This is a genomic window from Streptomyces sp. NPDC030183, assembly GCF_055573455.1.
Genome location: NZ_JBVIBK010000034.1, coordinates 1 through 84,305, shown reverse-complemented (window position 1 = coordinate 84,305; position 84,305 = coordinate 1). Strand labels below are relative to the sequence as shown.

Below are 84,305 nucleotides of genomic sequence, written 5' to 3'. Positions count from 1 at the left end.
CGGAGGGCACGGGCCCCGGTCCGTGCGGATCGCGCCCGAGATGGTCACCGGCCGTGAACTCGGCCCCCGCTGACCGCGCGCCCGCCGAGGACCCGGCCCCTCGCCAGGACTCTTCAGCTGCCGTGCCGGGTCGCACGGACCGGATGGGCCGGGGCCGCCACGAGACCGAGACCGCACGGGACCGGGGCCGCACGCCCGCGCGGGACCGGGGCCGCACGAGCCCGGGTGGGCCGGGACCGCACGAGCCCGGGTGGGCCGGGACCGCACGAGCCCGGGTGAGCCGGAGGGCACGGGCCCCGGTCCGTGCGGATCGCGCCCGAGATGGTCACCGGCCGTGAACTCGGCCCCCGCTGACCGCGCGCCCGCCGAGGACCCGACCCCTCGCCAGGACTCTTCGGCAGCCGTGCCGGGTCGCACGGACCGGATGGGCGGGGACCGCCACGAGACCGAGACCGCACGGGACCGGGGCCGCACGCCCGCGCGGGACCGGGGCCGCACGGGCCCGGGTGGGTCGGGGCCGTGGGGCCGATGCTCCCGACTCCATGGGGCCATTGGTCCCTACTTCGCCGGTGACGGGCGAACGGCCCCGAAACGCGGGCCGTTGCCTGATACACAGAAGACCGGCGCCCGATGGGACGCGGCGCCGATCCCACCTCCTCCGCCCTTTCCGGGAGCCCTCATGCTGTCCGAAGAGTCCGCCGCCGTCATCCGAGCCACCCTCCCCGCGGTCGCCGGAGCGCTCGACGAGATCACGGCACGTTTCTACGGCGCCATGTTCAGAGACCGCCCCGAGCTGCTCGATGGCATGTTCAACCGCGGCAACCAGGCGAGCGGCGCGCAGCGCCGGGCCCTGGCCGGGTCGATCGCCGGGTTCGCGACCGCGCTGCTGGACGACCCGGACACCCGTCCGGACACGCTCCTGGACCGGATCGCGCACAAGCACGCGGCGGTCGGGGTCACCGACGACCAGTACACGATCGTCCACAAGTACCTCTTCGGCGCCATAGCAGAGGTGCTCGGCGACGCCGTCACCCCGGAGGTCGCGGCGGCCTGGGACGAGGTGTACTGGCTGATGGCGGGCGCGCTGATCGGCCGGGAGGCCCGGCTGTACCAGGACGCGGGGGTGGCGCCCGGCGAGGTGTGGCGGCCGTGGACGGTCGTCGAGCGCCGTACGGAGACCCCGGACACGGTCTCCTTCCTGCTGCGCCCCGCCGACGGCGGACCCGCGCCGCGGGCCAGGGCCGGCCAGTACGTGAGCGTCCGGGCGCGCATGGCGGACGGTGTGCACCAGGTACGGCAGTACAGCCTCTCCTCCGATCCGGGCGACGGTCTGCGGCGGATCACCGTGAAGCGGGTCGGCGCGACGGAGGGCGCGCCGGACGGCGAGGTGTCCACGCTGCTGCACGAGCAGGTGTCCGCGGGCGACGAGCTGACCCTCTCCGCACCGTTCGGCGATGTCTTCCTCGACGACCCGGCCGACGCCACCACCCCGGTCCTGCTCGTCTCAGCGGGCATCGGCTGCACGCCGATGACCGGCATCATGGCCCATCTCGCCGCCGTCGGCTCGGCCCGCCCGGTCCTGGTCCTGCACGCCGACCGCTCCCCCGCCGACCACGCCCTGCGCGCGGAGACCCGCGCACTCGTCGACCGCCTGCCGGGTGCCCGCGCGGTCTTCTGGTACGAGCGCCCCGACGAGACCGGTCAGGCCGACCAGGACGTCCGGACCGGGCTGATGGACCTCGACGGGCTCGAACCACCCGTGGACGGCACGGTGTTCCTGTGCGGGCCGCTGCCCTTCATGCGGGGGGTGCGCGCCCAGCTGCTGCACGCGGGGGTCCCGGCCCGCGCCATCCGCTACGAGGTCTTCGGCCCCGACCTGTGGCTGCCCGGCTCCTGAGGGACATGCGCGGGGAGACCGGTCAGACCTGCACGGTGAGCCTGGCCTGCTCGAACCGGTGGGCGGCGAGGTCGTCCGAGCGGATGAGCCAGTAGAGGGTGCCGTCGCCGCCCCAGGTCGTCCTCGCGTCGCTGTCGCCGCCGAACTGGGCGAGCAGGACCCATCGTTCCGCTTCCTGGTCCAGCGGTGGGTCGCCCCACGCGTGCACGCCGCCGACCACCCCGTTCGCGATCTCGTACTCCACGGGGCCCTGGACCGGCACGGCGTGACCTCCGATCTGGTGGTCGATCCGGGTGCGCAGGCGCCGGAAGGCGCGTACGAACGGTGTCAGCTCGGCCGGTGTGTCGCAGGGGTGGGGCCAGGGCCGGGTGTCGCCGAGGAGAGCCCGCCGGGCCTGGGGCAGCCACAGGTCCGGCGCGCTCTGCCCGGTGTCCGCGCCGAGTGCCACGCGCGGGAAGGCCGCCAGGACGGAGGGCGACTCCGCCGGGTGGACGGGGGTGTTCTCCGGGACGTACAGCACCTGGGCCGCGGCCCGGGCCGCGGGGTCGTCGACGGACACGAAGGCGTCTTCGTCCGCCTGGCCGTCGAAGGAGAAGAAGAGCAGGGTCCCGTCCCGGGGAAACTCCTCGGCGAGCCCGTCCCGGGGCAGCGCGGCACACCGCACGGAAGCGACGAACCACAGGGGCCCGTGTCCGGGTCACTCGGGCCAGACGGCCCCGGCCGGAAGCTCCGGGGCCCCGCCGAGGACCGCCGCGGTCGGCTCGTCGGCCTCGGCCCGGCGCAGGCGTACGCAGGGGCGCAGGAGCGCTGTCCAGCGCTGAACAAGTTCGCCGGGAAGGTGCTCGACGGCAAGCCGGGAGTATCGCTCATCGGTCATACGGCTCATGATCCACGGCCCCACCGACAGCGTGAGCGGCACCTGGGGAAGGCGCCTGCACGGGCAACCGCCTTCCCGCCGATCGGGGCCGCTGACCGGATCGGTCCGCTTCCGGACCCGATGCGGCCTGTCGGGGGGCGGGCCGTACGGACGAGGGTGGGGGCATGACCCGAGCACTGATCGTCATCGATGTCCAGGAGTCCTTCCGCGCCCGTCCCCTGTGGGAGGCGATCTCCGACCCGAAGATCGCCGACAAGGTGAACCGGCTGGTCCGGCTGGCCCGCCGGGCCGGGGACCTGGTGGTGTGGGTGCTGCACTCCGAGCCCGGCACCGGCGGCGCCTTCGACCCGGCCCTCGGCCATGTCCGGCTGCTGGAGGAGGTCGAGTCCCCGCAGGACGGCGAGCCGCTGATCCACAAGACCTCGCACAACGCCTTCACCACCACCAACCTGCAGCAACTCCTCACGGCGCGCGGGATCCGCGAACTCGTCCTCTGCGGCATCCGCACCGAACAGTGCGTGGAGACCACCGCCCGCGTCGCCTGCGACCTCGGCCACCTGGTCACCTTCGTCGTCGACGCGACCGCCACCGACCCGATCCCGCACCGCGACGCCCCCGCCGACCAGAGCGTCGCCGAACTGCTCGCCGACCCGCGCACCCTGCCGGCCGACGAGGTGATCCGGCGCACCGAGTACGCCCTCGCGGGACGCTTCGCCACCATCGCGACGGTGGACGGGCTGGAGGCCGCCGCGGGCCTTCCGGCATGATGACCGGATCGTGAGCCACGTCGTGTTCTTCCTGGTGCCCGGAGTCCATCTGCTGGACCTGGCCGGCCCCGCGCAGGTCTTCTCCACCGCGGCGGACTTCGGGCACCCCTACACCCTTCGGTATGTCGCCGAGCGGTCCGAGGTCCCCACCGCTCAGGGGCTGCCCCTGATGGCCGGGCTCGACTGGCCCGACCTCGGGCCCGAGGACCTGATCGTGGTGCCCGGCTGGCGGGCCGTCACCCTCGCCGACTCGCCGGCCATCGCCGACACGTCCCTGAAGGTCCTGCGGGACCACCACGCCAGGGGCGGGACGGTGGCCAGCGTCTGCGCCGGCGCGGAGGCGCTGGGACGGGCCGGCCTCCTCAGGGGCCGCCGCTGCACCACCCACCACGATGTGCAGGACGAGCTGGCCCTGCGCCATCCCGGTGCGGTCGTCGTCCGCGACGTGCTGTTCACCGCGGACGACCGGGTGATCACCTCGGCCGGTATCGCCAGCGGCATCGATCTGGCCCTGCACCTCGTCGCCGGCCGGCACGGCCCGGCCGTCGCCGGGCGGGTCGCCCGCGACATGGTCGTCTACGCCCGCCGCAACGGCCATGAGCCGCAGACCAGCGCGATGTTCCGGCACCGGTCCCACCTGGACGACACCGTGCACCGTGTCCAGGACCTCATCGACACCCGCTTCGACCAGCCGCTCCCGCTGCCCGGCCTGGCCTCGGCCGCCGGCGTCAGCGAGCGCACCCTCACCCGGCTCTTCACCCGCGCCACCGGCCTCACCCCGCTGCGCTACCAGCAGACCCTGCGCCTGGAGCGCGCCGAGCACCTCATCAGCCACGGCGCCACGGTCGACGCCGCCGCCCGCTCGGTCGGCTTCGAGGACGCCCGCATGCTCCGCCGCCTGCGCGCCCGCGCGAGCTGAGCCGACCGCTCCCCGAGCGCCGCGCGGCCTAGGCCGAGGCCGGGTCCGGCACCTCGGCGGGACGCTCGTCGACGAGGTCCGGGAGCAGACCCCGCAGCGCCTCGCGCTGGGCGGGCCCCATGAACGTGCCGAGCGCGTCGGTGACCGTCCCGGCGAGCGTGTCGGATGCCTCCTTCAGCAGACGCCGGGCCTTGTCGGTGAGCGCGACCCGGATGCCGCGCCGGTCGCCGCACACCGAGTCGCGGGTGATCAGGTCGGAGTGCTGGAGGCAGGCGATCTGGTAGGTGAGCCGGGTCTTGGGGCGCCCCAGGAGCTCCGCGACACGGGTCATGCGCAGCCCTTCCTCGGGCTGGGTGGCCAGCAGACAGAGGATCAGGAACTCGTCGTGGGAGACCCCGAGCCGCTCCTTCACGACCGCGCGCAGCCGCTGTTCCACCGCACCCGTCGCGCCCAGCAGCAGCATCCAGGCGTGCAGCTCGCGTGGAAGCAGGCCGCCACCATCCCGCACGGATGGACATTCGGGCAGGTGGGCGGGGTGCTCGTCGTGGTCGGCCATGGCCCCAGTGTACCTGTTGTCCATTTTTGGAACACCTGGTTGTCCAAATTCGAATCACACGCTAGCTTCGGTCATGCAAATTTGGACGACCAGCTCGCCCTTGTGGGACGACCAGTTCGCCCTTGATCCACTCGCTCATGCCGCCCGACAGGAGAACTCCCATGACCGTCGCCGTGGAAACCGGACTGTGGCAGCTCGACACCGCCGCATCCACCGTCGCCGTCCAGCACAGGACGATGTGGGGCCTGGTCACCGTGAAGGGGACCTTCGGCTCCGTCGGCGGCCGGGGCGAGGTGCGGCCGGACGGGTCCGCCGTGGGCGTCCTGACCGTCGACGCGATCTCCCTGGACACCGGGAACGCCAAGCGTGACCAACACCTGAGGTCCGCCCACTTCTTCGACGTGGAGCACCACCCGGAGATCACCTTCGCCGTCAGCAGTGCCGAACTCCGGGACGGCGACACGGTCAACGTCGTCGGCCGGCTGACCGTGCGCGGCATCAGCAGGCCGCAGGCCCTCACGGCGCGGCTGAGGGACGCGAACGCCGAGGGGCTCACCCTGGACGCCGAGTTCACCGTCGACCGGGAGCGGTTCGGCATGGGCTGGAACCAGCTGGGGATGCTGCGCGGCCCGGCCACGATCACGGCGACGCTGCGCTTCGTCCGGACCGGCGTCTGACCCGGGACGGCTGGACGGCCGGGAATGCCGGACTCCGTCAGGTGTCGAGGGGCCCAGCCGGGGGACTTGGTGGGCAGGCCGGGTTCAGCGGCACCCCGGGGGCTGGCCCTGGTTCAGGCTCCTCCTGTTCGGCAGGGAGCCGGAGGAGCCGACGCCCGCGAGTCGATCGGGGCTGCCCAGTCCCCGGCCGTCCCCGAGTCACTCCCAGGCCGTCCCTGCGTCAGTCGACAGGCCGTCCCTGAGTCAGTCGAGGCTGCCCCGCTCGCACACGCGGCGGGCGATCTCGCGGAGCTTGGTGTTGCTCTGCTGCGAGTAGCGGCGCAGCACGTCGAACGCCTCCTCCTCGGTGAGCCGGCGGCTGCCCATGAGGATGCCCATGGCCTCCCCGATGACGTGGCGGGTGGCGAGGGCCTGCGCCATCTGGGCGTGCGTGCGGGCGCTGGAGAAGGCGATCGCCGCGTGGGACGCCAGCAGCCAGCCGGCCAGCTCACTGGACTCGGTGAACGCGCCGGGCCGGCTGGAGTAGAGGTTGAGCGCGCCGAAGTCCTCGTCGTCGGTGAACAGCAGGAAGCCCATCATGCTGCCCACGCCGAGGGCGCGGGCCTGGGGCGCGAACGCGGGCCAGCGCTGCTGCTCGGCGGTGAGGTCCCCGATGCGGAAGACCCGCTCGCCCCGCGAGCTGCGGGCGGCGTCGAAGCAGGGCCCCTCCCCCAGCTGCTGCTGCAGTTCGTCGCTCTCGGTGACCAGCTGGTGGGTGGGCGCGAGGGTCTCCACCTTCGTGTCGTGCAGGACGAGGATGCCGGCCGCGTCGCAGCCGCCGACCAGCTCGGTGGCCGACGCGGTGATCCGCTCCAGTGTGTCGCTCACCGACTCCTGTGACAGGAGATCCCGCGCCATCGTCGCCATCTGCTCGGCGAACCGTCCCCAGTCCACATCCACCTCCGATCACGAGGCCCGCCCCCCACACCATCATGCTGCGCCTCCGCCCGTGGGCAAGCCACGAATCCCGGGGCGCTCCCCCCCTGTCCCGATCGGGCGCCGTACGGGGCACTGTCAGTGGTGGGTGGCAGCATCGGACGCATGACCGACATGGGCAGCGCGGCGTTCGACTGGCAGTCCTTCCTGCGGACGTGGAGCGGGGAATGGGCGGATTCCCTGCCGGACGGCGAGGAGGTGAACGGCGAGGACGAGACCGCCCGCCGGACCCGGTGGCTGGGGTTCCCGCCCGCGTCCGAGGAGCGGATCGCCGCCATGGAGGAGCGCCTCGGGCGCCGGATGCCACCGTCGTACCGCGCGTTCCTGGAGGTCAGCGACGGCTGGCGGCACGCGGGCGGGTTCGTGTGGCTGCTGGCGGGGACCGAGCAGGCCCGCTGGCACGACAACGCGTCGGGGCTCGCGGACGACTTCGAGGAGTACCTGGACGAGGACTCCGGGCCGGAGGAGCGGCATGAGGCGGACCTCTGGCGGCGCGGGCTGCAACTCGACGTCGAGTCCGACGTCACCCACGTCCTCCTGGACCCCGAGGACGTCGACGAGAACGGGGAATGGGCGGTGTACACGTGGTCCAGCTGGCTGGCCTCGCCTCCCGAGCGGCATGCGGACTTCGGCGCGTTCATGCGGGAGATGCACCGCGAGTTCCACCGCCTGCGGGCCCGCAAGGACGACGGCGGGCCCGAGTTCGTCAACGACACGACCCGCGGCCTGGACGCCCGGATGGACGAGGCCCGCTCGGCGGCGCTGCGCGGCGACTGGGGGCGTGCGGTGACGGCTCTGGACGAGGCGAAGGCGTACGGCAGACCGCGGGCCGCCGGGCTGGGTGACCAGATACGCCGCCTGCTCGGTGAGACCTACATGGTGTACTTCGAGGACGTGGTGACGGACCTGCGGTACGCGCCCGACCTGCTGCCGCCCCTGGTCGCCGAGCACGCGGCGCACTCCTACGGGGACGACTCCACGCTGATGTTCCCTCTGCGGGGCGCCGACGACGACGTGGTGGCCCTGGCGTACGCGACGCTGGACCAGGTCAGGAAGGGCACGTACCGGTACGCGCCCACGGGGCCGTTCGGCGAGGCGGTCGAGCGGGCTCGGGAGCTTGCGCGGTGGGGGCAGACGGACAGCGCCTGGCGGACGTTGGCCGACGCTCTGCCGCTGTGGGAGCCGCTGGGGCCGGACCATCTGGCTCCGATGGGGTGGGTGGCCGACCCGGTGCTCGGACCGCTGCTGACCCCGGAGCGGGGCCGGGAGCTGCTGTCCACTCCGCGGGGCGGGCACTCCGGTGCGATACCGGCGCCCGGGGCCGGGCGCGACCCGGGCGGCCTGACGTGGCTCGCGGAGCCGGACCCGGGCAACAACCGCCGGGCGTACCGGTTCGTGCTGGTGGAGGGGGTGGAGCCGTGGGAGGTCCCGGCACGGCTCGCGGACGGGGACGGCGCCGCGTTGGGCGAACCGCTGAACCTGTGGGAGGCGCGCCGCAGGTCGCTGGAGAACCGCGGGGAGTTCTCCTCCTTCGACGACCGGGCGCTCATGGCGGTGGGCCGGGCCGGCACCGGCTGGAGCTTCGCCTTCGACGGCGAGCCCGCCCCGTTCGACCGGCGGCGCTTCGTCTCCCCGGCGGGGGCCGCCTCCGAGGGCACCCGCGCGGTGGTGGTGTGGAGCGGTCTGAGGGCACATCACCAGCCGTCCTTCCATCTCTCCGTGGCGCGGGACGGAACCGAGGAGTACGCGTTCACCTACGCGGAGGGAGAGGTACGGCGGAGCGGGGAGATACCCGCGGCCCTGGACCCGGTCCGCTTCTTCGGCGACGAGGCGGACGGTACGCGGGCGGAACGGGCCCTGCTGGAGGCGCTGGCCGGGGAGTTCGGTGTGTCGCTGCCCCGGCAGGCGATCGTCGGTGGGCGACTGCACACCTTCACCACCCGCTCCTGGACGCGTCCGCCCGCGGAGGGAGAGACGTACATGGTCATCCGCGTGGGCTGACGGCGGCGGACGCCGCATCGCGCGGAGGGACGACAGCACCTAGTCTCGTTCACGCCGTCCCTGCTTCCGGAGGTGGCGTCATGTCCGAATGGCGTGTACGCGCGGCCCGCGCCGGGAAGTGGCCCCTGCGCGCGTCCGGCCCGGCGGGCCGCGGCGCCACGGAGCCGGCCCCCGAGCACTCGCTGGACGCCTGGACGGAGCCGGACGAGGTGTCGCGGGTGCCGCTTGAGCGCAGTCTGGTGGACGCGGCGGTCTACCGCGAGGGACGACGCGTCGACGCCCCCGCCTCGCTGGCGGAGATCTACGAGCAGCTGCCCGGCGCGCCCGGGACGATGGCCTGGATCGGGCTGTACCGCCCGACCCCGGAGCAGCTGTGGCAGGCCGCCGACCAGTTCGGGCTGCACGAGCTGGCCGTGGAGGACGCCATCGTCGCCCACCAGCGGCCCAAGCTGGAGCGCTACGGCGACACCCTGTTCGTCGTCCTGCGCTCGGCGCGCTATCTGGACGAGACGGAGGAGGTCGACTTCGGCGAGATCCACATCTTCGTCGGCCCGGAGTTCGTCCTCACCGTCCGCCACAGCCAGGTCCCCGACCTGGGTGTGGTCCGCAAGCGACTGGAGGACGACCCGGGTCTGCTGGCGATGGGCCCGGAGGCCGTGCTGTACGCGATCCTGGACGCCGTCGTCGACGGATACGCGCCGGTGGTGGCCGGTCTGCAGAACGACATCGACGAGATCGAGACCGAGGTGTTCGGCGGCGACCCCAAGGTGTCCCGCCGTATCTACGAACTCTCCCGCGAGGTCGTCGACTTCCAGCGGGCCACCCGTCCGCTGCTGACCATCATGCGCAGCCTGGAGGCCGGCTTCGTGAAGTACGGCACGAACGAGGAACTGCAGCGCTATCTGCGCGACGTCGCCGACCACGCCACCACCGTCGCCGAACGCGTCGACGGCTTCCGGCAGGCGCTCGGTGACATCCTCACCGTCAACGCCACCCTCGTCACCCAGGCCCAGAACGAGGAGATGAAGGCCCTGGCGGAGGCGGGCCACGCGCAGAACAACGAGGTCAAGAAGATCTCCAGCTGGGCGGCCATCCTCTTCGCGCCCACCCTCATCGGCACCGTCTACGGGATGAACTTCGACCACATGCCGGAGCTGCACTGGGTGCTCGGCTACCCGTTCGCGATCGTGCTGATGGCCATGGTCTGCGCCGGCCTGTACCTCGTGTTCAAGCGCCGGGACTGGCTGTGAGCCGTCGCCGGGGAGGCGTCAGTGGCCGCGCGGGGCGTACATGATGACGGCCATGCCCGCCAGGCAGATCAGCGCGCCCGTGACGTCCCAGCGGTCCGGGCGGTAGCCGTCGGCGACCATGGCCCAGGCGAGGGACCCCGCCACGAAGACACCGCCGTAGGCGGCGAGGACACGGCCGAAGTTCTCGTCGCTCTGGAGGGTCGCGACGACGCCGTACAGCCCGAGGGCGATGACGCCGGCACCGATCCAGGCCCACCCCTTGTGCTCGCGGACGCCCTGCCAGACCAGCCAGGCCCCGCCGATCTCGAAGACGGCGGCGACGAGGAACAGGGCGGCGGAGCGTGCGACGGTCATGGACACGAACCTACCGGCGGGGCGTGCCGTCCTTCTCGAAGCGGTATCCCATCCCCGGCTCGGTGATGAAGTGCTCCGGGTGCGACGGGTCCGCCTCCAGCTTCCGGCGCAGTTGTGCCATGTACACCCGGAGGTAGTTCGTCTCCTTGCCGTACGACGGCCCCCAGACCTCCTGCAGCAACTGCTTCTGGCTGACCAGGCGGCCGCTGTTGCGCACCAGCACCTCCAGGAGCTGCCACTCGGTGGGGGTGAGCCGTACGTCCGCTCCGCCGCGGTTGACCTTCTTGGCGGCCAGGTCCACGGTGAAGGCGGCGGTCTCGACCACGATGTCGTCGCCGCCGGTGGGCTCGGCGCGGCGGACGGCCACGCGCAGCCGGGCGAGGAGTTCGTCCATGCCGAACGGCTTGGTGACGTAGTCGTCCGCGCCCGCGTCGAGCGCCTCGACCTTCTCGTCGGAGGTGTGCCGGGCGGAGAGCACGATGATCGGCACGCGGGTCCAGCCGCGCAGGCCCCTGATCACGTCGACGCCGTCCATGTCGGGCAGCCCCAGGTCGAGGACGACCACATCGGGGTGGCGGGAGGCGACGAGCTGGAGGGCGGTGGCACCGTCGGACGCCGCGTCGACCTCGTACGCGCGCGCCTTGAGGTTGATCACCAGCGCGCGCACGATCTGTGGCTCGTCGTCGATCACGAGCACCCGGGTCATCGGGCCTGCCTCTCGGTGGGTACCAGGGGTTCCGGTCGTGCGGTCGCCGCCGGTACGGGCTGTCGGAGCCCGGTGCCGGTCCGTGCCGCACGGAGGGTCAGGACCATTGTGAGGCCGCCGCCGGGGGTGTCCTCCGCGGTGAGGGTGCCGCCCATGGCCTCGGCGAAGCCCCGGGCGACCGCGAGGCCGAGGCCGACACCGGCGCCGCGCGGGGCGTCGCCGTGCCGCTGGAAGGGCTCGAAGATGCGGTCCTTGGCCTCGTCGGGGACGCCGGGGCCGCGGTCCACCACCCGGACCTCCACCCGGTCGGCGAGGGCGCTGGCGGAGACCACGACCGGCTCGCCCGGGGGGCTGTACTTGACGGCGTTCTCGACCACGTTGGCGACGACCCGCTCCAGGAGCCCCTTGTCGGTGGTGACCATGGGCAGGCTCTCCGGCACGTCGAGGACGACGGCCGACTCGGGGTCCGGTATGCCGCCCATCGCCATGGGGACGACCTCGTCCAGGTCGATCTCGCCCATGAGCGGTGTGAGGGTGCCGGTCTGCAGGCGCGACATGTCGAGGAGGTTGCCCACCAGGTGGTCGAGCCGGTCGGCGCCGTCCTCGATCGCGGCCAGCAGCTCGGCCCGGTCCTCCTCGGACCACTCGACGTCGTCCGAGCGCAGGGACGACACCGACACCTTGATCCCGGCGAGCGGGGTGCGCAGGTCGTGACTGACGGCGGCCAACAGCGCCGTGCGGATGCGGTTGCCCTCGGCGAGTTGCTTGGCCCGGTCCGCCTCCTGGCGCAGGCGCTGCCGGTCGAGGACCACGGCGGCCTGGGCGGCGAAGGCGGCCAGCACCCGGCGGTCGGAGGCGGGCAGCACCCGCCCGGACAGCGCTAGGGCCATGTGGTCGCCCACGGGCATGCCGACGTCCGCCTCCTCGGGGCTCGCCGCGGGACGCGGACCGGCACTGCCGGCGCGGACCCAGGGCTCGACGTCGCTCGTCCGTTCCAGCAGCGCCGCCGACTCCATGGCGAAGGTCTCCCGTACGCGTTCCAGCAGCGCCTCCAGGCTGGTCTCACCGCGCAGCACGCTGCCGGCCAGGAAGGAGAGGATCTCCGACTCCGCGCGCAGCCGGGCCGCCTGATGGGTGCGCCGGGCCGCCAGATCCACGACCGACGCAACCGACACCGCGACCCCGACGAAGATCACGATGGCGAGGATGTTCTCCGGGTCGGCGATCGTGAGCGTGTGGAAGGGCGGCGTGAAGAACCAGTTCAGCAGCACGCAGCCCAGCACGGCCGAGGCCAGTGCCGGGTACAGGCCGCCGAGGAGGGCCGCCGTCACCGTCAGGCTCAGGAAGAGCAGCATGTCGTTGGCCAGACCTGCGTCGGGCCCGAGCCGCAGCATCAGCGTGAGCAGGACGGGTCCCACGACACCGGCCAGCCAGCCGGCGACGATCCGTGCCCGGCCCAGCCGCGCGCCGCGCGCCACCGGCAAGCCGCGCCCCTTGCCCGCCTCGTCGTGCGTGATCAGATGGACGTCCAGGTCGGGGCCCGAGTCCCGGGCCACCGTGGCGCCCACGCCCGGCCCGAACACGTACTGCCAGCTCCTGCGGCGTGAGACGCCCAGCACGATCTGGGTGGCGTTCACCCCCCGCGCGAAGTCCAGCAGCGCGACCGGGACGTCCTCGCCCACCACGTGGTGGAAGGTGCCGCCCAGGTCCTCCACCAGGGTGCGCTGGACGACCAGTTCCTTGGGCGAGGCCGAGGTGGGCCCGTCGCTGCGGGCGATGTAGACGGCCAGGACCTCGCCGCCCGCGCCCTTCTCCGCCAGCCGGGCGGCCCGCCGAATCAGGGTGCGGCCCTCGGGGCCACCGGTCAGGCCGACGACGATGCGCTCCCGCGAGCCCCATATCGTCGACACCCGGTGTTCGCTGCGGTACGCCGTCAAGTGCTCGTCGACCCGGTCGGCCACCCAGAGCAGGGCCAGCTCCCGCAGGGCGGTGAGGTTGCCGGGGCGGAAGGAGTTGGACAGCGCCGCGTCGACCTTGTCCGGCTGGTGGATGTTGCCGTGCGCCATCCGGCGCCGCAGGGCCTGCGGGGACATGTCGACCAGCTCGATCTGGTCCGCCCGGCGTACCATCTCGTCCGGCACGGTCTCGCGCTGCCGCACTCCGGTGATCGACTCCACCACGTCGCCCAGCGATTCCAGGTGCTGGATGTTCACCGTGGATATGACGTCGATCCCCGCCGCGAGCAGGTCCTCCACGTCCTGCCAGCGCTTGGTGTTGCGCGAACCGGGCACATTGGTGTGGGCGAGCTCGTCCACCAGGGCCACCCGCGGGCGCCGTGCGAGGACCGCGTCGACGTCCATCTCGGTGCAGACGGTGTCGCCATGGTGCAGCTGCCGGCGCGGGACCTGCTCCAGGCCGTGCAGCATGACCTCGGTGCGCGGCCGGCCGTGGTGCTCCACGAAGGCCACCACGCAGTCGGTGCCGCGTTCGGTCCGGCGGTGTGCCTCGGACAGCATCGCGTACGTCTTGCCGACGCCCGGTGCCGCGCCGAGGTAGATCCTGAGCTTCCCGCGTGCCATGTTCTCGTCGTTCTCGTCTCTGTCTCGTCGCCTCTCGCGAGGTGACGGGGGGGGACGGGTCGGCCTCCAGTGTGCGGCGGAGCCGGGCCATGGTCACCCGGGGCCCACGAGCCAGTGCCGCGCCGAGCAGCCGGGCGGTGTCGGTCGGCGGGCAACCCCTGGTTCCCTATCGCGATATAACGCTAGCCTTGTCCTCGCGTCGCCGCCCGCGCGTCGCACCGGGACATTCGACAGATCAGGACGGAAGCATGCCGGGAGAGATCTCACCCGCCGGGAAGCGCTCCGGCGCCGTTTCGCCGCCCGAGCTGCGGGCCTCTCACGCGGACCGTGACCGGGTGGTGGACGTGCTGCGTGTCGCGGCGGGGGACGGCCTGCTGACCGCGGACGAGCTGGACGAGCGTCTGGAGGCGGCCCTGTCGGCGCGGACGCTGGGCGAACTGGCCCCGCTCACCGCGGACCTGCCCGAGTCGGCCACGGCGGGCACGGGCGGAGCGGAGGCCAAGGACCTGGTGCGGATCGAGCAGGTCCACAGCGGCCCCGTCGAGCGCCGGGGGCGCTGGGTGGTACCGCGACGACTGGAACTGGCGGTGACGTTCTGCGCGGTGACGCTCGACTTCACCGACGCGGTGATCATGCACGACACCCTGCGGATCGATGTGAACATGATGGGCAAGACCCTGAAGCTGATCACGAGGCCCGGCGTCGTGGTCGACACCGACGGTCTGCAGCTGGTGCACAGCAGGGTCAAGCACCGCCCCGCTCCGACGAGTCCGGACACACCGGTCACCCTGCGCGTGGAGCTGGTCGGCCAGAAGACGCATGGCCGGGTGGTGGTCCGGGCACCCCGCCGCCGATGGCGTTGAGGCGGTCCCTTCGCACCGTCAGGCGTCGTCGGGTTCGGCGGTGGTGAGTTCGGCGGCGCCGAACGAGACGTCGAAGCGGTCGCACCAGATGGTGACGCTGGAGTACCGGGAGGGGTCGACGTCGTCGGGCAGCGGGTAGTTCTGACTCCCCTTGTTGCCCTTGAGCTTTCCGAGGCTGACGTACGCGCCGTCGTCGAAGACGTGCCAGCCGGCCCGCCCCTCCTTCACCGGCGCGTCGGTCAGCCACACGCGCAGGTCGGGGCCGTTGCTGGTGTCGAGCCGCTCCAACCGGACCACATGCGTGCCGTCGGCGAGCCGTACGAGCCTCACCGTGCCCGTGGTCGTGTGCTCGTGGCTGATCAGTTCGCCCCTCGACACGGTCACCGGGCCGGTCGCGGCGGAGGGGGAGACCGACGACTCCGGCTCCGCCACGGGGTCGCGGGGCGCTTCCCCGACCGTGCCGGGCAGGGCTTCCGTCACCGTCTCGTCCTGCCACAGCTTCCACGGCTGGAACCAGTACAGTCCGGCGGCCAGGGCCACGACCACCACCGCCGCCAGCCCGGTGATCAGCGGCGTCCTCCGCATGCGCCCCATGCCGTTCCCTCTTCCTGTTCCGCGGACCGTGTGTCCGTGTCCGTGCGTCCGTGTCGCCTTCCCATTCAACGCAGTCCGGGGCGCCTCGGCGCGGCCCAACCGATGACGAAATCCTTACGTCGGGCCCGGCCGCCGTCGTCCCACCGTCGTCGTCGTGCCGCCGCCGTCTTACGGAAGCGTGACGTGCCGGGCGTGGCCCTGGGGTGCGGGCGGTGGCCGGTCCTAGCGTGGGCCGCATGCGTGTACTGGTCACCGGCGGTGCCGGATTCATCGGGTCCCATGTCGTGGATGTCCTGGCCGAACGCGGTCACGAGCCGGTCGTGTTCGACATGGCGGTGGACGCGGGTGCCGACGTACGGGACCGCGATGCCGTCGCCCGTGCGCTGGACGGTGTGGACGCCGTGTGCCATCAGGCGGCGATGGTCGGTCTGGGCAAGGGGTTCGCCGATGCGCCGGAGTACGTCTCCCGCAACGACCTGGGGACCGCCGTACTGCTCACCGCCATGGCGGACGCGGGGGTGCGGCGGCTCGTGCTGGCGGGCTCGATGGTGGTGTACGGGGAGGGGCGGTACGAGTGCGGGCGGCACGGTGTCGTGCGGCCCGGGCCTCGGGACGCCGCCGATCTAGCGGCCGGACGCTTCGAGCCGCTGTGCCCGGCGTGCGGGACCGACCTTACGCCGGGGCTGGTGGAGGAGGACGCGCCGGTCGACCCGCGCAACGTGTACGCGACGACGAAGCTCGCCCAGGAGCATCTCGCGGCGGCCTGGGCCCGGTCGACCGGCGGCACCGCCCTCTCACTGCGGTACCACAACGTGTACGGGCCCCGGATGCCGCGGGACACACCGTACGCGGGGGTGGCGTCGTTCTTCCGTTCCGCGCTCGCCCGCGGAGAGGCGCCCCGGGTGTTCGAGGACGGCCGTCAGCGGCGGGACTTCGTCCATGTGCGGGACGTGGCGGCGGCCAACGCGGTGGCGCTGGAGGCGGACGTGGCCGAGGGCGCGCTGACCGCGTACAACACCGGCAGCGGCGAGCCGCACACCGTCGGGGAGATGGCGCGGGCGCTGGCCGCCGCCCACGGCGGTCCCGAACCGGTGGTCACCGGGGAGTACCGGCTGGGCGACGTCCGGCACATCACCGCCGACTCGCGCAGGCTGCGGGCCGAGCTGGGATGGAAGCCGGAGGTCGCGTTCGCGGAGGGGATGACGGAGTTCGCGCGGGCCGGGATGCGGGGCGCCTAGGCCGTGTCCGCGAAGTCCCGCCTGCCCTCCGGGCGGACGACGGGACTTCACGGACTCGACCTATGCCCCCTTGGGACCGGTGGTGCTGTCCGCGATCAGGAAGCGGCGGCGGGCAGCACCACCTCGAAGCGGCAGCCGCCGGGGATGTTGCGTACGGTGGCGTGCCCCCGGTGGGCTTCCACGATCCCCCGGACGATGGCGAGGCCGAGGCCCGCGCCGGCCGGGGGCGTGCGGGCGTGGGTGCCGCGCCAGCCGGTGTCGAAGACGCGCGGCAGGTCCTCCTCGGCGATGCCGCCGCAGCCGTCGGTCACCGAGAGCACCACCCCGTCCGGGGACCGCTCGGCCGCCACGGCGACCGTGCCGTCCGCCGGGGTCCGGCGGATCGCGTTGACCAGCAGGTTGGCGAGGACGCGGCTCATCTCCTTGCCGTCGACCTCGACCGGCACGGGCTCGACGCGCGTGCCGACGAGCCGCACGCCCTGTTCCCGGGCGAGCGGATCGGCGCCTGCCAGGGCGTCACCGACCAGGTCGTACAGGGACATCCGGGAGAACGAGAGGGTCAGGCTGCCCGCGTGGATGCGGGACAGTTCGAAGAGGTCGCCGACCATGCCGTCGAGGCTCTCGACCTCCGTGCGGATCTGCCGCAGATAGCGCTGGGGGTCGGCGGCGACGCCGTCCTCCAGCGCCTCGGCCATCGCGCGCAGACCCGCCAGCGGGGTGCGCAGGTCGTGGGAGATCCACGCGACGAGTTCACGCCGGGAGGACTCCAGGGCGCGTTCGCGTTCCCTGGACGCGGCGAGCTTGGCGCTCGTGGTGGCCAACTCGGCGCTGAGGGCGGCGAGTTCGGCCGTGGCCGGGCCGTCGGGGGCGGTGAAGTCGCCGCCGTCGCCGAAGGACCGCGCGGCGATCTGGAGGGCGCGGCTGCGGGCGACGACCCAGCGGCCGAGGAGGAGCGCGGTGGCCAGGGAGACGACGGCGGCCATGGCGACGACCGTGGTGACGACGCTCAGGTCGTGCGGGGAGAGGAACATCGCCCAGGCGACAGCGAGGGTGCCGGCGAGCATGGCGGTCACCGCGACGGCGGCCACGACGGTGAGCGACGCGGTGAGCGAGCGGCGGCGCAGCGGCCGCAGCACGAGCGCGCCCAGCAGTCCGGCCCCGGCGGCGCCGAGGAACGCGTACAGGGCGATGAGCAGGGTGTCGTTCATCGTCGGTCCTTCCCGCCGTCGGACGGCGCGCGCTGCCCGTCGTCGCCCTTCCCGCCGTCGGACGGCGCGCGCTGCCCGTCGTCGACCGGTGTGCGCGAGGGGTCGAAGCGGTAGCCGACGCCCCAGACCGTCTGGATCAGCCGCGGCCGCGCCGGATCGTCCTCGATCTTGCCGCGCAGCCGGCGGACGTGAACGGTGACCGTGGACAGGTCACCGAAGTCCCAGCCCCACACCTCGCGCATCAGGTCCTCGCGGCTGTGGGCGCTGCCCTGGTTGCGGAGAAAGAAGGCGAGGAGGTCGAACTCGCGCAGCGTCAGGGAGAGTTCGGCGCCGTCACGTGTGGCGCGCCGGGCGGCCGGGTCGAGGCGGAGGCCGGCCGAGCTGAGGAGGCGGGCGTCGGGTGCCGGGCGTGCGCGGCGCAGTACGGACTCGACGCGCAGCACCAGTTCGCGGGGGCTGAACGGCTTGGTCACGTAGTCGTCGGCGCCGACCTCCAGCCCCAGGATGCGGTCGTCCTCGTCGCCGCGCGCGGTGAGCATGATGACCGGGACCGGGCCCCGCGCCCTCAGCCGGCGGCACACCTCCAGGCCGTCCATGCCGGGCAGCATCAGATCCAGCACGACCAGGTCGGGTCGGTGCGCGGCGGCCCGGGCCAGCGCGGCCGGACCGTCGTCGGCGCGGTCCACCGTGTATCCGGCGCGGTCGAGGTAGCCGGTGACGACCTCGGCGACCGTGGGGTCGTCGTCCACCACGAGGACGCGCGCGGCCGCCGGTCCGCTCGATTGCTGTTCTTGCTCGGCGCGATGCTCCATGCGGTCAGCCTCGCACCTCGCCGGGCGCGGCACGTCGGGGGCCGCGGGAAGGGCCGTCGACGTCCGCGTTTCGTAAGGAGGCGCCGCCCGTAATGCGAACTTCGTCCTCGTAGGGTGAAAGCCGTGACTACCTCTCCCCCGCCTTCGGGCGTCGACGTCGTGCTGCCCTGCCTGGACGAGGCGGAGGCCCTGCCCTGGGTGCTGGCCAGGATCCCGGCCGGATGGCGCGCCCTGGTCGTCGACAACGGCTCGACCGACGGATCGGCGGACGTCGCCCGTGAGTTGGGCGCACATGTGGTCCGGGAGCCGCGCCGCGGCTTCGGTGCGGCCTGCCATGCCGGGCTGACCGCCGCCACGGCCGACATCGTGTGCTTCTGCGACTGCGACGCCTCCCTGGATCCGTCCCTCCTCGTCCCCTTCGTCGCCGAGGTCGCGGACGGGCGGGCCGACCTGGTGCTCGGCAGGCGGCGTCCGCAGGGCCGGGGCGCCTGGCCCGTGCACGCCCGGGCCGGCAATCTGGCGCTCGCCAGGATGCTGCGCCGCCGTACGGGGCTGCGCCTGCACGATCTGGGGCCGCTGCGCGCCGCCCGCCGCGAACCGCTCCTCGCCCTCGGGCTGACCGACCGGCGTAGCGGCTATCCGCTGCAGATGGTGGTGCGCGCCGCCGACGCGGGCTGGCGCGTCACCGAGCACGACGTGCCGTACCGGCCGCGCACCGGGGCCTCGAAGGTGACGGGTACCTGGCGGGGCACCTGGCAGGCGGTGCGGGACATGAGCCGCGTCCTGAACGAGGCGTCCGTGCCCGCCGAGGCGGAGGGAGTCCGCCGGTGACCACGCTCCTCGTCATCGCCAAGGAGCCGAGGCCGGGCCGGGTGAAGACCCGGCTGTGCCCGCCTTTCACCCCCGATGAGGCGGCGGTGCTCGCCGAGGCCGCCCTCGTGGACACCCTGCGCGCGGTGGCGGCGACGCCCGCGAGCCGTCGCGTCCTGGTCCTGGCCGGGGAGCCGGGGCCGTGGCTGCCGCCCGGCTTCGAGGTCGTGCCGCAGCGGGGCGGTGGGCTGGACGAACGGCTCGCCGCGGCCTTCGCCGGCTGCGACGGCCCCGCCCTGCTCGTCGGCATGGACACCCCGCAGGTCACACCGGACCTGTTGACCGTGGACCTCGCCGGGTGCGACGCGTACTTCGGTCCGGCCTCGGACGGCGGCTTCTGGGCCCTGGGGCTCGCCCAACCGGACCCGGCGCTGCTGCGCGGAGTGCCCATGTCGACGCCGTTCACCGGTGCCGTGCAGCGTGCCCGGTTGACGGCGGCCGGCCTTCGCGTCCGTGACCTGCCGGTCCTCAGGGACGTCGACACGGCCGCCGACGCCGAGGCCGTCGCCGCGGTCGCACCGCACAGCCGGTTCGCGGCGGAACTGGCCCGACTGCGCGCGGTCAGCGGCCGATGACGGGGCAGCAACAGGACACCGCGCGGCGCCCGCCCCGGCCCCCACGGGCTTCGAACCCCTCCCGGCCGGCGGACCCATCGCGGTCGCCGGACCCCTCCCGGCCGGCGGGCCCATCGCGGTCGCCGGACCCCTCCCGGCCGGCGGGCCCATCGCGGTCGCCGGACCCATCGCGGTCGCCGGACCCCTCCCGGCCGGCGGGCCCTTCGCGGTCGCCGGACCCATCGCGGTCGCCGGACCCGTCGTGGTCGTCGGACCCCTACTCCGACGCTCTGCGCGCCGGTCGGGGTCCGCTCTTCCTGCGTCGCGGCGACGGCTGGATGCTGCCCCTGGAGGTGGAGCGGTGGTGCGCCCGTGCCGACGCCGTCGACCTCCAGGTCCTGGAGCGGTGCGAGGGAGCCGTCCTGGACGTCGGGTGCGGGCCGGGGCGGCTGGTTGCGGAACTCGCCTCCCGCGGGCGACCCGTGCTCGGAGTCGACGTGAGCCGGACCGCTGTCGCCCGCACCCGGCGGCTGGGTGGCCAGGCCCTCACCCGCTCCGTTTTCGAACCGCTGCCCGGCGAGGGCCGCTGGGACACCGTGCTGCTCCTGGACGGCAACCTCGGCATCGGCGGCGACCCGTCCGCCCTCCTGCGCCGACTGGCCCAACTGCTGCGCCCCGGTGGCCTGTTGGTCGCCGAGACGGTGCCGATGGACGTGGACGAGCGCGCCGAGGTCCACCTCGTGAGCGGCGCCGGGCCCGACACCGGTACGGAGACCGCGTTCCCTTGGGCGCGGCTCGGCACCCCGGCGCTGCTGGGGTACGCCCGCCCGCTCGGCTGGCTGACGGCCGATCAGTGGACGGCGGGCGGGCGCGCCTTCGTGGCCCTGCGGGCCCGTGACGCCCGCCGTAGCGCCGACGCACCGAACAGCAGGGCCGAACCGCCGAACAGCAGGGCGGTGATCAGCAGCCAGCGGCCGAGGAAGCCGCTCGCCGACATCCCGGTGGCGGACTCGTAGCGGTCCGCCACCCGTCCGCTGATCAGCGGGAACCACACCAGCAGGAGCAGCCCGGACAGCGCGGCGGGCACCCGTACGTACATGACCCGGCCCCGCCGCCCCGGAGGTGGCGCGGTCGCCGTCCTCGCCCGGGGGCCGGCGGCGGCCACTCCTCGGACGAGGGCACGGTCGGCGGCCGCGTACAGTGGCAGCAGGACGAGATCGTGCACCACCGCGGCCCCCACGAACCACAGCGCGACACCGGTCCAGTCGTCCGCGAACAGGCGCACCCCCGCGTACCCGGCGAGCGCGAACGAGCAGGCCAGGAGCAGCAGTGGGAAGGGACTGCCCAACGGCAGGCGGTACGTCCTCATCACAGGTCTCCGAAGGTCATCCGGGCCACCCACTTGGTGTTGAGCACTCCGGGTGCGGCGGGCACGATGATCCGGGCCGGGTAGCCGTGGTCGGGGGACAGCCGCTCGCCGTTCACGTCCAGGGCGAGGAGGGATAGGGGGTCGCGGACCTGGTTGGCGCGCAGTGCGGCCCGTCGGAAGGCGCCGCGCCGCTGGAGGGACTCCACCAGTACGTCGGGAGCGGTCGCGGGCTCGTATCCGACGAGGGCGGCGAGGTCCCGCAGCCGTACGCCCCGCCACCACTGGTCGGAGGTGGACCAGCCCTCGACGCAGGCGATGGGCAGGGCCGCGCTGTGCTGGGGCAGTTCCGACAGTGCGGCGCGGCTCAGCCGGACGGTGCCCGAAGGCCCGGTGACGACCAGTCGCCATGCCTCCTCGGTGGTCTCCGCCGCGCTGATGCCCCTCGACGCGGCGGTCTTGTTGATCTGGAAGCCGTTGGGTCCGCTGCCGGGCTCGGCGCCACCGTGCGGGGCGAGGAGCGCCGTCCGGCGCGTCGGGCCGTCGAAGCTCTGCCCGACGGTCGTCCCCAGCAGCAGCAGTGATCCGCCGCCGACCAGCCACACGGCACCGCGCCGCGACACGGTGGCCTCGGCCGGGTCCGGGGAGACCAGCGAGGGCTCCTGCGACGACACCGGGGGCGGGACAGCCCCGGCGGTGTCGCCAACTGCCCTGTCGAGCACACCCGTGCCGCCCACAACCGCGTCACCCACAGCCGTGTCGCCCGCCCGCGGCCCCCGGGGCGGAGCCCCTTCCGCTTCATCCGCCCGCAGCCGGCGCAGATTGCGTACGGCAGTCGGCGCCCTGAGCACGACATGGACCACGAACGCGGCGAAGAACACCCACGCCCCGTAGAAGTGCAGGGGGTAGAACGAGCCGGGGAAGACGTAGTCGAGCTGGATGTTGAGCACACCGGTCACGAACACGAACAGCACGCCGCCGACCAGCAGGAGCAGCGAGATCCGCTCCAGCGCGTGGGCGACGGACCGCGCCGGAGGCAGCTGGAACAGCCTCGGCACCACCGACCACAGCTTGGCCAGCAGGACGGGGACCAGCGTGATCCCCAGCGTCACGTGAACGCCCTGGGTGAACCGGTACAGCCAGGGCGGATCCGTCGGCCAGGGGAACAGATAGAAGCCGAGGACACCCTTGTCCGGGGTCTTGTCGTTGACCGGCGACAGACCCGGGTTGTACGCGGCGTACGACAGCAGCCCGGTGACGAACAGCACCGTGATCCCGGCGAGGAGGACCACACCGAGGACGGAGGTGAACCAGGGGCCGCGCAGGGGGCTGCGCCAGAAGGCGGGCGAGGAAGGGGACCGTTCCATGCCCCGACGCTAGATCCGGAGCACCCCGTAAGTGGGTGTGCGACTCATGACGAAACGCTGACGTCCGCGCCTGTCAGGCGAGCACAGGTCGCCTTCCGGCCTAACGTCTCGGAGCGTGAACCGCGATCTCCGCCGCGACCTGTACGCCGTCGCCGCCGCCGCACTGCTCGTCGTGGCAGCCGCGCTGGTCGGCATCGCCATCAAGCGCGCCGAGGACGTCCTGCACGTCGGCTGGCCGCCCCTGTACGCCAACTGGCTGCCCCACGCCGGCCCCGGCACCCCCGCCGCGCTCGTCGTCGCCGTGGCCGTCGTGGCTTTCGGCCCCTCACTGGCCGCGAGGCTGCCCTGGCGGCCCCTGCTGTGGACGGTGTGGGCCACCGCCACGGCGTGGACGTTCTCCCTCGCCCTGGTCGACGGCTGGCATCGCGGGATCGCCCGCCGGCTGACGACCCGGTACGAGTACCTCCAGGTCATCGACCGCTTCGACGACATCCCCAGCGCCCTGCGGGACTTCACCCGCCACATCCTGCTCGGCTCCCCCGACCACTGGCCCCCGCACGTCGCGGGCCACCCGCCGGGCGCCACCCTCACCTTCGTGCTCCTCGACCGGATCGGCTTGGGCGGCGGGGCCTGGGCGGGCGTTTTCGTGATCACGGTGGGGGCCGCCACGTCGGCCGCAGTGCTGGTCACCGTACGGACGCTCGCGAGTGAGGCCCTGGCCCGCCGCGCGGCGCCGTTCCTCGTCCTGGCCCCGGCCGCGGTGTGGGCCGGCACGTCGGCGGACGGGTACTTCGCGGCGGTCGCCGCCTGGGCCGTGGCCTTCCTCGCCCTCGCGGTGACGGGGCACCGCCCGCGGGCGTCCGCCGTCGCCGCCGGGCTCCTCTTCGGTCTCACGGCCCATCTGTCGTACGGCCTCACGCTCTTCGCCGTGATGGCCGCCGCCGTCCTGCTCCTCGGCTCACGACGGCGGGCGGTCGTCCCGTACGCGGTCGCCGGGCTCGCCGTGGTACCGCTGGCGTTCGCCGTGGCGGGCTTCGACTGGTGGGAGGCGTACCGCCTGCTGGTGGTGCGGTACCACCAGGGCGCCGGAGGGTTTCGCCCGTACGGCTACTGGGTGTGGGCCAATCTCGCCTGCACGGTCCTGGTCGTGGGCCCGGCGACGGTGGCGGGCCTGCGCCGCACGGGCACCCTCCTGCTGGGACGGGGTGACCCGCCCGTCGCCGGGCGCCGTTTGGGACTGCTGCTGGGCGCGGCCCTGCTCATGCTGCTCACCGCGGACCTCTCGGGGATGAGCAAGGCGGAGACGGAACGGATCTGGCTGCCGTTCGCGATGTGGCTGCTCGCGGCCGGCGCCTTCCTCGACCACCCTCGCGCGTGGCTGGCGGCCCAGGCGACACCGGCCCTGCTCCTCAACCACCTGCTGCTGACGGGCTGGTGACACTGGCCTGCGCTCCCTCAGGTCCCGTCGTCCGCGCAGATGCCGCGGAGGCGGACTCGACGCCGGTCGCCTCAGCGCCCGGACCGCGTCGGCGGGTGGCGGCCCTCGCCGAGAGCCGGGCCGGGGTGGTCGACGCCGCCGACGCCGAGCGGCGGCGGATCGAGCGGGAACTGCACGACGGCACCCAGCAGCGTCTGGTGGCGCTCGCCGTCAACCTCGGCCCGGCCAGGGCGACCCTCGGTGACCTGCCCGAGGATGCCCGCAAGGTGATCGACGCCGGTTCGCCCAAGCGGCGGTCCAGGAGCAGAGCCGGGGGTGGCCGCCCTCGAGCGCGTCGATGCCCACGAGGACGTCTCGCACCGCTCCTCGCCCGTGCCGGTGGCCGGTGGGTGCCCAGCCGGTCAGCGTGGGGCGAGAAGCCGGTCCGTGTTCCGCAGGACGTACCGGGCCACGTTCTTGCCGAGCGTGATCCCCGCCTCGTCGGCCGAGCGGGTGTGGATGCCGGAGAAGATCCGGGCGTCCACGTTCTCGTCCGAGAGCTGCTTCCAGGTGGTGTAGGTCCGGGTCACCCCGGGCGCGGTGGGGCTGGTCAGGTCGAACGGGGCGGTACGCGGGCCGACCGACGCCGACAGCACGCTCTGCGCGGCGCCCGCGTAGGTGTTGTGGCCGCTCGGGTAGTCCGGATGCGCGGGCGTGGTGTGCAGCGGCGTCCAGTCGGGGTCGGGGTCGATGGCGCCCGTGCGGATCGCCGTGACGGGACGCCACCGTTCATGGGCGTACTTGCTGTCGGAGGTGGCGATCTGCGTGTCCACCAGCGCCACATGGAACAGCGCGACCAGACCCGCCTGTCCGGCGAGCCCCCGGTCCGTGCGGGAGAGCGCCACGCGCAGCGGCTTCGTGTAGAGGGTGAGAGAGGAGCCGAGCCAGAAGGTGGCCGTCTCGGTCTGGTGAGCGCTGCGCCGTGTGCTGTCCGCTGCGCCGTACGCGCGGACCTCAGCGAGGTCGGCGGCGTAGCGCTCGGAGTCCAGGGCGGGCGGCGGGCCGAGCCGGAACTGGCTCTGTGTCCTGAGCACGAACGGCTTGGCCAGCCGGTTACCGAACTGCGCCGCCGGGGCGTACGCGGGCGGGGTCGGCTGCCACACGCCCGGCGCCGCGGGTGCGACGGGATGAGGAGCGTTGACGGACGCCGGGTCGAGGCCGTCGCCCTCCCTCGCCTTCAGGAGGAGACCGGCCTGCTTCTCCCCGGCCGCGACGCCCCGCTCCTCGGCCGGGCCGTCGGGGATCGCGTCGAGGGTCTCCCGGTACGCCGCGTCGAGCTGCTCCGCGCGGCTCGGGACCAGCGTCACCAGCGCACGGTGTACGGCCGCGGCGAGCGCCGCCTCCTGATACGCGCCGCGCTCGACACCCGGGGGCACGCGACGGGTGGCACGGGCTGCGGCGAGCCAACTGATGGCCCAGGTACGGCTGTTGGTGATCTGGGTAGACGCTCCGGCCGCCGCGATGGTCTCGGCGGTGGCGTCGTACCAGGCGAGCGCCGTGGCGGACCGGTCGGCCGCCGACGCCTGCGGAACGGCGACGGACAGGGTCAACAGTGCCGACGCGCCCAGGACGACGAGGGCGGGCCGGATTCTGGTCGAACTCACGTGTGCTCCTTCGGGTTTCGGTGCGGTGAGGGGCGGGTGAGGCGGACCCGCCGCAGCCACGCGAGCGGACCCGCTCGCGACCCGCAACTGCGCGCGGAAGGCGGCTGGTTGAGGCAGAAAGGACTACAGAGGGCCGCAGAGACGGGCTGCAGCGGGGCGGCAGGCAGGAAGAGGAGAGCGACATCGCGAGGTTGCGAGATAGCGAGATAGCGAGGTTTGCGAGATCGCGAGCCGTCGAACGGGCGATCAGCAACAGACCTGGTCGAACTGGTCGGCACGGCGGCTCACCCAGAACGGGTCGAGCAGCACCGTGTGCGCCTGGCCAGTGGTCTCCATGGCCGGGATCAAAGCACAACCGGAAAGACGCGTCCACCACGCGCCCCAGCGAGCAAGACGGTCCTGTCGGATGGAGCCCCAGGCGAAGCCGGGCTGTCCGAGCCGCCGAGCCGGGCCGTGTACACATGACTGACAAGAAGCTGTCACACGCGGACCGGAATGCGGGTTCGAGCCGCGCCCGTTCTGACTGACATGACTGTCGGAGTAGCTCTCAACGCGTCCGACGCGCCGAACCAGGTCGACGCCTCCGTGCAACTCGCCCGGGAAGCAGCCGAGTTCGGCCTCGCCTCGGCCTGGTTCGGGCAGACCTTCGGCGCGGACTCGCCCCAGCTCGCAGCGATCGTCGGTCGCGAAGTGCCCGGACTGCAGGTGGGCACCTCCGCGATCCCCGTCTTCGGCCGCCACCCGCTGCTGGTCTCCAGCCAGGCACAGACCGCCCAGGCCGCGACCCACGGCCGCTACCACCTCGGCCTGGCCCTGGGCACGAAACTCCTGACCGAGACCGGCTTCGGCCTGCCCTTCACACGCCCCATCGCCCGGTTACGTGAATTCCTCACGGCCCTGCGGCAGTTGACCGAGACCGGTACGGCCGACTTCCATGGCGAGCTGCTCACCGCGACATCCCCGATCCCCGCGCGGGTGCCGGGTGCCGAGAGCGGTGTCCCCCTGCTCGTCGCGGCGATGGGACCGCAGGCGCTGCGGGTCAGCGGCGAGCTGGCGGACGGGATCCTGCCCTACCTGGCGGGACCGCGCGCCCTGGCGGAACACATCGTGCCCGCCCTGACCGCCGCGGCCGAGGCGGCCGGCCGCCCCGCGCCCAGGATCGTGGCCCTGGTGCCTGGCGCGGTCACGGACGACGTCGACGCGGTACGGGCCAGGGCCACGGAGAACCTCGCGTTCTACGAACAGATCCCGTCCTACGCCCGGGTCATCGACCTCTCCGGCGGCCGGCGGGCCGCCGACCTGGCCCTGATCGGCGACGAGAAGACCGTCGAAGCCGGGGTACGGCGCTACCGCGACGCCGGCGCCACCGAGGTCGTGTTCTCGAACACCGAGATCGCGGGAGAGACCGACCGCCGCCGCACCTGGCGACTCCTGGGGGAACTGGCCCGCTGAGCGGGTCCGCCCGCCGATCGCCCCCAACCGCCCGACCGCCCGACCGCCCGTGCGCCCGACTGCCCGTGCGCCCGACAAGCCGACAGCACCCTGGGCCCCTGCGCCGCCGCGCCCCTGCAAGAAGGAGACTCTCCATGACCACCGAGACCACCGAGGCCACCGCAACGGACCTCCATGCCTTCACCGAGACCTGGCTGGAGTGGTACCGCACCCAGGAAGCCCGGCTCGCCGCTCCGCACGGGTTCCTGGCCATCACCGGCCTGCACTGGCTGGACGACCGGCCCCAGCGCTTCCCCGACGCGCCCGGCGCGTGGCGCACCGGCCCCGAGGGGGTCGTCGTGGACCTCGAGGACGGCGAGGAACTGATCGTCGACGGGACACCGGTGCGGGGTGAACACCGCTTCGGCGTGCTTCCCGAGCGCGGCGGCGTCGACGCCGTCTGGGGAGACGCCGTCATCGAGGTCGCCAAGCGCGGCGGCAACGACATCGTGCGCCCCCGGCACCCGGACGCACCGCTGCGCACCGCCTTCACCGGAACGCCTGCCTACGCCCCCGACCCGCGCTGGGCCGTGAGGGGCCGCTACATCCCGTTCGACACACCCCGGCCGACCACGGTGGGCGCCGCCGTCGAAGGCCTTGAGCATGTGTACGACGCACCCGGAAAAGTCGAGTTCGAGCTGGACGGGCGGCAGCTGTCCCTGACCGCGTTCCCCGGCCCCGGTGCCGGCCGGCTGCTGGTGCTGTTCACCGACGCGACCTCAGGCGTCACCACGTACGCGGCCAACCGCGCCCTGTCCGTGGACCCACCCGCCGCCGACGGCACGGTCGTCCTGGACTTCAACCGCGCCGCGAACCTGCCGTGCGCGTACACGGACCTGGCCACCTGCCCGCTGCCGCCGACCGAGAACCGGCTGCCGGTGGCGATCGAGGCAGGCCAGAAGATCCCCCGCGAGCGCGGCGGCTCCTGAACGCGGGCGGCTCCTGAACGCGGGCGGCTCCTGAACGCGGGCGGTTCCTGAACGCGGCCGATGTCGATCCGGTCGCGCCCGATCATGCGGGCCGTCGCGCCGCAGCCACCTGCGGTGAACGACGCTGAGCCCGCGTCCGGCTTCCCTCAGCGGGGCTCAGTCGCTCTCGGGGTCCGTCTTCGGTTCTTCGCGGGTGCGGGGCCGTTCCGATGCCTCCTCCTCGTCGGCCAGGTCGGCTGGGTCCGGAGCGTCGCCGGTCCACGCGACGGGCGGGGTCGGCGCCGTGATCGTCTGCGGTTCGTCGGAGCCGGGGCGGACGCTCGGCTGGGATTCCGGTGTGTGGGACGTCTTCGCTTCGTCATGTGAGTTCGTCATGGGGTGCGGGTTCCCGTCGTTGTCCGGCGAATGCCCTGATGTTCAGTCGAGAGGCGTCTCGCGGGACCGACGCAACCCTGCGAGCCCCATCCTCGTACACATATGTGAACGTCATCTGCGGAACGGGTCGCAATCCCGCCCGGGGTGGACGCGCCCCGTGTCCACCCCGTACGCGGCGATCTTGCATGCCGCTGGACGAGGAACGACGTCCCGTCTCCTTCGCCAGTGGTGCCGTTCCAGGCCCCAGGGCGAGTCCTCGGCCAAGTCGAGGAGGGGTCGGTCAGGGCCGGGTCCGGGTCGGTCGGGACGACCGACCCGGGCTGTTTGTCGCCCTACGCGTCGCCGAGGACCACTTCCATGACTTCCATACCGCGCGAGGACAGGACACCGCGCCGGGAACAGCCGGTCCGGTCGGCACGGTTGCATCGACCGAGGAACCGGCGCCGCATGGGGGGCGGAGACCACGAGGTCGTCCGCCTACCAGGCTCCGGGCCCCGGGATCGCGGTACGCCCGCCGCGTACTCGCAACGAAACGTAGGTCCGCAGGAGGACTACTTCATGACTGACCGTCCCTTGACGCTCATGGCCGTACACGCCCATCCCGACGACGAGGCCACCGGAACCGGAGGAGTCCTCGCACGGTATGCGGCGGAAGGCATCCGCACGGTTCTGGTGACGTGTACCGACGGTGGTTGCGGTGACGGACCGGGAGGCGTCAAGCCCGGCGATCCGGGGCACGATCCGGCGGCGGTGGCCTTGATGCGCCGTCGAGAACTCGAGGCGAGCTGCGACGTCCTCAAGGTCAGCGATCTGGAGATGCTCGGTTACGGCGACTCCGGGATGATGGGCTGGCCGAGCAACGACGCCCCCGGCTCCTTCTGGCAGACCCCCGTGCAGGAAGGCGCGGCCCGGCTCGCGGAACTCATGCGGCACTACCGACCGGATGTGGTCGTCACCTATGACGAGAACGGTTTCTACGGCCACCCCGACCACATCCAGGCCCACCGGATCACGATGGCGGCGCTGGAGATGACCACGCTCGCACCGAAGGTGTACTGGACGACCATGCCCCGCTCGGCGATGCGGCGGTTCGGCGAGATCATGCGCGAGTTTCATCCGGACATGCCGGAGCCGGATCCCGCCGAGGCCGCCGCGTTGGCCGAGATCGGCCTCCCCGACGATGAGATCACCACGTGGGTGGACACGACCGGGTTCAGCGATCAGAAGTTCGACGCGCTGGCCGCGCACGCCAGTCAGGGCGAGAACATCTTCTTCCTGAGGATGGGCAAGGAGAGGTTCGGCGAGTTCATGGGCGTGGAGACGTTCGTACGTGTCCAGGACGCCACCGGCGCGGCCATCCCCGAGAACGATCTCTTCGCCGGACTGCGCTGATCCGTCCGCCGGACCGGACCGGGAGGGCGCATCGACCGCACGGCGCGATCGAGCGAGTCACGAAGCCGATCGGTTTCCGCCAAAGGAAACCGATCGGCTTCCTCCCGACAGGAAGGCAATCTCGTCGCTTCGCCACCCGGCTCAGTCGTCGGACGTGCGCGCCCGGCGTGGCATCTGGGGCGACTTCGCGGCCTCAGCCTCGGCCTTGGCGTCGCTGAGCGCTGCGGCGGCCTGTTTCCCCGCCTCGTCCGCGGCCGCGGCCGCGTCGAGGGACACCATCGAGCCTGGCTCCAGCTGGGGAATCCCGTTCTCCCCCGACGTGGGGCGACCGTCCGCGGTGGCTGCTTCCTCGGGCTGCTCGGAGCGGGCCGAGCCTCCGGCCGCCGACTCGTCGCCGAAGGCCCGGGTGACGGTGCGTACCGCCTCGGTCAGCTCCCCGGGGATCACCCAGAAGGTGTTGTTGTCACTGCTTGCCAGGTGCGGGAGTGTCTCGAGGTACTTGTACGCCAGGACCTTGGGGTCGGCGTTGTTGCGGTGGACGGCCTGGAAGACGAGCTCCACGGCCTTGGCCTCACCGTCCGCACGCAGGATCATGGCCTGTTGCGCGCCCTGCGCCTCCAGGATGTCCTTCTGCTTCGTCCCTTCCGCGGTCAGGATCTTGGCCTGCCGCTCCCCCTCGGCGTGCAGGATGGCCGCGCGCTTGTCACGTTCGGCCCGCATCTGCTTCTCCATCGCCTCCTTGATCGTGGCCGGCGGATCGATGGCCTTGATCTCGACGCGGTTGACACGGATGCCCCACTTGCCGGTGGCATCGTCGAGGACGGCGCGGAGCCGGGAGTTGATCTCCTCGCGGGATGTGAGGGTCTCCTCCAGGTCCATGCTGCCGATGACGTTACGCAATGTCGTCACGGTGAGCTGGTCGATCGCCTGGAGATAGTCGGCGACCTCGTAGGCCGCGGCCCGCGGGTCGGTGATCTGGTAGTAGAGGACGGTGTCGATGTTCACCACGAGGTTGTCCTCGGTGATCACCGGCCTGGGGTCGGACGAATAGACCTGCTCCCGCACGTCGAGCTTGGTGTTGATGCGGTCCGCGACCGGTACGACCACGTTCAGACCGGGTTGCAGTGTCCGGCGGTAGCGGCCGAACCGCTCGACGTTGTAGCGGCGCGCCTGGGGGACGATCCGCACGCTGGAGGCCACGAGGAAGACGACGACGAGGATCGCCACGAGGAGGGGGATGACGACGGGATCCACAATGCCTCCGTTGAGGTGTGCTCAGCCGTTCACGGAAGGAGTTCGCGGGGGTAGACGACGGCCGTGGCGCCCTCGATCTCCATGACGTCCACCCAGGCGCCCACCGGGATGACCAGGGTTTCGTCGAGGGCGCGGGCAGACCATTCCTCACCGGAGAGCTTGATCAGGCCACGGGTCGCGGTGACCTCCTGCATGACCTCCGCACGCCTGCCGATCAGCGCGTCGCTTCCCTCGCGGGTGAGGGGCTGCTGGTTCATGTGCCGCAGCGCGAGAGGACGGAGCAGGACAAGGCCGGCTGCCGCTGACACCCCAAGGGCCACGAGCTGGCCGACAAGGCCGACACCGACACCGGCGACCACGGCGGCCACCACCGCGGCGCCCGCCAGCAGTCCGAAGACCAGTGTCAGGGTGAAGAACTCCGCGGCACCCAGCGCCGCGGCAGCAAGCAGCCATACGAACCACGGCATCGAATCGCCCTCCTTCGGGGGCCCTCTCCACCAAGCTACCTTCCGCGACGCAGGGCAGACAGACACGGCAACCGTGTTCTTGTTCGTCGCGGAGCGCGCCTCGCCTTGCACTGGTACCGGCCGACAACTGGGCGACCACCATGCCGGAGTGCGTGGACGACGATGCCAGGGCGTCTGGACGCCTCCCGGCGGGTCAGCGCACATCTTCCCCTTGGTTGGCTTCGAGGCACCGGCGGCAACTCCGGTGCGGGTGGTGGAGCCCCCGTCGTACCCCTTCACCACCCCGAAGGCGAAGAAGGCGCCCCCGGGGGCAGGCGAGGACGGAGCTGATCGCCCGGTACGGCGCGATGCCGGTTCGAGGAGTACGCCACCGAGTGGAAGGCCGGCCAGCCGGATCTGGGGCCGGCCTCCGTGGTGCGCCTGGAACTCGCCGCCGGCATCGATACGCCACGGTCATCACGGACGCCGAGACCGGCAGACGTGTCGCGGTCCTGCCCGACCGTGAGGCGGCCACCCCGGAGTCCTGGCTACGGCAACGGCCTCGGCCCTGGCCGGCCTCAGCCCTGTACGACCCGGTGATGGGGGCGTACAGGGCCGGCCGGGCGATCGGCGGGGGCCGCGGCGAGGACGGACGACGTCCACCGGCGGGCGGGGACGGCCGCTGGGTTCATCCGGCCGGTGCGGGAGCGGGGTTGCCGTAGTAGGCGTCGGGGCCGTGTTTGCGGGTGTAGTGGCGGTCGAGGAGGTGCGGGGGCGGCGGGGCGGTCGGAGACAGGGCCAGGGTGTGGAGGGCGATGTCGGCGACGGCCTCGCAGATGATGGCGTGTTCGAGGGACTTGCGGGCGGTGGCGCCCCAGGTGAACGGGCCGTGGCCCGCGACCATGGCCGCGGGTACTTCCACGGCCTTCTGGTCGTCCTCCTGAAGCATGTCCACGATCACGCGGCCGGTGTTGTACTCGTAGTCCTTCGCGCACTGCTCGGCGGTGAGGTCGGGGGTGCAGGGGATGGGGCCGTTGAAGGTGTCGGCGTGGGTGGTCCCCAGCACCGGTATCTCCCGGCGGGCCTGGGCGAAGGCGACGGCGTGGGTGGAGTGGGTGTGGGTGACGCCGCCGATGGAGGGGAAAGCCAGGTAGAGGCAGCGGTGGGTCTCCGTGTCGGTGGAGGGGCGCAGGTCTCCGTCGACCACCTCACCGTCGGAGAGGCGGACGGTCACCAGGTGGTCGAGGGCGAGATCCTCGTAGGGCACGCCGGAGGGCTTGATGACGAAGACGCCCGCCTCACGGTCGACGCCGCTCACATTGCCCCAGGTCAGCGTCGCCAGGCCGACCTGGGGGATGGCGAGGTTCGCTTCCAGGACCTCTTGGCGCAGGCCGTCGCGGACTCGTACGGTCATCGGTCGTCGTCTCCTTGGATACGGATCCGGTTCTTGGGCTGCACCGCTGTCACAGGGCCTGGGCGAGGCGGTGGTAGGCGGCGTTCCAGCGGACTTCCTTGGCGAACTGCTCGATGCTGGTGTTCTCGTCGATGGTGAGCAGCTCGACGCCGGACATGGCGGCGTAGTCGGTGAGTGTCTCGATGTCGACGGCCGAGCTGAGCACCGTGTGGTGCGGGGCCCCGGCGAGCAGCCAGCTCTCGGCGGACTCCGCGAGAGAGGGACGGGGCTTCCACACGGCGCGGGCCACCGGCAGGCGGTGCAGCGGCTCGCTGGGGCTGATGACGTCCACGGCGTTGGCGGTCAGCCGGAACCGGTCGCCGAGGTCGGAGAGGCCGACGACGACCGCTTCTCCGGGCGCCGCGTCGAAGACCAGGCGGACGGGGTCCTCGCGGCCGCCGATGGAGAGGGGATGGATCTCGCAGCTGGGGCGGGCGGATGCGATGGACGGGCAGACCTCCAGCATGTGGGCGCCGAGGACGCGTGGAGTGCCCGGGCCGAGGTGGTAGGTGTAGTCCTCCATGAAGGAGGTGCCGCCGGGCAGCCCGGCGCCCATGACCTTCATCGTGCGCAGCAGGGCGGAGGTCTTCCAGTCGCCCTCGCCGCCGAAGCCGTAGCCGTCGGCCATCAGCCGCTGGACGGCGAGGCCGGGCAGTTGGCGCAGGCCGCCGAGGTCCTCGAAGTTGGTGGTGAAGGCGTTGAAGCCGCCCTCGGTGAGGAAGGTCCGCAAGCCGGCCTCGATACGGGCCGCGTAGAGCAGGGAGTCGTGGTGGATGCCGCCGGGGCGCAGCGCCGCGACCACGTCGTACGACTCGACGTACTCCTCCGCGAGTTCGGCCGCCACCTTGTCCTCGACCGCGTCCACGACTGCGACGAGGTCGTTGACGCCGTAGGTGTTCACGGAGAAGCCGAACCGCAGCTGGGCCTCCACCTTGTCGCCTTCGGTGACGGCGACGTCGCGCATGTTGTCGCCGAAGCGGGCGAGGCGCAGGGTGCGCGAGGTGTGGCGGCCGACGGCGGCGCGGGCCCAGGCGGAGACGCGTCGGATGACTCGCGGGTCGGTGGCGTGCCCTGCGACGATCTTGCGGTCGATACCCACACGGGACTCGATGTGGCCGAACTCGCGGTCGCCGTGGGCGGCTTGGTTGAGGTTCATGAAGTCCATGTCGATGCTCGGCCAGGGCAGCGACAGGTTGTACTGGGTGTGCAGGTGCAGCAGCGGCCGGTCGAGGGCGCTGAGTCCACCGATCCACATCTTGGCAGGTGAGAAGGTGTGCATCCAGGCGATCACGCCCACGCAGGTGTCGGAGGCGCTCGCCTCCTGGCAGATCCGCCGGATGGACTCGGCGTTGGTGAGGACCGGCTTCCACACGATCTTGACCGGCACCTTGTCGGGGCGGCCGAGGGTCTCGCAGATGCTCCGGGACTGGTCGGCCACCTGACGCAGGACGTCGTCGCCGTACAGGCCCTGGCTGCCGGTGAGGAACCAGATCTCGTGCTCGAGGTAGGGGGTGCTGCTGGTGTTCATGAGGGTTTTCCTTTCAGGGTGACGACCACCGAGGAGACGGGGACCGTCGGGCACAGGGAGTCGCTCAGGCGGACGCCTCGGCGCGGATCCGGCGCAGTCGGTGCATGACCTCGTTGGCGCCGCGCCCGAAGTAGTCGTGCAGGAGCCGGTATTCGGCGTACAGACGGTCGTAGGCCGCGGCCCGCTCCGGGTCGGGCTGGTAGACGCCCGCACGTGCCTTGCCCATGGCCTGGGCGGCGGCCCGGATGTCCGGGTAGGCCCCCGCCGCGACAGCGGCGTGCATCGCCGAGCCGAGAGCGGGTCCCTGGGCGGAGTCGATCACGCCGAGGGGACGGCGGGTGACGTCGGCGTAGATCTGCATGAGCAGCGCGTTCTTCGTCAGGCCGCCCGCGATGATCAGTTCCTGGACCGGCACGCCCGCGGTCTCGAACGTCTCGATGATGGTGCGGGTGCCGAAGGCGGTGGCTTCCAGCAGGGCCCGGTAGACGTCCTCAGGGCGGGTGGACAGGGTCAGGCCCACCAGGACTCCGCTGAGGTCGTGGTCGACCAGGACGCTGCGGTTGCCGCTCTGCCAGTCCAGAGCGATCAGTCCGTGCTGGCCGATCTCCTGTTCGGCCGCGAGGGCCGTCAGGTGTTCGTGAGCGTTCCGTCCGAGCGCGGCGGCCTCTTTGGCGTACGACTCGGGGAAGCCGGTGCGGATGAACCAGCCGAAGATGTCGCCGACGCCGCTCTGCCCGGCCTCGTAGCCCCACAGGCCCGGCAGGATGCCGCCGTCGACGACGCCGCACATGCCCGGGACCTCGGCCCACTGGTCGGAGCTCATGACGTGGCAGGTCGAGGTGCCCATGATGGCCACCATCCGGCCCGGTTCGACGGCCGTGGCGGCGGGCGCCGTCACATGGGCGTCGACGTTGCCGACGCAGACCGCGATGCCTTCGGGCAGCCCCGTCCACGCGGCGGCCTCGGCCGTCAACGTGCCTGCCAGGTCGCCCAGTTGACCGATGGGGTGGTCCAGCTTGGTGGTCACGAAGTCGGCGAAGCCGGGATTGAGCGCGGCGAGGTACTCGCGGGAAGGGTAGGTGCCGTCCTGGTACTGGCCCTTGTAACCGGCGGTGCAGGCGTTGCGGACGTAGGTGCCGGACAGCCGCCACACGATCCAGTCGGCGGCCTCGATCCAGCGGTCGGTCAGCTCGTAGAGCTCGGGGTCCTCCTCCAGCAGTTGCAGTGCCTTGGCGAACTCCCACTCCGAGGAGATCTTCCCGCCGTACCGCTTCAGCCACGGCTCCCCGCGCTCCGCGGCCAGGTCGGTGATCCGGTCGGCCTGGGCCTGCGCCGCGTGATGGCGCCACAGCTTGACGTAGGCGTGCGGGCGGCCGGTGAGGTGCGGCAGTTCGCACAGCGGAGTGCCGTCGGTGAGCACCGGCAGCATCGTGCAGGCGGTGAAGTCCGTACCGATCCCGATGACCTGCTCCGGCCGCACACCGGCCCGAGCCAGCGCCTGCGGCACGGCGATACGCAGGACGTCGATGTAGTCCGAGGGCACCTGCAGGGCCCAGTCGGGCGGCAGCGGGGTCCCGTCGGGCAGCTCCCGGTCGAGGACGGCGTGGGTGTACGGGTGCTCGGCTGAGGCGAGTTCGGTGCCGTCGGACACGCGAACCACGACGGCCCGACCGGACAGCGTCCCGTAGTCGACTCCGATGACGTAGGTGTCGGACTGCGACTGTTGCGTGTGTTCGGCGTTCACCATCTATCCTTCTGTTCGGTATCTCGTACATCGTTCGAATGGGCGGACAGGCGAAGAAGCGGCATGCGGGAAGACTGGAAGCCGGCCCGAAGTCGGGGCCAGAGGAGTCGAGAGAGGCGAGGGTGTCACCGCCGGCGTCAAGCGCGACCAGGACCATCAGGTCCCGGAGGTTCGACCAGCCACAAGAGCGCCGGCGTCAGCCAAGAGGAGACCACCCACCCACCTCCCGCCGGAGGCGTCACCAGAGCGTGGCACTGGTGGACCGGCGGCGGGTACTGAACACGTACCACCCCTTCGTCAGCCGTCCGACATTTCGAACGCCGTGCGTAACTTCGAACCGTGAGGGCAAAGATAAGTTTCAGCCACAAGCCCGTCAATGGCACCGACCAGAAACTTCCGACAGTTCCTCAGCGCGCGTCGGCCTGGGTGACGCGGATCTGTTCAGCCGGGGCGCGGGCTTGCGGATGACTGCGGGGGTGCCGGCCTGCCGTGTGGGAGTGGCGTCGCCGCGGGCGGGGGTCGTGGGGACGACTGCGCCTGCCATGGACCTGAGCAGGAGTGCCCAGAAAGGCATTTGTGTGACGAGAGTGTTGACTGGGGCAGGCGCAGAACCTAGCTTCTCGTCGAGTTTGCGAACGATGTTCGAAATCTCGGCAATATGGGTGGGGCAGGTGCTGCCTCCGTCCCGCCAGCACCAAGGGAGTCCCCGTGAGACCTGAGTTCACCCGCCGGACGGTCCTCGGCATGATCGCTGGCTCGGCCGCGGCCACCGTCACCGGTGTCTCGGCCGGTACCGCCCGCGCCGCCGTGCCCGCCTCACCCGGCGTGACGTACACGAACACCATCGCCGAACAGCGGGCCGACCCGCACATCTTCAAGCACACCGACGGCTTCTACTACTTCACCGCGACCGTGCCGGCGTACGACCGCATCGTGCTGCGCCGGGCCACCACCATCCAGGGGCTCACGTCGGCCCCCGAGACCACCATCTGGACCAAGCACACCACCGGTGAGATGGGCGGCTACATCTGGGCTCCGGAGATCCACTTCATCGGCGGCAAGTGGTACATCTACTTCTCCGCCGGCGCCGCGAACGACAAATGGAGGATCCGGCCCTACGTCCTGGAATGCGCGGACGCGAACCCGATCACGGGCACCTGGACGGAGAAGGGGCGCATCGCGCTGCCGCTGGACACCTTCTCCCTGGACCCGACCACCTTCGCCGTCAACGGCACCCGCTACCTCGCCTGGGCGCAGGACAACCCGCCCGTCTTCGGCCTCGGCACCAACATCTACATCGCCCAGATGACCAACCCCTGGACCATCACCGGCACACCGGTCCTGCTCAGCCGGCCGACCGCCGCATGGGAGAAGGCCGGAGGCGCGACGGTCAACGAGGGCCCGGCCGTGATCCAGAAGAACGGCAAGGTCTTCATGACCTTCTCCGCCAGCGCCACCGACTCCAACTACTGCATGGGCATGCTGACCGCCTCCGCCTCGGACGACCTGCTCAGCGCCTCGTCCTGGACCAAGAACGCCGGCCCGGTCTTCGTCAGCAACGCCGCCACCAGCCAGTACGGCCCCGGGCACAACCAGTTCACGGTCTCCGAGGACGGCAAGTCGGACATCCTCGTCTACCACGACCGCAGCTACAAGGACATCAGCGGCGCCCCGCTCAACGACCCCAACCGCCGCACCCGCGTCCAGAAGATCTACTGGAAGGCCGACGGCACCCCCGACTTCGGCATCCCGGTCGCGGACGGCCTCACCCCGATCCGGCTCTCCTCCTACAACTTCCCCGACCGGTTCATCCGGCACTGGGAGTACCGCGCCAGGATCGAGGCGAACGTCGCCCCGCTCGCCGACTCGCAGTTCCGCGTCGTCACCGGACTCACCGGCACCGGCACCGTCTCCCTGGAGTCGGCGAACTTCCCCGGCTACTACCTCCGCCACAAGAACAACGAGGTATGGGTGGAGAAGAACGACGGGACGTCGTTGTTCGCCGGTGACGCCTCCTACACCGCCCGGCCCGGCCTCGCCGACTCCGCCGGGGTCTCCTACGAGTCGTTCAACCTGCCGGGCCGCTACATCCGCCACTACAACTACCTGCTCTACGTCCAGGCTGTCAGCACCACGACCGCCCAGGCAGACGCCACCTTCTACACCCAGTGAGCCGAAGCCCCTCCCCCTCAGCGGCCGAGCCCCCGGGACTGATCGACTCCCCCTCCCGCCCGGCCCGTTAGACCCCGCCTCATCCTGTGAGGCCCGCCCTCCGGCGCAACAACGCGGCAGGTGTCTGCGGCTCCGGCCCAACCGCTTTCTCTCACGCCGCCCTACGGCACGGAGAAGTGGACCGTCCACCGCGCAACACCGCCAACGCGGGTGGCTGCGGCTGCGGCTGCGGTCGCACCACCCGCGTCCACGCCAGAGCCGTCTTCCACGACGACGCGCCCCTCCACCGGCGCGCCGGCATCGCCGGATCCGTCAACGGCGTCTCCTTCGAGTCGCTCGACTTTCCCGACCGCTGCTCACGCCACTCGAACAACCTGCTCCACGTCCAGCCGGCCGGCACGGCCCTCGACCGGCAGCACGCCGCCTCCTGCGCGAGTCAGCGGCGGAGCAACGACCGAGCAGTCTGCTCTCTCCCCCCGCCCTCAACTACCGCACCACGTCAAGGAGCCATCATGACGTTGCCGGTCCCCAGTCGAAGAAGCGCGATGAAAGCGCTCCTCGCCCTCGGCGCGACTCCCGCGGTCCTCGCCACCCCGCTCGCGCCCCTGCTCAGCGGCACGGCACACGCGGCCGCCCCGCCCGCCGGCCGGACCTCGCGGTACACGATGACCGCGTTCACGTACTCCAGCGAGCGGAACATGTACGTGTACGACTCCGTGGACGCCACGGGCTTCGACCTCGTGAAGGGACCCGCCTACACACCGCCGTCCGGGCTGGTGCGCGACCCCAGCGTCTTCCGGCACACGGACGGCTTCTACTACGTCACCTACACCGCCAACTGGACGGGAAACACCATCGGCCTGGCCCGTAGCCCGGACCGGCAGAACTGGACCTTCCTCGGCAACATCACCATCGACTTCCCCGAGGTCGGGAACGCCTGGGCCCCGGAGTGGTTCATCGACCCGGACAACGGCAGCGTCAACATCCTGGTCTCCCTGCACCTGAACCCCGAGGCCAGGGGCGTCTTCAACCCGTACGTCATCACGGCGACCAACAGCGCCCTGACGTCGTGGAGCACCGCGACCCCGATGACCGGCGACGTCCGTGGGGGTTACATCGACACCACTGTCGTGAAGATCGGCTCGACGTACCACGCGTTCCTGAAGAGCACCTCCACCAGGTCCATCGACTTCGCCACCTCCGGCAGCCTGACCGGCCCCTGGACGATCACCAAGACCGGCAACTGGGTCGACCTCGACGGTGAGGGTCCGGTCCTGGTGCAGCTGGACAACGGCGGTTGGCGCATCTTCTTCGAGGACTACACGCGGCGCAAGTTCTACTACGTCGACAGCTACGACACCTTCAAGACCTGGACGGCCCCGGCCGAACTGCCCGGCCTGTCCGGCACCGTCAAACACCTCACGGTGGTCAAGGAGACCGTCACCGGAGGCGTGACCCTGCCGCTCAACACCACCCGCTCCTTCCAGTCGGTGAACCTCCCCGACCGGTACGTGCGCCACCGCAACTTCCTCGGCTACACCGACCCCGTGAACGCCTCCAGCACGATCCAGACCAAGCAGGACGCCACCTTCACCGTCGTCCCCGGCCTGGCCGACGCCAACTGCTACTCCTTCCGCACCGCGAGCGGCCTCTACCTGCGTCATTCGGCGTTCCGTGTCCGCGTCGGCGCCAACGACGGCACGACCACCTTCGCCAAGGACGCCACGTTCAACGCCCACCCGGGTACGGCGGCAGGGTCGGTCGCCCTGGAGTCGTACAACTTCCCGGGCCACTACGTCCGCCACCGGAACGGCGAGTTGTGGGTCGACCCCTACACGGCCACCGACCTGTTCCGCGCCGACAGGAGCTTCCAACCCGTCACGGCCTGGTCCTGAGCACCGGGCGGTGCGACACACCCCGCCATGAGTGGGAGTTCACCGGGCCGTTCCCGCCGGTCGGCAGGAACGGCCCGTCACCCGGAGCGGCCGCGTAAGCTCGTCGTTCAACGTCCTGAGTCGAGTGAGCCTCGAACAAGGGAGCGCAGCGTTGAGTCCGAGGGCAGCACCTGTCGGTCCGCTGTGAAGACGTAGGTCCACCCCCCTCGACGACATCCGCACCCGTCACCGCGACGAGCTGACCGCCCTGGTCGCGGAGACCGCTGCGATCAGCCGCGCCTGCGGCAGCCCGCCCGACCCGGCCGAGGCCCTCGCCCGGTACGACGCCTAACCGCCGCAGACCAGGTCGTCCATGCAGCGCGACGCCGAGGCGGGCCGCCCCCTCGAACTCGACGCCGTCGGCGGCACGTTGCTCCGCGCGGCCGAACTCCACGGCGTACCGGCCCCGGTGACGACCCGAGTGGTGGCGGAACTGACGCACACCGCGCACCGACGTACCGGCAGGTGCCGGGGGACGCGGCCGTGCCGGTCAGGTGGTGAGGTCCGCGTCGCGGGCCAGGAGGGCGGCCTGGACGCGGTTGGTGACCTCCAGCGTGGCCAGGACGCGGCTGACGTGGGCCTTGACCGTGCTCTCGCGCATGGACAGGCGGGTGGCGATGTCGGCGTTGGTCTCGCCCTGGGCGAGGAGGGCGAGCACGTCGCGTTCGCGGGGAGTGAGCCGGTCCAGCCGGGCCCGGGCCGCCGCGGCCCGGGGCTGGTTGTTCGCGTGGTAGCGGTCTATCAGGCGACGGGCGGCGGCGGGGTGCAGCATGGCCGAGCCCGCCGCCACCAGGTGAACGGCGCGCAGGATCTCGGCCGGGTCGGTGTCCTTGAGCAGGAACCCGTCGGCGCCGGCGGCGAGGGCGCTGTAGACGTACTCGTCGAGGTCGAAGGTGGTCAGGGTGATCACCTTCGGGGGGTTGGGCAGGGCCCGCAGCCGGGTGGTGGCGGTGATGCCGTCCATGCGGGGCATGCGTACGTCCACCAGGGCGACGTCGACGCGGTGGGCCGTGGCCTGCTCGACCGCCTGGAGACCGTCGGCGGCCTGGGCGACCACGTCGATGCCCCGGTCGCCTTCCAGAAGGTCGGTCAGGCCCAGGCGGACCAGGGCGTCGTCGTCGACGATCATGGTGCGGATCATGGTGGGAAGCCGTTCTGTTCGATGCCGCCGAGGTCGTTCTGATCGCCGTCGGCGGGGCGGGGGATTGCCTGTTCGCCGTCGACACGGCGCGAGGTTGCCTGTTCGCCGCCAGCGGGATGCGAGGTTGCGTGTTCGCCGCCGGCGGGGTGGGGGATGCGAGCGGTCAGTCGCCAGGCGCCCGCTCCGGCGGGTCCGGCGGTGAGGTCACCGCCGAGCGCTCTCACGCGCTCCCGCAGGCCGACGAGCCCGTATCCGGAGTCCACGGCGTCCGTGCGGGGCGTACCGGGAGCGTTGGTGACCTCGACCCGGGTGGCCGACGACCGGTAGTCGACGCGTACGGTCACCTCGGCGCCGTCGGCGTGCTTGCGGGCGTTGGTCAACGCCTCCTGGACGATGCGGTACACGGCGAGCCGGTGCGTGGTGGGTACCTGCTCGGGACTGCCGTCGCAGACCGCCTCGACGCGCTGCCCGGCCGCCCTGGCCTCCTCGACCAGTTCCTGCACGTCTCTCATGACCGGGGTGAGTGCGGTGCCGGTCTGCGGGGAGTCGGTGTCATGCAGGGCACCGAGTACGTCGCGCAGGTCGGCGAGGGCTGCGGCGGACGTGGCGCGCAGCAGGCCGAGGCGTTCGGCGACCGGCGCGGGCAGCGCTTCGCTCCGGGTGGTCAGAACGCCGGTGTGCAGGGCGATCAGGCTCAGCCGGTGGGCCAGTACATCGTGCATCTCCGCGGCGATACGGGACCGTTCCGCAGCCCGGGCGGCCTCCTCACGGAGCCTCGACTCGATGCGCAGCCGCTCGACGTCGGAGCCCAGCGCCTGGACGAGGCGCCGCCGGCTGCCCAGCCACAGCCCGAGGAGCACGGCCAGCAGCATGAGCAGGGGGGAGTCGTACTGCTGCCCCGTCCACAGCGAAGTGGCAGGCTCGATGAGCGCATTGCCACCCATGGCAGCGACACCGCATCCCACCGCCACCCGCGCCCGGCGGTCCACGGACAGGTCGAACAGCGCGACCACCAGCAGCGGCAGCAACGGCCACCCTCCCCACGCCGTGGCCGCGGTTACCAGCAGCGGCGCGACCGGCCACCGCAGGCGGGGTACGAGCAGGACCGCTGAGCACACCAGGGCCGCGGCGAGGTGGGAGACCACATACCCTTGGTGGACCGACGCGTCGTTCCGCACGGCGAGCACCGCGAGCAGCGTCACCAGTCCCACACGCCCGCAGGCGGCCCACCTCCGGCCTTCTCTCCAGCTCACCCGGGCGATCCTATAGCGACCGCTGTGCCGTTCGATCTGACGATCGGCCACGCCCACCCCCTACCTTCGTAGGGGGACGCCGGCGCAGGACGGCGGATTCGATGCGGGAGGCCGACTTCTAGCGTCGGTTCCATGAGCGACTGGATCACCTCCCATGACCGTGTCCTGGCACAGCGCCGTGCCGAAGGCTGGATGTTCCTGATCGAAGCGGCCCGCGACCTGCGCACCACCGGTGCGATAGCGCCCAGCGGCAAGGCACTGGCCCACGCCCTGACCGAGCCCGTGCGGGCGCAGGCACCCCGCCCGCTCGCGGTCCTGGAGGCCGGAGCCGGCACCGGCGCGGTCACCCGGGCCCTGATCCCCCAGCTGCCTCGGGGCAGCCGCCTGGACCTCGTCGAGGCCAACCCGCGCTTCGCCGCGCAACTGCGCGACCTCGTCGCCACGCGCCCGGACCTTCTGGCCGCCGGGTCCGCGCAGGTGAACGTGCACGAGACCGCCGTCGAGCAGTTCGCCGCCACCCAGCGGTACGACGTGATCGTCTCCGGCCTGCCGCTGACCAACTTCACCCCCGTGCAGGTCGAGCGCATCATGGCGCACTACCTGCAGCTGCTGCGCCCCGGCGGCACCCTCGCCTACTTCGCCTACCTCGGCACCCGCGGCGCCCGCGCCCTGACGGCGTCCCGGGCCGAAGCCCGCCGCCACGCCGCGGTGAACGACGTCATGGCTTCCTACCAGCGTGACTACGGCGTCGGCCGCTGGACGGTATGGGCCAACCTTCCCCCCGCCCGCGTCTGGCACCTGCGACGCCCGCTCGCCCCAGCGCCGCTGCCACAGCAGCCGCGAGCCGGAGCGCGTCGGTGAACGCACTGTCCGACCTCCTCGGCAGCCTCTCCCCCGCCGCGGCCTGCACGGTGCTGGCCGCGGCCGTCCTGGCCGAGTCGGTCCTCCTGGTCGGCGCCTTCGTCCCCACGCTGACCCTGCTGCTGACCGCCGGCGCGCTGGCCCGCACCGGCCGCATCGGCCTTCCCCTCGTCATCGCCGCCGCGGCCGGCGCCGTAGTGGCAGGCGACTTCCTCGCCCACCGCACCGGCAGGCTCCTCGGCGACCGGCTGCGCGCGGGCCGCGCAGGTCGCCGTATCCCGGGTGCCGCCTGGAAGCGGGCCGAGACGCTCATGACCCGCCACGGTGGCCGGGCGGTCTTCATGGCCCGCTTCCTGCCGGTGATCCGCACCCTGGCCCCGCACTTCGCCGGCGCCGCCGGCCTGCCCTACCGGCGCATCGCTCCGTACAGCGTCGTCGCCGCCGGCCTGTGGGCCACCGCCGAAGTCGGCGCCGGATACGCCGCCGCGACCTCCCTGCACCGGATCCTCGCCCTCGGCGGCCCCGCCCTCGCCCTGACCGCCCTCACAGCAGCCGGCGTCACGCTCCTGTGGACGAGTAGGAGGCGCGCTCGGCCACCCGTGAGTGACTGAGTGCGGCCCGCGAAGCGGTGGAGCGCGGAGAGAACCGGCAGAGCAACACTCATCCTCACCGCCGTCCTCTCCCAGATGCAGACCTGGATCAGCGGCTGCCAACTCCCCTTGCGACCACCTCTCCACCCCCACCCCCACCCCCACCCCATCCGCACCCTCACCCACCGCCATGGGTTCTCCGCGCTATAGCGCCCTCGTTCGCGTCCGGCTCGTGTGGGTTCCGGGCATGTCGGTCGCCAGCAGCCGCGGTCGGTCCTGTGAACGGCGACGGGGCCCGTCGGTCGTGATCGGACGTGCCGCGTCGCGTCTCCCGGCGCGCGCCACGCCCAGTGGGCCAGGTGAATGCCGGATCGCCCACTTGCACGTTCGGTTAATCGAATGCGTCGGATGTATTGACGCGCTCCCTTTTCCGGATTTAGCCTCTGCCCGATTTCGCGAACAGCGTTCGATATGTCGCTCAATCTGCCTGATGGGACAGTGAGTTGGCCATGGAGGCTTCCGGTCGAAGCGCCGCCCACCTGAAACGCCTTCAGGGGCGCTGAGAAGCACAGACGCCCGGCCCGTGCCGCAACTGCCCCACCTGGTACGGACGCACGTGCTCGCTGTCCTGACCCGCCGTCACCACAACACCCTGGGGCGCATGGTCCCCGTCCGGCCGGCGCGGTGTCCGGGTCCTGTCCCGCGTACTCCGAGGCCCCGTTCCCCCCGCCACCCCGCTCCCCCTTCGCCCGGCGGTGGCGTGGCACCCGCACACGACAGGAGATCCGATGTCTGCGCTTCGCGCCCGGCTGACGGTGATATTGCTCGCCGTCTGCCTGCTCTTCACAGGGCAGGCCCTGACCACACCCCAGCGGGCGGCCGCCGCCGACCCCGGCTACCTGATGGTGCACTTCACCGGTGACTCCGCGACCGGCCAGATGCTGTACCTCGCGCACAGCGCGGACGGCCTGCACTGGAACGACCTCAACGGCGGAGCGCCGATCCTCAACTCCAAGATCGGCACGAAGGGGGTGCGCGACCCCGCACTGGTCCGCTCCCCCGATGGCAGCAAGTACTGGATCATCGCGACCGACCTGTGCGTCCGTTGCGGCTCGACCTACCAGAACGGCAGCCCCAACTTCGTGGTGTGGGAGTCGACCGACCTGGTGACCTGGTCGAAGCCGTGGCTGCTCGCCGCCGCCTCACTGATCCCCGGCGGAAAGAACGCGTGGGCGCCGGAGGCGATCTTCAACCCCGAGACCAACGACTACGTCCTGTACTGGGCGACGAACGCCTCGGTGAACGGCATCTTCAAGTACCGCATCTACGCCGCCCGCACCAAGGACTTCCGCACCATCACCACCCCGCAGATCTGGATCGACCCGCCCGGCAGCACCCCGGTCGTCGACACCCAGATGACCGAGGTGCCCGCCGGCAGCGGCCCTTACCGCTATCTGAGGGCCTCCGGTGACGGCCAGAACAACATCGAGGGCAGCAACTCGATCCTGGGCACGTGGACCAACCTCGGCAACCTCTCCAGCATCGGCCTCACCGGCAACGTGGTCGAAGGCCCCGTCTGGATGAAGTTCAGGGACCGCGACGAGTGGGCCCTGTACATCGACCACAACAACGCGCAGGGCGTACGCGAGTACCGGCCGATCCTGACGACCAACCCGTTCGACGTCAGCACCTACCGGCTCCAGCCGACCACCAGCTACGACATGGGCGGCACCCCCAAGCGCCACGGCGCGATCATGGCCCTCACGGCCGCCGAGGAGAGCCGGGTGCTCGCCCGCTGGCCCAACAGCCCCGCGCAGCGGCTCCAGTCGTACAACTTCCAGGACCGGTACGTGCGCCAGCTCGACTTCGACGTGCGCATCGACCCCAACGTCAGCCCCGTCGAGGACTCCCAGTTCCGGCTCCGGCCCGGACTGGCGGGCACCGGCACCGTCTCCTTCGAGTCGGTGAACTACCCCGGCTACTTCCTGCGGCACGCCAACTACGACTTCCAGCTCGCTCTCGACGACGGCAGCAGCCAGTTCGCCGCAGACGCCACCTTCCGCAAGGTCGACGGTCTCGCCGACCCCACCTGGTCGTCGTTCCAGTCCTACAACTTCCCCGACCGCTACATCCGCCACTACGCCTACCAGCTCCGCCTCGACCCGATCACCACCACGACAGCCCGCGGTGACGCCACCTTCCGCGTGACGAACTGACCCACATCGCCAGGGGTGCCGGCGCCTCCAGGACGGTGCCGGCACCGAGGCGTCACCAACCCCCCACCTCCGCCACGGCCCTCACGGCGGCACCCATGCCTGGGACGACACGAGAGGGTGGGCCCAGGCACCAGATGGCTCACCGTGGGATCCAGGGCCTGGGGGCGACTCCGGGGCCGCGGCCGCCCACAGGTTCTGGATCCGCCCGCACCTTCCCCACGCCCCGGAGGCACCAGATGAGTGCAACGCCCCTCCCGTCGCGCCGGCTCTTCCTCGGCATGGCCGCGGCCGTGCCGCTGTCCACCACCGGCGCGCTGACCCTCGGCAGCCAGGCGGCGAGCGCCGCGACGACCTCCCCGTTCGTCATGGCCTACTTCACCCAGTCACCGAGGAACCTCGGCACGGACTACGGCCTGCACCTCGCCGTCAGCACCGACGCGCTGCAATGGATGCCGCTGAACCAGAACAACCCCGTCGTCACCCCGACCGCGGGCGACGGCGGTCTGCGCGACCCCTTCATCCTGCCCAAGCAGGACGGCACCTTCGTCGTCATGGCGACCAACCTGAAGGGCACCGACTGGACCAAGAAGACCCCGTACATCCACGTCTGGGACTCCGCCGACCTGCGCTCCTTCGACAACTACCGCCTGCTGAAGCTGCACGACATGGACACCCACACCTGGGCACCCGAAGCCTTCTGGGACCCCTCCCGCGGCCAGTACGCCCTCACCTACTCGGCCGTCAACAGCAGCGGACACAACGTGATCATGGTGAACTACACCACCGACTTCCAGACGGTGACCGCGCCGCAGGTCTTCTTCGACCCGGGCTACGACATCATCGACGGCACCCTGGCCAAGGACGTGAACGGCGTCAACTACCTGTACTACAAGGGCCGCAACAGCCTGGTGGGGGCGAGGTCCACCTCCCTCGCCCCCCGCAGCTTCACCCAGTTCACCTCCGGCCTGGCGCCGCAGGGAGGCATCGAGGGCCCGATCCTCGCCGAGGCCTCCGGCACCTGGTACCTGTGGGGCGACGCCAACGCGCTCTTCTACACCTGGCAGACCAACGACCTCTCCACCGGCACCTGGACCCCCACCGACCGGCGCGTCTACACCCAGCCGCTGAACTCCAAACACGCCGACATCAAGCCCATCCCCCAGACCGTGTACGACAACATGATCGCCAAGTGGGGAAGGCCCGCCTGGAACAGGCTGAAGTCCTACAACTTCCCCGACAGATACTGGCGGCACCTCGACTCCCTCGGCCGCATCGACCCGTACCCCTTCGACCCCTACACCGACTCGCAATGGAAGCTGGTGCCCGGGCTGGCCGACTCCTCCGGCGTCTCCTTCCAGTCCGTCACCCAGCCGACCCGCTACCTGCGGCACGCCTACTACCAGCTGCGACTGGACACCAACGACGGCACCGCGAGATTCGCCCAGGACGCCACCTTCCACCGGACCGCCGGGCTCGCCGACCCGTCCTGGTCGTCGTTCCGCTCCCACAACTACCCGGACCGCTACATCCGGCACTTCGACTACGCGCTGCGCATCGACCCGATCTCCACCGCCACCGGCAGAGCCGACGCCACGTTCTCCGTCTGGTACTGACGCCACGCGTCCGCTCCGAGTGCGCCCGGATCGTCCTGATTTCGAGGCCCGGCATCGGCGTAGGCCCGGCGTCCGCATCCTCATCGACGTCGGCGACGGCACCGTGTGCCCCTCCTCCGCCGCCTACACCGGTCGCACCCCGGCCATCAGAAGCTCCCGGTCCCTCCGTCCGAGGCGAACAGCCCTCACGAAGGGGAAACAAGCAGCTCGTCCGCGCTGTGCTCACCACACGTGCGGACCCAGCCTCCCGCACCCACAACGACAAGACCGTCTGATCCCGAAGGGCAGCAACAGAACATGAGACATCTCGCCAGACGGGTACTTGTGGCCGCGGCGGCCGCGCTCGCCGTCCTCACCGGCGTGACCACACCCGCCCAGGCCGCCGAACCCGCCTCCCCCGCCGTGACGTTCACCAACCCGATCGCGCTCCAGCGGGCCGACCCGCACATCTTCAAGCACACGGACGGCTACTACTACTTCACCGCCACGGTCCCCGCCTACGACAAGATCGTGATGCGCCGGGCCACCACCCTCCAGGGCCTCGCCACGGCCCCGGAGACCACGATCTGGACCAAGCACGCCACCGGTGAGATGGGCGCCCACATCTGGGCCCCGGAGATCCACTTCCTCGACGGCAAGTGGTACATCTACTTCACGGCCGGCTGGTCCAACGACATCTGGCGGATCCGCCCGTACGTCCTGGAGTCCAGCTCCGCCAACCCGCTCACCGGTACCTGGACCGAGAAGGGCCGGATCAGCCTGCCCATGGACACCTTCTCGCTGGACGCCACCACCTTCACCCACAACGGCACCCGCTACCTGAGCTGGGCCCAGGAGGACCCGGCGCTCGGCAAGGGCACGCAGATCTACCTGGCGAAGATGGCCAACCCCTGGACCATCGAGGGCACCCCGGCCATGATCTCCAAGCCCCAGTACGCCTGGGAGACCGCCGGCGCCCGCGTCAACGAGGGGCCGGCCTTCATCCAGAAGAACGGCAAGGTCTTCATGACCTTCTCGGCCAGCGCCACCAACGCCAACTACTGCCTCGGCCTGCTGACCGCCGACGCCACCGCCGACCTGATGAACCCGGCCTCCTGGAGCAAGACCCCCACGCCGGTCCTCAAGAGCAACGACAGGACGAGCCAGTACGGCCCCGGCCACAACTCGTTCACGGTCTCCGAGGACGGCAAGTCGGACATCCTCGTCTACCACTCCCGCAACTACAGGGACATCGTCGGCGACCCGCTCAAGGACCCCAACCGCCGCACCCGCTACCAGAAGATCTACTGGAACGCCGACGGCACCCCCAACTTCGGCATCCCCGTCGCCGACGGTGTCACCCCTGTCCGCTTCTCCTCGTACAACTACCCGGACAGGTTCATCCGGCACTGGGAGTTCCGGGCCAGGACCGAGGCCAACGTCACCGAACTCGCCGACTCGCAGTTCCGCGTCGTCCCCGGCCTGGCCGGCAACGGCACCGTCTCCCTCGAATCGGCCAACTTCCCCGGCTACTACCTGCGCCACAAGAACAACGAGGTGTGGGTGGAGAAGGACGACGGCACCACCCTGTTCGACAATGACGCCTCGTTCCACGAGCGGGCCGGTCTCGCCGACCCCGCGGCGGTGTCGTACGAGTCGTACAACTTCCCCGGCCGCTACATCCGGCACTACAACAACCTGCTCTACACCCAGCCGGTGACCACCACCCTCGGCCGGCAGGACGCCACCTTCTACAAGGAGTAGAACCGGCCGGACGCGACCCTGAAGGCCGCGGCAGCGGACAAGAGCGGGACTGGACGGCCCCCGGCCCTCCGGTCCCGCTCTCCCGTTCTCCCCCGTCGTGCCCCCTGTCCCCGTGGCCGCGCCGGTTCCCCCGTTTGTCGCGGCGGCGAACGACAGCGCCGTGCGCCTGGTGGGGCCACCACGCTCTCACCAGCTGAGTCTCCGCTGCGTGAGGCGCTTGTCGGGTCCACCCGGCGCACCGGCCGCGTCAGGCCGCTCAGGCGGTCGTGGGTACGAGCCGCCACTGCTGGCGGTTGTTGTGCAGCCAGGACCACTGCCGGATGTCGGTGCCGTCGGTTGTGGAGCAGTGGCGATGTCGGCGACCTTGCCGGTGGCCACGTTCACCAGCCGGCTGGAGTCGTCGGCCATGTCCTCGATGCGCCACTTCTGGCTGGCGCCGCCGGTGCAGCTCCCCCCCCGCGAGCGGTCGCCGAGCGGGAGACAGCACCGACAGCACGTCACCCGCCCAGCACCGAATGATCAGCTGTTTCCGCAGGTCAACGGAGCCTTCCCCGAGGCTTCAAAGGCGTCGGCGGCAGCTCGGGCGCGGGCAGCGGAGCCCCGTCATACCCCTTCACCACCCCGAACCGGGAGCCTTCCATCCAGTCCCGGCGGGCCTGTTCGATCTCCTGCTGGGAGCGGCCGATCCAGTTCCAGAACATGATCAGCTCCTCCTCGAAGGGCTCGCCTCCGAGGAGCATCACGGACGCGTCCGAGTCGGCGCGGAGGGGGAGTTCGGTGCGGCCGCAGCCGAGGTAGAGCATGGAGCCGGGGAGGACGGGCACCCCGTCGACGTGGGCCTCGCCGGACATGGAGAGGACCGCGTACTCGAAGTCGGGTTCGAGGGGGAGTCGGACGTCCGCCCCCTGCGCGAGGCTGAGGTCGGCGCCGACGATCGGCGTGAACGTCGTACCGGGCGAGGTCGCTCCGTCGAGCGAGCCCAGGATGAGGGTGGCCTTCAGGCCGGGCGCAGTGACGACCGGCAGCTCCGCGTGGTGCTCGAAGCGCGGGTCCGTGTGCCGGTGCTCGTCCGGCAGGGCGACCCACAACTGGGCGCCGTGCAGGAAGCGGGCGTGCGACCTGGGGCTCTCCTCGGAGTGGCTGATGGCCCGTCCCGAGGTCATCAGACCCAGCTCACGCGGGCGGATCGTCTCCAGGCTGCCCGTGGAGTCGCGGTGCAGCACCTCGCCCTCATGGAGCCAGCTGACGGTCTGAAGGCCCATGTGCGGGTGCGGCGGCACCTGCATACCGGGCTCGTCCGCGATGTCGTCCGGCCCGTAGTGGTCCACGAACGCCCACGCGCCCACCATGCGGCGCCCCAGGTTCGGCAGCAGGCGCCGCACTTCCGTGGACTCGCCCAGTTGCACCCGGCGGGGGCTCAGCAGCTCCCGCACGGGTTCGGCGACGACGAATCCCCGGCCGCCGCACACGCTCGGCACGGCCTGACGGTCAAGATTGCTCATGCCGCTCAACCTAGCCCCCGGTCGGCCCCTCCGTCAGACCGACAAGATAGTAGCCATGGCTATAGTAGCCATGTACGGTATCGACTATGAGTTCGGCTTTCGAGGGCGCGACGCCCGGATTCCTGGTGTGGCGGTTGTCCATGAAGTGGCGGGTCGCCGTCGACCGCGCGGTGGCCCCGCTGGGGCTGACCCACGCGCAGTACGCGCTGGTGGCCTCCCTGCACGGCATGCAGCGGGCCGGACTGCGGCCGAGTCAGCGCCAACTCGCCGACCACACAGGGCTGGAGGCGCTGTACGTGTCCAAGCTGGCCCGCGCCCTGGAGACCGCCGGGCTGCTCGAACGCACCCGGGATCCCCGCGACCCGCGCGCCGTGCGGTTGGCCCTCACCGAGGAGGGGCGCGACGTCACCCGCCGCGCCATCGACGTCGTCCAGGGGCTGCTGCACCAGCTGATGGAGCCGCTCGGCGGCCTCGACGGCGCCCGCGCGCAGGAGTTCACCCGTGACCTGACCATCCTGCTCGACGTCCCCCTCGCCCCTCCGCCATCCCCTCCCACTCCCACCGAGCACACCGAGCACTCCGAGGAGCAGTCATGACCGACACAACGACCACCCCGCCCACCGCGGCCCCCGCTCCCGCCCCCACCCCCGTCGACAGCCGCGCCATCGGTCTCGCCCACTACGCCGCCCGTGCCGTCCTGGAGAGCGTGCTCGCCGGGTACGACCTGACGTTCCGGCAGTCGGTGGCCCTGCGGCTCGTCGCGGTCGCCGACGGGCCCGTCGCCCGCGACCGACTCGTGGACCAGGTCGTCGACTCCTTGAAGATCGACGCGGCGGAAGCACGGGGCGTCGTGGACGAGTTGGTCGCGGCGGAGCTGATGGCGCCGGTGGCCGGCCCCGCCGAGCCGGGCCTCGTCGGGATCACGGACGCCGGACGGGAGGTGCACGAGAAGACCACGGCCGAGACCGGGGTGGTTGGGGCGAGGATCTACGCCGGTATCCCCGCGGAGGAGCTCGCGGTCACGGGTCGGGTGCTGAGCCTCGTCACCGAGCGCGCCAACGCGGAACTCGCGGCTTTGCGCTGACTCGCCACTCGACGAGCCGCGATTCCCTCCCCCGTTTCCCCTCCTCTCTCCCTTCCCCACCCCCGCAGAGTTAGTGGAATATTCAACCGACGTGGGGGGTTCTGGGCGTCGAAGGAGGTCACAGTGGACACGACGTACTACGACCACGGGACACCGGCCGAGCGCTGGGAGCGCGCGCGGATGTTCTTCGACGCCGAGGAGTACGCGGCCGCCGCGCGCGTCCTCGGCGCACTGGTCGAGGAGGTGCCGGAGCAGACCGGCCCCCGGCTGCTGCTGGCCCGCGCGTACTACCACTCCGCCCAACTGCGCCGCGCCGAGGACGAGTTGCGCGTCATCGTCGAGCGCGATCCGGTGGAGCACTACGCCCGGCTGCTGCTGGGCCGCACCCTGCAACGGCAGGCCCGGCACGCCGAGGCGGAGCCCCACCTGCGGCTCGCCTTGGCCCTCGCGGGCGACTTCGAGCGGCTGTGAGAAAGCCGGAGCAGGGCGTGGGAACAGGGCGCTGCCCTGCTCCGTGCCCTACTCGGCGCCTTGCTCCACGCCCTGCTTCGCCTCGCTCCGGCCCCCGTACGTCCGCTTGCCGCGGCGGTGGGCGATCTCGCCCAGGATCACGTCCACGACGATGAACGCGGCGAGCGGGATGCCGAGGAGCGGGACGAAGTAGCCGAGGACGGCGACGGCCGCCAGCGCGGGGACGAGGAGCTGCGGCGGCACCTGCTGCCAGGCGCCGCGCGGGATCGGGCGGCCGAACGCGGAGGCGCGGCCGCGCTGCCACCACATGCGGTAGCCCCAGAGGATCAGCAGGACCAGCGAGGCCGCCAGCGCGATCAGCAGGAGCTGGTTGACCAGGCCGAACAGGACGCCGGTGTGGGCGTCGATGCCCCAGCGGGTCAGCTTGGCCAGCACCGGGAAGTCCGCGAACCGGAGGGTGTCGGTGACCTCGGCGGTCGCCGGGTCTACGGCCACCGCGTCCTGTTTGGTGGGCCAGCTGCGCTGGACCTGCTTCACGACGTACGCGGAGGACGCGTCGGCGGGCGGCACGATCTCGACCGGGTCGCCCAGGCCCTCCGCGCGGGCGGCGGCGAGGATCCTGTCGAGGTCGCCCTCCGCGGCGGCCCCTCCCTCCGCCGCGCCGGCGTCATGACCGCCGTGGTCACCCGCCGCGGCCGAGATGGCCGGGGTGGCCTGGCGCAGTTCGGTGCGCAGGACGTCGATGTTGGCGCCGGCGTACGCCGACCAGGTCAGGCCCGTCGCCGACAGGAAGAAGAACCCGGCCGCGGCCCACACGCCGACCGTGCCGTGCAGACCGAGGATGCGGCGGCGGCCGCTGGTGCCGCGCACCTTGCGCTGCGCCCGACGGCGGCCGAACCAGAGGACCAGACCGCCGGCCGAGATGACCCACAGCCAGCTGGCGGCGAGTTCGCTGTACAGACGGCCGGTCTCACCGAGGTGCAGATTGGCGTGGAACTTGTCGATCCACGTCCGCAGCGGCAGCGCGCCGGTCGCCCCGTACTGCTCCAGCGCCCCGCGTACCTCCGCCGTGTACGGGTCGACGAAGACAGCGAGCGTGTCGGTGTCGTCGACGCCCTCGACCCCGGACAGCAGCACCCTGGTCGTCGCGTCGTCCTCGGGTGAGGGGCGCACGGCGGCGATGGCGCCCTCGGGGTGCGCCTTGCGGGCGGCGGCCACCTGCTCGGAGATCGGCAGCTTCTCGTCGCCCACCTTCGCGACGGTCATCTCGTCGGCGTAGACGACCTTTTCGATCTGGAACGAGGCGGCGTACAGCCCGCCCGTCAGGGCGGCGACCAACAGGAACGGGGCGACCAGGACGCCCGCGTAGAAGTGCAGTCGCAGCACGAGCGGCCGGAGGGAGGCCCAGGCGCTCCTGGTCGCGCCGTCGGGCGTGACGGGTTTCCGGGTCTCGTCCGTCTCGGTCGAGGGGGCGATGGTCATCGGCGGCTGCTCCGGGATACGGGGACAAGGACAGGGACGGGGACGTCGTGGCGGTTCAGTAGTCGGAGCGTGAAGGCGTCGAGTTCCCGGGGATACGTGTGGCGTGGGTCACATAACCGGTCCGCGGTGCGTGCCCCTCGATACCGGGAGAGCCGCCTCGCGTCGCGTCATCCCGGTTGGCATGCTGGCTCGATGGCTTCCGAACGAGAGCGCACCGAGTCCCGCCCCTTGAGCGACCTGGTCGAGGAACTCCTCGCCCACGAGGGCCCGCTGCCGATCGTGGCGGCGGGCGATCCGGTACTGCGCCGCACGGCCGAGCCCTTCGACGGTCAGCTCGACCCCGGTCTGCTGGCCCGTTTCGTCGCCGCGCTGCGGGCCACCATGCACGCGGCGCCCGGCGTCGGCCTCGCCGCACCCCAGGTAGGGGTGTCCCTGCGGATCGCGGTGATCGAGGACCCGGCGCCGGTGCCCGAGGAGGTGCGGCTGGCCCGGGGCCGGGTCCCCCAGCCGTTCCGCGTCCTGGTCAACCCGTCGTACGAGGCGGTCGGGCCGTACCGTGACGCGTTCTTCGAGGGCTGCCTGAGCGTTCCGGGGTGGCAGGCCGTGGTGGCGCGGCACGCCAAGGTCCGGCTGCGGGCCCTCGACGAGCGGGGGCGGGCGGTGGACGAGGAGTTCTCCGGGTGGCCCGCCCGTATCGTCCAGCACGAGACGGACCACCTGAACGGCACGCTCTACCTCGACCACGCCGAGCTGCGCTCCCTGTCCTCGAACCAGGCGATGGCCGACCGCTGGAACGACCCCACCCCGGCCCGCGCCGCCCGCGCCCTCGGCTTCCTGCTGCCCGACTGACCGCCCGACTGACCGCCCGACTGAGGGGCGCGGCGGGCCGGTTCAGCCCCGGTACGCCTCCAGCAGTCGCAGCCAGATCTCGCTGATCGTCGGGTACGACGGGACCGCGTGCCACAGCCGGTCGACGGGGACCTCCCCGGCGACGGCGATCGTGGCCGAGTGGATGAGTTCACCGACGGCGGGGCCGACGAAGGTGACGCCGCGGAGGATCTCCCGGTCCAGGTCGACGACCATCCGGGCGCGGCCCCGGTAGCCCTCGGCGTACAGCCCGGCGCCGGCCACCGAGGAGAACTCGACGTCGACGGCGCGGACTCGGTGGCCGGCCCGCTCCGCCTCGGCGAGGGAGAGGCCGACGGAGGCGGCCTCGGGGTCGGTGAAGACGACCTGCGGGACGGCGCGGTGGTCGGCGGTGGCGGCGTGGGCGCCCCAGGGGTCGCTCTCCAGGATCGGGACACCGGCCGCGCGGGCGGCGATGGCGGCTCCCGCGATGCGCGCCTGGTACTTGCCCTGGTGGGTGAGGAGCGCCCGGTGGTTGGCGTCGCCGACCGCGTAGAGCCAGTCGCTGCCGGTCACCCGGAGGCTGTCGTCGACGGGCAGCCAGGCGCCGGGTTCCAGGCCGACCGTGTCGAGGCCGATGTCGTCGGTGCGCGGGGCGCGGCCGGTGGCGAAGAGGATCTCCTCGGCCTCCAGTCGGTCCCCGGCGTCGGTGAGTGCCACGACGATGCCGCTCTCGCGGGTCACCGACGTCACGGACGTACCGGTGCGGACGTCCGCGCCCGCCTCGGTGAGCGCCTCGGCGACCAGTTCACCGGCGAAGGGTTCCATGCGGGGCAGCAGGCCCTTGCCGCGGACGAGGACGGTGACCTCGGAGCCGAGGGCGCGCCAGGCCGTGGCCATCTCGACGGCGACGACACCGCCGCCGACGACGATCAGCCGGCCGGGCACCCGCTGCGCGCTGGTGGCCTCGCGGCTCGTCCAGGGCTTCACCTCCGCCAGCCCGGGCAGCTCGGGCAGGACGGTGCGGCTGCCGGTGGAGATCACCACCGCGTGCCGGGCGGTGAGGACGTGCCGTGCGCCGTCGGGAGCGTCGACGACGACCCGGCGGGCCCCGGCCAGCCGGCCGTGGCCGCGGTGGAAGACCGCCCCGATGCTCTCCAGCCAGGCGACCTGGCCGTCGTCCTTCCAGTCGGCGGCCTCGTAGTCGCGGTGGGCGAGCACTTCCGCGGCGTCCAGCGGGCCCTCGACGAGGTGGCGCAGGCCGGGTACGCGGCGGGCGTCGGCCCGGGCGATCGCGGGGCGCAGCAGGGCCTTGCTGGGCATGCACGCCCAGTACGAGCACTCGCCGCCGGCGAGTTCGCTCTCCACGACCGCGGTGGACAGGCCGGCCGCGCGGGTGCGGTCGGCGACGTTCTCCCCCACGGGTCCGGCACCGAGCACCACCACGTCGTACATGGTCCCCGCGGTGTCCTCGTCGTTTTCGGTGTGTTCCGTATCCGTCATGGGGCCAGTCTGGTTGGTGGTGTGCGCCGTGGCCACATGGGTACGCGCGCGGAATACGCCACCGGCGGGTGGCGTTGTCGACAGCGGCTCGCCCCGAGCACCGACACCCAGGAAGAGGGATGCACGCCATGAGCAGCACCGTGGAGCTCACCAAGGAGAACTTCGACCAGACGGTCACGGACAACGACTTCGTCCTGATCGACTTCTGGGCGTCCTGGTGCGGGCCGTGCCGTCAGTTCGCGCCGGTCTACGAGAAGGCGGCCGAGGACAACCCGGACCTGGTGTTCGGGAAGGTGGACACCGAGGCGCAGCCCGAGCTGGCCGCGGCCTTCGGCATCCAGTCCATCCCGACGCTGATGATCGTCCGTGACCAGGTCGCCGTGTTCGCGCAGCCGGGGGCGCTGCCCGAGGCCGCGCTGACCGATGTGATCGGGCAGGCCCGCAATCTGGACATGGACGAGGTCCGCAAGGCCGTCGCCGCCCAGCAGGCGCAGGTCGAGCAGAACGGTCAGTAGCCGGCGGGCCCGCGACACCGGCGGCCGGCCGCCCCTGGCGGGACCGGCCTGGCGGGTCAGCTCGATTCGCGGTGGACGATCCGTGCGCCGAGCACATCGTGGGTCGTGGGCACCATGGCCGGGTCGCGGACCGCGCGGTCGACCAGTTCCGCGAGGTCGCGGCCGGACGGCAGTTCGATGTGGACCGTGCTGAGGCGGGGCCGCAGCAGGCGGCCCAGCATGAGGTCGTCGGCGCCGACGACGGCCGTGTCGTCGGGGACGCCGATGCCCTCGTCCCGCAGGGCCCGCATCACCAGCATCGCGTACTCGTCGTTGTACGCGAACACCGAGTCGAGACCGAGGGCGCGCCAGCGCGCGGCGAGCCGGCCCGCGGCCTCCTCGTCGTAGGCGAGGGGCAGTTCGGTGACCGTCGCCTCGGTGCCCCGCACCGCGCGCCGTACGCCCGCGAGCCGGGGCCGGGAGAACACCCCGAGGCCGGGCTCCTCGGGCACGACGACGCCGATACGGCGGTGCCCGCGCTCGACCAGGTGCCGTCCGGCGCTCTCGCCGACGACGCCGTGGTCCAGGAGGAGCACGTGGGCGCCCTCGACGGGTTCGGGGCTGAGGGTGACGACGGCGCGTGCGCCCGAGCGCTTCAGGATGGCCACGCCCTGCGGGCCGAGCCCCTCACCGGGGACGATCACCGCGACCGGGCGCAGTTCGGCCCAGGCGCGGGCCGCCTCGTCGCCGCGCAGACCGACGCCGCCGTACTGCACGACGGTGTAGTCGAGGCGGCTGAGGGCCCACTGGAGATCGTTGATGAACTGGCTGTAGAGCGGCCCTATGGGCACGTTCGGGGTCGGCATGAGGACCATGCGGCTGTGGCCCGCGCGCAGACTGCGGGCGGCCGCGTGCGGTACGTACCCCAGCTCCTTCGCGGCCTCGTGGACGCGGCGGCGGGTGGGTTCGCTGATGCGGACGGCGCTGGTGTTGTTGAGGACGTAACTGACGGTCGCTCGTGAGACACCCGCCAGGCGGGCCACATCGGCGCTCGTGGGCACGGACCGTTGCAGCGGCGCGGGCGGGGCGGGCTCTTTCGGTATCTGCACCATGACGACGGCATCCTTGCAGAAGCTGTGAAGGGCGTTCCGGCCGGGGGAGTTCCGGCCACACGGGAGCTCGGGGCCGGGCCGTACGCGGGCTCGGTTCGGGCGACCGATCTTTGTGGCTGGGCAGTTTGGCGAATATGTTCGAAAGCTGTTCGGTCCTGCGACCATTTCGCGCCATCTCCGTGAAGGTGGGGTGATGGCGGCGTTTGGTGTACCACCGCCGCGTGCCGTGCGCCGCCCCCGCCGTACGCGCCCGCCCTCGGTCCCGGGGGCGTGGTGGCGTCCCGGGCGGGCCGTGGGGCGCGGTTGCGCTGGCAACGGGGCCGGTCGGCTGCTCGGGAGGCCCGGGGAGCGGAACCCCGGGCGGGTGGGAGAGAGTCGGCCGCGATGCCCGGCGGGGATCTCCCGGAGAGGTGTGCGGGGCCGCGCGGTCGGCGGGAGCGGGTGCCGGTGCGGCCGCTACCTCCGCGTAACACGCCAGAGCTATGGCGTGAACTGTGTGTTGCGTATGCCTCGGCGCGGACCGTTCGCGGTCTCGCCCCCGACGCCGCACGCCTCTCGGTCTCGCCCCCGACGCCGCACGCCGTCTCGGTCTCGCCCCCAGCGCCCGCGCCCGCGTCGTGGCTCCCCTCGGCGGACGGCCCCGCGTCCTGGTCGTCGGCGTGGGAGCGCCCCGGCAGCGGGCCGCACCGTGGCGCCCCGGCCGGAGCGGCCGAGGGGATCGAGGGCGGGCCGGGGTCGGGCCGGTGGTGGCCGGGCCCGGCCTGCCGCGGTCGTGGGCCGCCGCCAGGGTGGCCTGCGGTTCACCGCCGAAGGCACGGCCCGCGACCCCGGGGGGGCGGGTGGTGCACGCGGAGGATCCGGACGGGCCGGCGCTGCTCGCCGGGCCGGTCGTCCCGGGAGGTGAGCCGCCGCCGGACGTGCGAGAACTGGAGAAGGCCGCGGCGGACGCCCCGTGGATGCCGGCCACGCTGCACGCCGTCGCGTCCACGGCGAGCCTGGGGGCGGCGAAGGCCGAGGTGAACGTCCACCATTCCACTTACCAGGACCGTTTGACCCACGCCGGGTCCCTCCTGGGCCGGCCGGTCCGCGACCCCCACGGCCGGCTGCGGCTGCGACTGGCCCTCACCCTGCGGCGCTTGGCGCGGGGCCAGGAAGAAGGCGGGGCGGGGCGGGGCGGGGAGACGGGGTCGCGGGGCGCGCGTGGAGGCGTCCGGGGGCCGGCCGGGCGGGGGCCGGCGTCGCCGTACGCCGACCGGGTCAGCCGCGAACCGCCGTGGTCACCAGGGAAGTCGCGCTTCCCGTACCGCCGCCCGGACCCGGACGTTACCGTTCGGTAGACAACCTGCTTCCGGAGGTGTTCCGTATGGCTGCCGACCGTGCCCCGGGTCTGGCGGAGAGTGCCCGTGCGCTGGCCGCCGGGGAGGTGACGTCGCGTGAGCTGGTCGAGCGGACCCTCGCCCGGATCGAGGCCAGTCAGCCGACGGTCAACGCGTTCCGGCGGGTTCGCGCCGAGGCCGCGCTGGTGGAGGCCGAGGCGGCGGACCGGGAGCTGGCGGCGGGCGGACGGCGGCCGCTGCTGGGGGTGCCGGTGGCCGTGAAGGACGACATGGACGTGGCGGGCGAGCCGACCGCGTTCGGCTGCCGGGGCGAGTTCCCGTCGCTGCCGGAGGACGGCGAGGCGGTACGGCGGCTGCGTGCGGCGGGGGCGATCGTGGTCGGCAAGACCAACACGTGTGAGCTCGGCCAGTGGCCCTTCACCGAAGGACCGGCCTTCGGCGCCACCCGCAACCCGTGGCACCCCGAGCACACTCCCGGCGGCTCCTCGGGAGGCTCCGCGGCCGCCGTCGCGGCGGGGCTGGTGCCGGGCGCGCTGGGGTCGGACGGGGCGGGCTCCATCCGTATCCCCGCCTCCTGGACGCACCTCATCGGCATCAAGCCGCAGCGCGGCCGTATCTCGACCTGGCCGCGCCCGGAGTCCTTCCAGGGCATCACGGTCAACGGCACCCTCGCCCGCACGGTCGCCGACGCCGCCCTCCTGCTCGACGCGGCCGCCGGCAACCACGAGGGCGACCTGCACCGGCCTGACGCCATCGACGCCTCCGGGGCCGTGGGGCGTGATCCGGGGCGGCTGCGGATCGCGCTCTCCCTGAAGCCGCCGTTCACCGCGCTGCCCGCACGGCTGGATCCCCGGGTGCGGGAGAAGGTCCGCGCGGTCGCCGAACGGCTCGCCGCGCTCGGGCACGAGGTGGAGGAGGCCGAGCCCCGCTACGGCCGGATCGGGCTCACCTTCGTCCCGCGCGCCACCGCCGGCATCGCCGAACACGTCGGCGGGATCGCCCGGCAGGACCTCCTCGACCGGCGCACCCGCGACGCCGCCCGTCTCGGCCGGCTGCTCGCCGGGGCGCCCCTGCGGATGGCCCGCCGCGCGGAGGCCGCGCTCCACCAGCGCATCGGCGCGCTCTTCACGACGTACGACGTGCTGCTCGCGCCGACCACCGCCGCTCCCCCGCCGCGCATCGGCGCCATGATCGGCCTCGGCGGGCTCGGCACCGACCGGGCGATGATCGCCGCCTGCCCGTACGCCTGGCCGTGGAACGTGCTGGGCTGGCCCGGGGTGAACGTACCGGCCGGGTTCGTGGACGGGCTGCCGGTGGGCGCGCAACTGCTCGGCCCGGCCAACAGCGAGCCGCTGCTGCTGTCGCTGGCCGCGCAGCTGGAGGCGGACCAGCGCTGGCACGAACTGTGGCCGCCGGACGCGACGACTCCCGCCGAGTCTCCGGTGGTGTGAGCGCTACGGCCATCCCGCGAGGGGGCCGGCCGGCGGGGTGCGACCCGTACGCTGTGACCATGGACGAAGCGTCGATGGTCGGGCTGATGGGACGGGTGACCGGTGCGGTCGGTCCCGGGCTCGTCGGCGAGGTGATCGTCCGGGTGCGCGGTGGGGCCGAGCACTTCCTGGCGTACCCCGCCTCCGCGAAGGACCGGATCGAGCCCGGGACCCTGGTGACGGTGATCGAGTATCTGCCGCCGCGCACGGTCTACGTCTCGGCGGCGTACGGCAGTTGACGGTCCGTCGGGGGTGTCGGCCGCTCCCGCGATGACGGTTCGCATCAAGACTGCAACAACGGTCCGTGCGGCTCTGTACCCCGGCCCGGCCCCTTGGGACACTCCCGACGTTCGGTGCCGAAAGGGCACCTGGCCAAGGGGGGTGTGCCGATGTTCATCGGCATCATCGCGGGGGCGACCGTAGCGGTGGCTCTGGTACTGATCGCTCTGTTCAAGCTCATGTGGCGTGTCGCCGAACCGAACGAGGCCCTGATCATCTCCGGCTCCAAGCACAAGATGGAGGGCCTGACGGAAGGCATGAACTTCCGTATCGTCACCGGGCGCGGCACGCTCGTGCTGCCGGGCATGCAGGCGGTGCGCAAGCTGTCGCTCGACCTGAACCAGACCGAACTGGCCGTGGAGTGCGTGACCTTCCAGGGCATTCCACTGAAGATCCGGGGCGTGGTCATCTTCAAGGTGGGCGACGACTTCGTGTCCATCGCCAACGCCGCCCGCCGCTTCCTCGGCCAGCAGAAACGGGTCTCGGAACGGGTGCACAACGTGTTCGCCGGTCATCTCCGGTCCATCGTGGGCGGATTGACGGTCGAGGACATGATCCGCGACCGGGAGAAGCTGACCGGCCAGACCCGGGCCGCGTGCGGGACCGAGATGGAGAAGCTGGGGCTGATCGTCGACTCGTTGCAGATCCACGAGATCGAGGACCCGACCGGCTACATCAAGAACCTCGCCATGCCGCACGCGGCGGCCGTCCAGCGGGACGCGCGGATCGCGCAGGCCGAGGCGAACCGGCTCGCCACCGAGGCCGAGCAGCAGGCCGCGGCGCGGATGGCGGAGGCCACCCGGGACAGCGAGATCCTCCAGGCCGGCTACCAGGCGGAGCGGGACAAGGCCGCGGCCCAGGCCAAGCAGGCCGGGCCCCTCGCGGAGGCGGGAGCCCGGCAGGAGGTCGTCGTCCAGGAGACCCGGGTCGCCGAGCTGGAGGCGTCGCGGCGTGAGCAGCAGCTCCAGGCGGACGTGCGCAAGCCCGCGGACGCCAAGGCGTACGAGAAGCGGACCCTCGCCGAGGCCGACCGCGACGCCCGTATCTCCGCCGCGCAGGCCAAGGCCAAGGAGACCGAACTCGCGGCCGCCGCCGAGGCGAACGCGACCCGCGCCACCGGTGAGGCCGAGGCCGCCGCCCGGCAGGCCAAGGGGCTCGCGGCCGCCGAGGCCACGCGCGCGAAAGGGCTCGCCGAGGCCGAGGGCATCAAGGCGCGGGCCGCCGCGCTGGCCGAGAACCAGGAGGCGGTGATCGCGCAGCAACTGGCCGAGCAGTGGCCGGAGATCGTGCAGGCGGGGGCGTCCGCGTTCGGCAACGTCGACAACATGGTGCTGCTCAACGGCGCCGACGGCATGGCCGACATGTTCGCCAAGGCGCTGACGATGGGCGGCACGGGTCTGGGGCTGGCCCGGCAGTTGCTGGCGTCCATGAACCAGAACGGGGCACCCGCCGCCGCCAAGGCCGGCGTCAACGGGCTGCCGGTGGAGAAGGTGCCGGTGGACCGGGAGTCCTAGGGCGTGTCCGACAATTCGGGTCGTCGCCCGGAGGGCGGACGACGGGGCTTCGCGGGGGCGCCGTCGTCGCTCGTGCCCATGCGGCCGGGCCGCGCATCGCTACGGGGCCCGCGCTCCCCTGTCGGGGGCGCGGGTTAGCGTTGCCCCGTGACTGCGTTTGCCGATGAGGACGTTCCCGGGCGTTACGGCCCCTCCGCCACCACCGAGGCCGACCCGCGCGAGGTGGGGCGCGTGCGCACCGAGTACTCGCCCGCGCACGACGGGGACCCCGACCCCGGGGAGATCGTGTGGACCTGGGTGCCGTTCGAGGAGAACGACGGGCGGGGCAAGGACCGGCCCGTGCTGGTGGTGGCGCGGGAGCCGGGCGGGACGTTGCTCGCCGTGCGGCTGTCCAGCAAGCGGCATGACGGCGACCGGGAGTGGGTGCCGATCGGCAGCGGCCCGTGGGACCGTTCGGGGCGGGCGTCCTGGGTGGACGTGGACCGGGTGCTGCGGCTGCACGAGGCGGGGATGCGGCGGGAGGCGTGCGCCCTGGACCGGATGCGGTTCAACTCCGTCGTGCACCGGTTGCGGGAGCGGTACGGCTGGCGTTAGCCGACTCGGCTCGCGCGCGGGGGCTCGGCCGGCGCTCCAAAGGAGCCGGTGCGGAACTCCCGTTCGAACGCGGCCCGGACCGTCGCACCCTTCGCGCGGTCCAGGACGCCGAACACCACGTGCTCGAAGTGGTCCTCGAACCGGCCGCCGTCCGTGAGGAGCGCGCGGAAGGCGGTCGCCACGTGCGCCGGGTCGTTGCCGAAGACGCCGCAGCCCCAGGCGCCCAGGACCAGCCGCCGGTAGCCGTTCGCGGCGGCGGTCTCCAGGACCCGTTCCGCGCGGACGGCCAAGGCGCGCGGCAGCTCGCCGGCGCGCTCCGGCGCCGTACGCCGGATGACCGACGCGTTCGGGGCGGCGGAGGTCAGGAAGCCGACCGTGTACGGGGCGGGCAGCAGGTCACCGCGGTCGTCGCGGAAGACGGGCACGGCCGGTGAGTGGATGACACGGTCGGTGTAGAACGGGTCGCGGTGGGCGCGGTGGTGGTCGTAGAAACCGCGGGCCTCGCGTACGCAGGCGTACAGGGCGGAGGCCCGGCAGAGGGCCTCCTCCTGGGCCTGGGCGCCGTTCAGATAGCCGCCGCCCGGGTTGCGGGCCGAGGCGAAGTTGAGGACCGCGACGGGGGCCGTGCCCGTGAGGCGGCGGGCGGCCTCCAGACTGCTCTCGCCGGTGACCTCGATCCGGGGCCGCACACGGCCGGCCGCCGACGTGCCCAGCGCCTCCGGGGCGACCGGTTCCGCGGCGATCGACTCCAGGGCGATCTGTTCCGGGGCGATCGGTTCCGGGCCGTACAGGCGCGTGCCCGCGCGGGCGGCGTCGACCAGCGCCGCGATCGACACCTCGCGGCCGTCCGGCGCGCGGTAGCGCCCCGCCGCGACGATGTCCTCGGTCTCCCGTGCGATGCCTCGCAGGCGCGCGCTCATGGCGCCACCCCCGTGCGCGCCACGAGCGCCGCCCGCGTGCGCTCCCCCGTCGTGCTCATGGACGCATCGTGGGCGATGCTGAGTGATGACCGCAACGGAGTTTTCCTGGCGTGAATGGCCCTCGACGGGTGCGGGAAGAGGTGCCTGAAGTTCCCGGAAACAGAGATCGACGATCCGCATTGCCACGATCTGCACCCTTGTGCGAACCGTAGCCCAGGGGTTTGGGTGGGACGAGCACCGCCGGTCCGGCCCTCTCGGTAGCGGACCGGCGACATGGTGGAATCTCAGGAGGATCCCGACATGTCAGATTCGGCTAGTGGCTGTACGGAGCAGCGCTCCATGGTCACCGAGGCGGAGGTGGAGGCCCTCGTACGGGGCATCTGCTTCAAGACCGGACCACCCCGCACCCTCGGTGTCGAACTCGAATGGCACGTCCATGAGCTGCGCGATCCGCGGCTCCCCGCGACACCCGCACGACTCGAAGCGGCCTACGCCGCACTGCGGACCCTGCCCCTGGCGTCGTCGCTGACGATCGAGCCGGGCGGCCAGCTGGAGCTCAGCTCCGCTCCCACCGCCTCCCTGATGGAGTGCGTCGGGTCCGTCTCCGCCGATCTGGACGCCGTGCGCGCGACGCTGCGCGAGGCGGATCTCGGCATCAGCGGCTTCGGCCATGATCCGTGGAACCCCCCGGCGCGGTATCTGCACGAGCCCCGGTACGACGCGATGGAGGTGTACCTCGACCGCTTCGGGCCCGAGGGCAGGGCCATGATGTGCTCGTCGGCGTCCGTGCAGGTGTGCCTCGACGCCGGGTACGAGGAACCGGGCCCCCTCGGCTACGAGCGGCGCTGGTGGCTGACGCACCAGCTCGGCGCGGTGCTCCTCGCCGCCTTCGCGCACTCCCCGCTGGCGCGGGGCCGGGTCACCGGCTGGCGTTCGACGCGGCAGTCGCTGTGGGCGGCGATGGACCCCGGCCGTACGACGGCCCCGCAGCTGGACGGCGATCCGCGCGGCGCCTGGGCGCGGCTGGTGCTGGACGCGCCGGTGATGTGCGTCCGGGCCGACGAGGGCCCGTGGGGTGTTCCGGGCGCGATGACGTTCCGGGAGTGGATCCGGTCCGACACCCCGCCGAGCCGTGCCGATCTCGACTACCACCTGACGACGTTGTTCCCGCCGGTACGGCCGCGGGGCCATCTGGAGCTCCGCATGATCGACGCGCAGCCGGGTGAGGACGGCTGGCTCGTGCCGCTCGCCGTGACGACGGCGCTGTTCGAGGACCCGGACGCCACCGAGGTGGCCTATCGGGCGGTCAAGCCCCTTGCCGAGCGGGCCGGTTCGCTGCGGGCGCCACGCAATCCGCTGTGGATCGCGGCCGCCCGTTCGGGCCTGGCCGACCCCGAGCTGCGGGAGGCGGCGGCCGTCTGCTTCGCCGCGGCGGCCGAGGCGCTGCCGCGGCTCGGCGCGGACAGCCGCGTGCGGGACGCCGTCGCGGAGTTCACCGACCGCCATGTGGCCCGGGGCCGCTGTCCCGCCGACGATCTGCTCGACCAGTTGCACGGGAAGGACATCCCCGCATGACCGCGCCCGAGACGCAGGCCCCGACGCACGACGCCGACCCCGACATACTGCGGGAGCGCGCGCTCGAGGCGCTGACCACGGCCCGCGCCCGCACCGCGCTCCTCACCTCCGCCGTCGACGAACGCGACCTCACCGCGCAGCACTCCCCGCTGATGTCCCCGCTGGTGTGGGACCTGGCCCACATCGGCAACCAGGAGGAGCTGTGGCTGTTGCGGAACGTCGCGGGGCGGGAGGCGATGCGCCCCGAGATCGACGGGCTGTACGACGCCTTCGAGCACCCGCGCGCCGAGCGGCCCTCGCTGCCGCTGCTGCCCCCGGAGGAGGCCCGCCGCTATGTCGCCGAGGTGCGCGGCCGGGCCCTGGACGTGCTGGAGGGCACCGATTTCCACGGCACCCGGCTCACCGAGGCGGGCTTCGCCTTCGGCATGATCGCCCAGCACGAACAGCAGCACGACGAGACGATGCTGATCACCCATCAGCTCCGCCGGGGCCCGGCCGCCCTGTCGGCGCCCGACCCCGGGCCGGCGCCGCTGTTCACGGGGCCGACCGAAGTCCTCGTCCCGGGAGGGGAGTTCATGATGGGCACCTCGACCGAGCCCTGGGCGCTGGACAACGAGCGGCCGGCGCACCGGCGGGTCGTGCCGCCGTTCCACATCGACACCACGCCGGTGACGAACGGCGCGTACCAGGCGTTCATCGAGGACGGCGGTTACCAGGACGAACGCTGGTGGACGGCCCGGGGCTGGGACCACATCCGCGCGCACGGCATCGACGCGCCGCTGTTCTGGCGGCGTGACGGCCGGCAGTGGCTGCGGCGGCGCTTCGGCGTCACCGAGGTCGTGCCGCCCGACGAGCCGGTGCTGCACGTGTGCTGGTACGAGGCCGACGCGTACGCCCGCTGGGCGGGGCGGCGGCTGCCCACGGAGGCCGAGTGGGAGAAGGCCGCCCGCCACGACCCGGTCACCGGGCGCTCCACGCGCTACCCGTGGGGCGACGCCGACCCGACGCCCGACCACGCCAACCTGGGCCAGCGCCACCTCCGCCCGGCCCCGGCCGGGAGCTACCCGCAGGGCGCGTCCCCGCTGGGCGTACGGCAGTTGATCGGTGACGTGTGGGAGTGGACGTCGAGCGACTTCCTGCCGTACCCGGGGTTCACGGCGTTCCCGTACAAGGAGTACTCGGAGGTGTTCTTCGGCCCCGAGTACAAGGTGCTGCGCGGTGGTTCGTTCGCCGTGGACCAGGTGGCGTGCCGGGGGACGTTCCGCAACTGGGACTATCCGATCCGGCGGCAGATCTTCAGCGGGTTCCGCACGGCCCGTGACGCGTCCCCGGAGGCCGTCTGATGTGCCGTCACGTGGCCTATCTGGGCCCGGAGGTGCCGCTGGGCGCGGTGCTCAGCGAGCCGGAGCACGGTCTGTTCCGACAGTCGTGGGCGCCGCGCCGGCAGCGGTACGGGACCGTCAACGCCGATGGTTTCGGGGTCGGTTGGTATGCCGAGGGCGACCCGGTGCCGGGCCGCTACCGGCGGGCCGGGCCCATCTGGGGCGACCTGTCCTTCACGGATCTCGCCCGGGTGGTGCGTACGGGGGCGCTGCTCGCCGCCGTACGGGACGCCACGGTGCCGGGGGCGGACCAGGAGGCCGCGGCGGCGCCGTACGCGGGCGGGCCCTGGCTGTTCAGCCACAACGGGGCGGTCGCCGGGTGGCCCGGGTCCCTGGCGCCGCTGGCCGGTGGGCTGCCCGCCGTGGAGCTCCTGTCGATGGAGGCCCGCAACGACTCCGCGTTCGTGTGGGCCCTGGTCCTGAACCGGCTGCGGGCCGGTGACGAGGAGGGGCAGGCGCTGGCCGACACGGTCCTGGAGGTCGCGCGGGCGGCCCCCGGGTCGCGGCTCAACCTGCTGCTCACCAGCGGCGGCACCATCACCGCGACGGCGTGGGGCGACACCCTGTGGTACCTCGCCCGGCCCGGTCGCGGCACCGTCGTGGCGTCGGAGCCGTACGACGACGACCCCCACTGGGTCGAGGTCCCCGACCGCACGCTGCTCACGGCCGACCGCACGGACGTCCTGCTCACCCCGCTCAAGGAACCGGAGGAAGCCGGGCGCCCCGGCACCGACCCAGTCCCCGCACCGCCGAAGGAGTCCCCTGCGTGAGCCCGTTCCACCTCACCCGCACGCTGCCCGAGGACGCCACGGACGCGGCTCTGCGCGCCGACGTCCTGAACGGCCTCACCCGTACACCGAAGACGCTGCCGCCCAAGTGGTTCTACGACGCGCACGGCAGTGAACTGTTCGAGCGCATCACCGAGTTGCCCGAGTACTACCCGACCCGTGCCGAGCGGGAGATCCTCCTCGACCGGGCCGGGGAGATCGCCGCGGCGAGCGGTGCGCGCACGCTCGTCGAGCTGGGTTCCGGCTCGTCCGACAAGACTCGGCATCTGCTGGACGCGATGCCCGGGCTGCACGCGTACGTGCCGGTCGACGTGAGCGAGAGCGCGCTGCGGCAGGCCGGTGAGGCGCTGGTGGCCGAGCGTCCGGGGCTGGAGGTGCACGCCCTCATTGCGGATTTCACCGCCGGGATCCGGCTGCCCGAGATGCCGGGGCCGCGGCTGGTGGCGTTCCTCGGCGGCACGATCGGCAACCTGGTGCCCGAGGAGCGGGCCGCGTTCCTGGACTCCGTCCGGGCCCTGCTGTCGCCCGGCGACGCGCTGCTGCTGGGCACGGACCTCGTCAAGGACGAGGCGGCGCTGGTCGCCGCGTACGACGACGCGGCGGGGGTGACCGCCGCGTTCAACAAGAACGTGCTGTCGGTCATGAACCGTGAGCTGGGAGCGGACTTCGATCCCGGCTCGTTCGCGCATGTCGCCCTGTGGGACGCCGAGCGGGAGTGGATCGAGATGCGGTTGCGGTCGCGGACCGCGCAGACCGTGAAGATCCCCGCCCTGGATCTCGCCGTCGACTTCACGCCCGGCGAGGAGCTGCGGACGGAGGTGTCGGCGAAGTTCCGAAGGGAGGGAGTGACAGCCGAACTGGCCACCGCGGGCCTGCACCTGACCCATTGGTGGACAGACACGAAGACCCGCTTCGCACTGTCCTTGAGCGTGGCGGGGTAGTTCCCGTCCCAGACGTCTCCGTGAGGCTCGTGAAACCCCGTCCTCCGTCGTGAGGGCGGGGTTTCGGGCGCGAGCGGTGGTCAGCTGGGGGTCTCGCCGGTGAACGCGGCCGCCCCAGCTTCACCTCTGCCCAACGGGCGTCCGCTTGGGGATGTATCCCTGCTGGGAAGGCGAATCAACCGAGGTGCCCGTCGGCGAGAAGGACCCCGCCTTGGACCTCGTAGACCTCGGTCGTCGTTTCGTGGTGCAGGAGAGCACTGATGCGCTCGACGGTTGCGCCGTAGGCGGGTGACTTCACGAGCGCTTCGGCACTCTCGTGGTCGGCCCAGAGGGTCACTACCAGGCAGTGTGCGCCGCTGCGCGAGAACACCACACCCTGGAAGCCGTCCTGCTGCTCGAACATGGGTTGTGACACGTCACGTGCGAAGGCGTCGTACCGCAGCTCCTGCCCCGGCAGCACGGTCGCGCGCCACAACCGCACGATCATCTTCACCATCCGGACTCGTGAGCCTCGCCGCCAAGGCAGACGCCGTGCGGCTGTGCCGACACCGACTTGGCCCCCGTCATCACCGCACTCTACGTGAAGGTCGACGACTGGCTGAGCGACGCGCACCGGTGCGACTGCTTCCCAGCCCCGTGCCGTGCCTGCTTCCCGGCGGTGACGCCTCGCGCGTCGGCGCGCCATGCGGCACGGTGGAGGGACGTGTGGCCTCGCCGGCCACGGCCAGAGGTCCCGATTGGAGGAGCCGTATGTCCGACCACGTGTACCGGGTCACCGAGATCGTCGGCAGTTCGGGCGAGAGCGTCGACCACGCCATTCGCAACGGCATCGCCCGCGCCGCCCAGACGCTGCGCAACCTGGACTGGTTCGAGGTGACGCAGGTCAGGGGGCACATCGAGAACGGCGAGATCGCGCACTACCAGGTCGGCCTGAAGGTCGGCTTCCGGCTGGAGGGCACCGAGTAAGGGGGTGTCCGGGCCCCGGGGCCCCCGGGCGTCCCCAGGCACCTCACGCCTTCCGGGCACCCTCAGGTACGGCCCTCTCGCTCCTGCGCCACCTTGAGTTCGGCGGACGCGGCGGCCCAGCGTGCCCGTACGACGGGGAAACCCGCCCGTTCCGCGTCCTCGCAGACCAGTTCGTCGTCGTCCACTAGGACGCGGATCTCTCGGGTCCTGGCCAGCTCCCGGAGGATCTCCAGTTTGGTGCGGCGGGCCGGCCTGCGGTCGTGGTTCCGCCTCATCCAGATCCGCCCCTCGGGCACCCCCTGCGCGGCGAGCCAGTCGACGGTGTCACGGCGGCAGCGCTCGGGGCGCCCGGTCAGATACACGACCTCGCACTCCTCCGCGTACCGGAGCGCCAGTGCGATCCCCTCGGCCAGCGGTGGATCCTGCGGGGCGGCGGCGAAGAACGCGTCCCAGTCGCGCGGTGTGCGCTCCAGGTACCGCTGCCGGTGCGCGGTGTCGGCGAGCGTGTTGTCGAGATCGAATACGGCCAGGGGCCTGCTGTCGTCGGTCACGGGTCCAGCGTAGGCAGAGCGTTACTCGTGTCGTCCGTCGTCGCTTCGCACAAGCAACACGAACCCCTCCCCTAGCTTTAGGTTTCAAACGTTAGCTTGACGGCGAAGTGATCGTGATCGGCGGCGGGTACGGGGGCATCCGCCTGGCCGGGGCAACGGCCGGGTCGTGGCGGGCAAGGCGGTCGCCGTCCACACCGGCGAACGGTACGTGGAGCCGGCCACCGGTGATCGGCTGCCGTACGACGTGGTGGTCATCGCGACCGGCGCCGACTTTCCGGAGCCGGCCCGATTCCTCGTTACGACCACGGAGGCGGCGGCCAAGACATTCAGGGCGCACCAAGAGAACACCGCCGCCGCCGAGATCCGCCCGGCCCGCCGTCCGGGTGACGCTGGCGCACCGGGTCGGCGCTGCTCAGTTCCACCGGCAGCAAAGGCGCCGGGCGGAGAACACTGGCGTGGCTGGAGTCGCACGACGTGGAGTCCGGCGCACTCCGCTGATCGTGCCGTTCGGGCCGGCCGACGGGCTCACGCTGGTCCCCGTGCCGGGTGGCGACACAGCCGTCCTCGGCGGCCGCACCAGCACCCTCGCGAAGGCGAGGATCCTGATGACGCCGTACCTGCGCGAGCAGTTGGGGTACCCCGTGTGACGCGGTAAAGCACCGCGCGGCCCGTCAGGCGGCGGAGTCCAGGACGCTGTCCAGTGCCCGAGCCGCCAGGGCGGGCGCCAGGCGGACCCCGGAGCCGGAACCGCCCACGACGGCGGACAGTCCCGGCATGTCCGGCACCGTGTGCACCAGCGGCAGCCGTCCAGGGGTGTACAGGTCCTGGAAGGCCCGTCCACCGATGACGGCAGCCGCCGCTCGGCTGCTGCGCGCGGCGAGCGCCTGGACTCCCTCCTCGAGGTCGGCGGCATCTGCCTGTCCGTCCAGTGCGTCCGGATCTCCGTCCCAGACGTTCCGGCGGAAACTCACCAGCGCCTGCCCTTCGCAGAGCGGCAGCACGAACAGGTCGTCGTCGACGAAGTACACCAGGGGGTCGTCAGCCCGAACCGGCAGCTGGGCGTGCAGCGCTGACACTCGCTTGCGGCGAGCGCCGGGCACCGCGGCGTCGAAGCCGGGGGCGAGGGGCCGGGGCAGCTCCCACGGGCCGACCGCGACCACCACACGGCGGGCCTGCCACTGGTTCCCGCCCGAGGTCAGCCGGTAGCCGTCCGCGACCCGCTCCACCGACTCGACACGCTGCCCGATCTGCAGGGCGGTGCACCCTTGGCGGACGCCGTTCGTCAACAGGGCCTCGGTCAGTCCGCGGGCAGCCACCACCGCGCCTCTGCCCCGATGAGTCACCGCGCATTCGTCGGCCTTCAACCGCAGGCCGGGCAGCATGCGGCGCATCCGGTCCGTCTCCTGTGCTCCGGTGGGAGTCAGCTCGGCGACGGTCCGCGCACGCAGGTCGTCGAGTCGGGAATGCGCGACGACGTACACCATCTGGAGCGGACGTACGAACAGCCCGGGGGGCGTGTCCCGCAACTCGTCGTACAGGCGGCGGCTCTCCTCCACGAGGGGTCTGTGCTCCGGTGTGGCGGCCAGGGGAAAGTCGGCGCCGGCCGACCACGCGGTGGCTCCCCGTGCCGGGACGTCGCGCTCCAGGACGAGGGTGCGCCAGTGAGGGCGCAGCGCCGCTGCACGGTGCGCGACGAAGGAACCGATGATGCCGCCCCCGACGACGGCCAGGTCCGCGATCACCGCTCCTCCTGCCGCCACCAGAGACTGAACACCTCGAGCGGCCCCTGCGGGCCCGCTGTCGCCTGATGCGGTGTCCAGGGCGGGAAGAACACCGAGTCCCCGGCCCGGAGTTCGACGATGTCGTCGCCCGACCGCACGACTCCTTCACCGGCTCGCACCATCCACAGTTCGGCCACCTCGTGCTGGTCCGGCTCCCCGGTGACTCCGGGCGGGACGGTGAATCGGGCGGTCCGGAACGGCCAGTCGGCCGTCCTGGTGCCGGGAGCCGCGGGCACCTCCTCCACCGCCAGTCCGGAGGGCGCCGGCAAGGGCTCGCCGTACGGAACCCTGAGCGGTCTGTTCATCGCTGCTCCACGAGAGTCGCCATGGGGGTAGGTTCAGGAGTCGGGGAGGTGGGCTCCCAGGCCCAGTCGGTAGTGGCCTGGGCCTGGTCGACGCGGTAGATCTCCCGCGCCGCGATGGAGTTGAGCACCCGTGCACTGCGCCAGGCCGCGAGGCTGAGGTTCGGATCGGCGATGCCGTGGGAGTCTTCGGCGAAGTTCTGCACGTAGAGGCGTAGTCCCGCCGGGCCGTCCCAGTTCAGCGAGTAGTCCTCACCCACCCGCAGCTTGCCGTCCGTGTCCGTGAGACGGTCGCGCAGCGGCTCCAGGAAGTCGGGGAGCGCGCTGCGGTAACCGGTGCAGAAGATCACTGTGTCCACCACACAGCGTTGAGTGGCGCCCCGGTCCTCGTCGTGCAGGGTGACCGCCAGAGCACCGGCCAGTCGGCGCACGTCGATCACACGGCGACAGGGCACCAGATGGTGGGCCAGCCGGCCCTCGCCGGCCATGTCCAGCAGGTACAACTTCCGGTAGATGTTCCGCAGCAGGGACTCGGAGACGCCGTCGCTGGCGAGGCGCTGCCGGGACAGGAGGGTCCGGCGCCGTTCCTCGGGCAGGCCGTGGAAGTGGTCCACGTACGTGGGCATGAACCACTCGTTGCTGAACGGCGAGTCGTCGATCGGCTGGAAGCCCTCCCGGCTCGACACCCAGATCAGTTCGGACGGCAGCTGCCGGTCCTCCGACAGCAGGTGGTTGACGACCTCCGCGCCGCTCTGTCCGGCGCCCACCACCATCACCCGCTGTCCAGCGACCTTCGGACGGACCGTCAGAAGTTCGTCACTGTGCAGGAGTTGAGGGCCCCGCAGAGATGCCACGAAGTCCGGCACGGCCGGTGCCTTGCCCGTCCCGAGTACCAGGGCCCGGGCCTTCAGGCACTCGCCGTCGTCGGACCGCACCTCGAAAGCACCGTCCCCGAGCGTCACCGACCTGACGCGTCGCCTCCAGCGGACGGAGGGCAACTGCTCAGCGACCCAGTGGTAGTACTGCTCGAACTCCCTGCGCGACACGGATGTGCCGTTGGCGATCAGCGAGCGGTACACCCGTCCCTTCTCGACGAGGAAGTTGAGGAACGAGTACCGGCTTGTCGGATCGACCAGCGTCACGAGGTCCTTCATGAAGGACACTTGGAGCTCCGCACCGGGCAGCATGAGCCCCGGATGCCACTGGAAGCGCGGTTTGGCATCCAGGAAGGCCGCGCTGAGGTCCGTGACCGGCTGGGCGAGAGCCGCGAGACTCAGGTTGGAGGGGCCGACTCCGACCCCGATGAAATCGAACCGTTCCATGACCTTCTTCTTTCGCTGAGTTCGGTTTCACCGTGACCGGTCGTCGGGCAGGAAGAGCGGGCACGCCCCGGCGAGGTCGCCGACCGAGGTTCCGGGTTCGTTGTCGCGCGTCCACCTCAGGCCGTTCTCCTCGACCGACCCCGGGCATCCGAGGGCGGTCCACAACTGCTGCGCCATGGCGGGAGCAACCGGGTACAGGCCGGCCGCGAAGGCTGCCGCGGCGGCCAGCTCGGCACGCACGCCGTCCACGAACGCCGCGTGCGGGCCCCCCGTCAGGCCGGCCAGCCGCTCCAGATCCGCCCCTGTGGCGGCGGCGTCACGCGCCAACCGGTCGAGCCGGTCGAGCGCCTCGTCCGGCGCGAACGACTCCGGCCGGTACGCCCGCGCGACGGCTCGCAGCGTTTCGTCGGTACGGTTCCGCAGCCGTTCGGCAGTGGTGGCCGGGCCGGGGGGTGCCGAAGGACCGGGGGTCGACCGGTAGGCGTTGGCGGCCTCGCAGCGCCGGGTCAGGGCGACCAGCCAGCCGTGCCACCGCGTGAGTGCTCCGTCGTGGACGCGCGCCCGAAAGCCCTCCCAGGTGAAGTCGGTCTCCTCGACGGCGGGACGGTCCCAGCTCAGCTGGATCCGCAGGTGGTCCGCGGGCACGCCGGACAACACGTCGAGCAGCCAGACGGCATGCTTGCGGCTGGTGGAGAACTTCAGACCGTCGAGCCGGTAGAACTCGTTGGAGACGAAGTCCGTGGGCAGCGGCACGGCGGGGTCGAAGGCTCGCATGACGGCCGGGAAGAGCAGAGCGTGGAAGTACCCGTTGTCGTACCCGAAGCACTGCACCACCTGTCGGTGGCCGCCCCAGACGCCCGTCGGCTCACCGTCCGCTCCGGCCGCGAGGTAGCCTGCCGCCATCTCGAACCACACGTACACCCGGTGGTCGCCGAACCCGTCGACCGGTACCGGCAGACCCCAGGTCGCGGGATGGGACACCGCTATCTCGGGGAGCCCCTCATGGGCCATGGTGTGGCACAGGGCCGTGAGGTGGCCGTTCATCCGCGTCGTGGCCCAGAACTCGCGCAGCGCTTCCGCGTGCCGCTCCAGGGGAAGGTAGAGCCGTTCGCAGTCCCTCAGTTCGCAGTCGGCGCCACAGATCGTGCAGACGGGGTCGATCAGGTCCGCGCAGTCGTTGGGCCGGCCACACATCTCGCAGGCGTTGCCGCAGGACCGTGCCTTGCAGTGCGGACAGGCACCGGCGACGTACGCCTCGAACGCCCAGCGCTCACATGGCTTGCAGTACGGCAGCGGCCGGACCCGGGCGACGATATCGCCCTGGTCGTACAACTTCCGGAACATCCGCGTGGTGAGCTCGTGGTGCAGCGGGTCGCGGTCCGGCCGGCCGATGACGTCGTACCGCAGGCCCGCGCGTTCCCAGGCGCGGACGATGCGGTCGCCGAACCATCTCGCGGTGGTCGTGGCGGTGCCGCCCTCGCGGACCGCGAGGGCCTCGGTGTAGCTCTGGTTGTCGTCGATCCCGGTCATCGTCAGTACATCGGCGCCTTCGGCGCGCAACTGCCTGGCCATCACATCGGCCGCGAGGTACGGCCCGGACAGGTGGCCGAGGTGCAGGTCGCCGTTGGGCGTGGGCGGGGTCGCGGTGATCAGCCAACTCATGGGGGGCCTTTCCGGAGGTCTTCCTCGGTTCGGTCTGCGGGTGCTTGAGGAACGGTCACCAGCCGTCGGCTGCGGTGTGCCCGCGCGGTTCGGTGTCCGTCAGCGGGCCACCGCAGACCCCGCTCGGCATGGGGGGCAGCGTCAGCCGATTCCCAGGATGAGTTCGGCTTGCCTCTCCGCCTCGGCCACGGATTGCGCGTCGCGGCCGACCACCAGGTAGCGCCACTTGCCGTCCACAGCCCGTGTGTCGGCGGTCAGCAGCACGCGTGCGGCCGAGGACGCGTCGGAGAGCCCGGCGGAGGCGAGCTGAGCCACCGCGGTCGCGAAGTCCTGACTCCCCGTGCCCGGCCGGACGTCCGCGCGCCAGTGCACCGGGGAGTCCCCCGGCCGCATCCGCCGGGCGAGCTCCTCCAGATAGGTGCCGCCCGTGCGTCGGACATTGGCCTCGGTGACGACGTATCCACCCTCGTGGACACCGCAGTCCACGTCGAAGATCCCACGGTAACCGTGGCTGTGCAGCCAGCCGCCGATGGCCTCCGCGGCCCGCATCAGGTCCTTGTGGAAGGGGCCTTCCTCTGCCGGAGTCACCATCCCCGTCCAGGCGTTGTTCACCGTCCGCTGGTCGCAGCTGTAGAAGTACGCCGGCCCGGCGTCGTCGATGTTCATCTCGATACTGGGTGTCGCGGTGAAAGGCAGGAACTCCTCGTACACCCAGCCGCCGTCGCGTTCCCCCTGTCCCGCGAGGGCATCGGTGAGCTGCTCCTCCGGCGCCTTGGACCCGTCGGCCCGGATCACCACGTTGCCGAACCCGTTGGACGACCGGTTGTTCTTGATGATCGCGGCGGGCCGGGTGGTCAGGAATTCCTTGACGCGGGCGACCAGTTCGGCCGGTGACTGGGCATGGCCCCCGTCGGCCACGGGCAGTCCGAGGCCGGCGGCGGTCTCACGGAATCCGCGCTTGGTGTTGATCAGCCGCAGTGCGTCGAGCATGGCGTCGTCGGGGAGCTTTGTGTACGGCAGCACCCGGACACCTGTCCGTCGGCCGAACTCCAGGACCGGACCGTCGGCGACGAAGGGCTGCAGCTCCGGGCGGGAGGCCAGGAGGTCCTCGGCCCCGAGGTCGCGTACGACGTCCAGGGCGTGGACGCCGCGCACCTCCTCGGGGGCCACGATGTCGACCTGTGAGGTGTCCAGCCCGATGACGCTCTCCACGTACTCCCGGAACTGCGGGGTGCACGGGGCGAGCATGACCACGCAGTCGCCCGGCTCGGCCTGCCACAGCTTTCGGGGGGTCACCGCCGCCATGGCCCGCCGATAGGCGGCCGTGGGGTGCTCGGCCATGATGTCGCTGACGATGTTGGCCAGGATCGTCCGACTGGGCCGCTCGACCATGTCAGTTCGCCTTCCGTCGGGCCGTGAACACCGTGTGTCCCGCGTACATCCACACCACGTCCACCTCCACGAACCCCGCCTCGCGCAGCCAGTCCAGGTGCTCGGCGACCGAGGAGGGTTTGTCGACCGGGTCCGGTCCCGGGAGCCGGTAGTAGTTCCACTCGGACTTGTCGAACGCGACCGCCGCCTCGTCCCCGCCGAACTGCTCCAGGGAGCCTTGGCGCACGGCCTGTTCCCAGTGGTCGCCCGCCAGTGTGCGGGCGGCCGCGCCGGTGGGTTCGACGAGGTCCGCCATCACGAACGCACCGCCCGGGGCGAGCATCGCGTGGATGTCCCTGTACAGGGTGCGCTTGCCCGCCCCGTCGAGGTGGTGGACCGCCAGAGAGGTCACCACCGCGCCGTACGTGGAGCCCTCCCGCCAGGCGTGGTCCTCGATGGCCGCCTGTCGCCCGGTGTACCGGCCGGCGAAGGGCGCCAGGCGCTCCGCGGCCCGGTCCAGCATCTCCCGCGAGCCGTCGAGCAGGGTGACCCGGCCCTCGGGGTTGCGCCGGAGGTACTCCTCGGAGATCCGTCCCTCTCCGCAGCAGATGTCCAGCACGTGGGGGACGGGGATACCGGAGAGGAGGTCGCACACGGCCGTCGTCTGCTCGCGGCGGCGCGGGACGAAGACATCGCCGTATCTGGTGAACACCTCCGTGTCCGAGAGGTCCCAGGTCTCTGTCAGTTCGGTCATGCTGTCCGCCTGTTCTTTGAGGGATCTGCCATCAGGTGGTGTGATGGGGCAGACCGAGGTCGCATTTCGATTACAGTCTGAAATGACTGCGTCTCGTTAAAGCGCGAATGGAGCGGGTTCGGCGTCGGATACCGGCCGGGGCGGATAGTCGTGGCGGCAGCCCCACGGATCGCGCACCCGGTACGTGTGATTTCCGTTGTCTTCCAGGTACGACGGCCCGATGGGGACCTTTCCGTGCCCACCCGGTATGTCGAGCACATAAGTGGGCTGGCAAGTGCCCGACAGCCGCCCTCGCAGCCGCCCCATCAGTTCCTGGCCCTGCTGAATGCTCGTCCTGAAGTGGTGGGTGCCCGGGGCCAGGTCACCATGGTGCAGGTAGTACGGCTTGACTCGATTGGCGACGAGCGTCCGGAACAGGTCTTCCAGTGCCGCCGGCGTGTCGTTGACCCCCTTGAGCAGCACGGTCTGGCTCAGCAGCGGGATACCGGCCGAGCTGAGCCGTCGGAGTGCGGTGCGGGCGGCGTCCCCCAGCTCCTGGACGTGGTTGGTGTGGACCACCACCCATACGGGCGTCTCGGTGCCGAGCACCTCGATCAGAGCGTCGGTCACCCGGTCGGGGTCGACCACCGGTACTCGGGTGTGGAACCGTATGACCTTGACGTGCTCGATCGCGTCCAGCGCCGTCATGATCGGCTCCAGCCTTGCGGGCGAGATCATCAGAGGGTCGCCTCCGGTGAGAATGACCTCCCACACGTCCGGCTGCGAGCGGATGTAGTCCAGCGCCTGTGCCATCTCGTCGGCGGACAACATGCCCTCGCCCGGGCCCACCACCTCCCGGCGGAAGCAGAACCGGCAGTAGACGGGGCACAGGTGCATCGGCTTGAGCAGCAGGCGGTCCGGGTATCGATGCGTGATGCCCTTCACGGGGGTGAACGGGTCGTCGCCGATCGGATCGGCGCGCTCCTCGGGGAAATTGACGAGTTCGTCCGCGGTGGGGACGAATTGCCGTGCGACCGGGTCGTCGGGCGTTTCCATCCGTTCCCGTATGGCCGGGGTGATGCTCACCGCATAACGCTTGGCGACGCTACGGATCTCGGGCAGTTCTTCCTCGGTGATGAGCTTCTGTTCGTAAAGCGATTCCGGCGTGCGAATCGCACGGGAGCGGCGTGGCATCGAATACCGCCTGTCGGGGTTGGTCGGTAGGGTGTTCCGTTTGTTCGCTGTCCGCCCGGTGATGCGAGCGAGTAATTCAGTCCCGCGGCGACGTAGGGACTCGGGAGATCTGTTCGGCCGACGGGGCCCGCTCACAGACCGCGCTCACCAGTCGACGCCCGAGTTCGTACTGCTCCTCGGGGTGTTCTTCCGGACGCCGGGTGACGGTGGTGGCCACCGCCAGGTCGTACTCGGGGTTGTACGCCATCACCACGCCCCAGAATCCGGCGTGGCCCCACCAGGCGCCCGGCCCGAGCGGCAGCCTGAAGATCCCCATGCCGCCGGTCTCCGCGCCTTGGGCCCGCACCGTCCGGAGCATGGCGGCCAGAGTCCCGGGGTGCTGGAAGACCTTTCCGCCGAACAGGGCGCGGACGAAGCACGCCAGGTCGCGCATGGTGGAGACCAGTCCGCCGGCGCCCCACAGATCGCAGGACGGATCGACCGAGAGCAGGTCGGTGTCATACACGTACTGGTGCGCTCTTTCGGCCGCCGCGGGCGGCGTGGGTTCCAGGGATTCCAGGTGCACCGACTCCAGGCCGAGCCGTTCGAAGTCGAGCAGCGTGCGGTAGGCGGTGGCGAGCGAATCGCCGGTCACACGCTCCAGGATGTCGCCGAGGATGCTGTATCCCGTGTCGCTGTAGTGGTATCGCGCACCCGGAGCGGCCACCGGCCTGCCGTGGCGCATCGCCCAGCGGATCTGTTCCAAGCGGGTCCAGCGATGGGCCGGCCGGGCGAATGCCTCGCGGTCGTAGTCGGCGTCGGCGCCGAAGTCGTAGAGCCCGGCGGTGTGTTGAAGAAGGCGACGGACCGTCATGTCGTCGGTCCGATAGCCACCCTCGCGGAGAGCGTCGAGAATCGCCCCGGACGTCAGCGGAGCGATCGGGTCGTCCAGGCCCAGCCGGTTCGACTCGACCAGCCGCAGGACCGCCGCAGCGGTGAAGGTCTTCGTGATCGAGGCCACTCGTACGGCCGCCGTGGGCCGGAGCGGCCGACCATGCGCGAGATCGGCCACGCCCGAAGCTCCGGACCAGTCGAGTCCCGGACCGCTCAGCGCCGCGAGGGCCCCGGGCTGATCGTGGGCTTCGGCCAGGAACTCATCGGTGACCGAGGCAAGAAGCGCAGGCGACGATGAGCGCGGGAACCGCCGACCGGAGAACGTGGTCACCGCTGATCCGCCGACGGCACGCACCGACCGCCCAGATCAGCGCGGACACCGGCACCCTTGGCGTCGCCTCCGCCAGGGAGGAGCGGAAGGACGGGAAGGAGACCTGGGATCACGTTGCCCTCCGTGTGAGACCCGCGTGGATCGGAGTTCGCCGCCGGTGAAGCGACACGGAGGAGTCTGCGGATGCGGCTTGTGCCGTGCTTAAGTGCGCCGACTCAAGCGCGATCAACGGTCCGCGTGGGCGAGGAAGTCGTCGACCATCCGGTGGAAGAGGCCGGCGAGCCGGCAAAGTTCGCCGGACGACCAGTCCGCGAGGGCCATCTGCATACCGCGTACACCGGCCTCGGGCACGCTCGATGGCCTGCTGACCGGCAGGGGTGAGTTCGATGCGCTGGGCGCGGCGGTCGTCCGGGTCGGGCACGCGGCTGACGTAACCGGACTTCTCGAGCTGCTGGAGCAGGCGGGTGACGTGCGATGCCTCGACGCCCAGCCTGTTGGCCTGCTCCCCCGGGCGCGACGGTTGGGAGTCGGCGATCTGCCGCAGGAGCGCCACGGCGGCACGGTCCAGCGGGACCCCGGCGAGGCTCATCAGACGCTCATGCGCCCGGGCCCGGGTGCTCAGGTAGGTGATGCGAGTGAGGGATCGCTCGATCTCGACCACTTCCGGGGAAGCGGGGTCGAGGGACGGCGGCGACGGGGACATGCACCCATTTCGACATATCGTTGCCCAACTCAAGTAAATCCGTGCACGACCACATGGGTCGGGCCGTACTGCGGGGCTGGGCCGGTTCACATGGCACAGCCGCGCTTGGGTACGCGGAGCGCATGACTGAAGGCAGGACACCAGACCCCCAGGACAGGGCCGAGCAGGCGGAGGCGGCCGAGGAGGCACGCGCCGCCGCTCGTCCCTTCAGCTATCCGTACGCGGAGCGGCGCGCGGGCGTGCGCGCCACCCGGCACATCAGCCGGGAGCAGGCCGACGCCGACAGCGTCCCCGGCGTACCGGGCGGCTACGGCAGCACCGGCGGCGGTCAGGCCGGCGGTCGCGGCACACCCCGTCCGGGTGATGACACGGCCGACGAGTCCGGCGTGACCGACGTCGTCGCGGGACGTGAGCCGCAGGCCGATCGGGGAGGTGAGGAGCGGTAGGTACCACGAAGACGGTCGCGGGGCGGACGCGGGGGCCGGCGGGGCCCCCGGTGATCTCCGCCGGGCCGCGACGACGATACTGGCAGGCGCACATGCCCCTGCTCCCCGATGGACTCATGCCTGCCTCCCCCACAGCTCGTCCCATGACGCCTCCCACGGTGTGGCCGGCGCGCGGCCGCCACGTAGGACCCGACGCGGAGGACGTCGTCCGCCACACCCTGCGCCGACTCAAGGACAGCCGGGTCATCGACGACTTCCTGGAACTGCCCGAACCGCCCGCCACCGAGGGCGCTTCCCCCGAGACGGTCTTCCAGGCCCGCTGGCGGGTCTGCGGCGACGTGACGGTGCGCGCCCGCCTGAGCCTCGCGCCGGAGCTGGGCGCCGGGCGGGAGTGGACGATCGTCGCGGAGGCGGAGGAGCCGTGGGACCCGGCGTGGCCCTCTCCCGTCACCCGGTTCTGGCCTGAGTACGGCGACTGGGACCACGACGCCGCCACCGGTCTGTCGCCGACCAGGATCAACGCCCTGCCCGAGGACGACAAGGAGGCCCGCCGCCTGCTCAGGGACGCCGGGCACGCCGGGTGGTGCGTGCACGTCGTCGTCCATGAGGCGATGACCACCGACGAGCGGGGCCGGCTGCCCCTGGCCCGGTGGCTGCCGCCGGGCCTGCGTCACCGGGTGGTGGAGCACCGTGCCGCCCCGCACCAGCTGCGCGTCGTGAACTGGGCGCTGCGGGAGTTCGACGTGGAGGTCCCGCGCGGCGGCGCCGTGGTGCTGCCCGGCGACGCTGAGCCCGAGGGGTACGGCGCCGGGGAGTTCGCGGTGCGCGCGGTGTTCCTGGACGGTTCGGAGCCGGCCGACCTCGTCGCGGCGGTGACGCGGTTCGCGGCACTGCCCCGGCCCCTGCCGGACGGCGCCGACGACGCCCTCACCGCGCTGCGGGAGAACTGGCAGCTGCTCACCCTGGAGGAGGAACTCGTCCGGGAGCGGAAGCTGGTGGCGATGTACGCCGAGGCGCTGGAGGCCATGACCCAGTCCCGTGACCTGTACCGGGAGGCAGCCGAACGGGCGCACGAGGCGCTCGCCGTGTACCGCGAGTCGGCCGGGGCCGTCGCCCCCGCCGAGCAGCAGCCGTCCGCGACGCAGTCGACGTCCCCCTTCCAGCAGTTGACCCGCACACTGGAACGCCTGAAGGGCGGCCCCAGAACCTGGCGCCCCTCCCCCGGCCCCGCGTCCCAGGCCGGCGCCGACGAGACGGAGACCTCCGCCGGGACGAGGACGACGGAGACTTAGGCACGCCGATCGGACAGCACGCCCGCAGGCGGTCGGGCGGGCATGTGCCCGCCGACCAGGCGGCAGTCCGGCGGGGAAGACCGTGCGTCCCCGCCGGACTGCCGTGACTGCGGGGATCGCCGGTCTCGCGGAGCGGCTGGACGCGGTCGACGGCGCCCCGAACTCGGCTTGCTCAGGTGTGGAATCCAGGCATCGACAGGTACTTGAGCTGCTGGTACTCGTGGAGGCCCTCGGGTCCGCCCTCACGGCCCAGACCGGACTGCTTGATCCCACCGAAGGGTGCCGCGACCTCCGAGACCAGGCCCCGGTTGATGCCGACCATTCCGGCCTGCAGCCGGGCGGCGACCCGCCGGGCGCGGTCGACGTGGGACGTCATCACATAGGACGCGAGGCCGTGCTCGGTGTCGTTGGCCACGGCGATGGCCTCGGCCTCGGTCGAGAAGCGGTGGAGGGCGGCGACGGGGCCGAAGACCTCCTCGTGCATGATCGCGGCGTCGGCGGGGACGTGGTCCAGCACGGTCGGCGCCGCGTAATGGCCCGACCCGTCAGGGATGTCCGCCTCCGCGACGACGACCGCGCCACGGGCCACGGCGTCCTCGACGAGATGGCGGACCTTGTCCACCGCGCGGTGGTCGGCCAGCGGGCCGAGGTCGACGCCCTCCTGCTCCGGGGCACCCACCCGGAGGGCGGCGATCCGTTCGCCCAACGCCGCGGCGAACGCGTCGGCGATTCCCTCCTGGACGAGGAACCGGTTGGCGCCGACACAGGACTGGCCGCCCAGCCGCATCTTCGCGATCATCGCTTCCCGGACCGCGAGGTCGAGATCGGCGTCGTCGAAGACCAGGAACGGCGCGTTGCCGCCCAGCTCCATCGAAGTGCGCAGCACCCGCGCACCACTCTGCTGCAACAGCAGCCTGCCGACCGCCGTGGACCCGGTGAACGACAGCTTGCGCAGCCGTGTATCGGACAGCAGCGCCGTGGTGACCGCTGCCGCGTCACTGCTCGTGATCACGGTCAGCACACCGGGTGGCGCGCCGGCCTCACGCGCCAACTCACCCAGCACCAGGGAGGACAGCGGGGAGAGCGCGGCCGGCTTCAGCACCGCGGTGCAGCCGGCGGCCAGGGCCGCGGCGGCCTTGCGGGCGGCCATGGCCAGGGGCACGTTCCAAGGAGTGATGAGCAGGCAGGGCCCGACCGGTTCGGCGACGGTGACGATGTGACTCCTCCCGTCCGGGGAAGGGGTGCTGCGCCCGTGCGGACGGACCGCCTCCTCCGCGTACCAGCGGAAATAGGCTGCGGCGTAGTCGACCTCGCCCCGGGCTTCGGTGATCGTCTTGCCCATCTCCAGAGTGATGGTCCGGGCCAGACGCTCACGGTGTTCGATCAGGCTGTCGGTGAGCCGGTGCAGGACGGTCGCACGGTCCCGTGGGCTGGTGCGGGCCCACTGGTCGGCAGCCGCGGCCGCCGCGTCCAGCGCGTTCACCGCGTCCTGCGGGCCGCAGTCGGCGACGGTGGCTATGACTTCCTCGGTGGCGGGGTTGCGCACCTCGAAGGTGCGGCCACCGGTGGCGGGTCGCCAGTCGTGCGCGAGGAAACCACGAGGGACGGATTCCAGGACGGCCGACTCCTGTGAGGGAGCGGTGAGCATGTCAGTCATCGCAAGGCCCTTTCGATGTTCGTACCGGCCGGATGGAGCGCCGAGGCAGCGTGAGCGGTGGCGGTGTTCATACGGCTTCACCTCCGGGGTTGGCGACGCCGACGGTGTTCTCCACGGAGAGGAGGGAGTCTTGTCGTCCGGAGCCGAGCCAGCGGACCAGG

75 protein-coding genes and 6 pseudogenes are annotated in these 84,305 nt (G+C 71.9%); 43 read left to right on the top strand and 38 right to left on the bottom strand.

Going from position 1 to position 84,305, the window contains the following annotated elements:
- Positions 1–679 precede the first annotated feature (679 nt).
- Positions 680–1,897: a globin domain-containing protein gene (locus ACZ4Z2_RS32550; RefSeq protein WP_468080941.1), complete on the top strand. Its 1,218-nt coding sequence runs from the start codon at positions 680–682 to the stop codon at positions 1,895–1,897.
- 22 nt (positions 1,898–1,919) lie between these two features.
- Here the strand turns inward: ACZ4Z2_RS32550 and ACZ4Z2_RS32545 are convergent, their stop codons facing one another.
- Both ACZ4Z2_RS32545 and ACZ4Z2_RS32540 read right to left on the bottom strand, forming a co-directional pair.
- Complete coding sequence (locus tag ACZ4Z2_RS32545; RefSeq protein WP_468080945.1) at positions 1,920–2,579, bottom strand: DUF1963 domain-containing protein; 660 nt, start codon at positions 2,577–2,579, stop codon at positions 1,920–1,922.
- Positions 2,580–2,594: 15 nt separating this feature from the next.
- Positions 2,595–2,774 (bottom strand): hypothetical protein, encoded by a 180-nt coding sequence (locus ACZ4Z2_RS32540; RefSeq protein ID WP_468080940.1) that lies wholly within the window; start codon positions 2,772–2,774, stop codon positions 2,595–2,597.
- 164 nt (positions 2,775–2,938) lie between these two features.
- Between ACZ4Z2_RS32540 and ACZ4Z2_RS32535 the strand changes: the two genes are divergently transcribed.
- Positions 2,939–3,541, top strand: a complete 603-nt coding sequence (locus ACZ4Z2_RS32535; protein ID WP_468080939.1) for a cysteine hydrolase family protein — start codon at positions 2,939–2,941, stop codon at positions 3,539–3,541.
- A 10-nt stretch (positions 3,542–3,551) separates the two neighbouring features.
- On the top strand, positions 3,552–4,460 hold the full coding sequence (locus ACZ4Z2_RS32530) for a GlxA family transcriptional regulator (RefSeq protein ID WP_468080937.1): 909 nt from the start codon (positions 3,552–3,554) through the stop codon (positions 4,458–4,460).
- Positions 4,461–4,488: 28 nt separating this feature from the next.
- Here ACZ4Z2_RS32530 and ACZ4Z2_RS32525 read toward each other — a convergent pair whose 3' ends face one another.
- A complete protein-coding gene (locus ACZ4Z2_RS32525; RefSeq protein ID WP_468080936.1) occupies positions 4,489–5,016 on the bottom strand; it encodes a MarR family winged helix-turn-helix transcriptional regulator in 528 nt (175 codons plus the stop codon).
- 161 nt (positions 5,017–5,177) lie between these two features.
- On the opposite strand from ACZ4Z2_RS32525, the gene ACZ4Z2_RS32520 reads away from it, so the two are divergent.
- Entirely contained in the window at positions 5,178–5,693 is a 516-nt protein-coding gene (locus tag ACZ4Z2_RS32520) for a YceI family protein (RefSeq protein WP_468080934.1), read from the top strand.
- 243 nt (positions 5,694–5,936) lie between these two features.
- Here ACZ4Z2_RS32520 and ACZ4Z2_RS32515 read toward each other — a convergent pair whose 3' ends face one another.
- Positions 5,937–6,626 carry a GAF and ANTAR domain-containing protein gene (locus ACZ4Z2_RS32515; protein ID WP_468080933.1) on the bottom strand — a complete coding sequence of 230 codons (690 nt, stop codon included), beginning with the start codon at positions 6,624–6,626 and terminating at the stop codon, positions 5,937–5,939.
- A gap of 147 nt (positions 6,627–6,773) precedes the next feature.
- On the opposite strand from ACZ4Z2_RS32515, the gene ACZ4Z2_RS32510 reads away from it, so the two are divergent.
- Complete coding sequence (locus ACZ4Z2_RS32510; protein ID WP_468080931.1) at positions 6,774–8,669, top strand: SMI1/KNR4 family protein; 1,896 nt, start codon at positions 6,774–6,776, stop codon at positions 8,667–8,669.
- A gap of 80 nt (positions 8,670–8,749) precedes the next feature.
- Entirely contained in the window at positions 8,750–9,919 is a 1,170-nt protein-coding gene (locus tag ACZ4Z2_RS32505) for a magnesium and cobalt transport protein CorA (RefSeq protein WP_468080930.1), read from the top strand.
- A gap of 18 nt (positions 9,920–9,937) precedes the next feature.
- Here the strand turns inward: ACZ4Z2_RS32505 and ACZ4Z2_RS32500 are convergent, their stop codons facing one another.
- Genes ACZ4Z2_RS32500 through ACZ4Z2_RS32490 form a run of 3 tightly spaced genes read right to left on the bottom strand, consistent with a single transcriptional unit; the run spans position 9,938 to position 13,558 of the window.
- Positions 9,938–10,273, bottom strand: coding sequence for a YnfA family protein (locus tag ACZ4Z2_RS32500; RefSeq protein WP_468080929.1), 336 nt, complete (start codon positions 10,271–10,273; stop codon positions 9,938–9,940).
- Positions 10,274–10,283: 10 nt separating this feature from the next.
- Positions 10,284–10,979 (bottom strand): response regulator, encoded by a 696-nt coding sequence (locus ACZ4Z2_RS32495; RefSeq protein WP_468080928.1) that lies wholly within the window; start codon positions 10,977–10,979, stop codon positions 10,284–10,286.
- Positions 10,976–13,558 (bottom strand): ATP-binding protein, encoded by a 2,583-nt coding sequence (locus ACZ4Z2_RS32490; RefSeq protein WP_468080927.1) that lies wholly within the window; start codon positions 13,556–13,558, stop codon positions 10,976–10,978. Before ACZ4Z2_RS32490 ends, ACZ4Z2_RS32495 begins: the two co-directional genes overlap by 4 nt.
- A gap of 248 nt (positions 13,559–13,806) precedes the next feature.
- Between ACZ4Z2_RS32490 and ACZ4Z2_RS32485 the strand changes: the two genes are divergently transcribed.
- Entirely contained in the window at positions 13,807–14,421 is a 615-nt protein-coding gene (locus ACZ4Z2_RS32485; protein WP_468080925.1) for a DUF1707 SHOCT-like domain-containing protein, read from the top strand.
- 18 nt (positions 14,422–14,439) lie between these two features.
- Here the strand turns inward: ACZ4Z2_RS32485 and ACZ4Z2_RS32480 are convergent, their stop codons facing one another.
- Positions 14,440–15,015, bottom strand: a complete 576-nt coding sequence (locus tag ACZ4Z2_RS32480) for a DM13 domain-containing protein (RefSeq protein ID WP_468080923.1) — start codon at positions 15,013–15,015, stop codon at positions 14,440–14,442.
- Between the two features lie 236 nt (positions 15,016–15,251).
- Here ACZ4Z2_RS32480 and ACZ4Z2_RS32475 point away from each other — a divergent pair, with 236 nt between their 5' ends.
- Complete coding sequence (locus tag ACZ4Z2_RS32475; protein ID WP_468080922.1) at positions 15,252–16,253, top strand: NAD-dependent epimerase/dehydratase family protein; 1,002 nt, start codon at positions 15,252–15,254, stop codon at positions 16,251–16,253.
- 95 nt (positions 16,254–16,348) lie between these two features.
- On the opposite strand, the gene ACZ4Z2_RS32470 is transcribed toward ACZ4Z2_RS32475, so the two are convergent.
- A complete protein-coding gene (locus ACZ4Z2_RS32470) occupies positions 16,349–17,461 on the bottom strand; it encodes a sensor histidine kinase (RefSeq protein ID WP_468080921.1) in 1,113 nt (370 codons plus the stop codon).
- On the bottom strand, positions 17,458–18,273 hold the full coding sequence (locus ACZ4Z2_RS32465; RefSeq protein WP_468080920.1) for a response regulator transcription factor: 816 nt from the start codon (positions 18,271–18,273) through the stop codon (positions 17,458–17,460). The genes ACZ4Z2_RS32470 and ACZ4Z2_RS32465 overlap by 4 nt, the downstream gene beginning before the upstream one ends.
- A gap of 114 nt (positions 18,274–18,387) precedes the next feature.
- Here ACZ4Z2_RS32465 and ACZ4Z2_RS32460 point away from each other — a divergent pair, with 114 nt between their 5' ends.
- Genes ACZ4Z2_RS32460 through ACZ4Z2_RS32450 form a run of 3 tightly spaced genes read left to right on the top strand, consistent with a single transcriptional unit; the run spans position 18,388 to position 20,713 of the window.
- The gene (locus ACZ4Z2_RS32460; protein WP_468080919.1) at positions 18,388–19,104 is read left to right on the top strand and encodes a glycosyltransferase family 2 protein; all 717 of its coding nucleotides are present in this window, start codon (positions 18,388–18,390) and stop codon (positions 19,102–19,104) included.
- Complete coding sequence (locus ACZ4Z2_RS32455; protein WP_468080917.1) at positions 19,101–19,718, top strand: TIGR04282 family arsenosugar biosynthesis glycosyltransferase; 618 nt, start codon at positions 19,101–19,103, stop codon at positions 19,716–19,718. The genes ACZ4Z2_RS32460 and ACZ4Z2_RS32455 overlap by 4 nt, the downstream gene beginning before the upstream one ends.
- Positions 19,715–20,713, top strand: coding sequence for a class I SAM-dependent methyltransferase (locus ACZ4Z2_RS32450; RefSeq protein WP_468080915.1), 999 nt, complete (start codon positions 19,715–19,717; stop codon positions 20,711–20,713). The genes ACZ4Z2_RS32455 and ACZ4Z2_RS32450 overlap by 4 nt, the downstream gene beginning before the upstream one ends.
- A 352-nt stretch (positions 20,714–21,065) precedes the next feature.
- Here ACZ4Z2_RS32450 and ACZ4Z2_RS32445 read toward each other — a convergent pair whose 3' ends face one another.
- Complete coding sequence (locus ACZ4Z2_RS32445; RefSeq protein WP_468080914.1) at positions 21,066–22,430, bottom strand: molybdopterin-dependent oxidoreductase; 1,365 nt, start codon at positions 22,428–22,430, stop codon at positions 21,066–21,068.
- 115 nt (positions 22,431–22,545) lie between these two features.
- Here ACZ4Z2_RS32445 and ACZ4Z2_RS32440 point away from each other — a divergent pair, with 115 nt between their 5' ends.
- Positions 22,546–23,868 carry a hypothetical protein gene (locus ACZ4Z2_RS32440; RefSeq protein WP_468080912.1) on the top strand — a complete coding sequence of 441 codons (1,323 nt, stop codon included), beginning with the start codon at positions 22,546–22,548 and terminating at the stop codon, positions 23,866–23,868.
- 86 nt (positions 23,869–23,954) lie between these two features.
- Positions 23,955–24,143 (top strand): annotated as a pseudogene (locus ACZ4Z2_RS32435) (histidine kinase); the annotation flags it as partial.
- Between the two features lie 126 nt (positions 24,144–24,269).
- Here the strand turns inward: ACZ4Z2_RS32435 and ACZ4Z2_RS32430 are convergent.
- On the bottom strand, positions 24,270–25,511 hold the full coding sequence (locus tag ACZ4Z2_RS32430) for a vanadium-dependent haloperoxidase (RefSeq protein ID WP_468080910.1): 1,242 nt from the start codon (positions 25,509–25,511) through the stop codon (positions 24,270–24,272).
- 528 nt (positions 25,512–26,039) lie between these two features.
- Here ACZ4Z2_RS32430 and ACZ4Z2_RS32425 point away from each other — a divergent pair.
- Together ACZ4Z2_RS32425 and ACZ4Z2_RS32420 are read left to right on the top strand one after the other, a co-directional pair.
- The gene (locus tag ACZ4Z2_RS32425) at positions 26,040–26,963 is read left to right on the top strand and encodes an LLM class F420-dependent oxidoreductase (protein ID WP_468080908.1); all 924 of its coding nucleotides are present in this window, start codon (positions 26,040–26,042) and stop codon (positions 26,961–26,963) included.
- A gap of 134 nt (positions 26,964–27,097) precedes the next feature.
- On the top strand, positions 27,098–27,931 hold the full coding sequence (locus ACZ4Z2_RS32420; protein ID WP_468080906.1) for a DUF1684 domain-containing protein: 834 nt from the start codon (positions 27,098–27,100) through the stop codon (positions 27,929–27,931).
- Between the two features lie 156 nt (positions 27,932–28,087).
- Here the strand turns inward: ACZ4Z2_RS32420 and ACZ4Z2_RS32415 are convergent, their stop codons facing one another.
- Positions 28,088–28,306, bottom strand: coding sequence for a hypothetical protein (locus ACZ4Z2_RS32415; protein WP_468080905.1), 219 nt, complete (start codon positions 28,304–28,306; stop codon positions 28,088–28,090).
- Positions 28,307–28,864: 558 nt separating this feature from the next.
- Between ACZ4Z2_RS32415 and ACZ4Z2_RS32410 the strand changes: the two genes are divergently transcribed.
- A complete protein-coding gene (locus tag ACZ4Z2_RS32410) occupies positions 28,865–29,698 on the top strand; it encodes a PIG-L family deacetylase (protein ID WP_468080904.1) in 834 nt (277 codons plus the stop codon).
- Positions 29,699–29,839: 141 nt separating this feature from the next.
- Here the strand turns inward: ACZ4Z2_RS32410 and ACZ4Z2_RS32405 are convergent, their stop codons facing one another.
- The 5 genes from ACZ4Z2_RS32405 to araB form a co-directional block, all read right to left on the bottom strand.
- Positions 29,840–30,952 (bottom strand): SPFH domain-containing protein, encoded by a 1,113-nt coding sequence (locus tag ACZ4Z2_RS32405; protein WP_468080903.1) that lies wholly within the window; start codon positions 30,950–30,952, stop codon positions 29,840–29,842.
- A gap of 29 nt (positions 30,953–30,981) precedes the next feature.
- Complete coding sequence (locus ACZ4Z2_RS32400; protein WP_468080901.1) at positions 30,982–31,419, bottom strand: NfeD family protein; 438 nt, start codon at positions 31,417–31,419, stop codon at positions 30,982–30,984.
- Between the two features lie 667 nt (positions 31,420–32,086).
- Positions 32,087–32,812 carry an L-ribulose-5-phosphate 4-epimerase AraD gene (gene araD, locus ACZ4Z2_RS32395; RefSeq protein WP_468080900.1) on the bottom strand — a complete coding sequence of 242 codons (726 nt, stop codon included), beginning with the start codon at positions 32,810–32,812 and terminating at the stop codon, positions 32,087–32,089.
- A 49-nt stretch (positions 32,813–32,861) separates the two neighbouring features.
- Positions 32,862–34,379: an L-arabinose isomerase gene (araA, locus tag ACZ4Z2_RS32390; protein ID WP_468080898.1), complete on the bottom strand. Its 1,518-nt coding sequence runs from the start codon at positions 34,377–34,379 to the stop codon at positions 32,862–32,864.
- Between the two features lie 64 nt (positions 34,380–34,443).
- Positions 34,444–36,126: a ribulokinase gene (gene araB, locus ACZ4Z2_RS32385; protein ID WP_468080897.1), complete on the bottom strand. Its 1,683-nt coding sequence runs from the start codon at positions 36,124–36,126 to the stop codon at positions 34,444–34,446.
- A gap of 741 nt (positions 36,127–36,867) precedes the next feature.
- On the opposite strand from araB, the gene ACZ4Z2_RS32380 reads away from it, so the two are divergent.
- The 4 genes and pseudogenes from ACZ4Z2_RS32380 to ACZ4Z2_RS32365 all read left to right on the top strand — a co-directional run.
- Positions 36,868–38,295: a family 43 glycosylhydrolase gene (locus tag ACZ4Z2_RS32380; RefSeq protein WP_468080943.1), complete on the top strand. Its 1,428-nt coding sequence runs from the start codon at positions 36,868–36,870 to the stop codon at positions 38,293–38,295.
- 86 nt (positions 38,296–38,381) lie between these two features.
- A pseudogene (locus ACZ4Z2_RS32375) lies at positions 38,382–38,705 on the top strand (AbfB domain-containing protein); the annotation flags it as partial.
- A gap of 102 nt (positions 38,706–38,807) precedes the next feature.
- A complete protein-coding gene (locus ACZ4Z2_RS32370; protein WP_468080942.1) occupies positions 38,808–40,190 on the top strand; it encodes a glycoside hydrolase family 43 protein in 1,383 nt (460 codons plus the stop codon).
- A gap of 190 nt (positions 40,191–40,380) precedes the next feature.
- A pseudogene (locus tag ACZ4Z2_RS32365) lies at positions 40,381–40,677 on the top strand (ketopantoate reductase family protein); the annotation flags it as partial.
- Between the two features lie 42 nt (positions 40,678–40,719).
- On the opposite strand, the gene ACZ4Z2_RS32360 reads toward ACZ4Z2_RS32365, so the two are convergent.
- Positions 40,720–41,370, bottom strand: a complete 651-nt coding sequence (locus ACZ4Z2_RS32360) for a response regulator (protein WP_468080896.1) — start codon at positions 41,368–41,370, stop codon at positions 40,720–40,722.
- Positions 41,367–42,623 carry a sensor histidine kinase gene (locus ACZ4Z2_RS32355; protein WP_468080895.1) on the bottom strand — a complete coding sequence of 419 codons (1,257 nt, stop codon included), beginning with the start codon at positions 42,621–42,623 and terminating at the stop codon, positions 41,367–41,369. The genes ACZ4Z2_RS32360 and ACZ4Z2_RS32355 overlap by 4 nt, the downstream gene beginning before the upstream one ends.
- A gap of 132 nt (positions 42,624–42,755) precedes the next feature.
- On the opposite strand from ACZ4Z2_RS32355, the gene ACZ4Z2_RS32350 reads away from it, so the two are divergent.
- The 5 genes from ACZ4Z2_RS32350 (at position 42,756) to ACZ4Z2_RS32330 (ending at position 49,646) form a co-directional block, all read left to right on the top strand.
- Positions 42,756–43,484 carry a class I SAM-dependent methyltransferase gene (locus tag ACZ4Z2_RS32350; protein ID WP_468080893.1) on the top strand — a complete coding sequence of 243 codons (729 nt, stop codon included), beginning with the start codon at positions 42,756–42,758 and terminating at the stop codon, positions 43,482–43,484.
- Positions 43,481–44,095, top strand: coding sequence for a DedA family protein (locus ACZ4Z2_RS32345; protein WP_468080892.1), 615 nt, complete (start codon positions 43,481–43,483; stop codon positions 44,093–44,095). Before ACZ4Z2_RS32350 ends, ACZ4Z2_RS32345 begins: the two co-directional genes overlap by 4 nt.
- Before the next feature lie 767 nt (positions 44,096–44,862).
- Positions 44,863–46,290, top strand: coding sequence for a glycoside hydrolase family 43 protein (locus ACZ4Z2_RS32340; RefSeq protein WP_468080891.1), 1,428 nt, complete (start codon positions 44,863–44,865; stop codon positions 46,288–46,290).
- Positions 46,291–46,526: 236 nt separating this feature from the next.
- Positions 46,527–47,903 (top strand): glycoside hydrolase family 43 protein, encoded by a 1,377-nt coding sequence (locus ACZ4Z2_RS32335; protein WP_468080890.1) that lies wholly within the window; start codon positions 46,527–46,529, stop codon positions 47,901–47,903.
- A 297-nt stretch (positions 47,904–48,200) separates the two neighbouring features.
- The gene (locus tag ACZ4Z2_RS32330) at positions 48,201–49,646 is read left to right on the top strand and encodes a family 43 glycosylhydrolase (RefSeq protein WP_468080888.1); all 1,446 of its coding nucleotides are present in this window, start codon (positions 48,201–48,203) and stop codon (positions 49,644–49,646) included.
- A 256-nt stretch (positions 49,647–49,902) separates the two neighbouring features.
- Here ACZ4Z2_RS32330 and ACZ4Z2_RS32325 read toward each other — a convergent pair.
- A pseudogene (locus ACZ4Z2_RS32325) lies at positions 49,903–50,096 on the bottom strand (RICIN domain-containing protein); the annotation flags it as partial.
- Positions 50,097–50,182: 86 nt separating this feature from the next.
- Entirely contained in the window at positions 50,183–51,148 is a 966-nt protein-coding gene (locus ACZ4Z2_RS32320; protein WP_468080887.1) for a pirin family protein, read from the bottom strand.
- A gap of 86 nt (positions 51,149–51,234) precedes the next feature.
- On the opposite strand from ACZ4Z2_RS32320, the gene ACZ4Z2_RS32315 reads away from it, so the two are divergent.
- The 3 genes from ACZ4Z2_RS32315 (at position 51,235) to ACZ4Z2_RS32305 (ending at position 52,703) form a co-directional block, all read left to right on the top strand.
- Entirely contained in the window at positions 51,235–51,744 is a 510-nt protein-coding gene (locus tag ACZ4Z2_RS32315) for a MarR family winged helix-turn-helix transcriptional regulator (protein WP_468080885.1), read from the top strand.
- Complete coding sequence (locus ACZ4Z2_RS32310; RefSeq protein WP_468080883.1) at positions 51,741–52,232, top strand: MarR family transcriptional regulator; 492 nt, start codon at positions 51,741–51,743, stop codon at positions 52,230–52,232. The genes ACZ4Z2_RS32315 and ACZ4Z2_RS32310 overlap by 4 nt, the downstream gene beginning before the upstream one ends.
- Positions 52,233–52,355: 123 nt before the next feature.
- Complete coding sequence (locus ACZ4Z2_RS32305; RefSeq protein WP_468080882.1) at positions 52,356–52,703, top strand: tetratricopeptide repeat protein; 348 nt, start codon at positions 52,356–52,358, stop codon at positions 52,701–52,703.
- Between the two features lie 48 nt (positions 52,704–52,751).
- Here ACZ4Z2_RS32305 and ACZ4Z2_RS32300 read toward each other — a convergent pair whose 3' ends face one another.
- Complete coding sequence (locus ACZ4Z2_RS32300) at positions 52,752–54,185, bottom strand: PepSY-associated TM helix domain-containing protein (RefSeq protein WP_468080880.1); 1,434 nt, start codon at positions 54,183–54,185, stop codon at positions 52,752–52,754.
- A 192-nt stretch (positions 54,186–54,377) separates the two neighbouring features.
- On the opposite strand from ACZ4Z2_RS32300, the gene ACZ4Z2_RS32295 reads away from it, so the two are divergent.
- Positions 54,378–55,034: a peptide deformylase gene (locus tag ACZ4Z2_RS32295; protein ID WP_468080879.1), complete on the top strand. Its 657-nt coding sequence runs from the start codon at positions 54,378–54,380 to the stop codon at positions 55,032–55,034.
- Between the two features lie 42 nt (positions 55,035–55,076).
- On the opposite strand, the gene ACZ4Z2_RS32290 is transcribed toward ACZ4Z2_RS32295, so the two are convergent.
- Entirely contained in the window at positions 55,077–56,534 is a 1,458-nt protein-coding gene (locus tag ACZ4Z2_RS32290) for a dihydrolipoyl dehydrogenase family protein (protein WP_468080878.1), read from the bottom strand.
- Between the two features lie 128 nt (positions 56,535–56,662).
- On the opposite strand from ACZ4Z2_RS32290, the gene trxA reads away from it, so the two are divergent.
- Complete coding sequence (gene trxA, locus ACZ4Z2_RS32285) at positions 56,663–57,049, top strand: thioredoxin (RefSeq protein ID WP_468080876.1); 387 nt, start codon at positions 56,663–56,665, stop codon at positions 57,047–57,049.
- Positions 57,050–57,105: 56 nt separating this feature from the next.
- On the opposite strand, the gene ACZ4Z2_RS32280 is transcribed toward trxA, so the two are convergent.
- The gene (locus tag ACZ4Z2_RS32280) at positions 57,106–58,140 is read right to left on the bottom strand and encodes a LacI family DNA-binding transcriptional regulator (RefSeq protein WP_468080875.1); all 1,035 of its coding nucleotides are present in this window, start codon (positions 58,138–58,140) and stop codon (positions 57,106–57,108) included.
- 842 nt (positions 58,141–58,982) lie between these two features.
- Between ACZ4Z2_RS32280 and ACZ4Z2_RS32275 the strand changes: the two genes are divergently transcribed.
- From ACZ4Z2_RS32275 to ACZ4Z2_RS32255, 5 genes are all read left to right on the top strand, one after another.
- Positions 58,983–59,477: a helix-turn-helix domain-containing protein gene (locus tag ACZ4Z2_RS32275; RefSeq protein WP_468080873.1), complete on the top strand. Its 495-nt coding sequence runs from the start codon at positions 58,983–58,985 to the stop codon at positions 59,475–59,477.
- 26 nt (positions 59,478–59,503) lie between these two features.
- Positions 59,504–60,928 (top strand): amidase, encoded by a 1,425-nt coding sequence (locus ACZ4Z2_RS32270; protein ID WP_468080871.1) that lies wholly within the window; start codon positions 59,504–59,506, stop codon positions 60,926–60,928.
- Between the two features lie 53 nt (positions 60,929–60,981).
- The gene (locus ACZ4Z2_RS32265) at positions 60,982–61,206 is read left to right on the top strand and encodes a hypothetical protein (protein ID WP_468080870.1); all 225 of its coding nucleotides are present in this window, start codon (positions 60,982–60,984) and stop codon (positions 61,204–61,206) included.
- A 150-nt stretch (positions 61,207–61,356) separates the two neighbouring features.
- Complete coding sequence (locus ACZ4Z2_RS32260) at positions 61,357–62,760, top strand: flotillin family protein (RefSeq protein WP_468080869.1); 1,404 nt, start codon at positions 61,357–61,359, stop codon at positions 62,758–62,760.
- 147 nt (positions 62,761–62,907) lie between these two features.
- A complete protein-coding gene (locus tag ACZ4Z2_RS32255) occupies positions 62,908–63,354 on the top strand; it encodes a type II toxin-antitoxin system PemK/MazF family toxin (protein WP_468080867.1) in 447 nt (148 codons plus the stop codon).
- Here the strand turns inward: ACZ4Z2_RS32255 and ACZ4Z2_RS32250 are convergent.
- Complete coding sequence (locus tag ACZ4Z2_RS32250; RefSeq protein ID WP_468080866.1) at positions 63,351–64,274, bottom strand: TIGR02452 family protein; 924 nt, start codon at positions 64,272–64,274, stop codon at positions 63,351–63,353. The two genes, ACZ4Z2_RS32255 and ACZ4Z2_RS32250, sit on opposite strands and share 4 nt — an antisense overlap.
- A 300-nt stretch (positions 64,275–64,574) precedes the next feature.
- Here ACZ4Z2_RS32250 and egtA point away from each other — a divergent pair, with 300 nt between their 5' ends.
- Genes egtA through egtD form a run of 4 tightly spaced genes read left to right on the top strand, consistent with a single transcriptional unit; the run spans position 64,575 to position 68,960 of the window.
- Positions 64,575–65,849 carry an ergothioneine biosynthesis glutamate--cysteine ligase EgtA gene (gene egtA / locus ACZ4Z2_RS32245; RefSeq protein WP_468080864.1) on the top strand — a complete coding sequence of 425 codons (1,275 nt, stop codon included), beginning with the start codon at positions 64,575–64,577 and terminating at the stop codon, positions 65,847–65,849.
- Entirely contained in the window at positions 65,846–67,192 is a 1,347-nt protein-coding gene (gene egtB / locus ACZ4Z2_RS32240; RefSeq protein WP_468080863.1) for an ergothioneine biosynthesis protein EgtB, read from the top strand. The genes egtA and egtB overlap by 4 nt, the downstream gene beginning before the upstream one ends.
- Positions 67,192–68,001: an ergothioneine biosynthesis protein EgtC gene (egtC, locus tag ACZ4Z2_RS32235; protein WP_468080861.1), complete on the top strand. Its 810-nt coding sequence runs from the start codon at positions 67,192–67,194 to the stop codon at positions 67,999–68,001. Before egtB ends, egtC begins: the two co-directional genes overlap by 1 nt.
- On the top strand, positions 67,998–68,960 hold the full coding sequence (egtD, locus tag ACZ4Z2_RS32230; RefSeq protein WP_468080859.1) for an L-histidine N(alpha)-methyltransferase: 963 nt from the start codon (positions 67,998–68,000) through the stop codon (positions 68,958–68,960). The genes egtC and egtD overlap by 4 nt, the downstream gene beginning before the upstream one ends.
- Positions 68,961–69,135: 175 nt before the next feature.
- On the opposite strand, the gene ACZ4Z2_RS32225 is transcribed toward egtD, so the two are convergent.
- The gene (locus ACZ4Z2_RS32225) at positions 69,136–69,456 is read right to left on the bottom strand and encodes an antibiotic biosynthesis monooxygenase family protein (RefSeq protein WP_468080858.1); all 321 of its coding nucleotides are present in this window, start codon (positions 69,454–69,456) and stop codon (positions 69,136–69,138) included.
- Positions 69,457–69,710: 254 nt separating this feature from the next.
- Between ACZ4Z2_RS32225 and ACZ4Z2_RS32220 the strand changes: the two genes are divergently transcribed.
- Entirely contained in the window at positions 69,711–69,926 is a 216-nt protein-coding gene (locus ACZ4Z2_RS32220; RefSeq protein WP_468080856.1) for a dodecin, read from the top strand.
- Between the two features lie 62 nt (positions 69,927–69,988).
- Here ACZ4Z2_RS32220 and ACZ4Z2_RS32215 read toward each other — a convergent pair whose 3' ends face one another.
- The gene (locus tag ACZ4Z2_RS32215; RefSeq protein ID WP_468080855.1) at positions 69,989–70,477 is read right to left on the bottom strand and encodes a phosphatase domain-containing protein; all 489 of its coding nucleotides are present in this window, start codon (positions 70,475–70,477) and stop codon (positions 69,989–69,991) included.
- Positions 70,478–70,584: 107 nt separating this feature from the next.
- Between ACZ4Z2_RS32215 and ACZ4Z2_RS32210 the strand changes: the two are divergent.
- Positions 70,585–71,124 (top strand): annotated as a pseudogene (locus ACZ4Z2_RS32210) (hypothetical protein).
- 24 nt (positions 71,125–71,148) lie between these two features.
- Here ACZ4Z2_RS32210 and ACZ4Z2_RS32205 read toward each other — a convergent pair.
- From ACZ4Z2_RS32205 to ACZ4Z2_RS32165, 9 genes and pseudogenes are all read right to left on the bottom strand, one after another.
- The gene (locus ACZ4Z2_RS32205; RefSeq protein ID WP_468080854.1) at positions 71,149–72,237 is read right to left on the bottom strand and encodes an NAD(P)/FAD-dependent oxidoreductase; all 1,089 of its coding nucleotides are present in this window, start codon (positions 72,235–72,237) and stop codon (positions 71,149–71,151) included.
- Positions 72,216–72,563, bottom strand: a complete 348-nt coding sequence (locus ACZ4Z2_RS32200; RefSeq protein WP_468080852.1) for a cupin domain-containing protein — start codon at positions 72,561–72,563, stop codon at positions 72,216–72,218. Before ACZ4Z2_RS32200 ends, ACZ4Z2_RS32205 begins: the two co-directional genes overlap by 22 nt.
- A complete protein-coding gene (locus ACZ4Z2_RS32195) occupies positions 72,560–73,882 on the bottom strand; it encodes a lysine N(6)-hydroxylase/L-ornithine N(5)-oxygenase family protein (RefSeq protein ID WP_468080850.1) in 1,323 nt (440 codons plus the stop codon). The genes ACZ4Z2_RS32200 and ACZ4Z2_RS32195 overlap by 4 nt, the downstream gene beginning before the upstream one ends.
- A 27-nt stretch (positions 73,883–73,909) precedes the next feature.
- Positions 73,910–75,544 (bottom strand): class I tRNA ligase family protein, encoded by a 1,635-nt coding sequence (locus ACZ4Z2_RS32190; protein ID WP_468080848.1) that lies wholly within the window; start codon positions 75,542–75,544, stop codon positions 73,910–73,912.
- A 141-nt stretch (positions 75,545–75,685) separates the two neighbouring features.
- Positions 75,686–76,936, bottom strand: coding sequence for a preATP grasp domain-containing protein (locus ACZ4Z2_RS32185; RefSeq protein WP_468080846.1), 1,251 nt, complete (start codon positions 76,934–76,936; stop codon positions 75,686–75,688).
- 1 nt (position 76,937) lies between these two features.
- Positions 76,938–77,669, bottom strand: coding sequence for a class I SAM-dependent methyltransferase (locus tag ACZ4Z2_RS32180; protein ID WP_468080845.1), 732 nt, complete (start codon positions 77,667–77,669; stop codon positions 76,938–76,940).
- A 96-nt stretch (positions 77,670–77,765) separates the two neighbouring features.
- On the bottom strand, positions 77,766–78,842 hold the full coding sequence (locus ACZ4Z2_RS32175) for a lysine-2,3-aminomutase-like protein (RefSeq protein WP_468080844.1): 1,077 nt from the start codon (positions 78,840–78,842) through the stop codon (positions 77,766–77,768).
- A gap of 76 nt (positions 78,843–78,918) precedes the next feature.
- Entirely contained in the window at positions 78,919–80,046 is a 1,128-nt protein-coding gene (locus ACZ4Z2_RS32170; protein WP_468080843.1) for a serine hydrolase domain-containing protein, read from the bottom strand.
- Between the two features lie 225 nt (positions 80,047–80,271).
- Positions 80,272–80,749, bottom strand: a pseudogene (locus ACZ4Z2_RS32165) (MarR family winged helix-turn-helix transcriptional regulator).
- Between the two features lie 122 nt (positions 80,750–80,871).
- On the opposite strand from ACZ4Z2_RS32165, the gene ACZ4Z2_RS32160 reads away from it, so the two are divergent.
- Both ACZ4Z2_RS32160 and ACZ4Z2_RS32155 read left to right on the top strand, forming a co-directional pair.
- Entirely contained in the window at positions 80,872–81,195 is a 324-nt protein-coding gene (locus ACZ4Z2_RS32160) for a hypothetical protein (protein ID WP_468080841.1), read from the top strand.
- A gap of 116 nt (positions 81,196–81,311) precedes the next feature.
- Positions 81,312–82,487 (top strand): hypothetical protein, encoded by a 1,176-nt coding sequence (locus ACZ4Z2_RS32155; protein WP_468080839.1) that lies wholly within the window; start codon positions 81,312–81,314, stop codon positions 82,485–82,487.
- A gap of 172 nt (positions 82,488–82,659) precedes the next feature.
- On the opposite strand, the gene ACZ4Z2_RS32150 is transcribed toward ACZ4Z2_RS32155, so the two are convergent.
- Positions 82,660–84,144: an NAD-dependent succinate-semialdehyde dehydrogenase gene (locus ACZ4Z2_RS32150; protein WP_468080838.1), complete on the bottom strand. Its 1,485-nt coding sequence runs from the start codon at positions 84,142–84,144 to the stop codon at positions 82,660–82,662.
- Positions 84,145–84,305 lie beyond the last annotated feature (161 nt).

Coding starts and splice junctions, on each gene's coding strand:
- ACZ4Z2_RS32550 (WP_468080941.1), top strand. CDS start 680: ATGCTGTCCGAAGAGTCCGCCGCCGTCATCCGAGCCACCCTCCCCGCG.
- ACZ4Z2_RS32540 (WP_468080940.1), bottom strand. CDS start 2,774: ATGACCGATGAGCGATACTCCCGGCTTGCCGTCGAGCACCTTCCCGGC.
- ACZ4Z2_RS32535 (WP_468080939.1), top strand. CDS start 2,939: ATGACCCGAGCACTGATCGTCATCGATGTCCAGGAGTCCTTCCGCGCC.
- ACZ4Z2_RS32525 (WP_468080936.1), bottom strand. CDS start 5,016: ATGGCCGACCACGACGAGCACCCCGCCCACCTGCCCGAATGTCCATCC.
- ACZ4Z2_RS32520 (WP_468080934.1), top strand. CDS start 5,178: ATGACCGTCGCCGTGGAAACCGGACTGTGGCAGCTCGACACCGCCGCA.
- ACZ4Z2_RS32510 (WP_468080931.1), top strand. CDS start 6,774: ATGACCGACATGGGCAGCGCGGCGTTCGACTGGCAGTCCTTCCTGCGG.
- ACZ4Z2_RS32505 (WP_468080930.1), top strand. CDS start 8,750: ATGTCCGAATGGCGTGTACGCGCGGCCCGCGCCGGGAAGTGGCCCCTG.
- ACZ4Z2_RS32500 (WP_468080929.1), bottom strand. CDS start 10,273: ATGACCGTCGCACGCTCCGCCGCCCTGTTCCTCGTCGCCGCCGTCTTC.
- ACZ4Z2_RS32495 (WP_468080928.1), bottom strand. CDS start 10,979: ATGACCCGGGTGCTCGTGATCGACGACGAGCCACAGATCGTGCGCGCG.
- ACZ4Z2_RS32490 (WP_468080927.1), bottom strand. CDS start 13,558: ATGGCACGCGGGAAGCTCAGGATCTACCTCGGCGCGGCACCGGGCGTC.
- ACZ4Z2_RS32485 (WP_468080925.1), top strand. CDS start 13,807: ATGCCGGGAGAGATCTCACCCGCCGGGAAGCGCTCCGGCGCCGTTTCG.
- ACZ4Z2_RS32480 (WP_468080923.1), bottom strand. CDS start 15,015: ATGGGGCGCATGCGGAGGACGCCGCTGATCACCGGGCTGGCGGCGGTG.
- ACZ4Z2_RS32475 (WP_468080922.1), top strand. CDS start 15,252: ATGCGTGTACTGGTCACCGGCGGTGCCGGATTCATCGGGTCCCATGTC.
- ACZ4Z2_RS32470 (WP_468080921.1), bottom strand. CDS start 17,461: ATGAACGACACCCTGCTCATCGCCCTGTACGCGTTCCTCGGCGCCGCC.
- ACZ4Z2_RS32465 (WP_468080920.1), bottom strand. CDS start 18,273: ATGGAGCATCGCGCCGAGCAAGAACAGCAATCGAGCGGACCGGCGGCC.
- ACZ4Z2_RS32450 (WP_468080915.1), top strand. CDS start 19,715: ATGACGGGGCAGCAACAGGACACCGCGCGGCGCCCGCCCCGGCCCCCA.
- ACZ4Z2_RS32445 (WP_468080914.1), bottom strand. CDS start 22,430: ATGGAACGGTCCCCTTCCTCGCCCGCCTTCTGGCGCAGCCCCCTGCGC.
- ACZ4Z2_RS32425 (WP_468080908.1), top strand. CDS start 26,040: ATGACTGTCGGAGTAGCTCTCAACGCGTCCGACGCGCCGAACCAGGTC.
- ACZ4Z2_RS32420 (WP_468080906.1), top strand. CDS start 27,098: ATGACCACCGAGACCACCGAGGCCACCGCAACGGACCTCCATGCCTTC.
- ACZ4Z2_RS32415 (WP_468080905.1), bottom strand. CDS start 28,306: ATGACGAACTCACATGACGAAGCGAAGACGTCCCACACACCGGAATCC.
- ACZ4Z2_RS32410 (WP_468080904.1), top strand. CDS start 28,865: ATGACTGACCGTCCCTTGACGCTCATGGCCGTACACGCCCATCCCGAC.
- ACZ4Z2_RS32400 (WP_468080901.1), bottom strand. CDS start 31,419: ATGCCGTGGTTCGTATGGCTGCTTGCTGCCGCGGCGCTGGGTGCCGCG.
- araD (WP_468080900.1), bottom strand. CDS start 32,812: ATGACCGTACGAGTCCGCGACGGCCTGCGCCAAGAGGTCCTGGAAGCG.
- araA (WP_468080898.1), bottom strand. CDS start 34,379: ATGAACACCAGCAGCACCCCCTACCTCGAGCACGAGATCTGGTTCCTC.
- araB (WP_468080897.1), bottom strand. CDS start 36,126: ATGGTGAACGCCGAACACACGCAACAGTCGCAGTCCGACACCTACGTC.
- ACZ4Z2_RS32380 (WP_468080943.1), top strand. CDS start 36,868: ATGATCGCTGGCTCGGCCGCGGCCACCGTCACCGGTGTCTCGGCCGGT.
- ACZ4Z2_RS32370 (WP_468080942.1), top strand. CDS start 38,808: ATGACGTTGCCGGTCCCCAGTCGAAGAAGCGCGATGAAAGCGCTCCTC.
- ACZ4Z2_RS32360 (WP_468080896.1), bottom strand. CDS start 41,370: ATGATCCGCACCATGATCGTCGACGACGACGCCCTGGTCCGCCTGGGC.
- ACZ4Z2_RS32350 (WP_468080893.1), top strand. CDS start 42,756: ATGAGCGACTGGATCACCTCCCATGACCGTGTCCTGGCACAGCGCCGT.
- ACZ4Z2_RS32340 (WP_468080891.1), top strand. CDS start 44,863: ATGTCTGCGCTTCGCGCCCGGCTGACGGTGATATTGCTCGCCGTCTGC.
- ACZ4Z2_RS32335 (WP_468080890.1), top strand. CDS start 46,527: ATGAGTGCAACGCCCCTCCCGTCGCGCCGGCTCTTCCTCGGCATGGCC.
- ACZ4Z2_RS32330 (WP_468080888.1), top strand. CDS start 48,201: ATGAGACATCTCGCCAGACGGGTACTTGTGGCCGCGGCGGCCGCGCTC.
- ACZ4Z2_RS32320 (WP_468080887.1), bottom strand. CDS start 51,148: ATGAGCAATCTTGACCGTCAGGCCGTGCCGAGCGTGTGCGGCGGCCGG.
- ACZ4Z2_RS32315 (WP_468080885.1), top strand. CDS start 51,235: ATGAGTTCGGCTTTCGAGGGCGCGACGCCCGGATTCCTGGTGTGGCGG.
- ACZ4Z2_RS32310 (WP_468080883.1), top strand. CDS start 51,741: ATGACCGACACAACGACCACCCCGCCCACCGCGGCCCCCGCTCCCGCC.
- ACZ4Z2_RS32300 (WP_468080880.1), bottom strand. CDS start 54,185: ATGACCATCGCCCCCTCGACCGAGACGGACGAGACCCGGAAACCCGTC.
- ACZ4Z2_RS32295 (WP_468080879.1), top strand. CDS start 54,378: ATGGCTTCCGAACGAGAGCGCACCGAGTCCCGCCCCTTGAGCGACCTG.
- ACZ4Z2_RS32290 (WP_468080878.1), bottom strand. CDS start 56,534: ATGACGGATACGGAACACACCGAAAACGACGAGGACACCGCGGGGACC.
- trxA (WP_468080876.1), top strand. CDS start 56,663: ATGAGCAGCACCGTGGAGCTCACCAAGGAGAACTTCGACCAGACGGTC.
- ACZ4Z2_RS32280 (WP_468080875.1), bottom strand. CDS start 58,140: ATGGTGCAGATACCGAAAGAGCCCGCCCCGCCCGCGCCGCTGCAACGG.
- ACZ4Z2_RS32270 (WP_468080871.1), top strand. CDS start 59,504: ATGGCTGCCGACCGTGCCCCGGGTCTGGCGGAGAGTGCCCGTGCGCTG.
- ACZ4Z2_RS32260 (WP_468080869.1), top strand. CDS start 61,357: ATGTTCATCGGCATCATCGCGGGGGCGACCGTAGCGGTGGCTCTGGTA.
- ACZ4Z2_RS32250 (WP_468080866.1), bottom strand. CDS start 64,274: ATGAGCGCGCGCCTGCGAGGCATCGCACGGGAGACCGAGGACATCGTC.
- egtA (WP_468080864.1), top strand. CDS start 64,575: ATGTCAGATTCGGCTAGTGGCTGTACGGAGCAGCGCTCCATGGTCACC.
- egtB (WP_468080863.1), top strand. CDS start 65,846: ATGACCGCGCCCGAGACGCAGGCCCCGACGCACGACGCCGACCCCGAC.
- egtC (WP_468080861.1), top strand. CDS start 67,192: ATGTGCCGTCACGTGGCCTATCTGGGCCCGGAGGTGCCGCTGGGCGCG.
- ACZ4Z2_RS32225 (WP_468080858.1), bottom strand. CDS start 69,456: ATGGTGAAGATGATCGTGCGGTTGTGGCGCGCGACCGTGCTGCCGGGG.
- ACZ4Z2_RS32220 (WP_468080856.1), top strand. CDS start 69,711: ATGTCCGACCACGTGTACCGGGTCACCGAGATCGTCGGCAGTTCGGGC.
- ACZ4Z2_RS32200 (WP_468080852.1), bottom strand. CDS start 72,563: ATGAACAGACCGCTCAGGGTTCCGTACGGCGAGCCCTTGCCGGCGCCC.
- ACZ4Z2_RS32195 (WP_468080850.1), bottom strand. CDS start 73,882: ATGGAACGGTTCGATTTCATCGGGGTCGGAGTCGGCCCCTCCAACCTG.
- ACZ4Z2_RS32190 (WP_468080848.1), bottom strand. CDS start 75,544: ATGAGTTGGCTGATCACCGCGACCCCGCCCACGCCCAACGGCGACCTG.
- ACZ4Z2_RS32185 (WP_468080846.1), bottom strand. CDS start 76,936: ATGGTCGAGCGGCCCAGTCGGACGATCCTGGCCAACATCGTCAGCGAC.
- ACZ4Z2_RS32180 (WP_468080845.1), bottom strand. CDS start 77,669: ATGACCGAACTGACAGAGACCTGGGACCTCTCGGACACGGAGGTGTTC.
- ACZ4Z2_RS32175 (WP_468080844.1), bottom strand. CDS start 78,842: ATGCCACGCCGCTCCCGTGCGATTCGCACGCCGGAATCGCTTTACGAA.
- ACZ4Z2_RS32160 (WP_468080841.1), top strand. CDS start 80,872: ATGACTGAAGGCAGGACACCAGACCCCCAGGACAGGGCCGAGCAGGCG.
- ACZ4Z2_RS32155 (WP_468080839.1), top strand. CDS start 81,312: ATGCCTGCCTCCCCCACAGCTCGTCCCATGACGCCTCCCACGGTGTGG.
- ACZ4Z2_RS32150 (WP_468080838.1), bottom strand. CDS start 84,144: ATGACTGACATGCTCACCGCTCCCTCACAGGAGTCGGCCGTCCTGGAA.